This is a genomic window from Eubacterium sp. MSJ-33 (assembly GCF_022174665.1).
In the GTDB taxonomy this organism is placed as follows: domain Bacteria; phylum Bacillota; class Clostridia; order Lachnospirales; family Lachnospiraceae; genus Coprococcus_C.
Genome location: NZ_CP076562.1, coordinates 1,530,172 through 1,620,000 on the forward strand (window position 1 = coordinate 1,530,172; position 89,829 = coordinate 1,620,000).

94 protein-coding genes, 6 tRNA genes, 1 rRNA gene and 1 pseudogene (2 of these 102 cut by a window edge) are annotated in these 89,829 nt (G+C 42.9%); 4 read left to right on the forward strand and 98 right to left on the reverse strand.

The features are described 5' to 3' along the window. The 9 genes from KP625_RS07145 to KP625_RS07185 form a co-directional block, all read right to left on the reverse strand. Window positions 1-592, reverse strand: the 5' portion of a protein-coding gene (locus KP625_RS07145) for a response regulator transcription factor (protein ID WP_238296944.1). 98 nt of this gene lie to the left of the window's left edge; 592 of the gene's 690 nt are visible here — the first part of the coding sequence; the start codon lies at window positions 590-592; the stop codon falls past the left edge of the window. A 48-nt stretch (window positions 593-640) separates the two neighbouring features. Beyond that, entirely contained in the window at window positions 641-1,642 is a 1,002-nt protein-coding gene (locus KP625_RS07150) for a sensor domain-containing diguanylate cyclase (RefSeq protein ID WP_238296946.1), read from the reverse strand. Window positions 1,643-1,774: 132 nt separating this feature from the next. Continuing rightward, on the reverse strand, window positions 1,775-3,058 hold the full coding sequence (locus tag KP625_RS07155; protein WP_238296948.1) for an ABC transporter permease: 1,284 nt from the start codon (window positions 3,056-3,058) through the stop codon (window positions 1,775-1,777). 310 nt (window positions 3,059-3,368) lie between these two features. Continuing rightward, on the reverse strand, window positions 3,369-4,325 hold the full coding sequence (locus tag KP625_RS07160) for a COG1361 S-layer family protein (protein WP_238296950.1): 957 nt from the start codon (window positions 4,323-4,325) through the stop codon (window positions 3,369-3,371). 110 nt (window positions 4,326-4,435) lie between these two features. Continuing rightward, window positions 4,436-5,104 (reverse strand): ABC transporter ATP-binding protein, encoded by a 669-nt coding sequence (locus KP625_RS07165; RefSeq protein ID WP_238296952.1) that lies wholly within the window; start codon window positions 5,102-5,104, stop codon window positions 4,436-4,438. A gap of 30 nt (window positions 5,105-5,134) precedes the next feature. Then, window positions 5,135-5,320 carry a hypothetical protein gene (locus tag KP625_RS07170; RefSeq protein ID WP_238296954.1) on the reverse strand — a complete coding sequence of 62 codons (186 nt, stop codon included), beginning with the start codon at window positions 5,318-5,320 and terminating at the stop codon, window positions 5,135-5,137. A 97-nt stretch (window positions 5,321-5,417) separates the two neighbouring features. After that, window positions 5,418-7,640, reverse strand: a complete 2,223-nt coding sequence (locus tag KP625_RS07175; RefSeq protein WP_238296955.1) for an ABC transporter permease — start codon at window positions 7,638-7,640, stop codon at window positions 5,418-5,420. Window positions 7,641-7,903: 263 nt separating this feature from the next. After that, complete coding sequence (locus KP625_RS07180) at window positions 7,904-8,536, reverse strand: class I SAM-dependent methyltransferase (protein WP_238296958.1); 633 nt, start codon at window positions 8,534-8,536, stop codon at window positions 7,904-7,906. A gap of 39 nt (window positions 8,537-8,575) precedes the next feature. Then, window positions 8,576-9,286, reverse strand: coding sequence for a TraX family protein (locus KP625_RS07185; RefSeq protein ID WP_238296960.1), 711 nt, complete (start codon window positions 9,284-9,286; stop codon window positions 8,576-8,578). A gap of 146 nt (window positions 9,287-9,432) precedes the next feature. Between KP625_RS07185 and KP625_RS07190 the strand changes: the two genes are divergently transcribed. Then, window positions 9,433-9,762, forward strand: coding sequence for a helix-turn-helix transcriptional regulator (locus KP625_RS07190; protein WP_255731495.1), 330 nt, complete (start codon window positions 9,433-9,435; stop codon window positions 9,760-9,762). Window positions 9,763-9,845: 83 nt separating this feature from the next. On the opposite strand, the gene KP625_RS07195 is transcribed toward KP625_RS07190, so the two are convergent. The 21 genes from KP625_RS07195 to KP625_RS07295 form a co-directional block, all read right to left on the reverse strand. Continuing rightward, window positions 9,846-11,324, reverse strand: a complete 1,479-nt coding sequence (locus tag KP625_RS07195; protein WP_238296964.1) for a hypothetical protein — start codon at window positions 11,322-11,324, stop codon at window positions 9,846-9,848. 48 nt (window positions 11,325-11,372) lie between these two features. Further along, window positions 11,373-11,858: a sigma-70 family RNA polymerase sigma factor gene (locus tag KP625_RS07200; protein WP_238296965.1), complete on the reverse strand. Its 486-nt coding sequence runs from the start codon at window positions 11,856-11,858 to the stop codon at window positions 11,373-11,375. Between the two features lie 86 nt (window positions 11,859-11,944). After that, on the reverse strand, window positions 11,945-13,141 hold the full coding sequence (locus KP625_RS07205; RefSeq protein WP_238296967.1) for a cation:proton antiporter: 1,197 nt from the start codon (window positions 13,139-13,141) through the stop codon (window positions 11,945-11,947). Further along, window positions 13,135-14,556 carry an MATE family efflux transporter gene (locus tag KP625_RS07210; protein ID WP_238296969.1) on the reverse strand — a complete coding sequence of 474 codons (1,422 nt, stop codon included), beginning with the start codon at window positions 14,554-14,556 and terminating at the stop codon, window positions 13,135-13,137. The genes KP625_RS07205 and KP625_RS07210 overlap by 7 nt, the downstream gene beginning before the upstream one ends. A 40-nt stretch (window positions 14,557-14,596) precedes the next feature. After that, a complete protein-coding gene (locus tag KP625_RS07215; protein ID WP_238296972.1) occupies window positions 14,597-15,037 on the reverse strand; it encodes a MarR family winged helix-turn-helix transcriptional regulator in 441 nt (146 codons plus the stop codon). A 133-nt stretch (window positions 15,038-15,170) separates the two neighbouring features. Further along, window positions 15,171-15,710 (reverse strand): rubrerythrin, encoded by a 540-nt coding sequence (gene rbr / locus KP625_RS07220; protein WP_238296974.1) that lies wholly within the window; start codon window positions 15,708-15,710, stop codon window positions 15,171-15,173. 439 nt (window positions 15,711-16,149) lie between these two features. Then, window positions 16,150-17,142: a helix-turn-helix domain-containing protein gene (locus KP625_RS07225; protein WP_238296976.1), complete on the reverse strand. Its 993-nt coding sequence runs from the start codon at window positions 17,140-17,142 to the stop codon at window positions 16,150-16,152. A gap of 422 nt (window positions 17,143-17,564) precedes the next feature. Further along, entirely contained in the window at window positions 17,565-17,714 is a 150-nt protein-coding gene (locus tag KP625_RS07230; RefSeq protein WP_177969207.1) for a hypothetical protein, read from the reverse strand. A 208-nt stretch (window positions 17,715-17,922) separates the two neighbouring features. Beyond that, on the reverse strand, window positions 17,923-18,687 hold the full coding sequence (locus KP625_RS07235) for an ABC transporter ATP-binding protein (RefSeq protein WP_178017639.1): 765 nt from the start codon (window positions 18,685-18,687) through the stop codon (window positions 17,923-17,925). 39 nt (window positions 18,688-18,726) lie between these two features. Beyond that, window positions 18,727-21,090 (reverse strand): ABC transporter permease, encoded by a 2,364-nt coding sequence (locus KP625_RS07240; protein ID WP_238296977.1) that lies wholly within the window; start codon window positions 21,088-21,090, stop codon window positions 18,727-18,729. 85 nt (window positions 21,091-21,175) lie between these two features. Then, window positions 21,176-22,399 carry a sensor histidine kinase gene (locus KP625_RS07245; protein ID WP_238296979.1) on the reverse strand — a complete coding sequence of 408 codons (1,224 nt, stop codon included), beginning with the start codon at window positions 22,397-22,399 and terminating at the stop codon, window positions 21,176-21,178. After that, the gene (locus KP625_RS07250) at window positions 22,392-23,054 is read right to left on the reverse strand and encodes a response regulator transcription factor (protein ID WP_118374750.1); all 663 of its coding nucleotides are present in this window, start codon (window positions 23,052-23,054) and stop codon (window positions 22,392-22,394) included. Before KP625_RS07250 ends, KP625_RS07245 begins: the two co-directional genes overlap by 8 nt. Window positions 23,055-23,062: 8 nt before the next feature. Beyond that, complete coding sequence (locus KP625_RS07255; RefSeq protein ID WP_238296981.1) at window positions 23,063-23,941, reverse strand: DUF4097 family beta strand repeat-containing protein; 879 nt, start codon at window positions 23,939-23,941, stop codon at window positions 23,063-23,065. Window positions 23,942-23,944: 3 nt separating this feature from the next. Beyond that, window positions 23,945-24,538, reverse strand: coding sequence for a DUF1700 domain-containing protein (locus tag KP625_RS07260; protein ID WP_177970950.1), 594 nt, complete (start codon window positions 24,536-24,538; stop codon window positions 23,945-23,947). Then, window positions 24,531-24,866: a PadR family transcriptional regulator gene (locus KP625_RS07265; protein ID WP_021984661.1), complete on the reverse strand. Its 336-nt coding sequence runs from the start codon at window positions 24,864-24,866 to the stop codon at window positions 24,531-24,533. Before KP625_RS07265 ends, KP625_RS07260 begins: the two co-directional genes overlap by 8 nt. 118 nt (window positions 24,867-24,984) lie before the next feature. Beyond that, window positions 24,985-26,667, reverse strand: a complete 1,683-nt coding sequence (locus tag KP625_RS07270) for a methyl-accepting chemotaxis protein (RefSeq protein WP_238296983.1) — start codon at window positions 26,665-26,667, stop codon at window positions 24,985-24,987. A gap of 257 nt (window positions 26,668-26,924) precedes the next feature. Then, window positions 26,925-27,323, reverse strand: coding sequence for a 30S ribosomal protein S9 (rpsI, locus tag KP625_RS07275; protein WP_177970946.1), 399 nt, complete (start codon window positions 27,321-27,323; stop codon window positions 26,925-26,927). A gap of 17 nt (window positions 27,324-27,340) precedes the next feature. After that, window positions 27,341-27,775 carry a 50S ribosomal protein L13 gene (gene rplM, locus KP625_RS07280; protein ID WP_021984665.1) on the reverse strand — a complete coding sequence of 145 codons (435 nt, stop codon included), beginning with the start codon at window positions 27,773-27,775 and terminating at the stop codon, window positions 27,341-27,343. A gap of 327 nt (window positions 27,776-28,102) precedes the next feature. Continuing rightward, window positions 28,103-28,840 carry a tRNA pseudouridine(38-40) synthase TruA gene (gene truA, locus KP625_RS07285; protein WP_238296984.1) on the reverse strand — a complete coding sequence of 246 codons (738 nt, stop codon included), beginning with the start codon at window positions 28,838-28,840 and terminating at the stop codon, window positions 28,103-28,105. Between the two features lie 165 nt (window positions 28,841-29,005). Beyond that, window positions 29,006-29,785: an energy-coupling factor transporter transmembrane component T family protein gene (locus tag KP625_RS07290; RefSeq protein WP_238296985.1), complete on the reverse strand. Its 780-nt coding sequence runs from the start codon at window positions 29,783-29,785 to the stop codon at window positions 29,006-29,008. Between the two features lie 113 nt (window positions 29,786-29,898). Next, complete coding sequence (locus KP625_RS07295; RefSeq protein ID WP_238296986.1) at window positions 29,899-31,698, reverse strand: ABC transporter ATP-binding protein; 1,800 nt, start codon at window positions 31,696-31,698, stop codon at window positions 29,899-29,901. 302 nt (window positions 31,699-32,000) lie between these two features. Here KP625_RS07295 and KP625_RS07300 point away from each other — a divergent pair, with 302 nt between their 5' ends. After that, window positions 32,001-32,543, forward strand: coding sequence for a hypothetical protein (locus tag KP625_RS07300; protein WP_238296987.1), 543 nt, complete (start codon window positions 32,001-32,003; stop codon window positions 32,541-32,543). A 121-nt stretch (window positions 32,544-32,664) separates the two neighbouring features. Here KP625_RS07300 and KP625_RS07305 read toward each other — a convergent pair whose 3' ends face one another. The 3 genes from KP625_RS07305 to KP625_RS07315 form a co-directional block, all read right to left on the reverse strand. Then, window positions 32,665-33,294, reverse strand: coding sequence for a type II secretion system protein (locus tag KP625_RS07305; protein WP_238296988.1), 630 nt, complete (start codon window positions 33,292-33,294; stop codon window positions 32,665-32,667). Window positions 33,295-33,394: 100 nt separating this feature from the next. Continuing rightward, window positions 33,395-34,231 (reverse strand): LD-carboxypeptidase, encoded by an 837-nt coding sequence (locus tag KP625_RS07310; RefSeq protein WP_238296989.1) that lies wholly within the window; start codon window positions 34,229-34,231, stop codon window positions 33,395-33,397. A 40-nt stretch (window positions 34,232-34,271) separates the two neighbouring features. Next, a complete protein-coding gene (locus KP625_RS07315; RefSeq protein WP_238296990.1) occupies window positions 34,272-37,031 on the reverse strand; it encodes an MSCRAMM family protein in 2,760 nt (919 codons plus the stop codon). A gap of 259 nt (window positions 37,032-37,290) precedes the next feature. On the opposite strand from KP625_RS07315, the gene KP625_RS07320 reads away from it, so the two are divergent. Next, complete coding sequence (locus KP625_RS07320; protein WP_238296991.1) at window positions 37,291-37,629, forward strand: hypothetical protein; 339 nt, start codon at window positions 37,291-37,293, stop codon at window positions 37,627-37,629. Window positions 37,630-37,709: 80 nt separating this feature from the next. Here the strand turns inward: KP625_RS07320 and KP625_RS07325 are convergent, their stop codons facing one another. The 53 genes and pseudogenes from KP625_RS07325 to KP625_RS07580 all read right to left on the reverse strand — a co-directional run bounded on the left by KP625_RS07325 (window position 37,710) and on the right by KP625_RS07580 (window position 79,941). Next, window positions 37,710-38,573 (reverse strand): hypothetical protein, encoded by an 864-nt coding sequence (locus KP625_RS07325; protein ID WP_238296992.1) that lies wholly within the window; start codon window positions 38,571-38,573, stop codon window positions 37,710-37,712. Between the two features lie 105 nt (window positions 38,574-38,678). Further along, window positions 38,679-38,819 (reverse strand): hypothetical protein, encoded by a 141-nt coding sequence (locus KP625_RS07330; RefSeq protein WP_238296994.1) that lies wholly within the window; start codon window positions 38,817-38,819, stop codon window positions 38,679-38,681. Window positions 38,820-38,964: 145 nt separating this feature from the next. Then, window positions 38,965-39,603: a zeta toxin family protein gene (locus KP625_RS07335; protein WP_238296996.1), complete on the reverse strand. Its 639-nt coding sequence runs from the start codon at window positions 39,601-39,603 to the stop codon at window positions 38,965-38,967. Continuing rightward, window positions 39,578-39,859 (reverse strand): hypothetical protein, encoded by a 282-nt coding sequence (locus tag KP625_RS07340; protein ID WP_238296997.1) that lies wholly within the window; start codon window positions 39,857-39,859, stop codon window positions 39,578-39,580. Before KP625_RS07340 ends, KP625_RS07335 begins: the two co-directional genes overlap by 26 nt. Window positions 39,860-40,152: 293 nt before the next feature. Next, complete coding sequence (locus KP625_RS13670) at window positions 40,153-40,236, reverse strand: nucleotidyltransferase domain-containing protein (protein ID WP_370641439.1); 84 nt, start codon at window positions 40,234-40,236, stop codon at window positions 40,153-40,155. 472 nt (window positions 40,237-40,708) lie between these two features. Then, complete coding sequence (locus KP625_RS07345) at window positions 40,709-41,245, reverse strand: bL17 family ribosomal protein (RefSeq protein WP_305000005.1); 537 nt, start codon at window positions 41,243-41,245, stop codon at window positions 40,709-40,711. A 103-nt stretch (window positions 41,246-41,348) separates the two neighbouring features. After that, a complete protein-coding gene (locus KP625_RS07350; RefSeq protein WP_238296999.1) occupies window positions 41,349-42,305 on the reverse strand; it encodes a DNA-directed RNA polymerase subunit alpha in 957 nt (318 codons plus the stop codon). Between the two features lie 60 nt (window positions 42,306-42,365). After that, on the reverse strand, window positions 42,366-42,959 hold the full coding sequence (rpsD, locus tag KP625_RS07355) for a 30S ribosomal protein S4 (protein WP_238297001.1): 594 nt from the start codon (window positions 42,957-42,959) through the stop codon (window positions 42,366-42,368). A 20-nt stretch (window positions 42,960-42,979) separates the two neighbouring features. Then, window positions 42,980-43,378 carry a 30S ribosomal protein S11 gene (gene rpsK / locus KP625_RS07360; protein WP_021984675.1) on the reverse strand — a complete coding sequence of 133 codons (399 nt, stop codon included), beginning with the start codon at window positions 43,376-43,378 and terminating at the stop codon, window positions 42,980-42,982. A 15-nt stretch (window positions 43,379-43,393) separates the two neighbouring features. Then, complete coding sequence (gene rpsM / locus KP625_RS07365) at window positions 43,394-43,762, reverse strand: 30S ribosomal protein S13 (protein WP_021984676.1); 369 nt, start codon at window positions 43,760-43,762, stop codon at window positions 43,394-43,396. A gap of 310 nt (window positions 43,763-44,072) precedes the next feature. Beyond that, window positions 44,073-44,186, reverse strand: coding sequence for a 50S ribosomal protein L36 (gene rpmJ / locus KP625_RS07370; protein WP_117781418.1), 114 nt, complete (start codon window positions 44,184-44,186; stop codon window positions 44,073-44,075). Between the two features lie 83 nt (window positions 44,187-44,269). Next, window positions 44,270-44,488 (reverse strand): translation initiation factor IF-1, encoded by a 219-nt coding sequence (infA, locus tag KP625_RS07375; protein ID WP_021984677.1) that lies wholly within the window; start codon window positions 44,486-44,488, stop codon window positions 44,270-44,272. A 17-nt stretch (window positions 44,489-44,505) separates the two neighbouring features. Next, window positions 44,506-45,273 carry a type I methionyl aminopeptidase gene (gene map, locus KP625_RS07380; RefSeq protein ID WP_238297003.1) on the reverse strand — a complete coding sequence of 256 codons (768 nt, stop codon included), beginning with the start codon at window positions 45,271-45,273 and terminating at the stop codon, window positions 44,506-44,508. A 20-nt stretch (window positions 45,274-45,293) separates the two neighbouring features. Further along, window positions 45,294-45,935: an adenylate kinase gene (locus KP625_RS07385; RefSeq protein WP_021984679.1), complete on the reverse strand. Its 642-nt coding sequence runs from the start codon at window positions 45,933-45,935 to the stop codon at window positions 45,294-45,296. A 126-nt stretch (window positions 45,936-46,061) separates the two neighbouring features. Next, a complete protein-coding gene (secY, locus tag KP625_RS07390) occupies window positions 46,062-47,375 on the reverse strand; it encodes a preprotein translocase subunit SecY (protein ID WP_238297005.1) in 1,314 nt (437 codons plus the stop codon). A gap of 1 nt (window position 47,376) precedes the next feature. After that, on the reverse strand, window positions 47,377-47,817 hold the full coding sequence (gene rplO / locus KP625_RS07395; protein WP_238297007.1) for a 50S ribosomal protein L15: 441 nt from the start codon (window positions 47,815-47,817) through the stop codon (window positions 47,377-47,379). A gap of 22 nt (window positions 47,818-47,839) precedes the next feature. Further along, window positions 47,840-48,022 (reverse strand): 50S ribosomal protein L30, encoded by a 183-nt coding sequence (gene rpmD / locus KP625_RS07400; protein WP_177981965.1) that lies wholly within the window; start codon window positions 48,020-48,022, stop codon window positions 47,840-47,842. A 14-nt stretch (window positions 48,023-48,036) separates the two neighbouring features. Next, the gene (gene rpsE / locus KP625_RS07405; protein ID WP_021984683.1) at window positions 48,037-48,546 is read right to left on the reverse strand and encodes a 30S ribosomal protein S5; all 510 of its coding nucleotides are present in this window, start codon (window positions 48,544-48,546) and stop codon (window positions 48,037-48,039) included. An 18-nt stretch (window positions 48,547-48,564) separates the two neighbouring features. Then, the gene (rplR, locus tag KP625_RS07410; RefSeq protein WP_021984684.1) at window positions 48,565-48,933 is read right to left on the reverse strand and encodes a 50S ribosomal protein L18; all 369 of its coding nucleotides are present in this window, start codon (window positions 48,931-48,933) and stop codon (window positions 48,565-48,567) included. A gap of 17 nt (window positions 48,934-48,950) precedes the next feature. Then, window positions 48,951-49,490, reverse strand: a complete 540-nt coding sequence (rplF, locus tag KP625_RS07415) for a 50S ribosomal protein L6 (protein WP_238297008.1) — start codon at window positions 49,488-49,490, stop codon at window positions 48,951-48,953. A gap of 43 nt (window positions 49,491-49,533) precedes the next feature. After that, the gene (gene rpsH / locus KP625_RS07420; protein WP_238297009.1) at window positions 49,534-49,935 is read right to left on the reverse strand and encodes a 30S ribosomal protein S8; all 402 of its coding nucleotides are present in this window, start codon (window positions 49,933-49,935) and stop codon (window positions 49,534-49,536) included. Between the two features lie 31 nt (window positions 49,936-49,966). Then, window positions 49,967-50,152 carry a type Z 30S ribosomal protein S14 gene (locus tag KP625_RS07425; protein ID WP_238297010.1) on the reverse strand — a complete coding sequence of 62 codons (186 nt, stop codon included), beginning with the start codon at window positions 50,150-50,152 and terminating at the stop codon, window positions 49,967-49,969. A 13-nt stretch (window positions 50,153-50,165) separates the two neighbouring features. Beyond that, window positions 50,166-50,705 (reverse strand): 50S ribosomal protein L5, encoded by a 540-nt coding sequence (gene rplE / locus KP625_RS07430; RefSeq protein ID WP_021984688.1) that lies wholly within the window; start codon window positions 50,703-50,705, stop codon window positions 50,166-50,168. Window positions 50,706-50,728: 23 nt separating this feature from the next. Continuing rightward, window positions 50,729-51,046 carry a 50S ribosomal protein L24 gene (gene rplX / locus KP625_RS07435; protein ID WP_238297011.1) on the reverse strand — a complete coding sequence of 106 codons (318 nt, stop codon included), beginning with the start codon at window positions 51,044-51,046 and terminating at the stop codon, window positions 50,729-50,731. A 12-nt stretch (window positions 51,047-51,058) separates the two neighbouring features. Continuing rightward, window positions 51,059-51,427 carry a 50S ribosomal protein L14 gene (gene rplN / locus KP625_RS07440; RefSeq protein WP_021984690.1) on the reverse strand — a complete coding sequence of 123 codons (369 nt, stop codon included), beginning with the start codon at window positions 51,425-51,427 and terminating at the stop codon, window positions 51,059-51,061. 15 nt (window positions 51,428-51,442) lie between these two features. Next, window positions 51,443-51,700 carry a 30S ribosomal protein S17 gene (gene rpsQ, locus KP625_RS07445; protein WP_238299922.1) on the reverse strand — a complete coding sequence of 86 codons (258 nt, stop codon included), beginning with the start codon at window positions 51,698-51,700 and terminating at the stop codon, window positions 51,443-51,445. A gap of 21 nt (window positions 51,701-51,721) precedes the next feature. Further along, the gene (gene rpmC, locus KP625_RS07450; RefSeq protein ID WP_177981955.1) at window positions 51,722-51,931 is read right to left on the reverse strand and encodes a 50S ribosomal protein L29; all 210 of its coding nucleotides are present in this window, start codon (window positions 51,929-51,931) and stop codon (window positions 51,722-51,724) included. Further along, a complete protein-coding gene (rplP, locus tag KP625_RS07455; protein WP_238297023.1) occupies window positions 51,915-52,355 on the reverse strand; it encodes a 50S ribosomal protein L16 in 441 nt (146 codons plus the stop codon). Before rplP ends, rpmC begins: the two co-directional genes overlap by 17 nt. Continuing rightward, window positions 52,355-53,020 (reverse strand): 30S ribosomal protein S3, encoded by a 666-nt coding sequence (gene rpsC / locus KP625_RS07460; RefSeq protein WP_238297025.1) that lies wholly within the window; start codon window positions 53,018-53,020, stop codon window positions 52,355-52,357. Before rpsC ends, rplP begins: the two co-directional genes overlap by 1 nt. A 10-nt stretch (window positions 53,021-53,030) precedes the next feature. After that, the gene (rplV, locus tag KP625_RS07465; RefSeq protein ID WP_238297026.1) at window positions 53,031-53,417 is read right to left on the reverse strand and encodes a 50S ribosomal protein L22; all 387 of its coding nucleotides are present in this window, start codon (window positions 53,415-53,417) and stop codon (window positions 53,031-53,033) included. Window positions 53,418-53,437: 20 nt separating this feature from the next. After that, on the reverse strand, window positions 53,438-53,719 hold the full coding sequence (gene rpsS, locus KP625_RS07470) for a 30S ribosomal protein S19 (protein WP_177981949.1): 282 nt from the start codon (window positions 53,717-53,719) through the stop codon (window positions 53,438-53,440). Window positions 53,720-53,730: 11 nt separating this feature from the next. Continuing rightward, complete coding sequence (gene rplB / locus KP625_RS07475) at window positions 53,731-54,573, reverse strand: 50S ribosomal protein L2 (RefSeq protein WP_238297027.1); 843 nt, start codon at window positions 54,571-54,573, stop codon at window positions 53,731-53,733. Window positions 54,574-54,634: 61 nt separating this feature from the next. Next, complete coding sequence (gene rplW / locus KP625_RS07480; protein WP_177981945.1) at window positions 54,635-54,934, reverse strand: 50S ribosomal protein L23; 300 nt, start codon at window positions 54,932-54,934, stop codon at window positions 54,635-54,637. Next, on the reverse strand, window positions 54,934-55,554 hold the full coding sequence (gene rplD / locus KP625_RS07485) for a 50S ribosomal protein L4 (RefSeq protein ID WP_238297028.1): 621 nt from the start codon (window positions 55,552-55,554) through the stop codon (window positions 54,934-54,936). Before rplD ends, rplW begins: the two co-directional genes overlap by 1 nt. A gap of 29 nt (window positions 55,555-55,583) precedes the next feature. Beyond that, window positions 55,584-56,267, reverse strand: a complete 684-nt coding sequence (gene rplC / locus KP625_RS07490; protein ID WP_021984700.1) for a 50S ribosomal protein L3 — start codon at window positions 56,265-56,267, stop codon at window positions 55,584-55,586. A gap of 105 nt (window positions 56,268-56,372) precedes the next feature. Then, complete coding sequence (rpsJ, locus tag KP625_RS07495; RefSeq protein ID WP_021984701.1) at window positions 56,373-56,684, reverse strand: 30S ribosomal protein S10; 312 nt, start codon at window positions 56,682-56,684, stop codon at window positions 56,373-56,375. Between the two features lie 510 nt (window positions 56,685-57,194). Further along, window positions 57,195-58,022: a DUF6709 family protein gene (locus KP625_RS07500; protein WP_238297029.1), complete on the reverse strand. Its 828-nt coding sequence runs from the start codon at window positions 58,020-58,022 to the stop codon at window positions 57,195-57,197. Between the two features lie 24 nt (window positions 58,023-58,046). Beyond that, a pseudogene (locus KP625_RS07505) lies at window positions 58,047-59,258 on the reverse strand (class I SAM-dependent methyltransferase). A gap of 276 nt (window positions 59,259-59,534) precedes the next feature. After that, the gene (locus KP625_RS07510) at window positions 59,535-61,838 is read right to left on the reverse strand and encodes a hypothetical protein (RefSeq protein ID WP_238297030.1); all 2,304 of its coding nucleotides are present in this window, start codon (window positions 61,836-61,838) and stop codon (window positions 59,535-59,537) included. Window positions 61,839-61,925: 87 nt separating this feature from the next. Then, a complete protein-coding gene (locus tag KP625_RS07515; RefSeq protein ID WP_238297031.1) occupies window positions 61,926-64,016 on the reverse strand; it encodes an efflux RND transporter permease subunit in 2,091 nt (696 codons plus the stop codon). Between the two features lie 219 nt (window positions 64,017-64,235). After that, complete coding sequence (locus tag KP625_RS07520) at window positions 64,236-64,808, reverse strand: TetR/AcrR family transcriptional regulator C-terminal domain-containing protein (RefSeq protein WP_177971108.1); 573 nt, start codon at window positions 64,806-64,808, stop codon at window positions 64,236-64,238. Between the two features lie 65 nt (window positions 64,809-64,873). Continuing rightward, on the reverse strand, window positions 64,874-66,520 hold the full coding sequence (gene cls, locus KP625_RS07525) for a cardiolipin synthase (protein ID WP_238297032.1): 1,647 nt from the start codon (window positions 66,518-66,520) through the stop codon (window positions 64,874-64,876). Window positions 66,521-66,604: 84 nt separating this feature from the next. Beyond that, window positions 66,605-67,468, reverse strand: a complete 864-nt coding sequence (locus KP625_RS07530) for a class I SAM-dependent methyltransferase (protein WP_238297034.1) — start codon at window positions 67,466-67,468, stop codon at window positions 66,605-66,607. Window positions 67,469-67,640: 172 nt separating this feature from the next. Next, entirely contained in the window at window positions 67,641-68,999 is a 1,359-nt protein-coding gene (locus KP625_RS07535) for a citrate/2-methylcitrate synthase (protein ID WP_238297036.1), read from the reverse strand. A gap of 16 nt (window positions 69,000-69,015) precedes the next feature. Continuing rightward, entirely contained in the window at window positions 69,016-71,424 is a 2,409-nt protein-coding gene (locus KP625_RS07540) for a serine/threonine protein kinase (RefSeq protein ID WP_238297038.1), read from the reverse strand. 147 nt (window positions 71,425-71,571) lie between these two features. Then, window positions 71,572-72,162, reverse strand: coding sequence for a metallophosphoesterase family protein (locus KP625_RS07545; RefSeq protein WP_238297040.1), 591 nt, complete (start codon window positions 72,160-72,162; stop codon window positions 71,572-71,574). Window positions 72,163-72,167: 5 nt separating this feature from the next. Beyond that, complete coding sequence (locus KP625_RS07550) at window positions 72,168-74,321, reverse strand: BMP family ABC transporter substrate-binding protein (RefSeq protein WP_238297042.1); 2,154 nt, start codon at window positions 74,319-74,321, stop codon at window positions 72,168-72,170. Between the two features lie 190 nt (window positions 74,322-74,511). Next, a complete protein-coding gene (locus KP625_RS07555; protein ID WP_238297044.1) occupies window positions 74,512-74,649 on the reverse strand; it encodes a hypothetical protein in 138 nt (45 codons plus the stop codon). A 431-nt stretch (window positions 74,650-75,080) separates the two neighbouring features. Next, the gene (locus tag KP625_RS07560) at window positions 75,081-75,677 is read right to left on the reverse strand and encodes a DUF4062 domain-containing protein (protein WP_238297046.1); all 597 of its coding nucleotides are present in this window, start codon (window positions 75,675-75,677) and stop codon (window positions 75,081-75,083) included. A gap of 13 nt (window positions 75,678-75,690) precedes the next feature. Next, complete coding sequence (locus KP625_RS07565) at window positions 75,691-77,184, reverse strand: toll/interleukin-1 receptor domain-containing protein (RefSeq protein ID WP_238297047.1); 1,494 nt, start codon at window positions 77,182-77,184, stop codon at window positions 75,691-75,693. Between the two features lie 32 nt (window positions 77,185-77,216). Beyond that, window positions 77,217-77,918, reverse strand: coding sequence for a hypothetical protein (locus tag KP625_RS07570; protein ID WP_238297048.1), 702 nt, complete (start codon window positions 77,916-77,918; stop codon window positions 77,217-77,219). A gap of 17 nt (window positions 77,919-77,935) precedes the next feature. Further along, complete coding sequence (locus KP625_RS07575; protein ID WP_238297049.1) at window positions 77,936-79,180, reverse strand: SPFH domain-containing protein; 1,245 nt, start codon at window positions 79,178-79,180, stop codon at window positions 77,936-77,938. Between the two features lie 137 nt (window positions 79,181-79,317). Further along, window positions 79,318-79,941 carry a recombinase family protein gene (locus tag KP625_RS07580; protein ID WP_238297050.1) on the reverse strand — a complete coding sequence of 208 codons (624 nt, stop codon included), beginning with the start codon at window positions 79,939-79,941 and terminating at the stop codon, window positions 79,318-79,320. A 161-nt stretch (window positions 79,942-80,102) separates the two neighbouring features. On the opposite strand from KP625_RS07580, the gene KP625_RS07585 reads away from it, so the two are divergent. Then, complete coding sequence (locus KP625_RS07585) at window positions 80,103-80,345, forward strand: helix-turn-helix domain-containing protein (protein ID WP_238297051.1); 243 nt, start codon at window positions 80,103-80,105, stop codon at window positions 80,343-80,345. A 114-nt stretch (window positions 80,346-80,459) separates the two neighbouring features. Here the strand turns inward: KP625_RS07585 and gdhA are convergent, their stop codons facing one another. From gdhA to KP625_RS07645, 12 genes are all read right to left on the reverse strand, one after another. Beyond that, the gene (gdhA, locus tag KP625_RS07590; RefSeq protein ID WP_238297052.1) at window positions 80,460-81,821 is read right to left on the reverse strand and encodes an NADP-specific glutamate dehydrogenase; all 1,362 of its coding nucleotides are present in this window, start codon (window positions 81,819-81,821) and stop codon (window positions 80,460-80,462) included. 144 nt (window positions 81,822-81,965) lie between these two features. Then, on the reverse strand, window positions 81,966-82,469 hold the full coding sequence (locus tag KP625_RS07595; RefSeq protein ID WP_370641440.1) for an Lrp/AsnC family transcriptional regulator: 504 nt from the start codon (window positions 82,467-82,469) through the stop codon (window positions 81,966-81,968). A 260-nt stretch (window positions 82,470-82,729) separates the two neighbouring features. Then, window positions 82,730-83,551: an N-acetylmuramoyl-L-alanine amidase gene (locus KP625_RS07600; RefSeq protein WP_238297055.1), complete on the reverse strand. Its 822-nt coding sequence runs from the start codon at window positions 83,549-83,551 to the stop codon at window positions 82,730-82,732. 228 nt (window positions 83,552-83,779) lie between these two features. Beyond that, window positions 83,780-85,228 (reverse strand): glycoside hydrolase family 1 protein, encoded by a 1,449-nt coding sequence (locus KP625_RS07605; protein ID WP_238297057.1) that lies wholly within the window; start codon window positions 85,226-85,228, stop codon window positions 83,780-83,782. 19 nt (window positions 85,229-85,247) lie between these two features. Then, on the reverse strand, window positions 85,248-86,945 hold the full coding sequence (locus KP625_RS07610) for a methyl-accepting chemotaxis protein (protein ID WP_238297059.1): 1,698 nt from the start codon (window positions 86,943-86,945) through the stop codon (window positions 85,248-85,250). 130 nt (window positions 86,946-87,075) lie between these two features. After that, a tRNA-Leu gene (locus KP625_RS07615) sits at window positions 87,076-87,161 on the reverse strand. A gap of 30 nt (window positions 87,162-87,191) precedes the next feature. Then, a tRNA-Asp gene (locus KP625_RS07620) sits at window positions 87,192-87,265 on the reverse strand. Window positions 87,266-87,270: 5 nt separating this feature from the next. Continuing rightward, window positions 87,271-87,344, reverse strand: a tRNA-Ile gene (locus KP625_RS07625). A 73-nt stretch (window positions 87,345-87,417) separates the two neighbouring features. Next, a tRNA-Thr gene (locus KP625_RS07630) sits at window positions 87,418-87,490 on the reverse strand. A gap of 92 nt (window positions 87,491-87,582) precedes the next feature. After that, window positions 87,583-87,654: transfer RNA gene (locus KP625_RS07635), tRNA-Glu, on the reverse strand. Window positions 87,655-87,661: 7 nt separating this feature from the next. Next, a tRNA-Asn gene (locus KP625_RS07640) sits at window positions 87,662-87,733 on the reverse strand. 98 nt (window positions 87,734-87,831) lie between these two features. After that, a 23S ribosomal RNA gene (locus KP625_RS07645) occupies window positions 87,832-89,829 on the reverse strand (it continues 882 nt past the right edge of the window).

Consider the following 89,829-nt stretch of genomic DNA (forward strand, 5'->3'; position numbering starts at 1 on the left):
TGTTATCCTCGAAAAATTCTCCGTCAACATCATAGAGCTGTTCCATGATTGCACTCCGGCTGATCACCTGCCCGCGGTGCTGTAATAAAAACCGCAGTAAACGCAGCTCACTTGTCGTACAATCAAGCTTCTCACCATGCTGCGTGAGAGTAAATGCACTGCCGTCAAAGGTCGTGTTTCCAAATGTCATAACGAGATTTTTATCGCCTTTATCTGTCTGACGTGCCTGCGCATACCGCCGGATATTCACTGCCACCCGTGCCAGTAGCTCCTTCACCCGGTACGGTTTCGTCACATAATCATCCGCGCCAAGTTCCAGCCCCTGAACGATATTTGCCTCCTCTGCGACCGCTGTAAGAAATATAATCGGGACATCGCATTTCCGCTCCCGTAGTTCCTTGCAAAATTCAAACCCGGTTCCATCCGGCAGCATCACATCCAGTAGCACAAGTGCAACACTATCATCAAATTTCTCGCGTGCCTGAGCAAGATTCCCCGCAGTTGCCACCTCATAGCCTTCCGAAGCAAGCGCATATTCAGTTCCCATTGCGAGGGCGAAGTCATCCTCCACCATCAATATTCTGTGTGCCATATGACGCATTTCCTTTTTATATCCAGTATATTAACGAAATCTATCAAATCATTTTCCTGCTTTTTCAGGATGCTTCTCCTCTGCTTTCTTCGATGCATAATATTCCTGCTTTTCCATATACATCTTGCGATCCGCCTCTCTCAAAATATTCGAAAACGGTTCATGCGATTTGTTCCGATATGCGTATCCAAGCGACATTCCGACCTTCTTCAGATTGCTGTACATCCTTGCCTTCGCTATCTGCGCAGTCAATGCCGCTTCTTCTGAATTGAGGCAAACCACCACAAATTCGTCACCGCCCAGGCGGTACACATAATCCTCTCCGAAGCACTCCTGCAAGATATCTGCCGCATCACAGATATACCTGTCTCCTGCATCATGGCCATATTGATCATTTATTTTCTTCAAGCCATTCAGATCGCACATGAGAACAAAAATGGATTTTTCTTTATCATAAGTGTCATCATAGGCCCATTTGAGTGCCATACGATTCTTACAGTTTGTCAGCTGATCTTTCACTGCCATATTCTTAATCGTACGGGAGTTGTCACGCAGCCGGATCATCATCGATATTACAAAGTCCATAATATCAATCAGATTCGCAATGCTGACAAGATGATCGGCCGGGGGATTATCCACTCCATAAAATCCAATATACCGACCGTTAATCTCAATCGGTCCTGCGACCAGGGAATGTATATTCTGCGGTTTCAATATATCGTAGACATCCTGACTGATTTCCCTGTATGCCTCTACATCCGGTATAATAATATTTTTTGATTTCTCGAATTCGCGGAACCACACATCCAGCAGTCCTTCGTATGGAACATTCTGTAGATTCTCTTTCTCGGCTGTAACGCCGTCCCCGACCCACTCATATGTGTTATTATAGGTTCCATCCTTATTATCTTCGAAGATATACGCTCTCGAAGAATGCAGGTTTTTGCCTATATACTCAAGGATCTGCTCTAGGGATGACTCCGGCGTATCCGCGGAAGATGCGTATCGGATCATATCTGCAATAAATTTGTTATAATTAATATTCATCATGTGTATTTCTCCTTATCGTTTCTGCATTCACCCACCAATCCCACCAATAAGCTGCATATCGATCTTTGACGTATATTATACAAAAAAATCAGAGCAATTTCCACCCATAATTGCCCTGACATTTTTATCATTTTAATCTCTGCGCATTGCCGTAAGCGGTGACAGCTTCGCCGCCCATCGTGCCGGAAAATATCCCGCAATCGTTCCAAGTATCATAGCCATTCCAATTGCCGCCAGCGCAAGCCCCGGCGTAATCACGGCAATCTTCGTTCCTGCCTCCAGAAGTAATGCCGATGCCGCAATCCGGTTGATAAGCTTTCCGAAAAGCAACGACAATACCACGCCACATGCACCACCGGCAAATCCGTAGATGCCCGCTTCTAACAGAATCATCGCCATCAATTCCCGTTTCTCACAACCTAGCACCTTCAAGGTTCCAATCTCTGCCACCCGGTCATAAACAGCCGTTGTCATCGTATTGCTGATACCGATTGCCGCTACAAGAAAGGAAATGAGTCCTATGCCTCCTAACAGCAGCTCGAGCATCCGTACCGTCCGCATCGCAGTATCCCGGTACTCCTTCATATTGGTTGTCTGATATCCCATATCCTGTAATTTCTTTACCACAAATTCAACATCTTCCATCTTGCCAACTTCGACAACCACGCTTGAATATACCCACGACGTATACATATTTCCGTTCTTATCGACCGGCTGTCCAAGCACGACACCTCCCTGTGTGGCATGTTTTTTCAGATAGGAGCGTAGCACATCAATATCGCAATAGATGCTCTGGGACTGCTCGCTGAACTCGTCCGCATCGCCCTGCATCACACCTGCAATCGTCAATCGATCTGTAATCTCATTTTCACCAAGTCCAAGTGAGACCTTTGCTTTCTCACCAATCCACTTATTCAAATCCCCATCGCCATCCTGATAGCTGGTCATGGTGTTGTCATGGAAGAACATATATCCCATCGCATTTCCAATCACCATCTCCGGCTTTCTGGCATGCTCCGACAGGCTGGACGTATCGGTCAGTGCGATTGCAGATAATTGCTCCGAAGGAATACCGACCAGATTCGTATAGGCGGTGTATTGTCCAACTTGAATATTTGCAAATACTTCATAGCGCGGATAGACATTCGCGACCTTGTCAATCTTTGCAAGTTTCTCTATGGTATGGTCCGTCAGAAGCATTTTCTTGTTTTGGTTATTCTCCGGTGTCTGCACAATAATCTGACGAATCGAAGTGTCGTCGCCATAGCCTTGCAGGAGTTCCCGTTTCACGCCTGTTCCCAGAGACAATAAGGAGACAACCGCTACCACACCGATCATCACGCCGAGTAACGTCAGAATCGTACGCGCCTTTCTGCGCCTGATATTTTGAATTGTTAAGTGCATGATAAATTTCATGGATTCCTCCTTTTCGCAAATCCATATAGTTTATCGTGAGTTGTTCAGAATTACAATTCTACGCAGACACGCACGGGTAGCACCCCCGCACTTTCGTTCGGCGGTAAATCGTCGAGCGCATCCTAAATATGAACCTACGGTTCATATGCGCTCTCCTCTCGCTCACTTCATCACGCAATGGTACTAAACTCACGTCAAACAAGTTTGCCGTTCGTTAAGTGCCAGCGTGCTTCAATGGTCTGCTTTAGAATATGTATTTCTGAACAACTCAATTTACACTTTTGGGGATTTGCGATTTCTCCATTTTACCTTATCGTGAACGCTTTTTATTAATAGTTACACCCACGAATACACCGACTGCAAGCACGCTGGCGCAGATCAGTACGATCTGCCATGTGGCAGGGCCGGTCTTCTCCGGTGCTTCCTTTAAGACTTCCAGATCTTCGTAATCGACCGTCTCAATGTAGAAGGAGACGTCCACCTTTTCTTCGTGCTTATCTCCATTCCGGTCTTCGTAGGCAACTATGATCCAGTCCTCTGCCTTTGCCATTTCGTCAAAATCCGTCACCTCGATGGCCTTTGCCAGAAGATCTATACTACCGCTTTTCCCTGTGTCGATATTGCCGATGTAGGTCTCCTGTTTCTCCACGTGTTTTCCTTCTACGCGTGCATTTACGTTGTAGAGTGTCCCTTCCCCAAGGTTATTCACCTGGGCGGTAATCTCCACATCGTCACCAACCTTCGCATCATCAGTCATGACATCGGTCACGGATACCCGCTGTTTCAGATATACCGGAAGATACAACGTATCCTCCATCTCAAATGCCTCACCGGAAGTATTCTCATACTCCATCTTCACAGAAAGCTTGTAAGTCTTCTCTGTAAGTCCTGCTGCCGCCGCCATGGAAAATACCTGCTCGCTGGTCTCATTTCCGGCAATCTCTGCCACATAAACGCTTCCGGTTCCGGAAAGTGGAATAATCTCGCCGCCTTCGGAAGTGACCGTCACTTTCATGTTTTTGACTTTGTTCTTGGAAGTATTCTGAATATCCAGAGTCAGATCAAAGTTATCTCCGGAATAAATTGTTGCTGTCGATACTTTATAACCGGAAACCAGTACCTTTGGTGTCGCCGCCTGTGCGGAATACGGACATACAGTTGCAGCTACACTCAAAACCACCAGAATAGCAAAGATAATCTTTCTTAAACGGTGATTTCTTCTTTGATGTTTGCTTTGTTGATTTTTCCATCCTGACTTATTTGCCATCATTTTCTCTCCTTTAATTCTGCCCTGTTTTTCCTCTGTCTTTTAGACATTTCATAAAGTTCTCTTCACTTATCTAAATCCGTCTTTCTAACAACCTATCGTTTTCCCACTCACTCCTCAGTCAGCTTACCATCTGTGATCCGCACGATGCGGTCTGCCTCTCTGGCAAGATCAATGTTATGTGTGATAAGCACAAGTGTCTGATTCAGTTTCTTTACAGAGTCCTGCAGCAGCGCCATAACTTCATTCCCATTTGTAGAATCAAGCGCTCCGGTCGGCTCATCGGCAAGGATCAGAGACGGTCGGTTTGCAAGTGCCCTCGCGATTGCCGCACGCTGCTGCTGTCCGCCGGACAACTGGTTCGGCAGATGCTTCCGTCTGTCTTTCAAACCAAGCATCTCAATGACATGGTCGATGTACTCCCGATCCGGTTTCTTGTGATCTAACAGAATCGGCATCTGAATATTCTCCTCCACGGTAAGTACCGGAATCAGATGATATGACTGAAATACAAATCCAATCTTTCTCCGACGAAACACCGACATTTCCTCATCCTTCAATGTTGTGATGTCCCGGTCGTCCACGATTACCTTGCCATTCGTAACCGTATCGACACCGCCCATGACATGCAGCAGTGTGGACTTGCCGGAGCCGGATGCTCCGACCACTGCCAGACTTTCTCCTTTTTGCACGGTCAGATTCACATCATCGAGCGCCCAAACCCGTGTGTCTCCGTTTCCATATATCTTTGTGACATGTTCCATCTTTACAATATCCATGTTGATTTCCCTCCTGATATCTTCTTTTTGTTATGTATTTCTCTTGTTGGAGCAATTCTTCTTTTTCTGCTTCGTTACTCCTACCTGTTTTTCTCTTCTTTTCTTTTTGTTGGAGTAAATATCCTGTTTTCTATCTCTTTGTCCCAATCCAGCTTGCTTCTCTTTTCTGCCTGTTGGAGCAAATATTCTTTTTTTCAACTTTTCCCCAAAATTCAACTTGCTTGTCTCTTCTGCCTGTTGGAGCAAACATTCTATTTTTCTGCTTTTCCCCCAAAAAAATTCAGCCTCAATCCGGCTCCAACCAAGCTCCACATCAATCTCCGGCTGCATTCAAATCATCTGCGATCCGGTTTGACATCCGCTTCATCGGTATATAGATGGACCCACACATCACAAGTACAGATAGTACAAATCCAATTACTGCACCGATAATCGGGAAGGTGAGCTTCACCATGAACAACACCAGCGCAGCTTTCGCAAGCGGCATCATAACCGCAAAGCCTAGCACATCACCAACCACATTTGCACAGATAACGGAGATTACACCTTCGAGCATCACCATCTTCCGAAGCTCCCGCACCGACACGCCGATAGCGCGAAGTTGTGCGAATTCCTGTCGCCGCAGATAAAGATTGCTTGCTGTCGTATTGATGATATTCAGAGAACTCACACACAAAATCACGATTACAAACGCCAGAATATATTTGATTGCACTAATGGAAGTACTAAACAATGCTCCGGAATAGATGGCATCCGGATACGAGTAATCTCCCATCGAGCTATCCAGCACATTCACCAGCTTTGATGTCAGCGAAGCAGAAATGTTGTCCGAACGAAGCTTACATTTCACACCCGTGGAATCTGATTTTCCAAGTCCGGTCATTCGGAAATAATTTGCCAGTGGCACAATACACTTTACAAATCCTTTTGTCTGCAATTTGTCCTTATCTATCCGGACAATGCCCTGAATCTCATATACCTTCTTGTCATTGCCCCACGAAAGTTTAATCGTGTCACCAAGCTTATAATCCGTCGCCGGATATTCCACCGTTGATGCAATCAGGTCAATCGCATCATAGGATTCATCATCCATGCCTTCATCCAACGTTGCTTCCACGTTTTGCACAAGCACAATTCCGTTCTCATCGACATCCAGCGTTCCTTCGACCAGATATGACGCATATTCCTGGTACTCTTCCTCTCCGTATCCAATCACGCTCACGCGGTCAACCGGCGATGCACTGTCTTTATATTTCTCACCTGTTTCCAACCGTTCAACGATCTGCCCTTCCAACGTTTCCTGCCGGAAATCATCTGTGAAATGTGTCCGGAATTCTTTGAAGTCCGCGGCCTTCATAACCGCCGCATACACTGCTTTCACATCCTTCACTTCTTTGTTCTGTGCAATGTCTGTGAGTGTCTCTTCGTTTGGAAGCACTGATTTCACTGCATCCACAGTCTCTTCATCATTTGCCTCGTTGAAGAAATACACCTGATACTCTCCGTAAGAAGGTGCAATCTGCTTCTGCATCTGTACAAATGAAGTGAAAATCGTCGCAATCGTGATAAACGCTGCAATCGATAAAGCAAATGTAAAAATTGTTTTCAAGAACCGACGCTTGTTGCTCATCAGATTCTTATACGCGTAATCCCCCTGCACGCCGAAGATCTTCCCGAAGATACTCTGCTTACGTGCTTTAACCTTCCGTGTTCCACTTGTCTGTCCTCGCACTGCTTCGATTGGCGAAATCTTCTTTACGAGTTTTCCATTCTCATCCATGACGAAGAACAAATCTCCGATAAACACGACAAGCACATACAGAAAAGGAAGTACATGCGGGCGAACCTTTATACTCATGGATAACCCAACCAGATATGCAATCGGGAAGCCAATCACGATTCCTCCAAGGATTCCAAGTAGCTCCTGCATGCATCCCATCCGGAATATCACACTTTTTAACTGTCCCTGTGTTGCTCCGATGCAGCGCAGGATTCCATAATCTTTGATCTGCTCCATCGTATTCAACTGGATCGTCGTCCGGATGATTCCGACTCCAATGACTGCAATCACGAACGACAAAAGCAGGAACATCAGAAGAATAATATATGTATCGTTTCCGGTATCGCCCTGCAGATAGTAGGCTGCGAGCTGTTGATTTAATTGTGCTTTCACACCGTACGTCTGCTCGATGGTTTCCATATCCGCATCCAGGCGGTAAGGATTTTTCACGTTGATATAGATTGCATTTTCAATATAGGAGCTCGAATAATAATCGTAATATTTGCCACGATACGCCGTCTTCACGAAATCCTGTTTAAGTAATGCCGAGACATCCTGATTTTGCTCCGGCAGAAGCACAATCTCGTAGTCTGCCTGCTTGCGAAGTGCTTCGCGTGTATTGATGAAATTACTGAAATACAAGGTTAATATCACGAACAGAATTCCTGACGCTAAAGCAACGCCTAAGATTGTCAGGATGGTTCGCTTTTTCTGAAACTTTAGATATTTGATTGAAAGTCTGGTGTAGTTTTCCATATTGCTCCCCCGTAGTTAATCAAAAAAATATGTGTAAGTACAGACTTCCTGTGCTTACACATACATTATATCGAACATACATTACGGGGGCGTGACAAACGAAGTGACAGTTTTGTCACTTTATGGTTAATCGCCTTGTGGCAATCCATATCGTACCGCTAAGTGCTGATCTTTCTTTTCTCTTCTGTCATACATACATTTCTTTATAATTTTCTCATTACAAGTATAAGCACTTTGACGAAGCTTGCCAATATAGGAGATTTTTACTCCTGTTTAAGAGCAGGCAGATAATAGAACTTCGTTGTTGTATCTCTGGATTTATCCTTCACTTCATTTTTTAGACTAAATCCAGCCTTATCAAACAGTTCACTAAATACCGGGTGATAATATGCCACCCAGATTTCCCGATTTCTAACCTGCTGACTTTCCTTGATTTTTTCAATTACCTGCTCGAAAATACTTCTGCCAAACGGATTATAGAAATAGAACACATCATAATCGGCATAGCCATCGTACTCTATCGCATTTGCATTGATCAATGTTACATCCATCTTCAATATAGACATATTCTTTTTTGCGATATCCAGCAGATGCTGATCAAGATCTAACCCTGCAACCTTTCCATAACCGCTTTCAACGGCACATTTCATACAGATTCCTTTTCCACATCCAACATCCAAAAATGCAGTTTCTTTCGGATTCACAGGAATTGCCTTCAACATCCGCTTCATATCTTTCTCATCCGTCATGCTGTAACCGTGAAATTCCGCAACATTTTTCTGAATCTCACCAACATAAACCATACTGAAATCCAATCCACGGATTCTCTCCTTTATGTAATTGATTGAAAAACGAATCCATCTTTTTGTCCGTACTGCAAAACTATAGTTACTCATTTTTGTTGCTCCTTTGTCCTTATAAAATTTATATCATCCTTAACCTAATAGCATTTTTATTCCATACAGAATTAAAAAATGAACTGGGTAGAAAAGATAATAACCATACTGTATCCATTTCCGTTTTTTTCCCAATGTCCCGTTATACAATAACAAAAGTGGAATGGCTGCCAGTGATACCAGTCGAATCCACGGAATACCCTGCGCATCAATCACCCAGAACTCCGCAAGATAACACAACGTGACAAAAAAGAATGCCGTGTATTTCTTCCAGTTGCTATCGTGAAATACGCCAAATCCCAGAATCCATAAAACAACGATACAATTCAGGTTCCCCGGGTAAGAGAGAATACAACTGACACCAACCGCCAGCAAACGGAAAAATATTGGAATTTCTTTCTTCTCATAAATCACAAGTGCAAGCAATCCCAAAAACAGGCACCACATAATGCTTGTTACTTTCCAAAAACGGAACGGTGAGAATCCAAATGCAAGTGCATGTGGAACATGCGAAAGCAATGTAGCGATGAACAATCGCAGCAGATATTTTTTTATATTCGATGTATGATAATACCCCTCAACGATCATAAAACACATAATTGGTGCGGTAATTCTTCCAACTGCATATAAACTCCAGTGCAATGCATTTTCTGCAGGGTAAAACATGACGGTCACATGCTGCACGACCATTGCAATAACAGCAATCAGCTTTAAAGTATTCGCATTTAATCCTCTGTTTGCCTCATTCATTTCATCCTCCGTATTTTTCCTGTGCAAAGCGGGTACGCTTCTTATTTATAGGAAGTTTTCTTCCAGTTATTGTACAGTTATACTTCCTGTTTGTCAAGATAAATAAGAAGTATAATTCCTATATACGTAAATAAGGAGGTGTCCATATGATAATCTCAGACCTTCATACAATAGGCAATAAACTGTTATATTTTCGAAAAAAAATGAATATGACACAGATTGAAGTTGCAGAAGCCGCCGGCTTATCCGACCGGACATATGCAGATATTGAACGTGGAAATGTAAATATGCGGCTTGAGACATTATTGAAGATATGCTCCGTACTTCACATAACGCCCAATGATATTCTGACAGAGGAGCCATCCTTTTTTGATGATTATAAGAGCGAAATATTAGAACATTTAGAAGAATGCTCCCCCCAGATACAGGATACAGCATTGAAATTATTAAATCTCTATATATCTTCTACAAAATAAAAAAAGTGTTGTAAATAATTCAAAAAACGCTGTATACATTCCCGTATACAGCGTTTCTCATTTTCCATATATTTCCCGTATAACTACTGCCGGATATCTACATATCCGTACAGCAATGCCGATTGACAAAATTGTGTATATTCGCCATTTCCGGAGAAAAGATCAAGATACAGATACGGCAGCTCGTCCTCCGTTACAAGGAATGCAAATGTGACCGTTCTTGTTTCTCCCGGCTGAACCCGGATCAGATGATTTTTCTCCTCTGCACTTTTTCCGTTATAGAAATAAAGCGGTACATTGGAAATACGATAATTCTGTCCATAGTAACTATCATAGTCCACATCATCCTTCGCATAGACGTCAACCGTTTCATAGCCATTTCCGGTTTCCTTCGCCCAGAGCAGGTTGCAGTAGAACAGGGTATCTCCAGTCTGTTGGTCACTCGTGTTCGTATACGCAACCTCGATGTAAAGGATCTTTTCCTTCACTTCCTTGGTTTCTACAACCTCATCTAATTGATCTATACCATTTCCACGTTTCTCATAGGCGATCACATTGTTAACAAGCTTTCCTTCCGCATCCGTTTTGACCGGATCGAGAGCATAGGCTGCATCAATCGCATCCGGGGAATCCAGTAATTCCACCTTAGATACCTTTGCCGTCAGGGAAGACTGCGGTACATCAAAGCTTTCTCCAACCTGATGCATATGTTCTTCCATTGATTCTTTCGAAGTTTCCGTGAATCTGTTCTTCTTACCAGAGTTTTCGTCTGCCTCATAAACAGGCGCTGCATCTGCTTCCACCTGCCCTGTATATTCTTCCGCCACGATTCTGCGTTTTGCCTCCGGATCATCAGTTGAGGTGAGTTTCAATCCTTTTACAATATCTATGGCCGTATCAAGCTCTGTGTCATCAAACACAACCATGTCCAGTAGATAGTTATTTTCATATGTGACATACAGCTCATACTGAACCTCTCGTATGGCAGATTCCAGAACCTGTCTTTCTATCACAATTGCCTGTTTCCCATCGATATCCAGTTCCTTGGTTGAAATAACATGTGTTTCATCAAACGAAACCTGCTGATCTGTCGGCATTTTCAGGAACCAGAACGAAACACCACCTATAAATGGCGAATCCTCCGGGAAGAGCACTACTTTCTTCACATAATTATTTCCATCTGCATAAATATCATCTAATCCATCTACCTTCATACCGTCCGGTACATAGGAAACATCCAAGGTATAAAGTGCATTCTGATCCACTTCCGCATCGGTATCCGTTGCATCGGTATTGGTTGCCTCTCCATAGATCAATGTAGAGCCATATTTACCCTGCTGCTCCAGATGCATTTTGTATAACTTTGTAGCAGCCAGTGTGGTTCCGCCGCCCACACAGGCAAAAGCAAGAATCGCGGCTGCAACTCTCCACATTTTCTTACTGTGATGCTGCTTTTTCTTCAGCTGCTGTTCGACCGTCTCCTCGATCATATCCCGGATATAATCCGGCATTTGCAGACACTCTGATTTTATCTCATTGATTTTATTTCTATCAATATCCATTACACATTACCTCCTTTACCCGTTCAAATCATCCCGGTGTTCTGACCTTCATGCCGATTTGACCTTTAAAATTCCCCGCAAATGCTCTCTTGCCCGCACCAGACGTTTCTTGACTGCCGATTCGGTGGACTCCAAACATTGCGCGATATCCCGAATGCTGTACTCCTCAAAATAATACAAAATAATGCAGGTCCGTTCATTCTCCTTCAGCCGCATGATGCTTTCATACAATTCCGAATACTGTCCGTACCCGCGTATGTATTCCGCTTCCCGGCCTTCTTCCTGATATTCCTCCCAAGTTACGACCTTCTTATTCTCTCGTATGACCTGATGACATTCGTTGATCAGAATTCTTATAAACCATGTTTTCGCATACTTATCATTGCGCAGACTGCATAGATTCTCAAATGCATGCACGATCGCATTTTGAATCGCGTCAGCACAATCCGCATCATTGCATAAGTAGCTTTTGGCGATCCGGTACCAGCTTTCCTGGTTCGAAATCACAAGTTCACCAAAGGCTTCTTTCTTCATGTGTTCCACTCCCTTCCCTCCGGAGTTTTATATTCTGTATGTCCATACACCTATTAGATGATTCAGGGCACGGAAAAGTCCCATGTTTATTCTTTTTCCAGTAAATGTTTATATGTGCTGTCGATACCGAGCGCACCAATCGGTGCTGTGATTACGATTGCCATAACCGCAACGGATAGCACAAGCGTACCACAGGGAAGCCCGGCTGCCAGAGGCACAGAGCCAATCGCCGCCTGCACGGTAGCCTTCGGAAGATACGCAATGATACAGAATAACCGTTCCTTCCATGTAAGCTTCGTACCAAGCATACAGATGCAGACACCGACCGCGCGGAACAGCAGCGCTGCCCCGATCATCAAAAGCGCCATTGCTCCTGCCTTTGCCATATACCGGATATCGACTGCCGCACCAACTAATACGAACAGGATTACCTCTGCGGCAATCCACAGCTTACCGAATTTCTCCGACAACCGCTTGGATACAAATGTCGTGCTCTTCACTTTAAGCATACACGCCATACTGACAACTGCCAGAAGTCCGGACACTGCCACATACGCAGACACCCACTCCTCGATTGCAAGAAGCAGACACGACATACCTAAAATCACAATCAGTTTCGTTGAATTACGAACGCAGTGATTCTTCTTATACGCAAGCTCGAAGAACCGGTACAGCAGATAGCCGACGATACAACCGAGTACAATTCCTAACACGATTGAGATTGGGATATTGATAAAATCCTTCGCATTTGCATGTCCGCCCTGTGCCATCTGCAAAAATGTCGTAAATAACACGATCACGAAGATATCGTCGCACGACGCCCCCGCCAGTATCATCTGCGGGATGCCTTTCTTCGTTCCATAGCCTTCCTCCATGAGTTTCACCATACGCGGTACAACGACAGCTGGCGAAACCGCTCCCATGACAGCACCCATAACTGCTGCCTCTACGCGCGTCACGCCGAGGATCATCGGTGCAAACAGAATATACCCGCAGATTTCAAACGATGCCGGCACAAACGACATCAGGATTGCCGGACGTCCGACCTTCTTCAGATCTGACAGATTCAACGACAGCCCTGCCTTGAGCAGGATGATGATAAGCGCTAATTTCCGCAGATCTGCGGAGATTCCCAGGATTGATGGAGACAACAGATCCAGCACATACGGACCGAGTACGATTCCTGTCACCAGCATACCGATGATGCCCGGCAGGCGGATCTGTTTACAGATGGCGGACATCGCAAGTCCGACCAAAAAAATAAGTGCAAGTGATGTTAACATTGCTTTTCCTCCATCTCCCGGAGCGCCTTCTTAAACTGGAACGAAAACAGGATCGATGTAAATGTCACCGCCAGCACATCCGCGATCGGCTCTGCCAGATAAACAGCCATCGTCTTATCTGCTGTAATGATATGCGGCAGAATAAAAATAAGCGGGAGCAGGAGCACAAATTTACGCATAATCGCAACAAGAATGGATGCCGGGGCATTTCCCAGTGCATTGAATGTCATCTGACAGGCAATCTGGATACCGAACATGAATAATGCTGCCAGATAATAACGGAGCGCATCCTTGGTAAATGCAATCAAGGCTGCATCCGTCGTAAAAATCGACGCGAAAACCTTCGGGAAACACATGATAAACAACCACAGAATCGTAGAATATATCAGACTGACCTTCAGCAATAGTTTAAATGCAGCCCGGACTCTGGATGCATTTTTCGCACCATAATTGTAGCTGATAATCGGCTGGGCTCCCTGTCCCAAGCCCTGCAGTGGAAGCATCGCAAACTGCATCACACTTGTTAAGATCGTCATCGCACCGACTGCGATATCCCCACCGTATTTCAGGAGAGACGAATTAAAGCATACCGATATAATACTCTCGCTTCCCTGCATAATAAAGATTGCAGAGCCGAGTGCCAAGCACGGAAGGATATACGCCGCCTTTAATCCCATGTTTTTGCCACGGATACGGAGTGTCGTCCGCTTCCCGAACAGAAAGCTTATTACCCAGATGCAGGAGCAGCATTGGGAAATCACTGTCGCAAGTGCAGCTCCCCGGACGCCCATATCCAGCCCAAAGATAAAGATCGGATCTAAAATGATATTTACGATTGCACCGATCAATACAGAGAGCATGCCTTCCTTCGCAAAACCCTGCGCTGTGATAAACGCATTCATGCCAAGAGTCAGCTGAACAAAGATCGTTCCGAGTGCATAGATATTCATATACGATGCCGCGTACTCGATCGTGTTGGCACTTGCTCCAAAAGCGAGCAGGAAATCACGGTTCCAGATCAGCAAAACTACCGTCAGAATAATGGATAAGAGTATCTGCATCGTAAAACAATTGGCAAGTATTTTCTCCGCATCGTCTTTCTTATTTTTACCCATAAAGATCGTCGCACGAGGTGCGCCGCCATTTCCAACTAATGCCGCAAAGGCAGTTATAATCATGATCAGCGGCATGCAGACGCCCACGCCAGTCAGTGCCATCGCCCCCGTATCCGGGATATGTCCGATATAGATACGGTCAACGATGTTATATAACATGTTAATCAACTGTGCCGCGATTGTCGGCAGTGCCAGTTTCGCAAGCAGCTTTCCGATTGGCTCGGTCGCTAAGAATGTACGGTCGGATTGTACGGATGTGGATGTTGCATTCGATTCCTCATTTTCATTTTGTTGTTTCATTTCTTTTCCTCATTTCTACTATATAGTTGATAATTTTTCCTTATTTCAAATGTGACATTACATTTTGATACAGCCGCTCATTGTACGCTGCAAAATTCTTCTTTTCATCCTCCGAAAATCCCGCAAAGATGCACGATACAAGGGCTTCCTGTTTTTCTTCAATAGCACGGACAATATCGTCTGTCTGTCCCGTGAGTTTCAGGTGTATGATCCGCTTGTCATCCGGATCTGTATATCGTATCAGATATCCTTTTTTCTCCAGAGTATCGACAGCTGCAGACACATTTCCCCGCTGCAGCATCCGGAATTCCACAATATCCCGTGCAGAATCATAGGAAGGATTATTATGCAGAAACGTCAGAATAATAATCTCGATGCGGCTGAGATTAAACTCATACCGCACACTTTCCAGATATCTCTCCTGTAGTTTCATCAGACATTTTGTCATGTCAAAGACATTGGATGGCGTCTGAAGTTTCATTTCTCGGTTCCTTCTTTCAATTAGTTCTTTTTAGAACCATTATAATAAGAAAAAAGAATTAGTCAACCACTATTTTGGAAATAAAAAAGAGCCGTCGCCACAAATTAAGCAACAGCCCTTTCACATATTCTATTTAATAATTCTCCGCATGTACCTCAAAGTAAGACTGCGGATGTGCGCATACCGGGCAAACCTCCGGTGCTTTCTCGCCAACTACGATATGTCCGCAGTTTCTGCACTCCCATACCTTGACCTCGCTCTTCGCAAATACTTCCTGCATCTCCACATTATGCAGAAGTGCGCGATAGCGTTCCTCATGCTGCTTCTCGATGGAACCAACGAGACGGAACTTCTCTGCAAGCTCTGGGAAGCCCTCTTCCTCAGCCGTCTTTGCAAAGCCCTCATACATATCAGTCCACTCGTAGTTCTCGCCCGCTGCCGCTGCAGCAAGATTCTCAGCCGTGCTTCCGATACCGTTTAATTCCTTGAACCACATCTTTGCATGCTCTTTCTCATTGTCTGCGGTCTTCAGGAACAGGGAAGCAATCTGCTCGAATCCGTCCTTCTTTGCCTTGGAAGCAAAATACGTATACTTGTTTCGCGCCTGTGATTCGCCCGAAAATGCCTCCAATAAATTCTTCTCAGTCTGTGTTCCTGCGTACTTATTTGCCATAACTCTTTTCTCCTTTCGAAAGTAGTAATTATTACTATTTCATATATTATACAAAAGATTTTTTATTTGTCAATTAGGTTTTATGTTGAACATTTGTTCGATTTATGATATATTTTTATTGTGTAATTGAAAAGAAAGCAGGATGTGATTTTCCGATTATTTGATGCCCTCTAGTTTTACGAAGGAGGGTGATGCCCTATGAACACGCTTGAAGTTTTAACTTTATTGCTCGTTGTTTTCGCGGCTTTGTCTTACATAGACGATCATAATAAAAAGAAATAGCATCCCACCGACCAAAGTGAATGCTATTTCTAAAATCTGTATTTACCGAGGGCAAATCGGATATTACATCCGATTACCTTTCTAAGTAGATTATACACGAGGGTACTTGATTTTTCAAGTGCCCTTTTGAGTTACATTAAGGCATGCCTTACAATGGCTATTTTTCCTTACTGCATACATGCTCCACAATCACACGTACAGCCGCATACAATACGCCGACAATCGGCCATACGATCCAAGTATCTCCCCAGTCATTTGTGATAAAGCTGATACCAAGAAAAATCGCTGTTGAACCAAGCCAATACGCAAGTGAAAATGCGCCCATCTTGTCGCTGATTTTCTTTTTTGCCCTTGCATAATCGCCTTCTTCAAGAAGCATCTCCATTGCAGCCATCTGCGTTCCTCCCAGCACAAAGAAATATACACCACAAGAAATCAGAAACAGCATAATCCCTACCATACACACAATCGGAAAGTCCCGGTCACCGAATATAGCGATACTGCCAAAAAGCGGAATTACAGAGAAAATGCACAATATAACACCAATCACATTGTGACGGACATATCGCTCATGGAACTGTTCTTTGCGTTCCTTCACCATTCCTGTCACACCATATTCTGTCTCGAAGCATTTTGTCTCTAAGAATTCAAATTTCTTCTGTTTCATACCGGTACATACAAAAATCGCAGCCGCAATTCCAACCAGTATGAACATCACACACATACCAACTCCACCTGCAAAGTCTTCTCCGATTCCAAACGCTTCCACTTCACTGGCTGCCCCTAACACGATCAGGCAGATTGGTGATATCACGCAGAGCCACGTTGCAAATGCAATTCTTTTTGCAGCCTCTTTTCTAATCTGCAAAAACTCACTTGCCATTTCCATCGTCACTTTATACTGTGGTTTGTCTTCTTCATAAGAATCCTCCCCGGTATAAATCTCCTCTTCCATCTCATCTTTAATGAGATAGTCCGTTGTCACACCAAAGATCTGACTAAGCTTCAATATTTTATCCAGGTCCGGAACTGCCTGTGCCCCTTCATATTTGGAAATGGATTGCCGGCTGACTCCCAATTTATGTGCCAGTTCTTCCTGAGACCAACCATTCTTTTTTCGCAAGTTAATAATCTTATCCGCTAATATCATAAGCGCCTCCTCCTGCCATCCGCGTGGCAAATTTGATGTTCTTATCGTACGCATTTTCTCCGTTACACACAAGAAAGCCGCACGGACAATTTGTCAACCGATGGTTGCAACCCCTGATTTTTAGCCATTTTTTATGAGCAAGCTAGAAAATCCGCAGAAGCACCATATAACTGACTGTCCCAAGCAGGATGCTCAAAAATGTGTTGTGTTTCCATTTATAACTGACTGCCACGCCCAAGCCAATAAGTGCCGGCTTGTGACTCGTCGCAATATTTTTCTCTTTTGTTTGCTCATCTTAACTATTGATTCCTTTATGTTTATTTGTCGTGCGTCAAATAGATTCCATTCCTAAGTATATTTATTTTTATATCGCGCGTCAAATAAAAAAGCAGATACCTTATGATATCTGCTCTTCTTGTATATTACTCCTTAGAACTACTTGTCATACCTCTGTCAATCCGATTGATCGCATTTTGTATGATCTCTTTTGCTTTGTCTGCATTGCCAGTTTCCAGTAAGGCAAGAATACTGTCAAGTAAAATACATAATTCCTGATTTTGCATATCTTCCATCCTTCCACCGCCTTTCCTAATGTTAGTATAGCGGATTTGGTGCCTGTTTACAAGTTACATTTATACGCTACAAAAATCTGATGGGAAATATCCATATTGTAAAGATTGGTTTGTTAAAAAAAGAGTATGGCTACTGTACCATACTCTCAAATACCGTGTCAACCATACGCATAAAGTTCATATAGTTTTCACATTACATACAATATCTCTACCACCCCAGATCCAGCAGCCAGTTCTGTAACCTGCGTTCGCGGTCTGCATCCGATAAATTCTCATCCTCCGGGGCTTTGTATTCCCCTTTGATTGTTCCATCCAATATATATAAGACTCTCTTGCAGCAAGATGCAACCTTGGCATCATGTGTCACCATCATAATCGTCGTTCCTTCGCGATTCAGCTTCCCAAGTGCATCCATAACCTCTGTTGAGGCAGCCCGGTTCAATGCACCGGTCGGTTCATCTGCAAAAAGAAGCTTCGGATGATTCACCATGCTTCTGCAGATACACGCCCGCTGCAGTTGTCCCCCGGAAACCTCATTGATATCATTGTCTGCAACCTCTATGATTGACAGTTTCCGCATCAGTTCTTCCGCAAATGCAACCTTCTCGGCACGCGACCGCTCATCCTTTTTACTCTCCATTGCCGGAAGCAGAATGTTATCCAATATTGTCAGATTCTTCATCATATACATCTGCTGGAAGATAAATCCCATCTCATCCAGCCGCACCTTCGCAAGCTCCGTCTGTGACAGCTTCGCAATATCCCTGCCTGCAAAGCAAACCGTCCCGCTTGTCGGCACATCCATACCCGATACCGAATAAAGCAGTGTCGACTTTCCGGAACCAGAAGGTCCCATGATTGCTACCATATCGCCCTCTTCCACTTCAAAGTTCACATTTCGAAGAACATTATTCTGCCGCTTGTCAATCACATATGTTTTGCACAAATCTTTTACTTCCAATATATTCGCCATAATTTATACCCTTTCCAATTTCATTTTCCAAGTGCACTCCTACTCTGCATTTACAATGTCTGTGCCACGAATCCTGCGTATATGAAATGCGGTCACGCTGACTGCAATCCATGTAATCGCAAGCACGATACCCGGATAGATCAGAATGATTCTTACCGGACTGAAATAATAATCTACGTTTGTCGCTCCCATCATCGCCCAGATCGGATCACACCACAGTTTCGTAATTGGTCTGGTCAGTACAACTGCAAGGATTTCTGCAAACCCGGCAACCAGCATGAACCGTATTACATGCCACCAGAAGATGCTTCGATTAGAAAATCCAATCGCTTTCAAAAGAGCAATCTGACCATGTTCCGTAGATATAAACGACCGTTCCATCAAAACCGTCACGAGCACAACGACGATTCCTGTTATCGCCAAAAGCAGCAGACAGACCGTATCCATCGTATCCCCAACGCCCATGCAATCTACGCAATATCCTGCAGCATCAAACACTCCGGTAATTCCATATAATTCCTTGATTTTCTTTACACGCGTCCGAATCTCCTTCTCATCTGGATGATCCAAAAAATCAACCTGAAAGCCCGTTATAGTCGTCGAATACTTCATTGAAGTCGGTGCCTCTTCATGGAACCGTCCGACCTTCCCCAACTGATTCATCGTCTGAAATAACGCTGTCACAACACAGTCCCGTTTCTCCGTTCCAAAATCAATCGTCACGGTATCTCCGATTTCCACGCCAAGCTGGTCGGCAATCATTGGCGTAATGGCTATCTCATACGCATTTTGTGGTGGAGTTCCCTTCTCATATGTATAATCCGTCGTATGCGTCTCTGTATTCTGCTGGAATAACACAGAATATAACTTTCCATTTGCCTCACAGGCATACTTGTACCAGACTTCCATGCTTACCTTATCCACCGGCATACCTGCAGCTTCCAACTCATCCTCAATCACATGATAGTTCTCCTGCAGGACGGGCTCTTGATCCTTATCCACAAGAACCGGTTTCATCATTTTAGGATCTGTGATATAGATATCCGACTCCTTTCCAAAACAGGTGATCATACTCTTACTCTGCATCGTCGATGTCACCATCACAACGCCAAGCATAAATACCGAGCAGATAAAAAATGGCAGCACGATTGTAATAAACCGGCGTGGTGCACTCAATATATCATTCAGTGCCATATAAAATGGTGTACGCGCGCGACTTTTACTTAACCGATAGATTGATTTTTTGTGATATCGTTCTCCCGTCTGTCCGTTTCGTATCGCGTCAACCGGCGTCAGCTTTCTGACCTTTCCTGTGCAAAGATATGCAAATCCAACCATCAGACCAATCACAGTCAACACGCCGATTGCATTAAAGAGATACCCACCCTCATTGCCAAGCACCATCTTTTTCGAGACAGACGCGATCAGCAGATTGCCAAATGGAATGCTCACGAAAAATCCGACTGTTCCACCTACGATTGCCATTGCCAGATATTTCACAATATACAGGCGCCGTATCTTCGCATTTCGGATACCGATCGCCTTCATCACGCCAATCTCACGAAATTCCTCCCGGATGGAAAATGTAATCACAAATTTCAAAATCACGAAAGATACAATGATCAGGCAGATACTCAGCACAAGCACAAGCATCGCCAGAATCATATCCATAACATACGACAGGCGGATTGTAGATCTCTCTGAAGAAAACAATATATTCGTTGCACTTGCCAATTCCGCCGAAAGTGTCCCTGTATCATCCGTCTCCACCCGAAAGATTCTCCCAAGATAAGGTTCCAACGATTTGTCTGCTTCATACGCTTTGAAATCATTTTCGCTGAGCAGCAGTCTTGTATTTCCCATAAGGTCAGAACCAAGCAGTGCATCTTTGATTTCGCCCGCTACGCGAAATGTCTTGTCTGTGTTTTTCATCTGAATCCGGATCGTATCTCCGACATGCATATCATTTCTTGCAAAACTTCCGGCAGTAATATAGATTTCTCCGTCCGCAATCTCCGTCAGCTCCTGGTTATCTTCGAGAAAATAATGAAACTGCGTCGTGTCCAGTGATTGTATCAACAAAGTATTGTTCTTTACCTTCAGTTTCTCGCCCTGATATGTGACATCTCCATTCGTTCCCCAGATACATTTTTCCATGCTGTAATCCTTTACACATCCCGATGTTTTCAGGATCTGCTCTACGCCGCCATCCCCATTCTGCGTGAACAACACATAATCTTTGATCCCGGCTTTTTCAAAAAAATAATCAGTCCCATTCATAACAGTGACCACATTGTTCAGACCACTCGCAACAAAAACCGCTGCCAAAATCGTAAACAATAACAGGATCACATTCATCGTCTTTTTCCGTTTGATATCCCGCTTTAAGATATTCCAGTACATAAATCTGCCCCTTTCCTTGTTTATGGCTCAATCATAACAGGGAAATTATTAAATAATCCTTAAAAAAGAAAAATGCAGGAATCTCCTACATTTTTCTAAGTACAATCGTGACTGCAAAGCCTGTTTCCGGTGTCTTTGCATAGATATCTCCATCCATCTTGTGAAGCAGTTCCTTACAGATATATAAGCCCAATCCGCTTCCGCGAACACCTGCGTGATTACTTCCACGATAAAACGCATCAAAAATATGTGGCAGTTCCTCTTCTTTGAGACCATCCCCAGAATTTTCAATCGTAATCAGGCTGTGGTCTTCTTCCTCTGAAAAGGAAATATGCACGTATTTCCCATCGCCATATTTGATTGCATTCTCGAGCACATTCTGTCCCACTTCAACTGCCCGGTCCAAATCGCCATATAGCAGATAATCTGCAAAGGACTCCATCTGAAAGTCTGTATGTAAATCCGCGAATTTTTCTTTGTAATAAAGTTTCAACGCCTGCATCATCTGCGACAGATAAAACTCCCCCTGATGCACGTCCAGCTTCAGAAAATCTTCCCGTGCTGCTTCCGAGATCTCGCCTACATATTTCTTAATTGTCTCTGTGTTTTTGCGAATCCCGCCAATCGCCTGCTGCCTTTTTTCTTCATTTTCATACAGATTTTCCCCCAGTGCCTGCGTGTATAATTCAATCGCCGAAAGCGGTGTGCGAATATCATGCGACAACGACAATAAGAGTGTCTTCTTCTCTTTCTCCAACTCCAGTCTTCTTAACTTGTCCGCCTCCAGCTTTTCCCGCAGCATATCCAGACTCCACAGGAATTTTCCGAAGAAACGGCTTTTTTCTGCCTTGATTGGTACAGACAGATTCCCTTTTGCAAGTTCTGTTGTAAGTCCTTCCATCGACGCAAACGGACGAACCAGTTTTCTTCCGAGCAGTATCAGAAATGCCGCTGTACAGATCCACAATGCGCCCAGCACCAGATCCAGTTTCCATATACTTCCGTACTGCACCGTGCGTCTGTAACAAAACCGATACAGCTTGCCCTGCACTTCCTCCACACGGTACTCTTCGTTGCACACTTCCTGCGCATCAAAAATGCTTACCCGTGTAAGTGTCGGATAATCTGACAACTTAATCTGTTCCAAAGGAATTCCTGTTTCCAGTTCCTGTACACATCGTGCCACATCCACCCGGTACGAATATTCATCCTTGGATTTCAGAGCTTGTACCACGAAAAGGTTGCAAATCCCTATCAGACAGATTTCCAACAATAAGAAAATTATTACAAATCTACGATATTTATTCAAACCGATACCCCGTTCCCCATTCCGTGATAATGTGCTCCGGATGTTTTGGATCTTTCTCTATTTTCTGTCTGAGCCACTTAATATGTACTGTCAGTGTCTGCATCTCCGATTCACTGTCGCTGCCCCAGATCGTGCGGAACAAATATTCTTTTTTCAGTGTCACGCCTTTATTTTCCATCAGTAATTTCAATAACTCAAATTCTTTTGCTGTGGAATCAACCTTTTGATCTGCAACATAAATCGTCTGTGTCGCCGTATTCAGCCGGATCGTTCCGGAGATCAATTCCTCCTGTGCGTATTTGCGTTTGAAGATACCATGAATCTTCGCGAGCAGGATATCCATATCGTAAGGCTTTTCAATGTAATCGTCAGCACCCAAATTCAAGCCTTTTAATTTGTCGTTCTTTTCTGTCTTGGCACTCACAATCAGAATATGTGCATTGGATGTCTCACGGATTTTTGAACAGACTGCAAAGCCATCCATCCCCGGCAGCATCAGATCTAAGATTACAAGCTTCGCTCCGTATCGTTCAAAAAGCTCCAATGCAGCCTCACCATCCTTTGCAACGCTCACAATATAATTTTCTTTCCGCAGAAAATCCGAAAGCAGCTCGCCGATTTCATGATTATCCTCTACTATAATGATATCTAACATATATACCTCTACTTCTGCTTCACATCCACATCTCCACTCGATGTTACAATCTTGCACAGATAGTCGGAATCCGCATCTCCATCCGGAACATCCAAAGCTCCGCTATTGGTTTTCGTCTCAAACCGATATGTGCGTCCCGCTGTAATCTCCATATCGACATCACCGCTCGATGTTGTGATATCGAATTTCTCGGCATCACAGCTCTCCAGATCTATGTCTCCGCTGGACGTCGACATACGCAAGCTTTCTGCGGTTATATCCTGCATCTCAATATCTCCACTATTAGCTCCAAGTTCTATCTGCTTTGCTGTTGCATTTTCCAGATCAATATCTCCGGAAGAAGATGTTGCCATAATGGAATCCGGGGCATTTATATTCTTCATATATAGATCTCCACTGGATGCAGATACATTTACAGTTTCTGCATTCACATCCTGAATTGTAACATATCCGCTCAAGGTTGTTACAGAGATTTCTTTGTATTCCGCATCTGCCAGATACAACCGTGCCGCCGTATCTTTTCCAAATCCCAGTGATACAACCGCTTTATGTTTGCCCTTGTCGTCCGTTGTGAATTTCAGCACATGTTCCTTCACATCCACATGACTTGTCCAATCATCCGTATCATAATACTCCACATAATTCTTACCGGTCTTTGATTTGCAGATCTCGATATCCATGCTGCTTGCCCCGGCAATCTCTATTTTATCAAATGCATCCGCAATCTGCACGGTTTTCTTCTCGGCATGAAGTGCTTTCATCGTGGTCAGATCGACCGCTCCATTCGGAAACTTAAATCCACCTATTGCAATTCCGATAAATCCTATAATCACACCGATACCGACTAGCACGGAACCAATGATGACCGCTTTTTTAGTTTTGCTCATATCTTAGCCCTCCTTTACGAACTTTCTTTTGATGCCGCTCACAGCTGCCTTACACAGATTCCAGAATCCAACCGTTACCGGCTTCACTGCGACAAAGAACAGAATCGTAAGTCCGACACCTGCGAATCCGCACCCAAGCATAAATACCGCTGCCGGAACATTGCTGATCATCAGGAATGGAACCACAGCTAAAACTCCCGCAATTCCCGCGACTGCTGCTGATATGACTACTGCATAAAATGTAATCAATAGTGAAAATACAACAACTAACATACTTAATACCAGAATTCCGGCTGTAAGCAGAAGCGGCACCCAGACCGGAGAACCAAGTACAATCAGAACAATCTCCCATGCACGCAGGCGATGCGTCGGTTTGATCTTCTGCTTAACGATTTTGCTAAGTGGCGTATCTTCCAGAATCTGATCCACGGCTTCATCCGGTGTATCCATCGTGGCAACCGCCTCTTCCTCCGTCATGCCATCTTCCATCCGGTCATCGATCATCTCACTGTAATAAGCGATGAACCGCTCCATATCTTCCATCGGCATCTTCGGAATCCGCACCCGGATTGCCGACAAATATTCCTGTTTATTCATGGTCTTGTGCCTCCTTCATAGGTTCTTCCCGAACGATAAACCGATAGATGGATTCCAGTTCCTTCCATTCCTCCTGAAACTCATCGATTCGCGCCCGTCCTGCGTCTGTAATATGATAATATTTCCGAAGTCGTCCGTTATGCTCCACCGATTGTACCGTCAGATACGCATTTGCTTCTAGACGTCGTAAAATCGGATACAGCGTCGACTCCGAAATCGTCACATACGGTTTCATATCTTTGATGATCTGATATCCATAGGAATCTTCATCTTTGATTGCCGCCAGCACGCATACATCCAACATGCCTCGTTTTAATTGAATATCCATATGTATACCTCCTTATGTCACATACTATACGCCGCATAGTATTATATGTCAAGTAGTATTTTAATCTTGAACATAAAAAAGAGAACCTGAAAATTCAGGTTCTCCAAATATATTTATATTATTCAAAATACTTCATCATTTCTGCCAGTTCATCCGACACCTTGCTGACATGTCCGGTTGCCGTGTTCATCTGGTCGATTGCTTCGGCAATACTTGTCACATTCGCAGATACTTCCTCGTTACTTGCCGCATTTTCTTCGGAAATCGCACTGAGATCAGTAATATTGGCTATGATGGACTGCTTGATACCATCAAGCTGCTTTGATTTCTCACTGATACGGGACACCGCCACAATATTGTCACTAATCGTCTTGCTGAGTGTTGCAAAGCTACTGCATGTTGCAGAAATATCATCCTGCTCTTTTCCGAGCAATATCTGTACATCACGTACCATACTCACACACTCATTTGATTTCGCAAAGATATTGTCAGCCACCTGTTTGATCGTATCCACACCCTCGGCACTTTGCTCTGCCAGCTTCTTGATCTCACTTGCCACAACCGCAAATCCGCTTCCCGACTGTCCGGCACGTGCTGCTTCGATTGATGCATTTAACGCAAGCAGACTTGTCTGTCCGGTAATATCCATAATCAGGTTGACTGCCTCATTGATTGACAGAATCGCCTGGTTTGTCTCTTCAATCTGATTCGTAATCCGACCGATAATTTCCGCCGATTGATTGGAGCTGTCCAGTACAGTCTCCATGGACTTGGTTGCTGTGCTGTTCGCCTTGCCCATCTGCTCAGAATTTGCACTTAATACCTGCACATCATTATCGATATCCGTGATTGCATTTCCCATCTCGATGGACTTCGCATTGACATCCTGCACATTATCTGCCAGTGTCACCGCGGTCACAGACAATTCCTCCATCGCCTGACTGATCTGTCCGGCACCCTCATTACTGAAATCGGCACGCTCATTCAGGGAAGATGTATCCTGCTGCAGATTCACAACATGATCATTTACACTTGTTACAATATTATTCAGTTTTTCCTTAAGTATCTTTGAGGAATCAATCAACGTGTCAATCTCCGCAATTGCCGAAGAGCCTTCCACGTCTTCTGAAATACTTCCGTTCGCAATCCGTTCAATATGTGCTGTTGTCTTCGCCAGTGACTTCCGGATCTTCAACGCAAGGAGAATCAGGGCACCCAGGTATAGAATGCCTATCGCCACAGAGATCAGTAACAATGTACGCACAAGTCCCTTCTTTGCTGCGTTGACAGTCGCTGTTTTCTCGCCGGCAAATCCCATACCGATCACATCACCGGCATCGGAATACACCGGTGTGTAGTATACATAGTAATCTGCGCCTGCAATCTGTACACCATCTGCGTGGTAATCCTTACCCGCCTGGACAGTTTTCCAGATTGTGGCATCCGCCTTTGTTCCCTCCGGACGGTTTCCATTCTCGTCAACAACCGAAGTGATGTATCGTTCATCTCCTTCAAAAAATGTAAGCTCGATATTGTCCTTTTTCAATGAATCAATAAACTCGTAGCTGACATCGTCCCTGCATAAGATATCTTCCCGGACGTCCCACTCAAAGTATTTCTCTACCGAAACCGCACATGCCTTTAGTCTTGCATATGTACTGTTTTCAAGTTCCTGCTCCATTTTTCTTGTAGAATAAACTGTCAGAATCAGAATTGCCGTGAGCAGCGGAACGCTGCCAATCAAGATAATCACCCATAAGATATTTAATCGTTTTCCTTTTGATTTTTTAATAGCTGCCATACATTATCAGAAGATGTATAATCTTCCCTCCCCCTTTTCTATGTATTTCTCTCTATTATACTCATTTTTTTCGACGGGTTCTATCAAATATTTGAGGTTTTCATGGCATTTACTTGTGTCTGGCATCATTTGCGAGCTGGATTGACGAGAACCTCCTCTTCACTTCGAGTCGGTCATCTCAAGTCTCAAATAAACGCAACAAAAAAGCTCCAAGAGAATAAATTCTCTGGAGCTTTTTGCATGCGATTGCTCGCAAATTATCTCTTTGAAAACTGTGGTGCACGACGAGCTGCTTTGAGACCGTACTTCTTTCTCTCCTTCATACGAGGATCTCTTGTAAGATATCCTGCCTTCTTAAGAGCTGGTCTGTACTCAGCGTCTGCCTCAAGGAGTGCTCTGGAGATACCATGTCTGATAGCACCAGCCTGACCTGTAAATCCGCCACCCTTAACATTTACAAGTGCATCAAACTTTCCTTCTGTACCTGTTGCTGCAAATGGCTGCTTAACAATGAGCTTCAATGTATCAAGACCGAAATACTCATCCATGTCTTTCTTATTAATAGTTACCTTACCAGTTCCTGGTACAAGGTAAACTCTTGCGATACTGCTTTTTCTTCTACCTGTTCCGTAAAATCTATTACTATTCTTAGCCACGAACGTTTCCTCCCTTATTAATACTTAATCTCTAATACTTCTGGCTTCTGAGCCTGCTGCTTGTGCTCTGGTCCAGCGTAAACATAAAGCTTCTTGATCATCTGTCTTCCGAGAGGTCCCTTTGGAAGCATGCCCTTAACTGCAAGGTAGATAACATCCTCCGGCTTCTTAGCCATCTTCTCTTTGAGAGTCTGCTCTTTCATACCGCCAACGTAATCAGAATGGTGATAGTAAACCTTCTGATCCATCTTCTTACCTGTTACTTTGATCTTATCAGCATTTACAACTACGATATAGTCACCTGTATCGATGTGTGGTGTAAATGTTGGCTTGTTCTTTCCTCTTAAAATGCTTGCGATCTCTGATGATAAACGACCTAATGTATGTCCTGTAGCATCTACTACATACCACTTTCTTTCAATGTTTGATGGGCTTGCCATAAAGCTCTTCATTGTGGTGTTCCTCCTTAAAATTATTCGAATTGTCCTGCATCTTACCCATGCTTTGAAGCCGAAATGTCCGAAACAGCCTGTCCGCACAGTGCCGAATGCGTACTGTACATTGTCCCAAAAGAGTATTCCGCAAGTCCCGGGGCTATTGGGACGCACTTCACCTGTCTTTTGTCACATTTAGATATTATATTATACGTGCCCGCGTGTGTCAACGCCTTTTTACCGGAAATGCAGATTTTTGTACAATATTTTTAATTTTAATATAAAACCATACCAAATTCAGCAATAAATTCTACATATTTCATATGTAGTTATATGCATCATATTTTACAAATACTCAATTCCAACCAGCCGAAGGCCACACGCTTCCGCTTTCGGGCCTGCTGCCGCGCGATCCTTCGCATCAAGAATCTCCTTCACATGCTCCGGCGGATACATATTCATACCGCATTTTAACAAAGTTCCCATTATGATCCGCACCATATTATATAGAAAACCGGTTCCACGGATCGTCATGATAATCATCTTGCCTTCTGTCCGGAAGGAAATCTCTGTGACGGTGCGCACCGTGGATTCCACTTGTGTCCGTGGCGTGCAGAATGATTTGAAATCATGTTCGCCGACCAGATATGCCGCCGCCTGCTCCATCTTCGCTACATCGATATGGAAATAGCAAAACTTCGAGTAAAGTCGTACAAGCGGGTTCGGAAACTTGTCATTCCAGATGCGATACTCATACGTTTTGATCGTATCGCAGAACCGCGGATGAAAATCGTCCGCCACCTGACACGATTCCTGAATCCGGATATCGTCCGGCAACCGCTGGTTTAGCGCGAAGCTGATCTTCTCCGGCGGAATCCGCGTCTCGGTATCAAAGACCGCCACATTTCCAAGTGCATGCACCCCTGAATCTGTCCGACTCGCACCGATGATCTTGATATCCTCCTGTAACAGCTTCGACAGTTCGCGGTTCAGGACTTCCTCGATCGTAATTCCATTATCCTGAATCTGCCAGCCACAGTAATTGGTGCCGTCATAGGCAACGGTTAATTTGATTCGTTTCATGGAGCGAATCTCCTTTCTCTTTCTAATATCTTATTTCAATTCAAAATACAGTCTCATACAATATCTCATTACTTCTATTATAAAATCACTTGACTAATATCATAAAATATCTACGTCACTGTGATTTATTTTTCTATTTATTACACTTACTATCACTATGCGAAGCTAAAATTTTATAATTAGAATTATCGACACAACCGTCATCACCAACATACACACATACGCGACCGCATCCCGTCTCTCATACACGAGTGGATGCAGCTTCGTCCGTCCTTTGCCGCCCATATAACATCGGCTGTCCATCGCATCCCCCAGATGTCCGGCACGCGAAATCGCATTCTGGAAAAGCGGCAATATCACCGTCCGAAGCTTCTTTAAGCGCACGACCGGATTCCCCTTCTTAAAGTCCGTGCCTCTCGCCATCTGCGCTTTCATGATCCGGTCTAACTCTCCAAATAATATCGGCACAAACCGGAGTGCGATGGTGATTCCCATTGCCACACCGCCACTTAGATGCATGCATTTCTCCATGCCATCCGTCAGTCTCGTCGGTGTCGTTGTATACATCAACAGGCTTGACATCAAAATCAAAATCAGCATGCGCCAGAACACGAATCCTGCCTTAATCAGCCCTTCCTTCGTGATTGTAAGCACACCAAGCTTTACCAGCGCCGTTCCATGTACGGTAAATGCATTTAAGGCACTACAGATCAATATAAACAAAAATATCCCGTGTGTTCCGCGCATCATCTTACGCATCGGCACCCGGCTGCACGCCCACACGCCGGCAAATACCACAGTGAGAAACACAAAAAGCGGAAGGTTCCGATCCAGCAAAAGCAGGATAATATATACAATTGTAAATCGAATTTTGACACGGGGATCCAGCCGGTGGACCATCGAATCCACGCTGTGATACTGTCCCCATGTAATATCCTTCATCATGTTCCTACCTCTTTTTAGACATATTTCATGCAAACGTACCCGAGCCGAATATCACTCATATCCCACACGCAACAGGAATAGATATATGCATGTTAGCTCGTCCTATATAATATCTATAATCTATCAACCGCATCCACAATCGCCTGCACAGTCTCCGCAGGCTGTGTATGTCTGCACGACACCGGAAGCCCCATCATACGCAGGCGGATTAATAGCTGCATGCAGACCGGAAGCTCACAGAGTGCTTCGGAGAGTATTTTATTGTCCAATGTCTGTCGGCCGGTCATCCCCTGCGACATATCATCCATCTCTCGCCGCCATAATCGGTAAAAAACATCCGCAGGCGTTCCATACTCCAGAATCTTCCCATCTTGCAGATACAAGACCTGTTCTGCGTCCTCCACGACAGCATCTGCATCGTGACTGACGACAACAACTGTAATCCCTGCATCCCGGTGTAATGCACGCAGGATATCCAGCATTTTTTTCTTTCCAACCGGATCAAGCCCTGCCAACGGCTCATCTAAAATCAGATAATCCGGCTGCATCGCAATCACGCCAGCCAAAGCCACACGCCGTTTCTGTCCGCCCGACAGCTTATCCATCGGCAGATCATAGACATCCTGTGGCAGTCCGACAAACTGAATCGCCTCATACGCCCGCTTCTCCGCTTCCACTTCGCTGATGCCGACATTCCGCGGTCCAAACACCACATCTTCATATACATTTTTTGCAAATAACTGCTGTTCCGGATACTGGAAGATAAACCCGATCTTCTTACGCAACGCTGCTATATCCGCAGAAGCATCCGTTACCTCAAGCCCATCCACATAGATATTTCCGTCTGTCGGAGAAATAAGTGCCGGTATCATCTGCAGAAGCGTTGACTTTCCTGCACCCGAAGGTCCGATGATTGCTGTATAGCTGCCTTTCTCAATCGAACAGCATACATCGGTAAGAATCGGTTTCTCCCCGTAATTCAGATGGACATGTTGTAACACGATTGCCTGTGACAATGCTTTCGCCTTCTTCCCTGTCGGTGCAGGTTCCATCGTCTTTTCTTTCAGAAATGCATACGGATGCTCCTTGTATATACGTTCTGCAATTGCCTTGATTGAGAACAAATCCTTCGTCCTCACGCACCCACACTTGGTCAAAGCATGTGCAAGCTGCACAGTCATCGGCAGTTCCAACCCAAACTCGCGTAATTTCTCCGGCTGCGCAAAAATTGCTTCCCGGCTGCCCTTCATAGCAAGCCTTCCCTGATGCATCACATAGATCCAATCTGCCATCAGAAGCTCCTCCATCAGATGTGTAATCAGAATAATCGTGATTCCCTGCTTCTGTAGCTCTTTCATCAACTGCAGCACATCCCGTCTGGATTTCGGATCAAGCATACTGGTTGCCTCATCAAGCACGATACACCGTGGCTTCATCGCAAGTACGCCTGCAATCGCAACCTTCTGTTTTCCACCTCCAGATAGCTCTTCGATGCGCATGGACGCCGAAAGTCCGACCTGGTCAAGCGCATCCTCCACACGTTTCACCAGTTCTTTGTGTGGCACGCCGATATTCTCCGCGCCAAAGGCAACATCCTCTTCCACAACACTACCAATCAACTGATCATCGGGATTCTGGAACACCATGCCAACCATCTTCCGGATCGGAATGATATTTCCCTCCTGCATCGCATCAAGTCCGCCGATGAGAACCGTACCTTCAATCGGAAGCAACAGGCGGTTTAAGATCTTGGCAAATGTGCTTTTTCCGCTTCCATTCACCCCTGCCACAACGATAAATTCACCTTCTCCTGCATCAAAATTGATTCCACGGATGGCGTTTACCATCTCCGTCAGATTCCCTTCTTCATCCCGGTCAAAATATTCAAATGTGAGATCTCTGATTGTTATCATGATATCCTATATTCCTGATTGTTTTTTATATTCGCAATAACTAACTTATAACATATCCATTACTATACCATTTTTTCTACGTATGTCGCAATTTTTTCTCAAAAGAATAAAGAAATTTTCACATATTAACATGAAAACATCCATACAATATTTTTTCGTTAAATAAAAATGTTTTTTCAGCTTTTCTATGTTATAATTTGTATGGATTTGCTATTATTGTACGAAATGTATGGAATATAGCATTTTCAGACCATTTGTCAGTTTTATCTGACATTTATTTTACACATATTGGGAGGGTACATATGGAATTTTCTAATTTTCCAAACATTAATGCACGAATTACTGCCTGGGGCGGCATCAAGCAGACTGCATTTAACAAAAAAAAATACGCAGCCGCTGAGGCATCATGGAATTTGCTTTCGCCACAGGAGATTGCAATGCTTGATCAGCAGATTCCTTATGGTGTGGAAGCGTTCTCATTCGTGGCAACACCAACAGCAATTCTCGTCTATGATGCGAAGACGGTGCGCGTGATTCCGATTCGCGATATCATGTGGATCTATGGAAATGTGGTTAAACAGACAATGAATTTTATTCCGACAAGCAAATTCCACACCTTATATCTGCTTGCACGAGATGGCGGAACTTATTCACTCGGACAGATCACAACCGGTGGTTTCTCCAAGAAAGCACCACTGGACGAAGCGGTCGCCAAACTGCAGAACCTGTTATTTCCTTACAGAAAAGGAATTGTATATGGATATTCCGATGAAATCGCGAACTATTTCCAGGGGAACTTCGCCGGAGCTGTCCAGATGGTTGACGCGAAATCTATGGAACCGTAATTTTTCTACCATACCCATATATGGCTTCTCGCAGGAGACACAGAGTAACAAAGAGGGATTGACATACGTCAATCCCTCTTTGTTTCTATTCAAGTTACCACGAATTTCGCATTTTAGCGGCCTACTGAATCTTAGGTGCATCAACGAAAGCTGTCTCATCCTCCAGATGTACATATCCGTCGCCAGCAACATATTGAATCAGACAGCCGGAATTATAATACTGCGCAAATAAAACCTTTCCTTCTCCACCATATACAACAATCACACCCGGACATCCAAACTGATTATAAAAACCGTTACAATTCATGCCCAATGGTTCATCCTCATCTCCTGTAAAGTTAAAGAAATGATACTCACTGCCATCCTTTGCATTCAGCTCCTCCAACACGCGCTGTGCAAAATAATACTCCAATGCATTCGCATCTGTAATGCCATTCACACTGTTATTCTGCGCCCGGCTGAGCATGTAATTCGTCAACACACCACATGGTGTAGCTTTTCCCTCATCATCCGTATATGTCTTATTAAGATTCATCGGGTGATCTTCTGCATATGTCGAAATCATGCCTGTCTCTACCGCCGAGACAATCGTTCGAAGCTCCTCTGTCGCTGTTGACGCCCTTGCTCTGCGCACATACCTGATTACCGCCAGTCCGATTGCACCTGCCAAGACAGCCATAATCGCAATCACGATAATAAGTTCTACCAATGTAAAACCTTCATTTGTTGAAATTCTTCTCCGTTTTCTCATACCCCTACCCCGTAAATACCGAACTTTTCAAACTTAAAGTCATCATATCATCTTATGCATCGCAAAGCAAATATAATTCTATAAAATGCATGACAAAAAATTACAATTCTGCACCAATCACAATTCCCTTAGAATCTGTTCCATGTCCAATCTGTCCTGTGACCGCGATTGGTACCGTGCTACATGTATATTTCTTCACAAGCTGTACTATATCCGGAGTACACTTTCTCTCATCCATCTCTGTAAATGTTCCAAGTAAAATCCCCGCAACCTGTTCAAATGCACCAAGTTGCTGCAACTGACTCAGATACGTCTCCATCCGTGCAACTGTGCCGGAACGACTCTCTAGAAGCAGGATTTTTCCTTTCAGGTCTGGCATATAACCGGTTCCTGCCAGTTTCAGAAAGCACCGGATATTCCCTCCAACAACAATACCGTGCATCTGTGTACCCTGGACATAATGATAATCAACCCGATATAACGCATCTCCGCCATCTTGCATGACATTCCGCACATCCGCGATCTGTTGCTTCCGGTTCGCATAAAGCACATTTCGAATCTGATATAATACGCCTGTCCGTCCGGTTTTTGCATAGATTGCATTTAATACCGTCGTCAGGTCGCTATATCCCCAGAACTGCTTATTCGCCTCCGCAATCACGCTATAGTCCAAATACGGCAAAATACCATTTGCGATATCCCCTCCGGATATATCACAGATCGCATCAATCGAATCATCCTTATAAAAATCATTTACTATATTCGCACGCTCCTCTTCCGTTCCACCCGCCACGCCGTCACATGCAAATATATACGGACTAAGCACACTCTCAATACCCATATCAGCTAACGTCTGCTGCAATTCTTTGATCTCTCTCTCATATGTATACTTTAATCCATTTGAACAGCACACAATTCCGGTTTTTTTAAATCCCATATTTGAAAATCAACTTCCCTTCTGCCTTCGATCATCTTTATCAAATAATCCCTGCCAAATACAAATTTTTCGATACAAAAAACATAACACACCCGCGGAAGACTTGTAAAGCCCACCTGTATTCCTTACCCGACCAAGAATCGTATCCCGGATCCCCATATACATCATCCGTAACTACTTCACCTGTTTCGTTACTAAAGTCATAACTCTTGAAGTTGTATGAAATGCTACCATCTGCATTTGTAACCTTGCAAGCAGAAACATCGCCCTTAAGACTACTGATTAAGTAAACACTAAACTCTGCACCATTCAATGGCTCAATCTTAGTCGTGTTACCATCCTTTACAGGTACGTACTTTTTAACATGAATTGGCTGCATGATCGGCTGGTCTGTGACATCCAAATGCTTTGAAAGAGCAGTGTAATTTACATTACTCTTCTCTGCATCTGTTCGGTTATCACGTAAATCTACCGAATGCTCTGCTTTATCTCTGTAGAAATCCTTTGGTGCACACAGCTCAACTACATAATAATCATCAGCATTCTTTGCTGCAAAGATATCTTTGAAAGTAATCTTTCCATCCACACCAGTTGTTTCACTGATCTGTAAAGGCTTCGAATCACCTGCCTTAGCAATTACCTGTTTGCCAGTTGTTGGATCAATAACAGGTGTTCCGTCCTTATGTGTGAGCGGTGTATCTACAGTGTACTTCTCGTCACGCGCTTTAATCTCTCCGGTTGCTGTATCTACTACATCACGTTGTGCGTATAAAGCAAATACTGCACCTTCTAAGGTGACATCCCCTGTACTGCCCTGCTGTGGTGTAGGATTTCCATTCTTTTTCTGTACAGTAAGATTGACAGGAATTGGTGTATCGGAGAACTTTGGTGCATTTGTGTCGGATACATTTACACCATCATAACACTTCTCTACACCATTATCCATTCCGTACATATAGGCTAAATCATCTGAAGCCTGCCTTACCTGAAATACCCAGTGCTTATCGCTCTTTGTGTAGTTATCCGGTGCTTTCTCTTCATACATTATCACCGTACCTAAAGGGATTGTTCTTCCGCCCAAAGCACCTATAAAGAAAGGGCTTGAGCTGTAACCAGCAGCAGTTGGTGATGTCAAAAAGACTACTTCACCATTAGCATCAGTCTCAAAATACCACTTACTTACAGAACCTGTGTGCTTTGTTTGAGCTTCCGATTCACCGTAAGTTTGAATTCCCGGATAGTATTCAATGCAGTAAACTGCTCCCTTAATAGGGACTTTGTTGTTATTCTCTTTCGTCAACGCAACAGAAATAGGATCGTCTACTGGCTTATCAGTTGTGTTGATTATGTACGGATTATCTACCGTATTAGACGCTGTTAGTTCTATTGCTATTGTAGATTTGTTTAGCTGATAACCCTTACCAGCTTTCGTTTCCTTTACAACATATTTACCGATCGGCATCTCCAATGTGTTTGTATTACCTGCACTATTACATGTAAGTACAGCATTGCTTCCACTTACGGTCTTAGCCACTGTTACTCCATCTTCATTGTAGACGGTATACTGAGTTCCTGCTAAATCGTATAATGGATTGTTATTTGTACACGTTGGATTTGATGATGTTTTCTTTAATGCCACATGGGAAGTTCCCTCCCATTTAACTTGAAAACTAAACGGACTAAAGCTCAGATCACCTGTTACAACATTCTGAAGTCCACCTGGGGAGATCCAACATGTAAGGTACATAATATATTTTGTATTATTACCAAAATCAAATGTTACAGTTTTATTACCAACTATTGGATTTGCATAAACTCTAAACTGATTGCCACCACGCAAACTAACTGTAGAGCCAGCATTATAATCTGTGTACTGTGTTAAATCTGCATTTATATAAATACGGAACTTATAATTTGCCGGAATTGTATAATTCCAAACCAAATCAGATGAAGCATCTACTGTCAATACATCGGACATGAGTAACCCATCTTCTGATTTGTCAGCTTTTGTACTACCTGTTACCCCGCATCGTTTCCCTTTACTAACGCTATTCACACCGTCTACCAAAAACGGTAAATCATTATAGGAAATTGCATTCAAAGCATTGATATAAGCTTTCGGACTATTACCATAAGAACCAGTCCCATACCCATAAATAGTTGATGCTTTACTAATATTATCGTTAGCTCCAGAAAAATAACTACATGTCAGTGCTACAACAGCATCATCATTTTTTGTATGATCGTTATCACCACCATTAGATGTAAAACCACTCCATACAACGCCAGGCATTGGTGACCAATGTTTTGCGTAAGCCAAAGCTTTTGCTATGTTTGTATAACTGTCTTGAGAAAACTCAGTATGTCCATCTACAGCAGATAGCACTGTGCCATAAGTATCTGTACTAACACCATGCTGATAACAATAACCATGTGTGGCATATTCAGAATCATTAGCATTTACTGCAATACAGTATAAAGTTGCCTTAACGCCACTAAAGTAACCCCAGTACATATCATGAATATGTGGGAATCGCGATTCCTGATGTGCTGGTGGAGCATATAACATCTGTACCTCTTCCCAAGTGAGAATTGGGTCACTAATATCAACCCAAACATCGTCTTTGCTAGCATCCGTCACAGTGGCATCACCCGGCGGTGCTACACCAGCCTCCGTTGTGACCTCTCCTAATTCCGCAGCCCAAGGCACTAATACTTTTGATAGAAATGAGATTGGTAAAAGACAAACCATCAGAATACCAATCAAGATCAGTAAGCGTTTTTTCTTTTTTGATTTCAAAGTTTTTTCCTCCCTTTCATCATTGTTTTTCCTTTACTGAACCTTATTCACTTAAATAGAAAAAGGGATGGCAAAAAGCCACCCCGAATTACTTAAGTGAATGAAAGAGCCTAAAAGATTTTACTCTCTTAGATTCTAGTCATTTATTAAATTCTTGACCCATACTTCTCTCTCATGATAAAATATTATCAAATTAAGGGGGATTTTGTGGGGGATTATCTACATTACACTATTTTCTCCCTAGAAAGGAGAGAAAAGTATGATTTATGGTGTAAGCGATGGCGTTAATATCTGCAAATCTTGTAATCGTGAATATCTTGCTCATTACGAAAAATATCCAGAAAATGATATTAAACATTCTATTGGCTGTCCATATTGTAATGCAACTGTTGGATATGCAGAAGGCACGGACGATGTATCAACTTTTGAGTATACTGAAGAACAAACTTATACGCCCACATGCCCTGATTGCGGATCAATAATGAACATTCAAGTAAATAGTAACACACACGAATTTTTCTGGTCTTGTTCTCGTTCCCCGCGTCAACATAGAACAAGAAACTATTATGGTAAACGCAAATTAAATGAAATTGACTAACTGCTGTCAACTCAAAAGAACTCAGAAGCTTTTACACTTCTGAGTTCTACTTTTATCTGCTCTACTATTTTTTAAACCTGTTACTTTCTAGCACCACATTCACACTTCCAATAACCTTCTTCATCATGGTGTACCACATGAGACTTCTCATCGTGATGCTTAGTCTCTGTCCAAGCGTCCTTGGTTTTAACCCAAACATCGTCGGCAGTTCCATAATTTCTTCCACCGCATGGATGAGCTGCTAATGCATCTATGCTGGTAAATACTTGACCACACATACGACATTTTACAGCATCTGCCCAGTATCCCTCTTCCGGGTGCTCGATTGTCTCATCATAAGCAGCCTGATCAATGATCTTCTCATCATAAGCATCTTTGGTTTTTACCCAAACATTGTAATTGTGCTGATGTTGCGGCGTGTTATTTCCAGCATTGTTATTGTTAGCAGAATTATTATTTCCGGAATTATTTGATCCAGAATTAGCAGAATTGTTGCTTCCAGAATTGCCGGAGTTGCTACTTCCAGAGTTTCCAGAATTACTATTAACACTATTATTGGAATTGTTGTTTTCGGAACTGTTTGAGTTACCATTAGAGCCGTTGCTGCTAGCACTTCCACTATTGTTGCTTGTGCTACTATGACCTGAACCACCATTGCTACTTGTACTTTGCTTCTTCTCTTCAGTAGTTTCCTCAGCTTTCTTCTTTCCACCACCGATTTCTGTTGTGGCTGGTACTTCAGTTGTCACTTCTACTTCTAAAGTTTCCTTTTCAGGTGCAGGCTCTTCTACTACTTCCGCAGTTGTAGTATCTGCACTAGCCTCGCCTATAGTAGCAACTGTGTCCGTCGCTACATCCTCAACAGCAGTTGTCTTTCCTTCCTTCTGACTGCATCCTGTCAACATCAATGCTACAAGCGCAATTGAAATCATAATCTTTTTCATAATGAATTCCTCCTCTTCAGATTGTATCAGATTTTCCTCTGATTGCAACCTTCATTTCTTTTTTGTTAATTTATAAATAAGGAATCCAATTTTCTTTCAAGGTTTTCAATCTGCCCCTGTTGTTGTAACTTCTCCTAGCTCCTCCGCCCAAGGAACTAATACTTTTGACAAAAATGAGATTGGTAACAGACAAACCATCAGAATACCAATCAAGATCAGTAAGCTTTTTTCCTTTTTTGATTTCAAAGTTTTTTCCTCCCTTTCATCATTGTTTTTTCCTTTACTGAACCTTATTCACTTAACTAGAAAAAGGGATGGCAAAAACCATCCCAATTATTAAGTGAACGAAAAAACCTAGGAGATTTTACCCTCCTAGGTTCTGGTTGGTTATTTAATTATTGTCAGTTTTCTCAAAAAGGTTCATATCATCCGTAAGATATCCATCTTGCGAAACATCAGATAAACCCAGCAAGGACATTAAAGCAACATCAGACCAATATTTATTACTGAAAATCTGTAAGTCGTCTTTATGTTTTCGTATAACTCTTTCATAGCCAGCAGAATTATCATATACATGCAAAATATCACAAAGAGTAAAAAGTTTTTTTAGATTATCTAAAGATTTATAATATCTTGAAATTATTTTCTCCTCTGGTACACTGTGTCCTCCATTCCCTACACGCATAGACACTCGCATAACATTAATCATAGGATCAGAGGTCAAAACAAAAATACATTTAACAAAATAACCAGACTTTTTCGCTTCTTTTATTATTTTGATTTTTCTCTCAGAAGACAGAACAGTTTCAAAAGTAAAATCTTGCTTTAATTCAATCATTTCATAACGGAGTTTATCAACGTATTCAGCAGCTGTTAAATTATCCATCTGTGTAGATGCAACAACATCATCAGCATTTGAGTACTTCCCAATAATAGGTATATATTTTGTTATTGTACTTTTACCAGAACCATTAGGTCCAGCAAATACTAGCACCATTGGTTTCTTATTGAGCATATTTTCTCTCTCCATTGGCATACTCTAAGTATGCTTTCTTTTTCTCGTCATCATAATAAGCGACAGGGTTTCCTAAAAATTTTGCTTTTTCAATAGCTGCCCTAGCAGCTTCTTTGGCACGTCGATCCATTTCTTTATCGCCATCTGTTAGATAAACTGATGGATCTTCGTCTTGAACGATAGTGATTTTAATTCCATTTTTATATAAAACGCGCTTAGCCATTTTATCACCCCACATAATTTTATTTATAACTATTATAGCAATTTCCATACAAAAAATCCACTTATTATCCCATTTTTATTATCACACTTAAATTGAAAAAGGGATGGCAAAAGCCACCCCGAATTACTTAAGTGAATGAAAGAACTGAAAGGCATTTCTACATTTCAATCCTGATTGATTATTATTAATTTGCTTTATTTATTAAATTCTTGACCATACTTTTCTCCCATGATAAAATATTGCCAAATTAAGGGGGATTTTGTAGGGGATTATCTACATTACACTACTTTCTCCCTGGAAAGGAGAGAAAGTATGGATCAAGCATTTAGTCGCTATGACAATCACATTATTAAAACCATATCCAAATCAGAATCATCTTGCTGCTCGTTTCGCGCATAGGAACCATATAAAATAACAAAAGCCAAAGCACTACCATAAACTTTACGATACTATTCGACGACTTTTTTACACACTGAAGATACTTTTGTTGCGTTCATAAATATACCTCCCTACATAATTTTATTTACATTTGTTATAACAATTCTGCTAGAGAAAATCCATCTATTTATATGAAAATCAGTAATCTTTATCATATTCCCCTTCTGTTGACTCACACCAAATACAATACTTCATCTCATAATCTTCAACAGTAACCATGGATCCATTCTGGCTTGTTATTTGACGGAAGATTAATCTCTCACGAATTGCTAATTTCCCAGAATGACACCCGTGTTTTTCTATTTATTTCTATAAATATTAGTCTAATATTGAAAAACAGGTTTTTAAATGTAAGCTAAAACTATTAAAAACACATTCATTTTTATACATAAAATGAAAAAATTACTGATATAAAACCAGACGGGTTGTCTTCCGACAACCCGTCTGGTTTTATATAGATTAAACTAACTCAAGAATAACCTTCATAGCACCGTCACCACGACGCTCGCCAATCTTAACGATACGTGTGTAACCACCCTTGCGGCTAGCATACTTTGCTGCATACTCGTCGAAGAGCTTTGCTGTAAGATCTACCTTCTTTGTAGTTGCTTTCTTTCCTGCAGCATCTGTAGGAACTTCAACTACCGGGTAGAGAACCTTAAGCATCTGACGTCTAGCGTGCAGTCTGGAAGGCTGATCCTTCTTAACCGTCTTCTCAACTTCGTCGTACTGTGTAACCTTCTTGCCATCTACAACTTCCTTGATACGCTTGCCATCTTTATCCTTCTTAGCAACCTTAGCTGTTACCTTGATCTCGTCGAAGTTATCCTTCTCCTTAACAGCAAGTGTGATAAGGTGCTCAGCGATCTTACGAACTTCCTTCGCTCTAGCCTCTGTTGTCTCAATCTTTCCATGATAGAGAAGCTGTGTTACCTGATTACGAAGTAATGCAATTCTCTGATCAGACTTTTTACCAAGTTTTCTATACATTGCCATTTTAATTTTCCTCCTTACCCTTTCGGGTCTTCACTTTGCTTACTAATCCTTCAGCTTAAGTGGATATGTAATAGGGGCCTCCCTATTACGGTCTCTGTGTAATTTACTCATCACCAGTACGAAGTGACAAACCAAGTTCTTTTAATTTAGCATAAACTTCATCGAGAGACTTACGACCAAGGTTACGAACCTTCATCATATCGTCCGGAGTCTTATTTGTCAATTCTTCAACTGTATTAATACCTGCTCTCTTCAAGCAGTTATAAGAACGAACGGAAAGCTCCAATTCGTCGATACTCATCTCAAGTACCTTTTCCTTCTGATCATCTTCCTTCTCTACCATAACGTCTACAGACTTGGCATTCTCAGAAAGATCAATGAACAGATTCAAATGCTCACTAAGCACCTTTGCGGCAAGGCTAACAGCCTCATCCGGTGCCAATGTACCATTTGTAAACACATCAAGTGTAAGCTTGTCATAATCTGTAACCTGTCCAACACGTGTATTCTGAACTGTCAGATTTACACGCTCAACAGGTGTATAGATGGAATCAACAGCGATTGCATCAATAGAGGAATCAAGACCTTTATTCTTATCAGAACCTACATAACCTCTACCGTTTGTAATCAGAAGCTCCATCTCAAGCTTTGCTTCTGGACCACTCAGATTAGCGATTACAAGATCCTTGTTCAAGATCTCAAGATCTCCATCTACCTGAATATCACCAGCTGTCACAACCTTATCACCTGAAGCATCAATGTATGCAACCTTAGGCTCATTTGTAGTAGAGTTATTCTTGATGCAGAGATCCTTGATGTTCATCACAATTTCTGTTACATCTTCCTTTACTCCCGGAAGAGATGAGAACTCATGCAGAACGCCCTTGATCTTGATCTGGCTGACTGCAGTTCCCGGAAGAGATGACAACATAATTCTGCGAAGAGAATTACCAAGTGTGATGCCATAGCCTCTTTCCAACGGTTCTACTACGAACTTACCATATTTGTTATCGTCTGAAATCTCTGCGATTTCAATTCTAGGTTTCTCAAATTCAAACACTACTGACCCTCCTTCTGGATAACTGGTGTTACTTAGCTACAAACCCTTTACTTACGCGAATTACTTAGAGTACAACTCGACGATAAGTGTATCGTTTACAGGTACGTCAATCTGCTCTCTGAGTGGAAGTTCCTTAACAGTTCCTGTCAATGTCTCAACATCAGACTCCATCCATGCCGGAGCAACTACACCTGCGTTCGCTTCTACGATATTCTTAAATCCCTGAAGAGACTTGCTCTTCTCCTTGATTTCGATCTTATCACCAGCACTGATCTTGTATGAAGGAATATTTACGCACTTGCCATTAACTAATACATGCTTGTGATCAACAATCTGTCTTGCCTCACGTCTTGTTCTTGCAAATCCCATACGGAAAACAACGTTATCCAATCTGGACTCAAGAAGGATCATAAGGTTTGGTCCTGTAAGACCCGGCATACGCTCTGCCTTTGCATATAAGTTACGGAAAGGCTTCTCAAGCATACCATAAATAAACTTAGCCTTCTGCTTCTCACGAAGCTGTAAACCGTACTCACTTACTTTTCTATTTGCTCTGGTCAATTTTCTTCTTGACTTCTTATTTACACCGAGAACGACTGGATCCATATCTAAGGATCTACATCTCTTGAGAATAGGTGTTCTATCTACTGCCATTATCATGTACCTCCTTATTATTAGACTCTTCTTCTCTTTGGTGGACGACATCCGTTATGTGGAACCGGAGTTACGTCTCTGATACTTAATACTTCCAAACCGCAAGCTGCGAGAGCACGGATAGCTGCCTCTCTGCCTGAACCAGGTCCCTTAACCATAACATCTACAGACTTCAATCCGTAAGGAAGAGCTGCCTTTGTAGCTGTCTCTGCTGCCATCTGTGCAGCATATGGTGTAGACTTTCTGGAACCTCTGAATCCAAGTCCACCTGCACTTGCCCAAGATAAAGCATTACCTTCGGCATCTGTCAATGTAACGATTGTATTGTTAAAAGATGACTGAATATGAGCCTGTCCACGATCAACATTCTTTCTAACACGCTTCTTAGCCACTTTCTTAGTAGTAACTTTCTTAGCCATTAACCTGAACCTCCATTACTTCTTCTTATTTGCTACTGTTTTCTTAGGACCCTTACGAGTTCTTGCATTTGTCTTTGTCTTCTGTCCACGAACAGGTAATCCTCTTCTGTGACGGATACCACGGTAGCAACCGATTTCCTGTAAACGCTTAATGTTAAGAGCTACTTCTCTACGCAGATCACCTTCTACGACCTGAGTTTCGTTGATAACTTCGCTGAGTCTCTTAACCTCATCGTCAGTCAGATCACGAACTCTTGTGTCCGGATTTACGTTTGCTTCTTTCAGAATTCTTGTAGCTGATGTTCTTCCTATACCATAAATATAGGTAAGTCCGATTTCGATTCGCTTTTCTCTTGGTAAATCAACACCTGAAATACGAGCCATTCTTGTTATACCTCCGTAAAATAACTTAATGAAACAATTTTTGACACATGCTATGTGTCCAGCCGCTTTTATCAACTCCAGCCAAGAGTTGATGTCCGTTGTCGTCCACCCGAATACCGGCGTGGCGTCAATCGTAGTTGGTATGTAATGTGGAATACCATTACACGCACAAATACAAGGCATAGTTATAGATGGGCTATCATCCTACATACCTTGTTCCAACTGTCCTGTCAGATTGTAAGACCTAATGTCTAACAATGACCCATGTTCTGCCTGCTGTTAATGACGAAACAGCAAAATACGACATGAATTAACCCTGACGCTGTTTGTGCTTTGGATTTTCGCAGATTATACGAATACTGCCTTTTCTTTTAATGACTTTGCACTTATCGCAAATTGGTTTAACTGATGCTCTAACCTTCATTAAAATACTCTCCTTTCCAAAAAGTCCGCTACGAAAACCTATGATACCATTTTCCATAGCGAAATGCAAGTGAAAATGTAAATTTATTTTGCTCTCCAAGTGATTCTTCCTTTTGTAAGGTCATATGGAGATAAAACCACTGTTACTTTGTCGCCCGGAAGGATCTTAATATAATTCATTCTGAGCTTTCCGCTGATATGGGCAAGTACTTTCAACCCATTCTCTAATTCTACCTGAAACATTGCATTTGGAAGCTTCTCCAATACGGTTCCTTCCATTTCGATTTCGTCTGCCTTTGGCATATCATATCCTCCTTTAATTATAATTCAATTCCCTCTGCCCGCGATAAGATCTCCGGATCTCCGTCGGTAATCAGCACGGTATTCTCATAATGTGCGGAACGTGAGCCGTCCATTGTCACAACAGTCCAGCCATCGTTCAGCCAGCCGACTGCATAGCCTCCGATATTAATCATCGGCTCGATTGCTATGACCATCCCCGGTTTCAGCTTTGGTCCTTTAAACAGTTTGGGATAGTTCGGAACATTTGGATCTTCGTGGAGATGCGCTCCGACACCATGTCCAACCAGATCTCGTACAGCCGAATATCCTCTTTTTGTAACATACCCAAAAACCGCCTTGGATATATCATTTATATGATTACCCGCTCTACACTGTGCAAGCGCCTGAAAAAAACTTTCCTTTGTTACCTGAATCAATTGTTCAGACTCCGGATTGATCTTCCCGACGCCATACGTTCTTGCAGAATCCGAGTGATATCCCTTGTATATAACTCCGGCATCGAGACTTACGATATCGCCTTCCTGCAGAATTCTTTCTCTCGAAGGAATACCATGTACAACCTCGTCGTTGACAGATACACAGATGGACGCCGGATACCCCTGATAATTCAGAAAAGACGGTTCACATCCGCAACTTCGGATAAATTCCTCACCACATTTGTCAATCTCATATGTGGATATGCCCGGTTTTATAATTTTCTTCAGTTCCTCATGCGTCCGGGCGAGAATTTCTCCCGCCTTACGCATAAGTTCTATCTCTTGTTCTGTTTTGATTATGATCGCCATTTTGAACTCCGATACAGATATTAACCTAAAATAGCTACAATCGCATCAAATACATCCTTCATGTCCTTTGTTCCATCTACCTCGGCGATAACACCCTTCTTTGTATAGAAGTCAATGAGCGGCTGTGTCTGCTCATGGTAAACCTTTAAACGATTCAGGACTGTCTCCGGCTTATCGTCATCACGCAGGATCAAGTCAGCACCACAAGTATCACACTTGCCTTCTACCTTTGTTGGATTGTATACGATATGATAAGTTGCGCCACATCCTACACACGCACGTCTGCCAGACATTCTATTTACAATGTTCTCATCCGGTACTTCTACATTCACAGCATAGTCGATTTTCTCGCCATTTGCAGCAAGTGCAGCATCAAGAGCCTCCGCCTGTGGAATCGTTCTTGGGAATCCGTCCAGGATATATCCGTTCTTGCAGTCATCTGCCTTAAAACGATCCATGATCAGGTCTACAACCAGTTCATCCGGAACAAGCAGTCCCTTGTCCATGTATTCCTTAGCCTTTGCACCAAGTTCTGTACCGTTCTTGATGTTCGCACGGAAGATATCACCCGTTGAAATGTGTGGGATTCCGTACTTTTCAGCTAACATCTTTGCCTGTGTTCCTTTACCTGCACCAGGTGCGCCTAACATAATAATCTTCAAATTATTGTCCCTCCATACTTTCATTCTCTTTGTCTCTTTGCCTTTTGGTTCCACAAAATTAATTTCCCTATAACCAGGAATAGGAATGTATCCATAGGATACACTCCTGCTTCCTTTTATCGACATTTAATCATTCAAGAATCCTGAATAATTACGTACAATCATCTTAGACTCGATCTGATCAATCGTCTCAAGAACTACACCTACAATAATAATCAATGAAGTTCCGCCGAATGATACATTTGCTCCAAACATTCCGTTAAAGAAGATTGGGATAATCGCAACGATCAACAAACCAACCGCACCGATAAATACGATGTAATTCAGTATTTTATTCAAATAATCCTGTGTAGGTTTACCAGGACGAATACCCGGAATAAATCCGCCGCCCTTCTTTAAGTTATTTGCAACCTCCATCGGATTAAATGTAACCGATGTATAGAAATATGCAAAGAATACAACTAACAGGATATAAACTATCAGACCTATGTTCGCCCATGGATATGCAGGATTAAACCAATAATTGGAATTCATGCCTCTTAAAATCTTTGCCCATACACCACTGGTATTGATGCTGAATAAGTTTACAACTACCATTGGTACGGAAAGAATCGATGAAGCGAAGATGACCGGGATAACGCTGGATGTATTAACCTTCAGAGGAATATGACTCTGCTGGCCGCCCATCATTCTTCTTCCCTGCACCTTCTGTGCATGCTGTACCGGAATCTTTCTGACACCGCCCTGTAACAATACAACCAATACAGTCGTTACAAGAATAACAGCTAAGATAATTGCTGCTGCAATTACCTGATCTACAATATCCTGACCCTTCATGAACTTTGTATATAAATCTGAAAAATCGCTTGGCATTCTGGATACGATGTTTATCAACAGGATAATAGAAATACCGTTGCCAACACCTTTTTCCGTCACGCGTTCACCAAGCCACATAACAAATGCACTACCGGTTGTAAGCGTTACGATAACCAGAAGATAACCAAGTGGTCCGGTAACTGTCATATAATGTCCACGGCCGAAACCGATGACAAGTCCGAGACTCTCAATTACAGCCAAGAAAATTGTTACATATCTTGTAATAGCTGTAATCTTCTTTCTTCCATCTTCTCCATCCTTCTGCATCTCTTCCAATGCCGGAATTGCAATCGTAAGAAGCTGAATAATAATGGAAGAAGTAATATATGGTGTTACATTCAATGCAAAAATAGACATCTGCGTGAAAGAACCACCGGTGAACGAACTCAGGAAGCTATTTGCATCACCGAGTGCGCTCTCCAGATATTCTTTAATTGCAAGTGTGTTCAATCCAGGAACTGGAATCAATGAACCCAAACGGATGACTATCAGGACAAAGAATGTAAAGAGCAATCCCATACGGATCTCTTTGACCTTAAAAGCGTCACGCAAGGTTTTGAACATACTAAATCACCTCTGCTTTTCCACCAAGAGCTTCAATCTTCTCTGCAGCGGACTTACTGAAAGCATTTGCCTTAACAGTAAGCTTTTTAGTCAACTCTCCATTTCCTAAAATCTTAACACCATCTCTGGCGTTCTTTACAATACCTGCCTCGATCAATGTAGCTACAGATACCTCTGCACCATCTTCGAATCTCTCGAGAACTGAAAGGTTGATTGCAACGATCTCCTTATGATTTCTGCTTGTGAATCCTCTCTTAGGGATTCTTCTGTAAAGTGGCATCTGTCCACCTTCGAAGCCCGGTCTTGGAGCTCCAGAACGAGCCTTCTGACCCTTGTGGCCCTTACCAGCAGTCTTACCATTTCCTGAACCATGTCCACGGCCTCTTCTGAAGCTATCGCTTGATACAGCGCCTTCAGCTGGCTTTAAACTTGATAAATTCATGACTGTTCCTCCTTCTAACAAATTAAGCTTCTTCTACTTTTACTAAGTGACGAACCTGCTGTACCATTCCCATTGTAGCTGCATTGTTTGGAAGTTCTACAGTCTTATGCATCTTTGTAAGACCAAGTGCCTTAACAGTTGCTCTATGCTTAGGAATTGCACCGATTGGTGACTTTACTAATGTTACTTTTACCTTATCTGCCATCTCAAATTACCTCCTTAGTTAAGAATCTCGTCTAAAGACTTACCACGGAGTTTTGCAATCTCTTCAGGGGACTTAATTGCCTTAAGACCCTCGATTGTAGCAAGAACAACATTCTGCTTGTTGTTAGAGCCGAGAGACTTTGTACGGATGTTCTTATATCCTGCAAGCTCAAGTACCTTACGAGCAGGACCACCAGCGATGATACCGGTACCTTCCGGTGAAGACTTCAGCAGTACGCTTGCGCTGCCGAACTTACCTGTATAATCATATGGAATACTTCCATTCTCGTTAATATCAACTTTTACAAGTTTCTTGATTGCATCCTCTTTTGCCTTGCGGATTGCCTCAGGGACCTCAGCTGCCTTACCTAAGCCGGCACCTACGTGTCCGTTCTTATCTCCGACAACTACAAGAGCAGCAAATCTCATGTTACGTCCACCTTTTACAACTTTGGTGACACGCTTAATGTTTACTACGCTATCTTCCAATTCTAAATTAGAAGCATCGATAATTTCACGTTTCATGTGTTGTTCTCCTCCCTATTAGAATTCAAGACCAGCTTCTCTAGCAGCATCTGCTAAAGCCTGAATCTTACCCTGATATATAAAACCGCCTCTGTCAAAGACAACTTCCTTGATACCTGCATCAAGAGCCTTCTGTGCAATTACCTTGCCAAGATAAGCTGCTGCTGCAACATCATTTGTCTTCTCTAACTGATCCTTTACGTCCTTCTGAACTGTTGAAGCTGACACTAAAGTGTTACCAACTGTATCGTCAATAATCTGAGCGTACATATGATTATTACTTCTGAATACAGCAAGTCTTGGTCTTTCAGCAGTGCCGCTAAAACGGTTACGAACTCTTAAATGCTTCTTAATACGAATAGCACTTCTTGATTCCTTTTTAATCATATCTTTTCACTCCCTTATTATTTCTTACCAGTCTTACCAACTTTACGTCTGATAACTTCATCAACGTACTTGATACCCTTGCCCTTATATGGCTCTGGGGCTCTCTTCTCACGGATTTCGGCAGCATACTGGCCAACCTTTTCCTTGTCGATACCGCTAACAGTGATCTTGTTACCATCTACAGTTGTTGTGATTCCATCCGGATCAATCATCTCAACCGGATGTGAGTAACCAAGTGCAAGGTTCAGCTTGTTACCCTGCTTAGCTGCTCTGTAACCAACACCGTTAACTTCCAAAACCTTTGTATATCCCTCAGTTACACCAATTACCATGTTGTGAATGAGAGTTCTTGTAAGACCATGAAGTGAACGCATCTTCTTCAAGTCGTTTGGTCTGTTTACGAGAATCTCTTCGCCTTCCTGCTTGATCTCCATCTCTGCTGGAAGTACTCTCTCAAGAGTTCCCTTTGGTCCCTTTACAGTCACCTTATTATTTTCTGCTATCTCAACAGTTACGCCTGCCGGAATAGCGATAGGCATTCTTCCGATTCGTGACATTTCGCCTTGTCCTCCTTAATTATTCTCTTGTGGAAAATCCCGACTACCAAATGAAAGCCAGTACTTCTCCACCAACATTTTCTTTTCTTGCTTCCTTATCTGTTAATACACCCTTGTTTGTAGAGATGATTGCTGTACCGAGGCCACCGAGTACCTTTGGAAGCTCATCCTTTGATGCGTATACACGAAGACCAGGCTTAGAGATTTTCTTAAGACCTGTAAGGATCTTCTCGTTCTTGTTTGCACCATACTTAAGTGTAATCTTGATTGTCTTGAAGTTTCCTTCCTCAACAACGTCAACTGCCTTGACATAACCTTCCTTGAGGAGAATGTCTGCAATCGCCAGCTTCATCTTTGAAGCAGGTATATCTACTGTATCATGTTTTGCAGTATTTGCATTACGGATTCTTGTAAGCATATCTGCAATTGGATCGCTCATTGACATAGCTTTGTTTCCTCCTTATTCTTCTTCACTCTTACCAGCTTGACTTCTTAACGCCTGGTATCTGTCCCTTGTATGCTAACTCACGGAAACATACTCTACAAATTCCATATTTTCTCAAAACTGAATGTGGACGACCACAAATCTTGCAACGAGTGTACTCTCTGGTAGAAAACTTCTGAGGACGCTGCTGCTTAATCTTCATAGATGTTTTAGCCATAGTTCATTTCCTCCTACTTCTTAAATGGCATACCGAACAAAGTCAATAACTCACGAGCTTCCTCGTCTGTCTCAGCTGTGGTAACGAAGATGATATCCATACCTCTTACCTTATCAACCTTATCGTACTCGATTTCAGGGAAAATAAGCTGCTCCTTGATACCTAATGCATAGTTACCTCTACCATCAAAAGCATCCGGATTAACACCTCTAAAGTCACGTACTCGTGGAAGTGCAAGGTTTACAAGTCTGTCTGTAAACTCATACATCTTCTCGCCACGAAGTGTAACCTTACATCCGATTGGCATACCTTCTCTTAACTTGAAGTTCGCTACGGACTTCTTAGCACGTGTTACAACTGCCTTCTGACCTGTGATTGTCTCAAGATCCTTGATTGCAGTATCTAAAACCTTTGCGTTTTCCTTTGCTTCTCCAACGCCCATGTTGATAACGATCTTATCAAGCTTTGGAATCTGCATTACATTCTTATATCCAAACTTCTTAACCATAGCATCTTTAATTTCGTTGCTATATAAATCTTTAAGTCTGCTCAAAATCTTCTGCCTCCTTCCCTATATTAATCGATAACTTCTGTCTTGCCATCGATCTTGGCTACTCTGACCTTATCCTTCTTCTCACCCTGGAAACCAATACGAACCGGCTTACCCTTGTAGAGATACATAACGTTTGAAAGGTCGATAGGAGCTTCCTTATCAATGATTCCGCCCTGCTGGTTCTGCATACTTGGCTTGCTGTGCTTATGAACGATGTTTACGCCCTCAACAAGTACCTTGTTGTTCTTAGCATCAACAGATAATACCTTACCTTCTTTGCCCTTATCCTTACCGGCAATGACCTGAACCATATCGTCTTTTTTAATCTTCATAGTTGCCATCGTCGCTACCTCCTATAATACTTCTGGTGCAAGAGACACGATCTTCATGAACTTCTTGTCTCTCAATTCTCTAGCGACAGGTCCAAAAATACGTGTTCCTCTTGGATTTCCGTCATCCTTAATAATAACTGCTGCGTTCTCATCAAACTTGATGTAGGAACCGTCCTTACGACGTGCACCCTTCTTAGAACGTACAACTACGGCTTTCACAACATCACCCTTTTTTACAACTCCGCCTGGTGTTGCGTCTTTAACTGAGGCAACGATGACATCACCGATATTTGCATATCTTCTTGTAGAACCGCCTAACACGCGAATGCAGAGGATTTCCTTAGCACCTGTGTTATCAGCAACTCTAAGTCTTGTTTCCTGCTGTACCATTTTGTCTGCGCCTCCTTACTTAGCCTTCTCGATAATCTCGACAAGTCTCCATCTCTTATCCTTTGCCAAAGGTCTTGTCTCCATTACTCTTACTCTATCGCCAACTTTACACTCATTGTTCTCATCATGTGCCTTGAGCTTGTAAGTTCTCTTTACAATCTTACCGTAAAGAGGATGCTTTACATTATCAACGATTGACACAACGATTGTTTTGTCCATCTTATCACTTGTAACTAAACCTACACGTGTTTTTCTCAGATTTCTGTCCACAATATGTTCCTCCTTTTACGATAATTATGCGTTCGCTTTCTGAGCGATTAATGTCTGAATTCTGGCAATGTTCTTACGAACAACCTTAATTCTGCTTGTGTTCTCAAGCTGGTTAGTGGCGTTCTGGAATCTCAAGTTGAATAATTCCTTCTTAGCAGCTACTAACTCGCTCTGCAATTCTTCCAGAGACTTTGCGTTTAATTCGTTCTTATAATCCTTAAGCTTCACCGCCATTAACCTCCTTGTCTAAATCTGCTTTTGATACAATCTTACACTTAACAGGCAACTTGTGTGTAGCGAGACGAAGTGCCTCTTTTGCTGTCTCTTCTGGTATACCAGCGATCTCAAACAATACTCTGCCCGGCTTAACTACTGCTACCCAGTACTCCAGAGCTCCCTTACCGGAACCCATACGAGTTTCAGCAGGCTTTGCTGTTACCGGCTTATCTGGGAAAATCTTAATCCAGACTTTACCATTACGCTTTACATATCTTGTCATAGCGATACGGGCAGCCTCAATCTGATTAGACTTGATCCAAGCAGGCTCAAGTGCTACGATACCATATTCGCCGTTTGTAATCTTATTTCCTCTGAGCGCCTTACCAGCCATAGTGCCTCTGAACTGCTTACGACGCTTTACTCTCTTAGGCATTAACATTATTTATCGCTCCCTTCCTTGTTTCCTTTAGTAGGAAGTACTTCACCGTGGTAAACCCATACCTTAACACCAACTTTACCATAAGTTGTGTTTGCCTCAGCAAAACCATAATCGATGTTTGCACGAAGAGTCTGAAGAGGAATCTTACCCTCTGTATAGAACTCTGTTCTAGCCATATCTGCACCGCCAAGACGTCCTGAACAGCAAGCCTTGATACCAAGTGCACCCATCTTCATTGTTCTGCTCATGCAAGACTTCATAGCACGTCTGAATGAGATACGATTCTCAAGCTGCTGTGCAATGTTCTCTGCTACTAACTGAGCATCAAGATCCGGCTTCTTAATCTCCTTGATGTCGATGAAGAGCTTCTTAGAAGTGAACTTCTGAAGCTTTGCCTTGATCTCGTTGATACCAGCGCCGCCCTTACCGATTACTACACCAGGCTTAGCTGTATATAAGTTTACTCTTACCTTATCTGCTGTTCTCTCGATTTCGATCTTAGAGATGTTTGCAGAATAAAGCTGCTTCTTTAAAAACTCACGAATTTTATAATCCTCAACAAGGTTATCTGAGAATTCTCCGTCCTTGGTATCAGCATACCACTTTGAATCCCAATCCTTGATGATTCCGACTCTTAAACCATGTGGATTAACTTTCTGTCCCATTGCTTACCTCCTATCTTGCATCCAGCACAACAGTGATGTGGCTTGTTCTCTTCTCGATTCTGTAAGCTCTACCCTGTGCTCTCGGCTGAATTCTCTTCATTGTTGGTCCTTTGTTTGCATAGCACTCAGCGATGTAAAGGTCTTCAACCTTCATACCGTTGTTGTTCTCTGCATTCGCAATAGCGGACTTCAATAACTTCTCAATTACCTTTGATGCATAACGATTGTTGTAAGCAAGAATACCAAGTGCTGAAGTTACATCCTTGCCTCTGATCGCATCTAATACGAAACATGCCTTAGTTACTGAAATTCTTGCATATGAAACAGTAGCCTTAGGTCTTGTATCCTTATTCTCATTTCTGAGTCTCTTAATCTGGGATCTATGTCCTTTTGCCATGAATGTGTCCTCCTTTCGACTTATCTCTTCTTACCCTTCTTCTCATCTTTGCCATGTCCTCTGTATGTTCTTGTTGCAACGAACTCACCGAGCTTATGACCAACCATATCCTCAGTTACATATACAGGCACATGCTTTCTTCCATCATATACAGCGATTGTATGACCAACGAATGATGGGAAGATTGTTGAACGACGTGACCATGTCTTAATGACGTCCTTCTTGCTGTCAGCGTTCATAGCATCTATCTTCTTTAACAAATAACCATCTGCAAATGGTCCTTTCTTTAATGAACGAGCCATAACTTACCTCCTTACTTAACGTTCTTACCGTCTCTTGTTCTTACAATATACTTGTTAGACTGCTTGTTCTTCTTTCTGGTCTTAAGTCCCAGTGCCGGCTTACCCCAAGGAGTAGATGGGCCAGAACGACCGATCGGTGCTCTACCTTCACCACCACCGTGTGGGTGATCGTTCGGGTTCATAACAGAACCACGTACTGTTGGGCGAACACCCATGTGACGCTTACGTCCTGCTTTACCGATGTTAACAAGTCCGTGCTCGATGTTACCAACCTGACCGATTGTTGCACGGCAAACGATAGGAACCATTCTCATTTCGCCGGATGGAAGTCTGAGTGTTGCATACTTGCCTTCCTTTGCCATGAGCTGAGCGGAGTTACCTGCGGAACGTACAAGCTGTGCGCCCTTTCCAGGATAAAGCTCAATGTTGTGAATCTCAGTACCAACTGGAATATTTGCAAGTGGTAAACAGTTACCAACCTTGATTTCTGCATTTGCACCATTCATAAGCTCGTCGCCAACCTTAAGGCCAACCGGAGCAATGATGTATGCCTTCTCGCCATCTGCATAGTAAAGCAGTGCGATATTTGCTGTTCTATTTGGATCGTACTCGATTGCAGCTACCTTAGCCGGGATATCATCCTTTGTTCTCTTGAAGTCGATGACTCTGTACTTCTGTCTGTTACCACCGCCGATATGTCTTACTGTAATCTTACCCTGATTGTTACGTCCTGCTGTCTTGTCCTTCTTTGCAAGAAGGGATTTCTCTGGAGTACTCTTTGTGATCTCCTCGAAATCAAGACCTGTCATATTCCTTCTGGAAGGTGTATATGGGTTATATGTCTTAATTCCCATTTTTGTTCTCCTTTCGAATCTCAATTTATTATCGTGCTTTTATTGCACATAGTTTTACATCTTAAAGACCTTCGAATAACTCGATGTCTGCACTCTCAGCTGTAAGCTGAACGATTGCCTTCTTAGTCTTTGCTGTCTTGCCGTAGGTCATTCCACGTCTCTTTGTCTTACCATCCTGATTCATTGTGTTGACCTTAGCAACCTTTGCTCCCTCGAACATCTTCTCTACAGCTTCCTTAACCTGAGCCTTGGTAGCTTCCGGATGTACAAGAAAAGTGTACTTCTTCTCAGCCATAGCGTTCATACTCTTCTCTGTAAGAACCGGCTTAAGGATAACGTCATAATACTTAATATCTGCCATTATGCATACACCTCCTCGATTGCTGCTACTGCATCCTTTGTAAGTACGAGTGAATCATACTTCAGAATGTCGTATACATTGAGTGAATTTGTCATTGTTGTCTTAACTGTAGGGATGTTTCTGGCTGAAAGAACAACCTTCTCATCCTTATCCTTTGTTACAACCAAAGCCTTAGGAGCCTTTAAGTTGTCAAGGATCTGAACAAACTTTGAAGTCTTGATCTCATCCAGGTTGAATGCATCAACTACTACAAGCTTAGCATCCTGAACCTTTGATGTAAGAGCAGACTTCATAGCGATCTGCTTCTCTCTCTTGTTCATCTTCATAGAGTAATCTCTTGGCTTTGGTGCAAATACAACACCACCGCCTGTCCACTGTGGAGATCTTGTAGAACCCTGTCTTGCATGACCTGTTCCCTTCTGTCTCCAAGGCTTTCTACCGCCACCAGATACTTCAGAACGTGTCTTTGCGCTCTGTGTTCCCTGACGACCGTTTGCTAACTGGCTTACAACTGCCAGATGTACTAAATGCTCATTTATCTCAACACCGAATACGTTGTCGTTAAGCTCAAGCTTATCTACTTCTTTACCTTCGATGTTATAAACTGCTACTGTTGCCATCTAATGATCCTCCTTCCTGAAAGCCCGGCTTATTTGCCAGTCTTTACTGTTTCCTTAATCATTACTAATGATTTCTTTGGTCCAGGAACGGCACCCTTTACCAAAATTACGTTGTTCTCTACATCTATCTTAACAATCTCAAGGTTCTGTACTGTAACTCTTACATTACCCATATGTCCAGGCATCTTCTTACCCTTGAATACTCTACCTGGTGTTGTTGCAGAACCATTGGAACCTGCATGACGATGATACTTGGAACCATGAGCTGAAGGACCAGACTTCATACCGAATCTCTTGATACCGCCTGCGTATCCCTTACCCTTTGACTTTGCAGTAACATCAATCTTGTCACCCTCTGCAAAGATATCAGCTTTGATCTCATCACCTGCGTTGTAATCAGCTACGTTCTCAAGTCTGAACTCACGAACGAACTTCTTAGGTGTTGTGCCAGCCTTCTTGAAGTGACCAACCTCTGCCTTACCAGCGCCATGTGGGTTTCTGATTACTTTCTTTCCAGAAACATCCTTTGTTGTTACTCTTTCTTTCTTTTCGCCGAAACCAACCTGTACTGCATCGTAACCGTCGTTATCAACTGTCTTTACCTGAGTTACAACACATGGTCCAGCCTGTAAAACTGTTACTGGTGTTAAAACACCGTCTTCGTTGAAGATTTGAGTCATTCCGACTTTTGTTGCTAAAATAGCCTTCTTCATGAATTTTTTCCTCCTAATTTTAATTCACAGCGGATTGCCGGAGCAATCATTCTAAATTCGCTTTCGCGTAATTAGGTACTGCAATAAACATTTTAATTTGATGAATTACTTCATCTTTACATTAACATATACACCAGCTGAAACATCAAGCTTCTGAAGAGCATCGATTGTCTTCTGTGATGGTGTAAGTACATCAATGAGTCTCTTGTGAGTTCTCTGCTCGAACTGTTCTCTGGAATCCTTATACTTATGAACAGCTCTGAGGATTGTGATTTTCTCAACCTTTGTAGGCATCGGAACAGGACCTGAAACCTTTGCTCCTGTACTCTTGATCGTCTCGATGATCTGCTTTGCAGCCTGATCGATTAACTTGTGATCGTACGCCTTCAATGTGATTCTCATTACTTGACTTGCCATAAAAAAAGCCGCCTCCTTTTCGCACTTTTTGTAGTACGACAAGTGGTGACTGTACAACTTTCCCGTGTGTTTCCTATCTTATCTCGCACCGAAGTGCTTTTGATATCTTCACACGTCATCTCTGGCATTGCCAGATGGTTATTGAGTACAGTGACTTGTCGCCAGTTATCGTTAATTGACATTCGCTCCACGAAAAACCTATGTCATGCATAGCAACCTTCGCTTCTACGCTATCAATGTCACAGCAAGGGTTATTATACTCAATACCACCTGTAAATGCAAGAGTTTTTTTTATTTTTTTGTATTTTTTTCGATACGCCGGTATGTCCGCCAGATTCCTATCTTTTTTGCATTTTTCTATGTTTCTTCTATAATAATGTACCGGGGATATCATAATGCTTTGTTTCATAAGCAGATTGGCGCCGCTTATGAATATGAATACGGATGACTGTATATATTCTGTACCGCTACTTACGAATACTGATTGTCGTCTGTATTCTGTACCGCTACTTACGAATACGGATTGTTGTCTGTATTCTGTCCCGATGTATACGGAACACTTGGGGCACCATCCGGTGTCTGGTTATATGCCTGTCCGGTGACTGGATTTACCACACTTGCATCATATGGCTGTCCGGTTACCGGATTTACATAAGGATTACCCGGCTGTCCCATCGCCGGTGTTGCATTTGTATAAGCAAGATTCTTCTCATTCTTAATCTGTTTGTTAATCTTTGCAAACGCTACAATACAGAGCACGCCGATTGCCAATGCGCCAAGCACGATTGCCCAGCCAAAAAATCTTGTCTGCGTAGCATCGACTGCAACCGTATAATAATCGCAGTAATCTGTAATGCCGGATGACGCCAGCGCATCTCTGTAATAGCCTTCGATTTCCGGATCCAGTGTACGAATCTGTCCTTCAATCGCAATTGCATCGCTGAAGTTTGCATTATCATCATTTGCAAGTTCATCCAGCTTTTCGATTGTCTTCTTGTTCTTGACTGTAAGTACAATCACCTTTGCCTCGGAAATATCCGTCATGCTATCATCGCCAAGGACAATCGCATAATGCTGTTCTTTCCCTACCGGAATGATTCCGTTGATCTTATGCTGTGTCTCTGCAAAGTTTCCAAGCACAAGATAGCTGTCTGTTCTTACATGATCGTCCTTCTGCGGGCGGACATTCGCTGCGATCTCATTTAAGTCCTTTGCCTTGCCTCCAAGCAGATAATCCATGTCGCCAATGAAGCACATGATTGCCAGCAGCACGAAAATAATTCCGACGATCAGGCTGACGATTGCACCGCCTTTTTTGTTCTGAGTCTTTGGTTTCATAATTTTCCTCCTCTTCCCTCTCTTTTACTTTAGTAGATTATATATAGAAGGAACGATGTGCATTTCCTCGCACATGCGCTCAACTTCCTGTAAACTGCGCTCCCGTTTTTCTTTCGGGATTGCAGATTTTACAGCACGTATCAGCAGATTCTTCGGTGAATGTGCAAAATCCACAAACTCCAGAATCTGTGTCTTGTATCCCCGGTAGGTTAACATATCCGCACGCACCGCATCGGTTGCAAGTGCCGCCATACGTTCTTTGATAATGCCATATTCCATCATCGGCGCCAACAATTCACTCTCAATCTGTCCATTTACCTCATGCTGGCAGCACGGCACAGACAGAATGTATTTTGCATTCCACTGTACAGCGTTGAACAGCGCATAATCAGTCGCCGTATCACACGCATGCAATGTCACAACCATATCGACCGGCATCTTCGTCTTGTAGCCGTTGATGTCGCCTAATTCAAAATGCAGGTGATCATAACCATACTTCTCCGCCGCCTCGTTACAGTGTTTTATCACATCCGCCTTCAGATCCAGTCAGATGATCTCCGCTTTTTTCTTACGGATTTCTACTATATAATAGTAGAGGACGAATGTCAGATAGGATTTGCCGCATCCAAAGTCAAGAATATGGATTTCATCCTTCGTCTCATTCTTCAGCACATCATCGACAAGCTCCACAAACCGATTAATCTGCTTGTACTTGTCATACATAGAACGGACAACTTTTCCATCTTTTGTGAATATACCCATATCTACAAGCGGCGGAACCATCATACCCTCCTGCAGAATATAATTCTTCTTGCGGTTGTGTTCGCCCCGACGGCTGTTCATCTTATCTGTCAATGCTGTTACATCGCTGCCACTGGCCTTTGCAAGCTTCGATGTACCGGACTGTTTCGCCGGAAGTCTGGTTGCGTTCGTCAGCAGTTTGCCTTTCTTCGTCATCTTGAAGCTGTATTCCTTCTCTTCGGTGAATACATTCATCTGGCACAAATGCTCCGGGAAATGTACAAGCAGCTTGTCCGCAAGTTTGTCTAAGCTGACATTCTCCTGAAAGACCTGCTTTTCTGTATACGCTGCTATCTGACAAAGTTCTTTCCCACGTACTGTTGTCCATGTTACTTCCACTTTTCGATATTGATATGTTTTATCCTGCCGGTTGCTTATGATGATCCGCATCATCTGCGAAAACAGCCGTTCAAGTTGTTCTTTTACTTTCTCCATAATGAAGCCTCTTTTTTCATATATGGTTTTATTATATCTAACCTTCCTACATGTTTCAACTTAATTTTTATGCTGATTTGAGAGTTTTTCCGGTTTTTTACCGCTTTGCTCCTACACGCTTGATTCCTCTTTTTTTCCACTTGGAGCAATCTTCCGGTTTTCCTACACTTTGCTCCTACCCGCTTGCTTTCTCAGACAAAAAAACATAAGAAAACACGCCGGCATGAGCCGACGCGTTTCGCGGGGGAGAAGAATTGGTTTATAAACCAATCTATATTATTCAGCAGATATAGCTGCTGTCTTAATAATGAATTTTGTTACGCCTGCTGCATCGTCAGACTTACCGCCGAAGCTGTCATACTCGGTTGCAGCTTCCATCGCTGCCTGCAGTCTTGCAACAGAATCCTTCACGTCGCCGTTGTATGCACTGATCATCTTCTTGATTGCTTCATCATTCAATGCCACAAGGTTCTCATTCAAAGTAGCTGCACCGTCAGCAACCTGTCCGGCACCATCCTTCAACTGATCAACACCTGTCTTCAATGTACCGGCACCACTCTTCAGGGAAACTGCGCCATCCTTCAACTGTCCGGCACCGCTTGCCAATGCATTCGCACCGTTTACAAGCTGGCTGATACCATTCTTCAATGCCGGTACAGAACCTGCCAATGTGGAGGTTCCCTTTGCAAGCGCATTCGCACCACTTACTAAGCTGTAACCATTTGCCTGTGTGGCTTCGATCTGAGAAGCGATCGTTGCCTTTGCTGTCTCAGCACCCTGTACGGCTGCAGCACCTGCTGCTGTAGATGCTGCCGAAGATGCTGCCGTCTTACACGCATCAACAACCGATTGCCCAATAGCTGCACTGCCTTTTTCCACAAGTCCTGCTGTTGTAGCCTGTGCCAAATCCTTCAGTTTTTTATCTACATCATTTTGAATAGTGGTCCTATTACTGTCATTACCCATATAATCATTATATGCCTTTGCGAAAGTGAGCGCGCCCGCAGTCTGAGCCTCCTGAGCAATCTGATCTATATCTGTTCGTCCAGCATTTTCGGCGTCCTGTTTTACTTTTTCAGCTGCCCCCGCAGAAGCCGCCTGTGCCGCAAGAGCTGCTTTTCCTGCCAGTGCCGAATCAACCATTGTGTCAAACATTTCTGCTTTATACTGCTGATACAATGCATCTGTTGCCGCATTCATATTTGTTGTATAATTTGATACCGCCTGTCCATAAATATACTTGTACGTATCCGTACCTGCAGCAAACTGTGTTTCTACCGCACTTGCTGCTGCCGTACCTGCCTGCTTTTGAACAGCCGCTTTCTCTTCATCCGTCATCTTTGCATTCACTGCTGCATCCAGCGTGTTGATACCATTTGCAATGGACTGTGCACTCTGGTCAATGACTGCAACACCACTTGCCAGATCACCGGATGAGCTTGACAGGCTTTCCATACCTTCTTTCAAGCTGCCTGCCCCTGTTGTCAAATCTCCCATCTTATCTGCCAATGTACCTGCACCACTTGCAAGCTGTCCGGCTCCATCCGAAAGCTGTCCGGCTCCATCCGATACTTGTGTTGCACCATCGGAAAGTTCGCCGGAACCATCGGCCAGCTGATTGCCAGCACTGCTCAGAGCTTCTGTCAGATCATCCAGATCTGTCAGATCCAGATCGCCGGAGTAGTCCATCTCAGAACCATTGACTAACATTGTCACTGTCATATCGAGTGAGAAGTCTGTCACATCTGCGCTTACTTCTACATAATCCGGAATCTCTGTATCAAGATCCTTGGCAGCATCCTTCACGCCACTGTCAAGGCCGGGAACTGCATAACCAACCACGATGTTGCTTTCGCCCTGCGTAAGATACTTGCCATTTGTTACCTGAATGTTCGTGAAGTTATCGCCGAGCACCATGCCGGATACTGCGACGAATGGTACGGAGATATCCTCATCCTTGCCATTTACATCTTTCGTAACAGTCTCATTGCTTGTGTAGTCCAGACGGATCTTTACCTTACCGCTCTTACCAGCCAGGTCTTCCGGTGAGATTTCATTTCCATCGAGATAATAAGTTGCCTTTACAGAAACCGGAAGCTGCTTATCGGTTGTACCCTGGTAGCTGATCTCATTTCCGGCTGCATCCCATGTAATCTTGTTTCCGTTCTGTGTAAATGTCTCGTCACCCTTGACATTTACGATATCCTTCAGGTCTGTGGTATCTTCGATTGTTGCGCTCTTGTCACGGTTCTTCAAAGTCTCGTTGACCAAGATGTTATCCACATCGCCGTTCGCCTTTGCAAATACATAGACGGTCTCATCCTTGTCGACATCTTTCTCTTTGAGGTTTACGTTATCTGCGAGCTGGTCTGCCAGATCATCGGTATTCATAATCGTTGTTGCGTCTGTATCACTTGCCTTGTCATCGCCCGCCAGATACTCCTTGTCATGCTTTGCAACATCCGTACCTGTGCCTGTGATACCTGCGACACAGGAAGCAACCGCAAGTGCAACCGCACCGGTCGAACCTGCAATATATTTTGTATTTTTCTTCCATTCTTTCTTATTTAAATGTTTCATAATATAATCTCCTTCCTATATTCCATCCTTTTCCAACATGGTTGATTACGTCCATTTCCAACTGCACCCGATCTTTTTCAAAATATCTTACTGCTCTGCCTGCTTTTCCTTATTGATAAATCCAGCACTTGTATGAATGATCACCTTATCAAAGATCATGAACATGGTTGGAAGTAAGAGAATAACAACTACCATACTGATCAATGCGCCACGTGCCATCAGTGTACACAGGGAGCTGATCATATCAATGTTTGAATACATACCAACACCGAATGTTGCGGCGAAGAAGCTGAGTGCACTAACAATGATGGACTGTACAGAGCCCTTCATTCCTTCGATGACCGCTTCTTTCTTTGCAAGGCCGTTATGTCTTGCACGCTTATATTTGTTCGTCATCAGGATCGCATAATCGACCGTCGCACCAAGCTGGATCGTACCGATTACGATAGAAGCGATAAACGGAATCGCCGTCTTCGTGTAGGTAGGAATACCCATGTTGATGAAGATTGCGAACTCGATAACAGCGACCAGAATGATTGGAAGTGATATCGACTTAAATACAAATGCAATAATTACGAAGATAACACCGATGGATACGGCACTTACCATCTTGAAATCCTCGTCTGTGATCTCAATCAGATCCTTCGTACATGGTGCTTCACCGATCAGCATACCATTTTCATCACAATCCTTGACCATCTGCTTCAAGGTATCGCACTGCTCATTTACTTCATCCGAAGCCACCTTGTATTCCGACATGATCAAAAGCATCTTGTATTTTCCACTCTCGAACACTTCGCGGATCTGATCCGGAAGCATATCCTTCGGAATCGTAGAGCCGACGATGCTGTCAAGACCAAGCACTGCCTTAACGCCATCTACCTTCTCCATTTCCTTTGTCATCTTTACAACATCCTTTGTCGATGTGTTCGCATCCAGAAGCACCATGTGGGTTGCACCCATGTGATACTGCTCTTCCAGTTTGTTGTTCGCCGTGATACTCTCCAGACTCTCCGGAAGTGTACCTGCCAGGTCATAATATACGGTGTTGTGTGTGTAACCGTAAACAGCAGGTCCGATCAGCACGAAGAACAAAATCAGGAATATGTAAAAATGCTGTGTTACCCATTTTGAAATACCGGACAGATCCGGAAGGATAACCTTATGTTTTGTCTTCTCGATTGCATTGTCAAATATCAAAATCATAGATGGAAGAACCGTTACACAACAGATTACGCCAAACACAACACCTTTTGCCATAACAACACCTAAGTCCATACCAAGTGTGAAGCTCATGAAGCACAGAGCGATGAATCCTGCCACCGTTGTGATGGAACTGCCGACAACCGAAGATATCGTGTTTGAGATTGCATGTGCCATCGCACGCCCCTTCTCACCCGGATATACCTGCTGTTTCTCTTCGTAGCTGTGCCACAGGAAGATGGAGTAATCCATCGTAACACCGAGCTGCAAGACTGCTGCCAACGCCTGTGTGACATAGGAGATTTCTCCCTTGAACACGTTGGTACCTAAGTTATATACGATCGCCATACCGATACTAAGCAGGAAGAATACAGGGATGATCGCCGAGTCCATTGCAAGTGCAAGAACAATCGTTGAAAGGATGACCGCGATCAGTACATAGATTGGTGTCTCCTTATTCGACAGATTCTTCGTATCTGTTACGACCGCAGACATACCGGAGAGGTAACACTGCTTATTCATAACCTTACGTAAGTTCTCGATGGCATCCATCGTCTCATCGGCCGAGATGGAATTCGGATACAGGACAAACAGGATTGTGGAATCCGCATCCTTGTTGATGAACACATCCTTGATGCTGTCCGGAAGCATCTCCACCGGTACTGACAGATCAAGGAAGGAATCATACCATAATACATCCTTTACCCCGTCTACTTTGCACATTTCCTTCCGCATCTTGGAGATGTCTTTGTCGGACATTCCTTCGACGACACACATGGAAAATGCACCGGTTCCAAATTCGTCCACCATAATCTCCTGGCCTTTCATAGTATCAATCTCGTCCGGGAGATAGTTCAAAATATCGTAGTTTACACGGGTATGAAAATATCCGAAGGCTGACGGAATCAGCAAGAGAATACCGATTATCAGAATCAGACTTCTGTGTTTTACTACCCACTTTCCAAATCGAATCACGATTCATCCACCTTTCTTTCTTTTCTTTCTTGATCCTTTTTGTTGCAACCCTATAATAAAAAAGAGATTGAATATATGGAACATTCAATCTCTTTTTAATGTATCGTATCTCTATACAGCCCTATTCCTTTGTATAATTATACCGACATCTGTGCGTTCGTGTATAGCTAATTTATATCTTTTATCTCAAATTCCCTCTTGACAAAAACATATCTTATCTTAAACAAGTTCATTCAATACATCCATCATGGAAGATTTCGTCAAATATTTATAAATCTCCGACAAATCCTTTGGAGCGATCATATAATCCCGTTTGATCCACGCAATTGCCACATAGCACATGGAGTTTGCATAGTATTCAGCGATAATCTGACGGTCAAGCCATGGGTATTTGTGATTCTTGCCCTGTTTCTTCTGATCTATGATATCTAGCAGAAGCTTTGAAACCTCGCTTCGCGCAATGCTTTCAAACGAATTCTGTCCCTCTATGCACACCGCGCGCTCGTAAAAGCTTCGGTCATTCTGTATATTGGAGAACAACAATGTCAGTCCTTCCTGTATCATATCATTCACCAAAAGCGGCTTGATCGGTGTGAGCAGATCGTGCCGGACAATATACTCCAAAAGTGCGTATTTATCCGAAAAATGATTATAGAATGTTGGCCGGATCACGCCCGCCTTATCCGTGATATCCTTAATCGTAATTTTCTCCATCGGCAGTTTGCACAGCAGCTCCTTAAAACTTCTTGCAAGCAGTTCGTCCGTTGTTTCTCTTTTCCCTTTTGACTGCATACTTATCCTTCCTTCTCTGTTTCCTATCCTGTCAACTACCCATAACTATACATTCTCTGCGTCCTCTACAGAAGTGGCGCCACCAATCGCAGCAGGCTCTGTCCGAATAGCTTCGTTTTACTTGTCTTCCGGATCTCCTCCAACGTCACTTCATCACACTTTGCAAGTGTCAGCATATAATCTTCCTTAATTTCATAAATGACACTGCTGTTGAACATCCAGACGCCGCATTCAAAATGCAGATACAGGCTCCGATAGTCAAAATTAATCGTTCCGACCGTTGCCACCTTGTCGTCCACTACGACTGTTTTTGCATGGATAAACCCAGGTGTATACTGGAAAATCCGCACACCAGCCTCAATCAGCTGATAATAATACGACTGGGTTACCAGATAAACAAGTTTCTTATCCGGGATTCCCGGTGTAATGATGCGAACGTCTATCCCGCTTTTTGCCGCAAGTGTCAACGCTGTTACCATCTCATTGTCGATAATCAGATATGGCGTTGTAATATACACATAATGCTTTGCCTTGTTAATCATATTCAGATAGATATTCTCACCGACGATCTCATTGTCCACAGGCGTATCACCATACGGCTGTATATAGCCGTCTGAGAAAAACGCGATATCCTGATGTTTCTCCGGTGAATACGATGAGTAATCATCCTTCTCTCCGGTCAGCATCAACCATGTCTGTAAAAACATCAGTGTCAGGTTCCAGACTGCTTCGCCCTTCAGCATGATACCGGTGTCCTTCCAATGTCCAAACCGCGATTTCTTGTTGATATACTCATCTGCCAGATTAATGCCACCGGTAAATCCAACATAACCATCAATGACTGTGATTTTACGGTGGTCACGGTTGTTCTGCCGCAGGTTGAAGAATGGTCCGATCGGGTTAAATGCCGCAACCCTGATTCCTTTCTCCTTCATATCTTTGATGAACCGGGACGGAATCCACATAGAGCAGCCAAAATCATCATAGATCAAGCGAACATCCACGCCCTCTTTTGCCTTTCGCTCCATAATCTCTAAGATCGTATCCCACATCTCACCCTGTTTGATGATGAAATACTCCATAAATATAAAATGTTTTGCATTGTTTAATTCTTCCACAAGCTTAGCAAAATTATCCTCGCCAAGCGGAAAATATTTCACAACTGTATTCTTATAGACCGGATAACCGGCGGTTTTCGAAATATACGTTGACTGCACGCTTGCACTCTGGCTCAGCTTCCGTATTTCCCGCTGTCTGCTCTTATCACTTGGCATATACTGAAATGTATCGAGATGATTCTTCTGTGCATCCCGGATAAACTTCATACGGGTTCGGTTACCGGCAATTGCGATATACAACACACCACCCAGGATCGGTGTTACCATCATAAGTAAAATCCATGTCAGTTTATATGCAGGATTCTCCGGTTTATTGACGATATACAGCACAACCGTTGCCGAAAGCAGCAGTGCAAGCGTCTTCCAGTAGATCATATAATTCTTGGCAATTCCATACAGAAATACCCAGAAAAAAATCTGCAGGATCAACGTAAATACAACAATGGCAATCTTCGTGATATAGATAGACTTCGATTTGTTCTGCCTTCCATACCGCAACTTGTCGTGCCCATGTTCATGTTCTTCACCATGTATTGGTTTCTGAACAGCCGTCTGCTCTGTTTTCTGTTCAATTGTCTTTTCTGTCTCCTGCAATCTACCTTTTCCTTCTTTCTTTATCTACCCCTACATCGTATATATCAATCCATCATCCAAATAATTGCATTCCTAACTGTCAAACTACTCCACGCTCCATCGCCCTGATGCGCCACAAGGAAGTATCAGCCCTGTTTCTTTCACCGGAAGGCCAATTTCCTGTGACTCCACATGTCCTCCAAATTTCTTTCCTACCTCAGCAGAAATCATATATGTAAGCACCGCCGGAGCCAATCCGGTTGTATACGAATTCACCAGAAAAAACAATGGATCATCCGACAAAAGCTGACTTGCCAGTGCAATAAACGGATGAATCTTCTCCTCCAGCTTCCAGATTTCGCCCTTTGGTCCTCTGCCATACGATGGCGGATCCATAATGATGCCATCATAATGATTGCCACGACGAATTTCCCGCTCCACGAACTTCACACAATCATCGACCAGCCAGCGGATTGGTGCATCCTCAAGTCCCGATGCCACAGCATTTTCCTTGCCCCATGTCACCATGCCCTTCGATGCGTCAACATGTGTAACCTTGGCACCTGCCTTAGCCGCCGCCAACGTGGCTCCACCCGTATAAGCAAACAGATTCAGCACCTTGATCTCTCGATTTGCATTCCGTATCTTCTCACCAAACCAGTCCCAGTTCACCGCCTGTTCCGGAAACAGTCCTGTATGTTTAAATGTAAACGGTTTCAAATGAAATGTCAGATCCTTGTAATTGATACTCCACTGCTTCGGCAGATCAAAAAACTCCCATTCACCACCACCCTTGTTGCTACGGTGATAATGTCCATTCAGCTTCTTCCATGCCGGATTCATCCGCGGAAGATCCCACAACACCTGCGGGTCCGGACGAAGTAAAATATAATCTCCCCATCGCTCCAGTTTTTCTCCTCTTGAACAATCTATAATCTCATATTCTTTCCACTGATCGGCTACCCACATATACTTTTAGTCCCTTTCGTCTATTTTCTTATACATTGCGTCCTGATTTTATACAAGCAATACTAACACACCCATCTTTTCAGTGCAAGAATGAAAGTCCTGTTTTTGGCATGAAATACAGCTAAAAAAAGACAGTTTGCACATTTTGTACATGCAAACTGTCGTAATTTCATTACCAATCACGTTTCTCGATTGGAATATATTCTTTGTGATGACCAACGAATTTGTACGCCGGACGGATAATCTTGCCCTTATTTACCAACTCTTCAATCCGGTGTGCAGACCAGCCGGAGATACGAGAGATTGCAAAGATTGGCGTGAAGATCTCGATTGGAAGCTTCAACATCGTATAAACGAATCCACTGTAGAAATCGACATTCGCGCAAACCGTCTTAAATGTCCGACGATGCTCGCTAATCAACTCCGCTGCGATACGCTCAACTCTGTCATACAATGCAAATTCGTCCTGCAAGCCCTTTTCCTCAGAAAGCTTCTTTGCGTATTTCTTCAAAATTACGGCTCTTGGATCAGACTCACTGTAAACCGCGTGTCCCATACCGTAGATCAGGCCGGAATGATCGAATCCCTTCTTATCAAGCAAGCCCTGTAGATATTCAGAGATTTCATCTTCATTCTCCCAATCCTTGACATGCATCTTCATATCATCAAACATCTGCTGTACCTTGATATTCGCACCACCATGCTTCGGTCCTTTCAGAGAACCAAGAGAGGCAGCGACAGTTGAATACGTATCCGTTCCTGTCGATGTCAATACATGTGTCGTAAAGGTTGAGTTGTTACCTCCGCCATGTTCCGCATGGATAACCAGACAAACATCCAGAACCTTTGCTTCTAACGCCGTGTATTTTCCATCGGTACGAAGCAGACGCAAGATATTCTCCGCAGTTGAAAGCTCTTTCTTCGGTCTGTGGATAACCAAGCTCTTATCGAGATAATAATGTCTGTATGCCTGATAACCATACGCCGCCATAACCGGGAACTGGGCAATCAGCTGCAGACATTGCATCAATACATTTTTGATATCCAGATTGTTTGGATCCGGATCGTAAGTATACAAAGTAAGAACACATTTCTGCAGGACATTCATCATATCGCGGCTCGGTGCCTTCATGATAACATCACGGTTAAAGCTCTCCGGCAACTGGCGAAGCTCACCAAGTACTTCCTTGAAGCAGTCAAGTTGTTCCTGACTTGGAAGATCACCGAACAAAAGCAGATATGTCGTTTCTTCAAAACCATACTGACTGTTACGGAAGCCCTGCACAAGCTGCTGAACTTCATATCCCTGAAAATAAAGTTCTCCAGGAATTGGTACACGATGTCCATCCACAACGCTAAATCCCATAACGTCGGACACCTCTGTAAGTCCGGTCAGTACGCCTCGTCCGTTGGAGTCTCGAAGTCCCCGCTTTACGTTGTACTCTTCGTAGAGATTTAAGTCAATCTTACCGGAGTCATTACAAAAACGTACATATTCATCTAGTATCTGGTCAAATTTCAAATCTGACATAACCTCAACTCCTATCTTATTCGATCTCTTTGCTTGTAGAATAACTGTAGTCAGTTATCTTTCCCGTACTCGGGTCCGCATAAGCACTTATGCTGATATATTGAGTATCTTCGTACTTATATGCATAATATGAAATGAACGATGAATATTCATCTTTTGAGAAATCATCTTCGCCCAAATCCCCATAAACAGATTCAATCTTGTTTCCATCATCAGTCATGGAAATTCCGCCCGGGAATACAGCATTTCCTGTATAATAATTCATATCTACATCAATTCTTGAAATATATGCATGCTCTGGCAAAATAGCATTACCCGTATAATTATTCAACGTGATTCCTATCTTTTCTCCGTCCTTCTCCATATAGGTACTCTCACTGCCTTTTCCACCGATGTAAGCTGATACGGAAGAATCCAGTGTCCAGCCGTCTGCGGCAAACTCAGAAAATGTAACCGGAAGCACATAGTTTTTATCACCGATTGTAATAATACTGTCAAACCGATCTGCGCTTGGCCCATCCGGTGCCACATACTTATCATTGATTGCCGGAGCATCAACACTGATATCCCCTACATTTGTCCCAATATCCGGCAGATTTGAATTCGCAATGCTTATGGAATACAGGTTCATTTCATCTGACACTTCTAAATCCATACCATCTTTGACTTCATCTCCGGCATAATCAATCGCAACATACTGGCTATCATCAATGGAATGTGTTCCCTCATATCGACTCTCCGGAGCACCGAATGCCGTCTTAATATCATTCTCCGTGGAAGTGAACAATTTGATTCCATTTGACAGTTCGATGGAAAAATCATCCTTATGGTCGTCAATTCTTGCATTAAATGAGAATCCGACAACAAAGCAACTGTTTATGTCTGCCTCATTCATTCCCGGGTTCGCTACAACCACCGTTAATTCTGCACGGTCTGTATAACAGGTCAGGTAATCCCAATCACCTGCTGCTACCTTGACAACAGAACTGTCTGTCTGCCATCCCTTTGATTTCCACTCAGAATACGGCAGCGGGAACTGGTAAAGCGTACCGTCAATACTTGCCGTGTAATCACGCCATGTATCAGATAACGCGGTCGGCCAGATATATTCATACGAACCTGTCGCATTCGCTTCTGTCGTTGCTTCCGTTGTACCCTCTGTCGTTACGTCGGTTGCACTGGCGGCTTCCGTTGTATCGGCCGGTGCTTCTGTCGTTGTTTTATCATTTTCTTTTTTCTTTCCGCCGCCTAAGATCAGAACCAATCCAATGATCAATGCCACAACCGCTGCCGTAACGCCGGCAATCAAGCCAATTTTCTTTTTATTGTTCGATGACTCTGCATTATTCTGTCCCGGTGTCAGATGCATCGACTGCATAGACACGGATGTTGAATTATTCCCGGGCGCGGCATATGGATTTGCCTGTGGGACAGCACTCACACTGGCAATCGGTCCACTTCCATATAAATCCGACAACAATTCTCCGATATTCTGATATCGCTCGGTTGCCTTTACCGCCAGTCCTTTGCGGAGAACAGCTTCCGTCCGCTCGGAAACTGTGATTCCTTTTGAAGAAGGATTCACATAGGTATCATCTTCCATACGTTCTACGCCGTTCGGCGGAACCTCACCGGTAAGCATCTTATACATGGTCGCACACAAACTGTAGATATCTGTCCAAGGGCCCTGCTTTCCCTTCGCATAATACTGCTCCGGTGGTGCATATCCATGCTTCAATATAACTGTATATGTTTTATCGGTTTCCGCGGACTGTCCGCGCACCGAACCAAAATCAATCAGCTTGATCTTTCCCTCATTATCTACCATGATATTGTCCGGGCTGATATCCCGGTGAACAAGACCATTTTTATGTACCTCATATAAGGACTCGAAAACCGGTTTCATCAGAGCAAGCACCGTTGCTTCATCCAATGTGCCACCCATACCCTTTAGATAATGTTTAAGATCCACACCATTGATATATTCCATAACAATATAGCCGGTACCATTCTCATAGAAGAAATCCTTCACTGAAACAATGCCCTGCAGCTGATAGAACTTCGAAAGATTTCTCGCTTCTTCCACATAGCGTTTCAAACCTTTGTCGTAGATTTCCTGCTTGTTCTCATTCGTCGTGACCGTCGTTGTCGCCATTGTATCACGATGCGCAAAGCTCTCCGGGAAATATTCCTTAATGGCAATATATGTCTGAAGATTCAGATCCCAGCCGATATAAGTGATTCCAAAACCACCCATACCGATTACACGGCCAATCATGTATTTCCCTTGCAATACTGTAAATGGTCGCAAACAATTTGTCTTTTCTTCATATCCGTTCACGTCAAATCCGCAGTACGGACATGTATCTTCCCCCTGTCCAAGGGCCTGCATACAATTCGGACATTTGTCGTATCTATTCTGCATGGCTTACCTCTCTCATTCTCACCCATAAATATCCGGTCTACCCTCTGTCAGTGCCGATTATTTTACATATACCTGCTAATTATAGCAAATTTCATAGGTTGCTACAAGTTTTTTGTCATAAATGCTTTATCCGGACAAAGTTATGTGTCAGATTTCAATCAGATATTTCTCAAATGCATTCACAACCTTGGTGTTCTTATACTCACAAATCCGTTTAAAATCTCTTCCATAATTAATATGCACGTGTCCATGTGCAAACAGCATCGGCTCATACTCATCTAGAATCTGATAGAATGCCTGAAATCCGGTATGTGGCAAATCAGTACTGTCGTTTAACTCAAATGCCGGAGAATGTGTAATCAGAATATCAAGTCCCCCTGCCTTCTTAATCTTCTTTCGAAGTTTGCGCACACGTTTCTTCATCTCATTCTCAGTAAACTGATAGTTCCCGAAATTATAACACATGCTTCCGCCAAGTCCCGCAATCCGGATACCATTGTACACATATACATCATCGTCGATACAGATACATCCATCCGGCGGTGTTTCATCATAACAGGAATCATGGTTCCCATGCACATACAGAATCGGCACTTTCGCAAATGTCGCTATAAAAGACAGGAACTGTGGAGCCAGATCTCCGCAGGAAATAATCAGATCAATTCCCTCTAATTTACTTTTCTCAAAATAATCCCAATAATATCTGGACTCTTCGTCTGCGAGTAACAAAATCTTCATTTATCCTAGCCCTCGTCCTTTACCTCTTTTTGTTTCATTTCCGGATTTGTCTCATCCTTACCATCATTCTGCCCTATATCCGGTTTCGTGTCGTTTTCACCGTTATCCTGCCCGGCATCCGGTTTTATGTCGTTTTCACCGTTATTCTGCACGGCATCCGGTTTTGTATCGCTCTTACCGTTATCCTGCACGGCATCCGGTTTTGTATCGTCCTTACCGTTATCCTGCACGGCATCCGGTTTTGTATCGTCCTTGACACCCTTCTGCTCGACGATGGATTTCGCCTCATCCTTCATATCTTTGATGTCCGGAATCTCCCCCTCTACGTTATCCACCAGCCAGTTCATCAGCATGATTTCTTCCGGCGTCATAATCTCCTCATCTTCATTCTTAATCGTGTTGTCCTGTGCACGAAGCACGCCATAAAACGGATGGAAGCTGTTCTCGCGGATTAGTTTGCCGATGATTCCGACTAACTGTTTCGTACCCTCCGGTACCTTGTTCGAACAGATGATATCAACAACTTCTGCGGAAAGTCCCCACCAATAGTTGACCGCCTTACCTTCGTTCGAATCATCCTGTTTGATCGCGCCATTTACCACGCTCTCAATCAGTTTCGCATAAAATTCGCCCCACTGATATAGCGGGAATGCCAGGTTCACCGTTTCCTCCCCTTCGAGCTTATACAATCCATACCGGCGGTTGTTGGAATTCGGCTTGATCATAACCTGATCGGAGATATATTCGATTCCATTTTCCTCAAACTCGCGTAATACATTTTCACGCGTATTGCCTTTCACAGTCGTCCATTCGAGATAGACCTTTGCATATGGGTTCACCATGCGTGCACCGAGTGCAAACGCATTGATATTCGCAGTCATACCGACAATCGGATAATCCGCCACATAACCAATCTTTCCACTTTTTGACATCGCACCTGCGATCATGCCTGCAAGGAATTTCACCTCGTAAAGTCTGGCATAATATGTGCTGATAACCTTATGCGATGTATTCAGTGAGCAGTTCATAATCGTGACTTCCGGGTGATTGACTGCAACCTTCACGCTCGCACTGATGAGCTGTGGTGTCGTTGTGAAGATGATTGACACACCCATCGCGATCAGATCCTCCATCGCCGATATCGCTTCTTCCTCGGATGCAATATTGTGCACCTTCAGTGTCTTGATCGTATCCGGATAATGTTCATCTAAGTATAATCGTCCAAGCTCGTGTCCATACAGCCACTCGGATTCCTGTGGGTCCTTGTTGAACACGAACGCTACCATCACCTTCTTCGGTGTCGAGCTTCGGAAATAGTCCATCAGCTTCTTGCGTCCAAGCTTCGTCGGCTCCATATGAAGCTCCACTTCCCTGCCTTTGGACTCGATCAGGAACTCATCCCACAGAAGCTTGATCTTCTCCTTCATCTCCGCTTCGGTCATCTTCTTCACGGCTTCATATCCATAGATATCAATAAAGATCAACAATGTATCACTGTTTGTAAGCGGCAGCTTATCTCCGCCAAGTGCCTTAAATGACACACAGAAGCGATGATTTGCAGATCCGAAATCTATCTTCTGCTCATCTGTCCACTCCGCATCCGGATCCGGGCTGGTCAGCTCCAACAGACGGCGGAAACACCCCTCCTGTGAAAACCAGATATAGTTAATCTCCGTCAGCTTGTAAAAATCCATGAATTCATAATAGATCTTCACCTGCAGATCATCCGTCTTCTTCGGAATCTTTCTGGTTACCTGTGCCGGGATTGTGACCGCATCAAAATATTTCATCACGGATACACGCTTATTTCCCTCTACGACATAGAATTTATTCATATATTCGTAAACCTTGATTGGATCACGAATTCCCTCTTCAATCTGGCTGTCACACAGTGCCGACCATTTGGCACCAAACTCTGTCTTATAATCAAGCAGCGGCATGAAGTTGTTCGCAAATGCGTATGTTCTTCCGACATTGCTTGTTCCAACGATACGGTCAAGTGGAATCTGAACGATACCAAGTGACATCTCGCCCACGATATCAACATCCTCCAAAATCTCATCCAATACCGGAAGATATTCATTTTCTCCCTTGGATACTGCATTTCGAAATGCTTTCAGTCCTAATTTCTGTGCTTTTTCGTATTCTACATATGACATAATCGATTCACCTCGTCTCTCATATTGCAACGTAATTGTTTTCGTCTCTTAAGTCTTTGTTTGCATACTCGGTTATTATTATATGCGGTTTCTGCATATTATACAAGAGATTTTCCCCTGACAGCGGGGGATTGTGGTTGATGTGACGCTTGCTGTGGGGGTGATGGTTCTGTTTCGGGACCGCTTCCGCTTAGTTGCTCCGAGCAGCGGTACTAAATTCGCGCACGCGCTCATTAAGTACCGGCTGTCGCAAATGTCCCTGCACAGAATCCATCATCCCCACAGAAAGCTGTACATAATGCACGAAAAGTCCCGCTGTCCCCGCCACACCCGAAGCCAATTGGGGCTTTGTGGCTGTTTTTCCAACTTTTCCCCCAATCTGCTTGCTTCCCTTTAGCTTCCGGTTGGGGGATTTTCCCGGTTTTACAGCTTTTCCCCCAACCCGCTTGCTTCCCTTTAGCTTCCGATTGGGGGATTTTCCCGGTTTTACAACTTTTCCCCCAACCTACTTGCTTCCCTTTAGCTTCCGATTGGGGGATTTTCCCGGTTTTACAGCTTTTCCCCCAATTTACTTCTATCAAAAGGAAACGCCCAGTTATAAACCGGGCATTTTTCTAATGTGAACTGATTATTTTCTTTGAAAAATCTATACTTAATATCCAATAAATTCATCACTTTTAATTCTGGCTGTACACCAAGATCATAAAATATTTAATTTCTCTAATTTCCTCAGAAATGTAACAATTTCTAAGCTATAAATCAGTTCGTAAAACATTCATTTATCTTATTTATATCTATACAATTACCACTCTTTATCATTTCAAGCAATTTCTTCTTGGTATTATCAAAATAATTTGCTCTTATCCAGCCACCTCCAATATTGGTACGTATACAGTTTCCCACCGAAACCGAAACTTTACTTTTCAAATCATTTGAATCTTCATAATAGTCAACAAGCAATCCGTCATCTTCAACTTTGTTTCTAAATCTATGCAATTTACGTTTTTTTGAATCTGAAGTTTCAGACTTTGAAACAATTAACATATCTGGATTTTTTAACATAAACACCAATATCGGTTTCATTTTTTTAACAGCATAATTATATTCTTTTTCTGTAAATCCTATTCCTTCTTCCTTATCTTCTGTTCCATACTTACCTGCAATAATCAATATAAAATAATCACTATCATCTATCATTCTTCTTATATATTCCCATTGTGAAACAGGTGCTGCAGGGAATTGTTCCATTGAAACTGGAATGCATCCCATTTTTAACAATATTTCTGATACAGCACTTCGTTCCTCTTTTAAATCTAAATATGTAGAACTAATAAATACCTGATATTTTCTATCCATTTGCATCTCCTCTTTATTGTACTGTAATAGTTTTTGCTTTAACACATTCTCCTGTGTTTACAACATATACAGAAATAGAATATGAACCCTTTGGCAAATCAATCATCTCCCTTGTATCGTTATTTATCCAATTAAAGTAAGCACCTACCTCGTTTCTATAAGACCCATTTTCCGGAGCATTCGCTTCTTCTGTTATTACTGTTCCAGTAGAGCCATCTGGATACACACACTCCGCTTTAAATTGAATCGATTCATCGACAGGTCCATCAATAATCGTACAATGTATATATATTGGATGAATTCCTCCTTGCATTGAAGACATATCTTCTGTACTTTTTTCCGAATCATTTATAGCTATCTCATATTCCCACTCCTTCGGCGCCTCCGTCGTCGCTTCTGTTGTCGCCTCTGTTGTTGCTTCCGTCAGATAATTATTTACAACTGTCTCGCTCTTATTATTTTTTATCATCTCAATAAGTGCCCTTACTCCAAAAACAAGAGCGACCGCAACTGCAACTCCTGCAACGCTTATAATTATAGTATTCCGTATTGTTCGTTTTTTATTTTCCTGTTTGATTACATCGCGTATATCTTCTGCCGATGTCGGAACTGATGATCCCTTCGGAATAATCTTACCTACGCCGCGCACAATATCCTGATATGATCCCACTTTTCCAAGATTCTGTGCTTGAAGTCCATTGAATTCCTTGGGCAGATCATATGCATCCATGTCCTTATAACATGGAATTAACACTTTCTCTTTATCTCTTTTGATAATATCAAGGAAACGGCTCCACTCATTTCGTACCCATACCGCGTTATAATATTCTTCCTTCGTTCCTACGACCAGCATAACCTTCGCAGAATTCAACGCAGCAAAGATATATGGTTCAAATTCCTTCCCCAGTTTATCCTCCAATGATATTTTTGCATAGAATACACGATATTTCTTTTTCGTTAGTTCTTCATACAAGACTTCTGCCAACACACTATCCTCTGTGCGTTCGCCGTTTTCGTCCGATTCTTTGTAACATATAAACACATCATATGGTTTTTCTTTATTAGATATATTAATGATTTTTTCGCGTATTGCATCAATTACCTTTACTTCCTCATAGTAAATATCTTTTGCTTCTTTGTCACACTTGGTTACCACTTTCAAAAAATCATCATCGTCATAAATACTTTTATGTGAGATTCTATGACAAGTCGGTATTTTCTTCCCAGTTTTAGGATCATCCACGTATTCAATACCATATCGAGATAAAATTAATCCCCAATATGCTTCTGCCTCGTCTGGATATTCCGATATAATATTCTCATATACCGCCTGCGCCTGATCAAATTCGCAATCAAAACGCAATTTATTTGCTCTTTCAAATAACACCAGTTTTTTGTCATTTTCAATTCCCGGTACAGTCTGCTGTGTTCCACAAAACTCACATACACATATGCGCGCTCCATCTTGTATTTCAAGATTACCACCACACATTTTACATTTCATCATAACCGACATTGTTCATTCTCCTTCTCATTCGTTTATTTTAATAACATACATTTTTTATTTCTTTCTTCGACTCTCTGTATTATCTCCGTTGTTAATTCACTGATCTGACTTTCATCATCTGCCACAACCGCCTCATTTAATTTTTCTATTAATATTCGGATTTGATTTTCCACATCTGTTAGTAATTCATTCGATTTTGGATCTGAATATCTTATTTTCTCATATACCGTATTAAGTTTCTTCTTTGTATCCTGTGATTTTGTTTTGTTTAAGATTCCTTCTATTTCTGCTACCATCAATTTCCATTCAAATGTACTTTTAGCGACATTTTCATCAAATTTTTGTATCAAATCTGATGCAACGCTTGCCTTTTGAATAGCAATAACCTGAAATGCCAAAATAATCAGACAGACAACATAACCCATCCAATAAGGAACGTTAGGAATTACCATTGCGGCTATTCCAAACACAAACATCAATACCATTGTCACATAGCCCAATTTCAGCATTGGTAACTTATGAAACAATTTAGGAGCGTTATCTACACTTAAAGAATTCCATGTACAAACAAGTTGAACTAACATTCCAACCATCACAAATAAATACCCTGCCCAAAATGCTCCGGTAAATTTAACATATCCTTTAACCTCTGACGGCGTTACAAATGAAATAAGATTAAAAACAGCTACCAATATTCCCCAACAAAAAATATATTTTTTTCGATTATCATTCATTTTTCTTCCTCCGTATTTTATAGCTTTTCTCCACATTCCAAGCAGAATTTAGCTCCCACAGGCACATTACTTCCACATTTTGCACATTTAATTTCCAATGGTGCCCCGCATTCCATGCAAAACTTTCCTTGCGCTGTTTTCTTATTACAAGTTGGACATATTATTTCATTTACATTTTGTATCTCGACCTTTTGTCCACATTCTAAACAGAATTTAGCATTTGCTGGTATTGCAGCTCCACATTGTTTACACACCGTTACATCTTGGTTATCTTTTATTGATGTATGAATCGCTGAATTCATCGCACTTGTTACCATTCCTCCAACGGTTCCTCCAACTCCTACCATCGTTCCTAAGCCTATACCAAGATTTGAAAATTGACCAATTGCTTCATTTTCAGCAGCAACATTTGCCACATCAAATCCACGTTCCTGCTGATATGTGTATCCTTCTTGTGTCCGCTTAGTAGCAATCGCTTCGGATTCAAGAATTGTCTTTTTCGCCTCTGTTTCAGCCGTTATCATTTCCAACTGCTGTTTCAGTTTTGCTTCTGTAATATCCGCATACTGTCTAAAATATAAATCCTTAAACCGTCTATATTCTTTATTATCTTCCGGTTTTGCAACCGTTGTTACAAAAAAACGTTCTAACGCTACTCCATAATCATCAAAATCCGGATACAACGCCTCCTTTAACGCATTGGAAAATGTTTCAAGATGTTCATCTATTTCAAAAATGCTGACTGAATTTTCGCGCATAAAATGTGCGATATATGTCTTTATCTTTGTCATGAGAAATGATCTGAAATACATCGCTATTTTTTGTTGTGTAAGAACACTTTCTGTCCCAACTATCTTTATTAAAAGTTTTCTTCCATCTGACACTCGTAAATTCATTGTTCCACTTGCACCTATTGAAATAGGAAAATGATACGTCGGCTCCATATATTCAACTCTGGTGTCTGTTCCCCACTTAATAGCCATCTGCTCTGTCTTATTTATAAAATAGACCTCACAATGAAATGGCGTATCGTCTTTGGTCATCCGGTTAAATACTTTTCCTATTTTAGGGATATTTTGTGTTTCTAATGTATACCTACCCGGTCCAAACTGATCCAACGCCTGACCATTCATAAAAAAGATTGCTTCTTGGGATTCATGAACTATCAATTGTGTTAAAGAATTAAAATCTTCGCAAGGATGTTTCCAGATAAAAACATCATTATCTCCCTCATATTTTATTACATCATATATTTTTGCCACTATGCTTCCTCCCTTGTAACGCCTTCATACTGTTTCACAAAGTAGACTTTTTGAAACAACTCATATATAATAAAAAAAGCTCTATAAATCTTTGATTTACGAGCTTATTTCATAACCAATTATGTGTTTCACATTGTCTACCTTTTGCAACATTTTTCCATATCATTCTGCATTTCCTTACATCTTCTATAAAATGTTGATGAACTGATTCCTAACTCACTGGCTGCCTGCCTGATTGTGATTTCTCCTTGCTGCCATAGCCTGATAAATTCCTCAAGCCTTTCTTCCGGCAATTCAATTTTTGAAATGCCAAACTTCACACCTCTGGCTTTTGCCGCCACAATACCTTCTGCTTGTCTCTGCTTAATAAATGAACGTTCCGTTTCCGCAACATAAGCAAGTATCTGCAAAACCAAATCTGAGATAAAGACGCCTGTAAGCCCATCTCTTTCATAATTTGTGTTGAGTAGCGGCATATCAATTACTTCAATATCTACACGTTTTTCTTTTGTAAGCATCCTCCATTGTTCCAATATCTCATCATAATTTCTTCCCAATCGGTCAATACTCATAATCACAACGATGTCACCAGTCCTAAGCTTTGAAACCATCTTTTTATAATTTGGTCTCTTAAAATCTTTTCCCGACATTTTATCAATATAAATGTACTTGGACTCCAGACCTAATTCTGAAAATGCATCGAGTTGTCGATTTAGATTTTGATCCTTTGAGGATACACGCACATAGCCATATCTTTTCATGCAAAACCTCCTTTATATCTTCAACTCCAAATATAAAGCAGGCAATGTAAACACAGAAATAAATTATAAATACTTTTTCTTTATTACGCAAGTGCGTATACGCGTATGCGTGTAAATTTATAAACTTATACTATCTTTTATGAAATATAGGAGTATATAAAATGACTGTTAAAGATGCTGTTGTATTAAGATTCAAAGACATTTGCAAGGAACGCAATATAAAATATAACGAACTGGCTACCATATCCGGCGTAACGCCATCCACGGTATATAGTATGATGGATGAAAAACGCAGAGATATTTCCATTACAACCATCAAAAAGTTTTGTGATGGTCTTGATATGACATTGCCTGACTTCTTTAATGCTGATATTTTTAATGATTTAGAACAAGAAATAGACTAAATTGTATTGCAAAACCTATTAAGTTTCTGCCCCTTTTTTCAACTTTTCCCAAAAAAAACATAAAAAGGGCTGCCAAACGGCAGCCCTGAAAATTCATATAAAGTTTTCTAAGAATTAGCAAACACCCTGTGCAAGCATAGCGTTTACAACCTTCTCGAAACCAGCAATGTTAGCACCGGCTACATAGTCAGCGTTTCCGCCAACTGTTGCATTGTATCTCTTAGCAGCATCAGAAATGTTAGCGTAGATTGTCTCCATGATTCCCTTAAGCTTTCCATCAACTTCCTCGAATGTCCAAGAAAGTCTCTCAGAGTTCTGGCTCATCTCAAGTGCAGAAGTAGCAACACCACCTGCATTTGCAGCCTTACCACCTACGAAGAGAACACCATTCTCCTGAAGGTACTTTGTAGCTTCCAATGTTGTAGGCATGTTAGCACCCTCTGTTACAGAGATAACGCCGTTTGCTACAAGCATCTTAGCATCGTCAAGGTTCAACTCGTTCTGAGTTGCACATGGAAGAGCAAGGTCACACTTAACAGACCATACACCATGATCATCTGCGTTCTTCTTCTCATGATACTGAGCAGATGGACGAGCTGCAGCGTACTCTGTAAGACGTGCTCTCTTAACTTCCTTAACCTCCTTCAGAAGGTCAACATCGATTCCTTCTGGATCGTAGATCCAACCTGTAGAATCAGAACATGTTACACACTTCGCACCAAGCTGATGTGCCTTCTGGATTGCGTAGATTGCTACGTTACCGGCACCGGATACTGCACAAGTCTTGCCAGCGATGTCGATATCGTGATCCTTCAGAAGTGCACTTGTAAGGTATAATAAACCATATCCTGTAGCTTCTGTACGAGCAAGTGAACCACCATATGTAAGTCCCTTACCTGTAAGAACGCCTTCGAACATTCCACGGATTCTCTTGTACTGACCGAACATGAAACCGATCTCTCTTGCGCCTGTTCCGATATCACCGGCAGGTACATCGACATCAGCACCGATATATTTGCAAAGTTCTGTCATAAAGCTCTGGCAGAATGCCATGATCTCACGGTCTGACTTGCCCTTTGGATCAAAGTCAGAACCACCCTTACCACCACCGATCGGAAGTGTTGTAAGTGAGTTCTTGAATACCTGCTCAAAACCTAAGAACTTGATAATACCAAGGTTTACGGATGGGTGAAGTCTAAGACCACCCTTGTAAGGTCCGATTGCATTGTTGAACTGTACACGGAAACCTCTATTTACCTGAACCTGACCATTGTCATCTACCCATGGAACACGGAACATGAGCTGTCTGTCTGGCTCTGTAATTCTCTCAAGAATTGCATTCTTCTTGTATAATTCCTCGTTCGCATCGATACATGGTCTAAGAGACTCAAGTACTTCTGTTACTGCCTGTAAAAATTCCGGCTGATCTGCATTTTTCTTTCGTACTACCTCGAGTACCTCGTCAACATATGACATAGTAAATTTCCCCCTAGGAATTAAATATTTCGGTATCTTTCAACCGATAGGCACATTATAATACCAAAATAAACAAATGTAAAGAAAAAACTTTAGATTCTTTCGTGAAATTTTTTTTCACTTAAAAATCCTTTGTCTATTCGCCTATTTGTCTGTTTTCTCAGATTCCTGATTTTCTGAAGCTTTAGCATGAGACTCAAAATCTCTGCCATCAACCTTCCAGTACCGGCATCTGTGCTTCACACATGTTGAGAATACGATCTGTGTCTTTGTCTTGCCAAACTTCTGTAACTCGCCTACAAAATGATCAAGCTCTGTTGTTGTTGGGAAACGAACCTCAATCAGCATAGAGAAATCACCTGTCACACAGTTACATTCTACGACATTCAATACACCGTCGATATACTCGTTGAATTCTTCCCGCTGCTCCGGCTGTACCTCCAGATTGATAAATGCCTTGATATAATGACCCATTGCTTCCGGGTTCAGTCTCGTTGTAAATCCTTCCAGTACTCCCTCCTGCAACATACGGTCAATACGTGCGCCAACGGCTGTCGGAGACAGAAATACCTGTTCTGCAATCTCCTTCAGGGATGCTCTTGCATTTCCTTGCAAGATATCTAAGATCTTACCGTCAATCTTATCCAATCGATAATATACCAACTCTCTTTTTTCCATTTTGTAATCCTCCTACTATTCATACATTCGCATTCAGTAACCGAATGTATATCTGAAATTTATCTTTTCGATAAATCTTCACGATGTCTGCGTCTCTTCCGGAAAATACCTTTTCACATCATTCTATTTCCATCTATTCTGACACAGCCAAGATTATTCAAATTATAGCACATATTTATCAACTTGAGAATCCTTTGTGAATTTTTATTTTTGATTTTAATTGTCAAGTATCACACTTTTTTCGTGTATGCAAGACATATCCATCCGGCACCGCTTTTCAATTTCCCCCATTTTTGTCCGGAAATCATTTTTTCTGCCACAATCGTGTACACACCTTTATCCCGGATTACACCTGTAACCGCATGAGCAATGCCTGCATCCTTGCGGATATTCAAACCATTCGCTGTTACCTTCACCATATAACTATTTGCATTTCCTGTCGCCGGTGCAGATGTCTTCGTTTCTGATGTGCCACCGGAGTTAGTTGTTGTATCCTGTCTCACGACCTGATCTGCAATTCCAAGCGTTGCAAGTATTCCACGGGCATATGCTTCTCCGAACTTCCTGCATTCTGCATCTGTATCTGCCTGTGCCGCATCTGCCCTATTATCTACAAATACGCCCTCGCAGATAACCGCTGGACATTTCGTTTTCCGGATAAACCCGAAATAATCCCGTCCATATGAATTTTTCTTCGTCTTTAGTCCACGGCTGTTCTGCCCGATCTTCACAACTTCTTTCTCGATATTCTTCGCAAGCTGTTTACCGGTTCCTCCAATGATACTGTGGAACACCTCAAATCCATCCCCTCCACCGGCATTGTTATGAATATCCAATGCCAGATCCGGTGCATAAGCATTGCATCGTTCAATCCGGGTCATAAGCCCATCGCTTGCATCTCCCGTTCGCGATAGTTTTACTTCCACACCACGTACAGTCAGATATTGATAGCAGGCTGTCGCCATCTTGAGATTCACATTTTTTTCCACAAGATAACCAACAGCCCCAGGATCTGCACCACCGTGTCCTACCCCAATGAATACACGTGCCATACTATTATTCCCTCCAAGTTTTTTATACGATACTTCATTATATTTCTCATTTTTAATCACATTCCAAAATACCCTATTGAAGTATCTAATATTACTATATTCAAAAGAAGAGGACACGGCACGAAACCTTAATGTCAAGAAAGAAAAAGTAACCATCAAAAAAGAGACTACAGCACTTATCTGTTGCAGTCTCTAAATTGACATTCTTGTTTTTAATTTGAGAATCTTTTACAATTCTTCGCCATTTGTCTCAATCACATGCTTATACCAATCGAAAGAATCTTTCTTGTAACGCTTTAATGTTCCGCTGTTCTCATCTTCCTCACGGTCAACATAGACAAATCCATAACGCTTCTGATAACCGTTCAACCAGCTTAACAGGTCTGTATAAGACCATGTACAATACGCAAGTACACGGCAGCCATCATCACAAGCCTTCTTTAACTCTTCCACATGGCGCTTCAGATAGTCGATTCTGTATGGATCGTGGATTTTGCCATCTTCGAACTTGTCAAATGCGCCCAGTCCGTTTTCTGAAATCACGATTGGAAGATCATAACGGGAAGTAATCTCACGGCAACACATACGAATGCCCATCGGATCGATCGTCCAATCCCAATCTGTAGTAGGAAGGAACTGATTGGAAGGATTCTTGAAGAGTCCTGGCACGCCCTGTACCTTAGCAGTTCCCTTCTTTCCGGTCGTATTCATCTCGTGCGATGCGCCAACACCATCGATTGGGTTGTATTCTACAACCGTAGTCTGGTAATAATTTACACCCATAAAATCAACCTTGGCTGCAGCTTCCTTCAGGATTTCTACATCTCCCGCTTCCATCTGTGGAGCAACATCTCTACTTTCCAGATATGCCATTGCAGCGCGCGGATATCTACCATATGCGTATACATCCATCCAGTAATAGTTCTTCAGATCATCATAATCTGCTTTTGCCATCGCATTTTCCGGATGACAGTCAATCGCGTAAGATGGTCCATATGCAAATGAAGAGCCAACCAATGCTTCCGGATGTAATTTCTTCAAAGCCAGCACACTCTTTGCATGTGCCATAAATGCATGATGATTTACCTGATAGAACAGCTTCTCCTCATCAATCTTTCCTGGTGGGTGCATACCTCCCATCCAGCCCAGACCGGTAAATACGTTTTGCTCATTCATGATGATCCAATGCTTTACACGATCGCCAAAACGCTCAAACAAGATTGTTGCATAACGAACAAAATCATCTACAATCTGGCGGCTTTCCCAACCATGATACTGGTCTTCCAGTGCCTGTGGCATATCCCAATGATAGACTGTAACCATAGGAACAATGTTATTTGCCAAAAGCTCATTGATCAAATCATCGTAGAACTTCAAGCCCTTCTCGTTCACTTCACCATTTCCATCCGGGATAATTCGCGACCACGCGATGGAAAAACGATAGGTTTTAAGCCCCATCTCTGCCATCAGCCTGACATCCTCTTTATACATATGATAATGATCAACCGCCTTGTCACCGGTTGTACCCTGGAAAGTCTTACCCGGAATACGTACAAACTTGTCCCAGTTTGACATTCCCTTTCCGTCTTCATTCCAAGCTCCCTCTACCTGATATGCAGCAGATGCACTGCCCCATAAGAAATCAGCAGGGAAGCCTTTTGATTTTTCAAAATACATTGCGTTCCTCCTTGTCGATTTATAATTTGAATATATTCATACCGTCATCCAGTTCCTGCGCTGCCTGACGCATCGCGGTTGATTTACCGGTAATATCCTCCATGATTGCACCAACCTCTGTTGCGGATGCCGATGTCTGCTCGGTACCAGCCGCATTCGCCTCTGCGATTGCTGTCAAATTCTGTACGATACCAACCACATTCTCTCTTGCATCATTCATGCGTGTTGTATGCGTTGAAATCCGGTTGATTCCCTCTATCGACTGCTGAACACCGGACTGTACCTGTTCAAAAGCACTCTGTGTCTGCTCTACATGATCGCTCTGCGTATGCATGATTTCCTTCACGCCATACATAGTCTCCACTGCCTTTTCCGCATCTCGGAGTAATTCCTGTACGATCTCTTCGATATGTTCCGCAGATTCATTTGTCTGTTCAGCCAGCTTCTGAATCTCACTGGCTACAACACCAAAGCCCTTACCCTGTTCTCCCGCTCTCGCAGCTTCGATACTTGCATTTAATGCAAGTAGATTCGTCTCCTCTGCAATCGAAGTAATCAGGTGTGTTGCCTCACTGATCTTAAGTGCAGCTTCATTTGTCGTATTCGTCTGATCGGCAATAATATCAATATTCTCTTCGGCACGTGCATTTACCTGTTCCAACGCCTTCAAAATCTGAGATGCCTGTGTTGTACACTCCTGCATATCCTGTGCAAATGCAAGAAGTTTTTCTACCTCGTCGTTTGTCTCCTGAACCATGTTACCCATCTCGATAACCTGTTCCTCCGCACGCTGCGTCTCGCCAGCCTGTGTCGTTGCGCCTTCCGCAATATCATTAACTGCCTGCTCTACCTGCTCCATCGTCGTCGATGTCTCAGAAGCATCGGAATCAAGTACATTTGCAGCATCCATAACCTGCGCGCTCTTCTCCTTGATATTCTCTACCACACCCTTCAAAGACTGTGTCAGATAGTCAAGGCTTCGTCCCATGCGTCCAATCTCATCTTTACGGTTTGCCAGTCTGGTCTGAATCTCATTCTCCGTCAGATCCATATCTCCGACCTTCACCGTCAGTTCAGAAACCTCATTCATAGGCTTGACAATAATATACGCAAATGCAGATCCGATCGTTGCAACAATCAACAGCTCAAGTAATACGATAATTCCGATTTTTCCTTCTACCTTCCGGATACTGCTGAATACGTCATCATAATCGGCAGTTACCACCATGATAAAATCCTGTGTATCATTCACATAGATACCAGCGCACTTGTCTACACCCTTAAATTCATATTTAACAACTTCGTTTTCTACTTTCTTGCCCTTGCCAATCTTGGCAACCGCATCACTGACCGCCTTGTTCTCCACGGGCTTGCCGATCTTATCTGCGGTTGGATGGTACAGCATCGTACCATCGGCACTTACTACATATATGTAGCTGCTTTCAACGCCTTCCACCTGAACACCGGCAAGTATCGAAGCCAGATGCTCGCCGGACAGCACATCATCACCATCCGTGTCCAGCTCATTATCCAGCATAACGCCATAAGCTCTGGAAAGATCACGCATATATCCACGTGTGACTGAGCCGATCTCCTCCTTCGCAGAAGAAATAAACAGTGCGCACGCAAATCCTCCCGTTACGAAAGCAAAAAATGCCATCGCCAATAATATCTTCAGACGCACAGAATGTAAAAAATTAACCTTTTTGTGTTCCATATACCAAAACCTCCTGTAACAAAATACTAATCATATTTTATCACTTTTTGTGACAGGATTCAATCATAAGAACATATAAATCAAAAAGACTCAAACCCTTGATAATTCAAGAATTTGAGCCTCTTCAATATGCCGGCAACCGGAATCGAACCGGTACGGGAGATTAGTCCCGCAGGATTTTAAGTCCTGTGCGTCTGCCAGTTCCGCCATGCCGGCAAATTTGAACAACGCATATGCAGTTGTAAGCGACCCGGATGGGGTTCGAACCCACGACCTCCGCCGTGACAGGGCGGCGCTCTAACCAGCTGAGCCACCGGGCCAAAAGTGGACGTTCAGGGACTCGAACCCGGGACCGATCGGTTATGAGCCGATTGCTCTAACCAGCTGAGCTAAACGTCCGTATTGTCGATATACCTGTATACCCACAACATACATCAATATGAAACTATATAGCTTCGTATCTAATGTACAAAGCCGATGATCGGACTCGAACCGATAACCTGCTGATTACAAATCAGCTGCTCTGCCAATTGAGCCACATCGGCATATGTATTTATCAGCTGATTTGTAATCAGCTGCTCTGCCTCTTTATTTATAAATTCACATAAAAGGACCCTCTTTTGAGAATCCTTTCAAATGACCCCAACGGGAATCGAACCCGTGTTACCGCCGTGAAAGGGCGATGTCTTAACCGCTTGACCATGGGGCCTTAAAAACTCCCCGAGTAGGGCTCGAACCTACAACAACTCGGTTAACAGCCGAGTGCTCTACCATTGAGCTATCGAGGATTATATACCAGATACAATATTTCATGTACCTTCAGAACTTCATACAAAGATCTTATATCTAGCCCTTAACAAATCATCTTTCCGTTCTCTAAACCTCTAAGGATAAGCCCTCGACCTATTAGTACTTGTCAGCTGAACGTGTTGCCACGATTACACTCCAAGCCTATCAACCTTGTAGTCTTCAAGGGGTCTTACTCTTAATGATGGGATATCTTATCTTGAGGGGGGCTTCACGCTTAGATGCCTTCAGCGTTTATCCCTGCCGGACTTGGCTACTCTGCCATGCTGTTGGTACAACAACAGATACACCAGCGGTCCGTCCATCCCGGTCCTCTCGTACTAAGGACAGCTCCTCTCAAATATCCTACGCCCACGCCGGATAGGGACCGAACTGTCTCACGACGTTCTGAACCCAGCTCGCGTACCGCTTTAATGGGCGAACAGCCCAACCCTTGGAACCTGCTACAGCTCCAGGATGCGATGAGCCGACATCGAGGTGCCAAACCACTCCGTCGATGTGAACTCTTGGGAGTGATAAGCCTGTTATCCCCAGGGTAGCTTTTATCCGTTGAGCGATGGCAATCCCACTTTATACCACCGGATCACTAAGTCCTACTTTCGTACCTGCTCCACCCGTCGGTGTCGCAGTCAAGCTCCCTTCTGCCTTTGCACTCTTCGAATGGTTTCCAACCATTCTGAGGGAACCTTTGAGCGCCTCCGATACCCTTTCGGAGGCGACCGCCCCAGTCAAACTCCCCGCCAGACATTGTCCCCCAGCCGGGTCACGGCTGCAGGTTAGGAATCCAGTACTACAAGGGTGGTATCCCAACAGCGGCTCACACGAAACTGGCGTCCCGTGATCGTAGCCTCCCACCTATCCTGTACAGGTAGTACCGAATCCCAGTATCAAGCTGGAGTAAAGCTCCATGGGGTCTTTCCGTCCTGGCGCAGGTAACCAGCATCTTCACTGGTATTTCAATTTCACCGGGTGTGTTGTTGAGACAGTGCCCAAATCATTACGCCTTTCGTGCGGGTCGGAACTTACCCGACAAGGAATTTCGCTACCTTAGGACCGTTATAGTTACGGCCGCCGTTTACTGGGGCTTAAATTCAAACCTTCGCTTGCGCTAAGCTCTCCTCTTAACCTTCCAGCACCGGGCAGGCGTCAGCCCATATACCTCACCTTTCGGTTTTGCATAGACCTATGTTTTTGCTAAACAGTTGCTTGGGCCATTTCTCTGCGGCCTCTTCCGAGGCACCCCTTCTCCCGAAGTTACGGGGTCATTTTGCCGAGTTCCTTAACAACACTTCTCCCGCCGGCCTTAGGATTCTCTCCTCATCCACCTGTGTCGGTTTACGGTACGGGCACATATATCACAATAGCGGCTTTTCTCGACAGCTGGCTCATACACTTCCCTACTCTAGTTCGGTACGCATCACGTCTTCAGATTGAATGGTGGATTTGCCTGCCATTCTCCTACCTCGCTTGCCCCGGTCTTTCCATTCCCGGGCTGTACTTTCCATCTGTGTCCCCACATTTCTGAATATATGCGGTACAGGAATTTCAACCTGTTATCCATCGACTACGACTTTCGTCCTCGCCTTAGGCCCCGACTTACCCAGGGAAGATCAGCTTTACCCTGGAAACCTTAGATATTCGGCCTTTAAGATTCTCACTTAAATCTCGCTACTCATTCCGGCATTCTCTCTTCAATACAGTCCACAGCTCCTTCCGGTACTGCTTCGTTCCGTATTCAATGCTCCTCTACCAATCTTTCGATTCCTAAGCTTCGGTGTCGTGTTTCAGCCCCGGACATTTTCGGCGCAGGACCTCTCGACTAGTGAGCTATTACGCACTCTTTGAATGTATGGCTGCTTCTGAGCCAACATCCTAGTTGTCTTCGAAATCCCACATCCTTTTCCACTTAACACGTACTTTGGGACCTTAGCTGTAGGTCTGGGCTCTTTCCCTTTTGACTACCCAACTTATCTCGTGCAGTCTGACTCCCATACATCATCTTTACGGCATTCGGAGTTTGATAATCTTCGGTAAGCTTTGACGCCCCCTAGGATATTCAGTGCTCTACCTCCGCAAG

Excerpts from the sequence above, each read along its gene's own strand:
- KP625_RS07150 (WP_238296946.1), bottom strand. The coding sequence starts at position 1,642 with ATGATGAATATTAATTATAACAAATTTATTGCAGATATGATCCGATAC.
- KP625_RS07155 (WP_238296948.1), bottom strand. The coding sequence starts at position 3,058 with ATGAAATTTATCATGCACTTAACAATTCAAAATATCAGGCGCAGAAAG.
- KP625_RS07160 (WP_238296950.1), bottom strand. The coding sequence starts at position 4,325 with ATGGCAAATAAGTCAGGATGGAAAAATCAACAAAGCAAACATCAAAGA.
- KP625_RS07165 (WP_238296952.1), bottom strand. The coding sequence starts at position 5,104 with ATGGATATTGTAAAGATGGAACATGTCACAAAGATATATGGAAACGGA.
- KP625_RS07175 (WP_238296955.1), bottom strand. The coding sequence starts at position 7,640 with ATGGAAAACTACACCAGACTTTCAATCAAATATCTAAAGTTTCAGAAA.
- KP625_RS07180 (WP_238296958.1), bottom strand. The coding sequence starts at position 8,536 with ATGAGTAACTATAGTTTTGCAGTACGGACAAAAAGATGGATTCGTTTT.
- KP625_RS07185 (WP_238296960.1), bottom strand. The coding sequence starts at position 9,286 with ATGAATGAGGCAAACAGAGGATTAAATGCGAATACTTTAAAGCTGATT.
- KP625_RS07190 (WP_255731495.1), top strand. The coding sequence starts at position 9,433 with ATGATAATCTCAGACCTTCATACAATAGGCAATAAACTGTTATATTTT.
- KP625_RS07195 (WP_238296964.1), bottom strand. The coding sequence starts at position 11,324 with ATGGATATTGATAGAAATAAAATCAATGAGATAAAATCAGAGTGTCTG.
- KP625_RS07200 (WP_238296965.1), bottom strand. The coding sequence starts at position 11,858 with ATGAAGAAAGAAGCCTTTGGTGAACTTGTGATTTCGAACCAGGAAAGC.
- KP625_RS07205 (WP_238296967.1), bottom strand. The coding sequence starts at position 13,141 with ATGTTAACATCACTTGCACTTATTTTTTTGGTCGGACTTGCGATGTCC.
- KP625_RS07210 (WP_238296969.1), bottom strand. The coding sequence starts at position 14,556 with ATGAAACAACAAAATGAAAATGAGGAATCGAATGCAACATCCACATCC.
- KP625_RS07215 (WP_238296972.1), bottom strand. The coding sequence starts at position 15,037 with ATGAAACTTCAGACGCCATCCAATGTCTTTGACATGACAAAATGTCTG.
- rbr (WP_238296974.1), bottom strand. The coding sequence starts at position 15,710 with ATGGCAAATAAGTACGCAGGAACACAGACTGAGAAGAATTTATTGGAG.
- KP625_RS07225 (WP_238296976.1), bottom strand. The coding sequence starts at position 17,142 with ATGATATTAGCGGATAAGATTATTAACTTGCGAAAAAAGAATGGTTGG.
- KP625_RS07230 (WP_177969207.1), bottom strand. The coding sequence starts at position 17,714 with ATGGAAGATATGCAAAATCAGGAATTATGTATTTTACTTGACAGTATT.
- KP625_RS07235 (WP_178017639.1), bottom strand. The coding sequence starts at position 18,687 with ATGGCGAATATATTGGAAGTAAAAGATTTGTGCAAAACATATGTGATT.
- KP625_RS07240 (WP_238296977.1), bottom strand. The coding sequence starts at position 21,090 with ATGTACTGGAATATCTTAAAGCGGGATATCAAACGGAAAAAGACGATG.
- KP625_RS07250 (WP_118374750.1), bottom strand. The coding sequence starts at position 23,054 with ATGTTAGATATCATTATAGTAGAGGATAATCATGAAATCGGCGAGCTG.
- KP625_RS07255 (WP_238296981.1), bottom strand. The coding sequence starts at position 23,941 with ATGAGCAAAACTAAAAAAGCGGTCATCATTGGTTCCGTGCTAGTCGGT.
- KP625_RS07260 (WP_177970950.1), bottom strand. The coding sequence starts at position 24,538 with ATGAATAAACAGGAATATTTGTCGGCAATCCGGGTGCGGATTCCGAAG.
- KP625_RS07265 (WP_021984661.1), bottom strand. The coding sequence starts at position 24,866 with ATGGATATTCAATTAAAACGAGGCATGTTGGATGTATGCGTGCTGGCG.
- KP625_RS07270 (WP_238296983.1), bottom strand. The coding sequence starts at position 26,667 with ATGGCAGCTATTAAAAAATCAAAAGGAAAACGATTAAATATCTTATGG.
- rplM (WP_021984665.1), bottom strand. The coding sequence starts at position 27,775 with ATGAAGAGCTTTATGGCAAGCCCATCAAACATTGAAAGAAAGTGGTAT.
- truA (WP_238296984.1), bottom strand. The coding sequence starts at position 28,840 with ATGAAACGAATCAAATTAACCGTTGCCTATGACGGCACCAATTACTGT.
- KP625_RS07290 (WP_238296985.1), bottom strand. The coding sequence starts at position 29,785 with ATGATGAAGGATATTACATGGGGACAGTATCACAGCGTGGATTCGATG.
- KP625_RS07295 (WP_238296986.1), bottom strand. The coding sequence starts at position 31,698 with ATGATAACAATCAGAGATCTCACATTTGAATATTTTGACCGGGATGAA.
- KP625_RS07300 (WP_238296987.1), top strand. The coding sequence starts at position 32,001 with ATGGAATTTTCTAATTTTCCAAACATTAATGCACGAATTACTGCCTGG.
- KP625_RS07305 (WP_238296988.1), bottom strand. The coding sequence starts at position 33,294 with ATGAGAAAACGGAGAAGAATTTCAACAAATGAAGGTTTTACATTGGTA.
- KP625_RS07310 (WP_238296989.1), bottom strand. The coding sequence starts at position 34,231 with ATGGGATTTAAAAAAACCGGAATTGTGTGCTGTTCAAATGGATTAAAG.
- KP625_RS07320 (WP_238296991.1), top strand. The coding sequence starts at position 37,291 with ATGATTTATGGTGTAAGCGATGGCGTTAATATCTGCAAATCTTGTAAT.
- KP625_RS07325 (WP_238296992.1), bottom strand. The coding sequence starts at position 38,573 with ATGAAAAAGATTATGATTTCAATTGCGCTTGTAGCATTGATGTTGACA.
- KP625_RS07335 (WP_238296996.1), bottom strand. The coding sequence starts at position 39,603 with ATGGAGAGAGAAAATATGCTCAATAAGAAACCAATGGTGCTAGTATTT.
- KP625_RS07340 (WP_238296997.1), bottom strand. The coding sequence starts at position 39,859 with ATGGAAATTGCTATAATAGTTATAAATAAAATTATGTGGGGTGATAAA.
- KP625_RS07345 (WP_305000005.1), bottom strand. The coding sequence starts at position 41,245 with ATGGCAATGTATAGAAAACTTGGTAAAAAGTCTGATCAGAGAATTGCA.
- rpsD (WP_238297001.1), bottom strand. The coding sequence starts at position 42,959 with ATGGCAGTAGATAGAACACCTATTCTCAAGAGATGTAGATCCTTAGAT.
- rpsK (WP_021984675.1), bottom strand. The coding sequence starts at position 43,378 with ATGGCTAAGAAAGTTACTACTAAGAAAGTGGCTAAGAAGCGTGTTAGA.
- rpsM (WP_021984676.1), bottom strand. The coding sequence starts at position 43,762 with ATGGCTCGTATTTCAGGTGTTGATTTACCAAGAGAAAAGCGAATCGAA.
- rpmJ (WP_117781418.1), bottom strand. The coding sequence starts at position 44,186 with ATGAAGGTTAGAGCATCAGTTAAACCAATTTGCGATAAGTGCAAAGTC.
- infA (WP_021984677.1), bottom strand. The coding sequence starts at position 44,488 with ATGCCAAAGGCAGACGAAATCGAAATGGAAGGAACCGTATTGGAGAAG.
- map (WP_238297003.1), bottom strand. The coding sequence starts at position 45,273 with ATGGCGATCATAATCAAAACAGAACAAGAGATAGAACTTATGCGTAAG.
- secY (WP_238297005.1), bottom strand. The coding sequence starts at position 47,375 with ATGTTCAAAACCTTGCGTGACGCTTTTAAGGTCAAAGAGATCCGTATG.
- rplO (WP_238297007.1), bottom strand. The coding sequence starts at position 47,817 with ATGAATTTATCAAGTTTAAAGCCAGCTGAAGGCGCTGTATCAAGCGAT.
- rpmD (WP_177981965.1), bottom strand. The coding sequence starts at position 48,022 with ATGGCAGATAAGGTAAAAGTAACATTAGTAAAGTCACCAATCGGTGCA.
- rpsE (WP_021984683.1), bottom strand. The coding sequence starts at position 48,546 with ATGAAACGTGAAATTATCGATGCTTCTAATTTAGAATTGGAAGATAGC.
- rplR (WP_021984684.1), bottom strand. The coding sequence starts at position 48,933 with ATGATTAAAAAGGAATCAAGAAGTGCTATTCGTATTAAGAAGCATTTA.
- rplF (WP_238297008.1), bottom strand. The coding sequence starts at position 49,490 with ATGTCACGAATCGGAAGAATGCCTATCGCTATTCCGGCAGGCGTAACT.
- rpsH (WP_238297009.1), bottom strand. The coding sequence starts at position 49,935 with ATGTCAATGAGCGATCCAATTGCAGATATGCTTACAAGAATCCGTAAT.
- KP625_RS07425 (WP_238297010.1), bottom strand. The coding sequence starts at position 50,152 with ATGGCTAAAACATCTATGAAGATTAAGCAGCAGCGTCCTCAGAAGTTT.
- rplX (WP_238297011.1), bottom strand. The coding sequence starts at position 51,046 with ATGGCAACTATGAAGATTAAAAAAGACGATATGGTTCAGGTCATTGCC.
- rplN (WP_021984690.1), bottom strand. The coding sequence starts at position 51,427 with ATGGTACAGCAGGAAACAAGACTTAGAGTTGCTGATAACACAGGTGCT.
- rpmC (WP_177981955.1), bottom strand. The coding sequence starts at position 51,931 with ATGGCGGTGAAGCTTAAGGATTATAAGAACGAATTAAACGCAAAGTCT.
- rplP (WP_238297023.1), bottom strand. The coding sequence starts at position 52,355 with ATGTTAATGCCTAAGAGAGTAAAGCGTCGTAAGCAGTTCAGAGGCACT.
- rpsC (WP_238297025.1), bottom strand. The coding sequence starts at position 53,020 with ATGGGACAGAAAGTTAATCCACATGGTTTAAGAGTCGGAATCATCAAG.
- rplV (WP_238297026.1), bottom strand. The coding sequence starts at position 53,417 with ATGGCAAAAGGACATAGATCCCAGATTAAGAGACTCAGAAATGAGAAT.
- rpsS (WP_177981949.1), bottom strand. The coding sequence starts at position 53,719 with ATGGCTCGTTCATTAAAGAAAGGACCATTTGCAGATGGTTATTTGTTA.
- rplB (WP_238297027.1), bottom strand. The coding sequence starts at position 54,573 with ATGGGAATTAAGACATATAACCCATATACACCTTCCAGAAGGAATATG.
- rplW (WP_177981945.1), bottom strand. The coding sequence starts at position 54,934 with ATGGCAGATATTAAGTATTATGACGTTATCCTTAAGCCGGTTCTTACA.
- rplD (WP_238297028.1), bottom strand. The coding sequence starts at position 55,554 with ATGGCAACAGTAGCAGTTTATAACATCGAAGGTAAAGAAGTAGATAAG.
- rplC (WP_021984700.1), bottom strand. The coding sequence starts at position 56,267 with ATGAAGAAGGCTATTTTAGCAACAAAAGTCGGAATGACTCAAATCTTC.
- rpsJ (WP_021984701.1), bottom strand. The coding sequence starts at position 56,684 with ATGGCAAGTCAAGTAATGAGAATCACATTGAAGGCGTACGATCACAAG.
- KP625_RS07500 (WP_238297029.1), bottom strand. The coding sequence starts at position 58,022 with ATGAAACCAAAGACTCAGAACAAAAAAGGCGGTGCAATCGTCAGCCTG.
- KP625_RS07510 (WP_238297030.1), bottom strand. The coding sequence starts at position 61,838 with ATGAAACATTTAAATAAGAAAGAATGGAAGAAAAATACAAAATATATT.
- KP625_RS07520 (WP_177971108.1), bottom strand. The coding sequence starts at position 64,808 with ATGCAGTCAAAAGGGAAAAGAGAAACAACGGACGAACTGCTTGCAAGA.
- KP625_RS07530 (WP_238297034.1), bottom strand. The coding sequence starts at position 67,468 with ATGTGGGTAGCCGATCAGTGGAAAGAATATGAGATTATAGATTGTTCA.
- KP625_RS07535 (WP_238297036.1), bottom strand. The coding sequence starts at position 68,999 with ATGTCAGATTTGAAATTTGACCAGATACTAGATGAATATGTACGTTTT.
- KP625_RS07540 (WP_238297038.1), bottom strand. The coding sequence starts at position 71,424 with ATGCAGAATAGATACGACAAATGTCCGAATTGTATGCAGGCCCTTGGA.
- KP625_RS07545 (WP_238297040.1), bottom strand. The coding sequence starts at position 72,162 with ATGAAGATTTTGTTACTCGCAGACGAAGAGTCCAGATATTATTGGGAT.
- KP625_RS07550 (WP_238297042.1), bottom strand. The coding sequence starts at position 74,321 with ATGTCATATGTAGAATACGAAAAAGCACAGAAATTAGGACTGAAAGCA.
- KP625_RS07560 (WP_238297046.1), bottom strand. The coding sequence starts at position 75,677 with ATGGATAGAAAATATCAGGTATTTATTAGTTCTACATATTTAGATTTA.
- KP625_RS07565 (WP_238297047.1), bottom strand. The coding sequence starts at position 77,184 with ATGATGAAATGTAAAATGTGTGGTGGTAATCTTGAAATACAAGATGGA.
- KP625_RS07570 (WP_238297048.1), bottom strand. The coding sequence starts at position 77,918 with ATGAATGATAATCGAAAAAAATATATTTTTTGTTGGGGAATATTGGTA.
- KP625_RS07580 (WP_238297050.1), bottom strand. The coding sequence starts at position 79,941 with ATGAAAAGATATGGCTATGTGCGTGTATCCTCAAAGGATCAAAATCTA.
- KP625_RS07585 (WP_238297051.1), top strand. The coding sequence starts at position 80,103 with ATGACTGTTAAAGATGCTGTTGTATTAAGATTCAAAGACATTTGCAAG.
- gdhA (WP_238297052.1), bottom strand. The coding sequence starts at position 81,821 with ATGTCATATGTTGACGAGGTACTCGAGGTAGTACGAAAGAAAAATGCA.
- KP625_RS07600 (WP_238297055.1), bottom strand. The coding sequence starts at position 83,551 with ATGGCACGTGTATTCATTGGGGTAGGACACGGTGGTGCAGATCCTGGG.
- KP625_RS07605 (WP_238297057.1), bottom strand. The coding sequence starts at position 85,228 with ATGTATTTTGAAAAATCAAAAGGCTTCCCTGCTGATTTCTTATGGGGC.
- KP625_RS07610 (WP_238297059.1), bottom strand. The coding sequence starts at position 86,945 with ATGGAACACAAAAAGGTTAATTTTTTACATTCTGTGCGTCTGAAGATA.